This is a genomic window from Stenotrophomonas sp. YJH_SMC_46 (assembly GCF_059370315.1).
In genome coordinates, this window is the sequence record NZ_JCAFTO010000005.1 from 284,309 (window position 1) to 392,488 (window position 108,180).

At 67.1% G+C, this 108,180-nt stretch carries 104 protein-coding genes, 1 tRNA gene, 1 pseudogene and 1 riboswitch; of the genes and pseudogenes, 54 read left to right on the forward strand and 52 right to left on the reverse strand.

Annotation, left to right across the window (positions count from 1 at the left end; all coding sequences use genetic code 11):
* Positions 1–250: 250 nt before the first annotated feature.
* Positions 251–1,108, reverse strand: coding sequence for an EamA family transporter (locus tag AC5P8C_RS16975; RefSeq protein WP_155028805.1), 858 nt, complete (start codon positions 1,106–1,108; stop codon positions 251–253).
* A 43-nt stretch (positions 1,109–1,151) separates the two neighbouring features.
* Between AC5P8C_RS16975 and AC5P8C_RS16980 the strand changes: the two genes are divergently transcribed.
* The 4 genes from AC5P8C_RS16980 (at position 1,152) to AC5P8C_RS16995 (ending at position 7,127) form a co-directional block, all read left to right on the forward strand.
* Positions 1,152–1,823 carry an alpha/beta hydrolase gene (locus AC5P8C_RS16980; RefSeq protein WP_019661868.1) on the forward strand — a complete coding sequence of 224 codons (672 nt, stop codon included), beginning with the start codon at positions 1,152–1,154 and terminating at the stop codon, positions 1,821–1,823.
* The gene (zapE, locus tag AC5P8C_RS16985; RefSeq protein ID WP_019661867.1) at positions 1,820–2,920 is read left to right on the forward strand and encodes a cell division protein ZapE; all 1,101 of its coding nucleotides are present in this window, start codon (positions 1,820–1,822) and stop codon (positions 2,918–2,920) included. The genes AC5P8C_RS16980 and zapE overlap by 4 nt, the downstream gene beginning before the upstream one ends.
* Positions 2,921–3,557: 637 nt before the next feature.
* Positions 3,558–5,960: a ribonucleoside-diphosphate reductase subunit alpha gene (locus AC5P8C_RS16990; RefSeq protein WP_019661866.1), complete on the forward strand. Its 2,403-nt coding sequence runs from the start codon at positions 3,558–3,560 to the stop codon at positions 5,958–5,960.
* A gap of 147 nt (positions 5,961–6,107) precedes the next feature.
* Entirely contained in the window at positions 6,108–7,127 is a 1,020-nt protein-coding gene (locus AC5P8C_RS16995; protein WP_019661865.1) for a ribonucleotide-diphosphate reductase subunit beta, read from the forward strand.
* Positions 7,128–7,261: 134 nt separating this feature from the next.
* On the opposite strand, the gene AC5P8C_RS17000 is transcribed toward AC5P8C_RS16995, so the two are convergent.
* Positions 7,262–7,897 (reverse strand): LysE family translocator, encoded by a 636-nt coding sequence (locus AC5P8C_RS17000; protein WP_495219134.1) that lies wholly within the window; start codon positions 7,895–7,897, stop codon positions 7,262–7,264.
* Positions 7,898–8,049: 152 nt separating this feature from the next.
* Between AC5P8C_RS17000 and AC5P8C_RS17005 the strand changes: the two genes are divergently transcribed.
* The 3 genes from AC5P8C_RS17005 to AC5P8C_RS17015 all read left to right on the forward strand — a co-directional run bounded on the left by AC5P8C_RS17005 (position 8,050) and on the right by AC5P8C_RS17015 (position 10,531).
* A complete protein-coding gene (locus tag AC5P8C_RS17005) occupies positions 8,050–8,451 on the forward strand; it encodes an acyl-CoA thioesterase (protein ID WP_005407672.1) in 402 nt (133 codons plus the stop codon).
* Between the two features lie 43 nt (positions 8,452–8,494).
* The gene (locus AC5P8C_RS17010) at positions 8,495–9,310 is read left to right on the forward strand and encodes an NAD-dependent protein deacetylase (RefSeq protein ID WP_495219135.1); all 816 of its coding nucleotides are present in this window, start codon (positions 8,495–8,497) and stop codon (positions 9,308–9,310) included.
* A 120-nt stretch (positions 9,311–9,430) separates the two neighbouring features.
* Entirely contained in the window at positions 9,431–10,531 is a 1,101-nt protein-coding gene (locus AC5P8C_RS17015) for an NADH:flavin oxidoreductase/NADH oxidase (protein WP_111097700.1), read from the forward strand.
* Positions 10,532–10,534: 3 nt separating this feature from the next.
* Here the strand turns inward: AC5P8C_RS17015 and AC5P8C_RS17020 are convergent, their stop codons facing one another.
* A complete protein-coding gene (locus AC5P8C_RS17020) occupies positions 10,535–11,446 on the reverse strand; it encodes a LysR family transcriptional regulator (protein ID WP_019661861.1) in 912 nt (303 codons plus the stop codon).
* Positions 11,447–11,560: 114 nt separating this feature from the next.
* Here AC5P8C_RS17020 and purU point away from each other — a divergent pair, with 114 nt between their 5' ends.
* Complete coding sequence (purU, locus tag AC5P8C_RS17025; protein WP_026347242.1) at positions 11,561–12,412, forward strand: formyltetrahydrofolate deformylase; 852 nt, start codon at positions 11,561–11,563, stop codon at positions 12,410–12,412.
* Between the two features lie 285 nt (positions 12,413–12,697).
* On the opposite strand, the gene pncA is transcribed toward purU, so the two are convergent.
* The 4 genes from pncA to AC5P8C_RS17045 all read right to left on the reverse strand — a co-directional run bounded on the left by pncA (position 12,698) and on the right by AC5P8C_RS17045 (position 17,059).
* Positions 12,698–13,324: a bifunctional nicotinamidase/pyrazinamidase gene (gene pncA, locus AC5P8C_RS17030; protein WP_019661859.1), complete on the reverse strand. Its 627-nt coding sequence runs from the start codon at positions 13,322–13,324 to the stop codon at positions 12,698–12,700.
* 55 nt (positions 13,325–13,379) lie between these two features.
* Positions 13,380–14,066, reverse strand: a complete 687-nt coding sequence (locus tag AC5P8C_RS17035) for an epoxyqueuosine reductase QueH (RefSeq protein WP_019661858.1) — start codon at positions 14,064–14,066, stop codon at positions 13,380–13,382.
* A 161-nt stretch (positions 14,067–14,227) separates the two neighbouring features.
* A riboswitch (cobalamin riboswitch) is annotated at positions 14,228–14,456 on the reverse strand.
* A gap of 79 nt (positions 14,457–14,535) precedes the next feature.
* On the reverse strand, positions 14,536–15,945 hold the full coding sequence (locus AC5P8C_RS17040; RefSeq protein WP_019661857.1) for a nicotinate phosphoribosyltransferase: 1,410 nt from the start codon (positions 15,943–15,945) through the stop codon (positions 14,536–14,538).
* A 64-nt stretch (positions 15,946–16,009) separates the two neighbouring features.
* Positions 16,010–17,059: a bifunctional nicotinamide-nucleotide adenylyltransferase/Nudix hydroxylase gene (locus AC5P8C_RS17045; protein ID WP_495219136.1), complete on the reverse strand. Its 1,050-nt coding sequence runs from the start codon at positions 17,057–17,059 to the stop codon at positions 16,010–16,012.
* Between the two features lie 370 nt (positions 17,060–17,429).
* Here AC5P8C_RS17045 and AC5P8C_RS17050 point away from each other — a divergent pair, with 370 nt between their 5' ends.
* Positions 17,430–17,900: a hypothetical protein gene (locus AC5P8C_RS17050; RefSeq protein ID WP_154081364.1), complete on the forward strand. Its 471-nt coding sequence runs from the start codon at positions 17,430–17,432 to the stop codon at positions 17,898–17,900.
* Between the two features lie 98 nt (positions 17,901–17,998).
* On the forward strand, positions 17,999–19,891 hold the full coding sequence (locus AC5P8C_RS17055) for a patatin-like phospholipase family protein (protein ID WP_495219137.1): 1,893 nt from the start codon (positions 17,999–18,001) through the stop codon (positions 19,889–19,891).
* 96 nt (positions 19,892–19,987) lie between these two features.
* Here the strand turns inward: AC5P8C_RS17055 and AC5P8C_RS17060 are convergent, their stop codons facing one another.
* Together AC5P8C_RS17060 and AC5P8C_RS17065 are read right to left on the reverse strand one after the other, a co-directional pair.
* Positions 19,988–20,941 carry a DUF1028 domain-containing protein gene (locus AC5P8C_RS17060; RefSeq protein WP_019661853.1) on the reverse strand — a complete coding sequence of 318 codons (954 nt, stop codon included), beginning with the start codon at positions 20,939–20,941 and terminating at the stop codon, positions 19,988–19,990.
* 417 nt (positions 20,942–21,358) lie between these two features.
* Positions 21,359–22,726, reverse strand: coding sequence for a helix-turn-helix domain-containing protein (locus tag AC5P8C_RS17065; protein WP_341924308.1), 1,368 nt, complete (start codon positions 22,724–22,726; stop codon positions 21,359–21,361).
* A gap of 114 nt (positions 22,727–22,840) precedes the next feature.
* On the opposite strand from AC5P8C_RS17065, the gene AC5P8C_RS17070 reads away from it, so the two are divergent.
* From AC5P8C_RS17070 to mmsB, 5 genes are read left to right on the forward strand one after another with little or no spacing between them, the layout of a single operon-like run.
* Positions 22,841–24,346 carry a CoA-acylating methylmalonate-semialdehyde dehydrogenase gene (locus AC5P8C_RS17070; RefSeq protein ID WP_019661851.1) on the forward strand — a complete coding sequence of 502 codons (1,506 nt, stop codon included), beginning with the start codon at positions 22,841–22,843 and terminating at the stop codon, positions 24,344–24,346.
* 14 nt (positions 24,347–24,360) lie between these two features.
* Entirely contained in the window at positions 24,361–25,527 is a 1,167-nt protein-coding gene (locus tag AC5P8C_RS17075; RefSeq protein WP_495219139.1) for an acyl-CoA dehydrogenase family protein, read from the forward strand.
* Positions 25,524–26,321: an enoyl-CoA hydratase gene (locus tag AC5P8C_RS17080; protein WP_019661849.1), complete on the forward strand. Its 798-nt coding sequence runs from the start codon at positions 25,524–25,526 to the stop codon at positions 26,319–26,321. Before AC5P8C_RS17075 ends, AC5P8C_RS17080 begins: the two co-directional genes overlap by 4 nt.
* Positions 26,318–27,493, forward strand: coding sequence for an enoyl-CoA hydratase/isomerase family protein (locus tag AC5P8C_RS17085; protein WP_019661848.1), 1,176 nt, complete (start codon positions 26,318–26,320; stop codon positions 27,491–27,493). The genes AC5P8C_RS17080 and AC5P8C_RS17085 overlap by 4 nt, the downstream gene beginning before the upstream one ends.
* Complete coding sequence (gene mmsB / locus AC5P8C_RS17090) at positions 27,490–28,380, forward strand: 3-hydroxyisobutyrate dehydrogenase (protein ID WP_019661847.1); 891 nt, start codon at positions 27,490–27,492, stop codon at positions 28,378–28,380. The genes AC5P8C_RS17085 and mmsB overlap by 4 nt, the downstream gene beginning before the upstream one ends.
* A gap of 228 nt (positions 28,381–28,608) precedes the next feature.
* Here mmsB and AC5P8C_RS17095 read toward each other — a convergent pair whose 3' ends face one another.
* Complete coding sequence (locus tag AC5P8C_RS17095; RefSeq protein WP_005411948.1) at positions 28,609–29,034, reverse strand: organic hydroperoxide resistance protein; 426 nt, start codon at positions 29,032–29,034, stop codon at positions 28,609–28,611.
* A gap of 111 nt (positions 29,035–29,145) precedes the next feature.
* Positions 29,146–30,102 (reverse strand): cation diffusion facilitator family transporter, encoded by a 957-nt coding sequence (locus tag AC5P8C_RS17100; RefSeq protein WP_019661846.1) that lies wholly within the window; start codon positions 30,100–30,102, stop codon positions 29,146–29,148.
* A 468-nt stretch (positions 30,103–30,570) separates the two neighbouring features.
* Between AC5P8C_RS17100 and AC5P8C_RS17105 the strand changes: the two genes are divergently transcribed.
* The 5 genes from AC5P8C_RS17105 (at position 30,571) to AC5P8C_RS17125 (ending at position 34,809) form a co-directional block, all read left to right on the forward strand.
* Complete coding sequence (locus AC5P8C_RS17105) at positions 30,571–30,777, forward strand: hypothetical protein (RefSeq protein WP_154081363.1); 207 nt, start codon at positions 30,571–30,573, stop codon at positions 30,775–30,777.
* A gap of 206 nt (positions 30,778–30,983) precedes the next feature.
* Complete coding sequence (dusA, locus tag AC5P8C_RS17110) at positions 30,984–32,015, forward strand: tRNA dihydrouridine(20/20a) synthase DusA (protein WP_495219140.1); 1,032 nt, start codon at positions 30,984–30,986, stop codon at positions 32,013–32,015.
* Positions 32,016–32,227: 212 nt separating this feature from the next.
* Positions 32,228–32,602 (forward strand): hypothetical protein, encoded by a 375-nt coding sequence (locus tag AC5P8C_RS17115; RefSeq protein ID WP_058979781.1) that lies wholly within the window; start codon positions 32,228–32,230, stop codon positions 32,600–32,602.
* Positions 32,603–32,675: 73 nt separating this feature from the next.
* The gene (locus AC5P8C_RS17120) at positions 32,676–33,359 is read left to right on the forward strand and encodes a response regulator transcription factor (protein ID WP_004136763.1); all 684 of its coding nucleotides are present in this window, start codon (positions 32,676–32,678) and stop codon (positions 33,357–33,359) included.
* A 25-nt stretch (positions 33,360–33,384) separates the two neighbouring features.
* A complete protein-coding gene (locus AC5P8C_RS17125) occupies positions 33,385–34,809 on the forward strand; it encodes an ATP-binding protein (protein ID WP_032953760.1) in 1,425 nt (474 codons plus the stop codon).
* Between the two features lie 85 nt (positions 34,810–34,894).
* On the opposite strand, the gene AC5P8C_RS17130 is transcribed toward AC5P8C_RS17125, so the two are convergent.
* Both AC5P8C_RS17130 and AC5P8C_RS17135 read right to left on the reverse strand, forming a co-directional pair.
* The gene (locus tag AC5P8C_RS17130) at positions 34,895–35,686 is read right to left on the reverse strand and encodes a M90 family metallopeptidase (RefSeq protein ID WP_019661842.1); all 792 of its coding nucleotides are present in this window, start codon (positions 35,684–35,686) and stop codon (positions 34,895–34,897) included.
* Positions 35,653–35,931, reverse strand: coding sequence for a hypothetical protein (locus tag AC5P8C_RS17135; protein ID WP_005411956.1), 279 nt, complete (start codon positions 35,929–35,931; stop codon positions 35,653–35,655). Before AC5P8C_RS17135 ends, AC5P8C_RS17130 begins: the two co-directional genes overlap by 34 nt.
* A gap of 144 nt (positions 35,932–36,075) precedes the next feature.
* Between AC5P8C_RS17135 and birA the strand changes: the two genes are divergently transcribed.
* From birA to AC5P8C_RS17165, 6 genes and pseudogenes are all read left to right on the forward strand, one after another.
* A complete protein-coding gene (gene birA / locus AC5P8C_RS17140) occupies positions 36,076–37,044 on the forward strand; it encodes a bifunctional biotin--[acetyl-CoA-carboxylase] ligase/biotin operon repressor BirA (protein ID WP_019661841.1) in 969 nt (322 codons plus the stop codon).
* On the forward strand, positions 37,041–37,772 hold the full coding sequence (locus AC5P8C_RS17145) for a type III pantothenate kinase (RefSeq protein ID WP_019661840.1): 732 nt from the start codon (positions 37,041–37,043) through the stop codon (positions 37,770–37,772). Before birA ends, AC5P8C_RS17145 begins: the two co-directional genes overlap by 4 nt.
* 9 nt (positions 37,773–37,781) lie before the next feature.
* Positions 37,782–38,630 carry an SPOR domain-containing protein gene (locus AC5P8C_RS17150; protein ID WP_495219141.1) on the forward strand — a complete coding sequence of 283 codons (849 nt, stop codon included), beginning with the start codon at positions 37,782–37,784 and terminating at the stop codon, positions 38,628–38,630.
* Between the two features lie 40 nt (positions 38,631–38,670).
* A tRNA-Thr gene (locus tag AC5P8C_RS17155) sits at positions 38,671–38,746 on the forward strand.
* Positions 38,747–38,951: 205 nt separating this feature from the next.
* A pseudogene (locus AC5P8C_RS17160) lies at positions 38,952–39,238 on the forward strand (type II toxin-antitoxin system RelE/ParE family toxin).
* 58 nt (positions 39,239–39,296) lie between these two features.
* Positions 39,297–39,599 (forward strand): addiction module antidote protein, encoded by a 303-nt coding sequence (locus AC5P8C_RS17165; RefSeq protein WP_019661838.1) that lies wholly within the window; start codon positions 39,297–39,299, stop codon positions 39,597–39,599.
* A 57-nt stretch (positions 39,600–39,656) separates the two neighbouring features.
* Here AC5P8C_RS17165 and AC5P8C_RS17170 read toward each other — a convergent pair whose 3' ends face one another.
* Both AC5P8C_RS17170 and AC5P8C_RS17175 read right to left on the reverse strand, forming a co-directional pair.
* A complete protein-coding gene (locus AC5P8C_RS17170; protein ID WP_019661837.1) occupies positions 39,657–39,980 on the reverse strand; it encodes a hypothetical protein in 324 nt (107 codons plus the stop codon).
* Between the two features lie 79 nt (positions 39,981–40,059).
* Positions 40,060–40,467, reverse strand: a complete 408-nt coding sequence (locus tag AC5P8C_RS17175) for a hypothetical protein (protein ID WP_233653500.1) — start codon at positions 40,465–40,467, stop codon at positions 40,060–40,062.
* Between the two features lie 594 nt (positions 40,468–41,061).
* On the opposite strand from AC5P8C_RS17175, the gene AC5P8C_RS17180 reads away from it, so the two are divergent.
* Positions 41,062–41,832 (forward strand): DUF3011 domain-containing protein, encoded by a 771-nt coding sequence (locus tag AC5P8C_RS17180; RefSeq protein WP_495219142.1) that lies wholly within the window; start codon positions 41,062–41,064, stop codon positions 41,830–41,832.
* A 24-nt stretch (positions 41,833–41,856) separates the two neighbouring features.
* Here AC5P8C_RS17180 and AC5P8C_RS17185 read toward each other — a convergent pair whose 3' ends face one another.
* Complete coding sequence (locus tag AC5P8C_RS17185) at positions 41,857–42,204, reverse strand: hypothetical protein (protein ID WP_057503835.1); 348 nt, start codon at positions 42,202–42,204, stop codon at positions 41,857–41,859.
* Between the two features lie 131 nt (positions 42,205–42,335).
* Here AC5P8C_RS17185 and rocF point away from each other — a divergent pair, with 131 nt between their 5' ends.
* The 3 genes from rocF to AC5P8C_RS17200 all read left to right on the forward strand — a co-directional run bounded on the left by rocF (position 42,336) and on the right by AC5P8C_RS17200 (position 43,979).
* Positions 42,336–43,256: an arginase gene (rocF, locus tag AC5P8C_RS17190; RefSeq protein WP_495219143.1), complete on the forward strand. Its 921-nt coding sequence runs from the start codon at positions 42,336–42,338 to the stop codon at positions 43,254–43,256.
* Positions 43,257–43,418: 162 nt separating this feature from the next.
* A complete protein-coding gene (locus AC5P8C_RS17195) occupies positions 43,419–43,556 on the forward strand; it encodes an entericidin A/B family lipoprotein (protein ID WP_019661832.1) in 138 nt (45 codons plus the stop codon).
* Positions 43,557–43,757: 201 nt separating this feature from the next.
* A complete protein-coding gene (locus AC5P8C_RS17200; protein WP_019661831.1) occupies positions 43,758–43,979 on the forward strand; it encodes a CsbD family protein in 222 nt (73 codons plus the stop codon).
* Positions 43,980–44,051: 72 nt separating this feature from the next.
* On the opposite strand, the gene AC5P8C_RS17205 is transcribed toward AC5P8C_RS17200, so the two are convergent.
* Positions 44,052–44,852: a hypothetical protein gene (locus tag AC5P8C_RS17205; protein WP_495219144.1), complete on the reverse strand. Its 801-nt coding sequence runs from the start codon at positions 44,850–44,852 to the stop codon at positions 44,052–44,054.
* A 108-nt stretch (positions 44,853–44,960) separates the two neighbouring features.
* Here AC5P8C_RS17205 and AC5P8C_RS17210 point away from each other — a divergent pair, with 108 nt between their 5' ends.
* The 4 genes from AC5P8C_RS17210 (at position 44,961) to AC5P8C_RS17225 (ending at position 49,651) form a co-directional block, all read left to right on the forward strand.
* Entirely contained in the window at positions 44,961–46,256 is a 1,296-nt protein-coding gene (locus AC5P8C_RS17210; protein WP_478438234.1) for a tryptophan--tRNA ligase, read from the forward strand.
* A gap of 204 nt (positions 46,257–46,460) precedes the next feature.
* The gene (locus AC5P8C_RS17215; protein WP_019661828.1) at positions 46,461–46,757 is read left to right on the forward strand and encodes a hypothetical protein; all 297 of its coding nucleotides are present in this window, start codon (positions 46,461–46,463) and stop codon (positions 46,755–46,757) included.
* Between the two features lie 203 nt (positions 46,758–46,960).
* Positions 46,961–47,893 carry an MBL fold metallo-hydrolase gene (locus AC5P8C_RS17220; RefSeq protein WP_019661827.1) on the forward strand — a complete coding sequence of 311 codons (933 nt, stop codon included), beginning with the start codon at positions 46,961–46,963 and terminating at the stop codon, positions 47,891–47,893.
* Between the two features lie 105 nt (positions 47,894–47,998).
* A complete protein-coding gene (locus AC5P8C_RS17225) occupies positions 47,999–49,651 on the forward strand; it encodes a M28 family metallopeptidase (protein WP_495219170.1) in 1,653 nt (550 codons plus the stop codon).
* A gap of 170 nt (positions 49,652–49,821) precedes the next feature.
* Here the strand turns inward: AC5P8C_RS17225 and AC5P8C_RS17230 are convergent, their stop codons facing one another.
* Both AC5P8C_RS17230 and AC5P8C_RS17235 read right to left on the reverse strand, forming a co-directional pair.
* Entirely contained in the window at positions 49,822–50,157 is a 336-nt protein-coding gene (locus tag AC5P8C_RS17230) for a hypothetical protein (RefSeq protein ID WP_495219145.1), read from the reverse strand.
* Between the two features lie 31 nt (positions 50,158–50,188).
* Entirely contained in the window at positions 50,189–51,523 is a 1,335-nt protein-coding gene (locus AC5P8C_RS17235; RefSeq protein WP_495219146.1) for an MFS transporter, read from the reverse strand.
* 223 nt (positions 51,524–51,746) lie between these two features.
* Between AC5P8C_RS17235 and yedA the strand changes: the two genes are divergently transcribed.
* Both yedA and rarD read left to right on the forward strand, forming a co-directional pair.
* A complete protein-coding gene (yedA, locus tag AC5P8C_RS17240) occupies positions 51,747–52,652 on the forward strand; it encodes a drug/metabolite exporter YedA (RefSeq protein WP_019661823.1) in 906 nt (301 codons plus the stop codon).
* A complete protein-coding gene (gene rarD / locus AC5P8C_RS17245) occupies positions 52,649–53,545 on the forward strand; it encodes an EamA family transporter RarD (protein WP_019661822.1) in 897 nt (298 codons plus the stop codon). The genes yedA and rarD overlap by 4 nt, the downstream gene beginning before the upstream one ends.
* A gap of 116 nt (positions 53,546–53,661) precedes the next feature.
* Here the strand turns inward: rarD and AC5P8C_RS17250 are convergent, their stop codons facing one another.
* On the reverse strand, positions 53,662–56,487 hold the full coding sequence (locus tag AC5P8C_RS17250; RefSeq protein WP_019661821.1) for a TonB-dependent receptor plug domain-containing protein: 2,826 nt from the start codon (positions 56,485–56,487) through the stop codon (positions 53,662–53,664).
* Between the two features lie 358 nt (positions 56,488–56,845).
* On the opposite strand from AC5P8C_RS17250, the gene AC5P8C_RS17255 reads away from it, so the two are divergent.
* Positions 56,846–57,124 (forward strand): YrhB domain-containing protein, encoded by a 279-nt coding sequence (locus tag AC5P8C_RS17255; protein WP_019661820.1) that lies wholly within the window; start codon positions 56,846–56,848, stop codon positions 57,122–57,124.
* 94 nt (positions 57,125–57,218) lie between these two features.
* Here AC5P8C_RS17255 and AC5P8C_RS17260 read toward each other — a convergent pair whose 3' ends face one another.
* The 4 genes from AC5P8C_RS17260 to AC5P8C_RS17275 form a co-directional block, all read right to left on the reverse strand.
* A complete protein-coding gene (locus tag AC5P8C_RS17260; RefSeq protein WP_019661819.1) occupies positions 57,219–58,535 on the reverse strand; it encodes an ABC transporter permease in 1,317 nt (438 codons plus the stop codon).
* Positions 58,536–58,547: 12 nt separating this feature from the next.
* Complete coding sequence (locus AC5P8C_RS17265; protein ID WP_019661818.1) at positions 58,548–59,705, reverse strand: ABC transporter permease; 1,158 nt, start codon at positions 59,703–59,705, stop codon at positions 58,548–58,550.
* Between the two features lie 14 nt (positions 59,706–59,719).
* Positions 59,720–60,409 (reverse strand): ABC transporter ATP-binding protein, encoded by a 690-nt coding sequence (locus AC5P8C_RS17270; RefSeq protein WP_019661817.1) that lies wholly within the window; start codon positions 60,407–60,409, stop codon positions 59,720–59,722.
* A 102-nt stretch (positions 60,410–60,511) separates the two neighbouring features.
* Positions 60,512–61,765: an efflux RND transporter periplasmic adaptor subunit gene (locus tag AC5P8C_RS17275; RefSeq protein WP_019661816.1), complete on the reverse strand. Its 1,254-nt coding sequence runs from the start codon at positions 61,763–61,765 to the stop codon at positions 60,512–60,514.
* 327 nt (positions 61,766–62,092) lie between these two features.
* On the opposite strand from AC5P8C_RS17275, the gene AC5P8C_RS17280 reads away from it, so the two are divergent.
* Positions 62,093–63,316, forward strand: a complete 1,224-nt coding sequence (locus AC5P8C_RS17280; RefSeq protein WP_049454358.1) for a sensor histidine kinase — start codon at positions 62,093–62,095, stop codon at positions 63,314–63,316.
* Entirely contained in the window at positions 63,313–63,915 is a 603-nt protein-coding gene (locus AC5P8C_RS17285) for a response regulator transcription factor (protein WP_014645643.1), read from the forward strand. Before AC5P8C_RS17280 ends, AC5P8C_RS17285 begins: the two co-directional genes overlap by 4 nt.
* A 636-nt stretch (positions 63,916–64,551) precedes the next feature.
* Here AC5P8C_RS17285 and AC5P8C_RS17290 read toward each other — a convergent pair.
* From AC5P8C_RS17290 to AC5P8C_RS17335, 10 genes are all read right to left on the reverse strand, one after another.
* Entirely contained in the window at positions 64,552–65,088 is a 537-nt protein-coding gene (locus tag AC5P8C_RS17290; protein WP_019661813.1) for a cytochrome b, read from the reverse strand.
* A complete protein-coding gene (locus AC5P8C_RS17295) occupies positions 65,085–66,188 on the reverse strand; it encodes a catalase (RefSeq protein ID WP_049480364.1) in 1,104 nt (367 codons plus the stop codon). The genes AC5P8C_RS17290 and AC5P8C_RS17295 overlap by 4 nt, the downstream gene beginning before the upstream one ends.
* 135 nt (positions 66,189–66,323) lie before the next feature.
* Positions 66,324–67,691 (reverse strand): leucyl aminopeptidase family protein, encoded by a 1,368-nt coding sequence (locus tag AC5P8C_RS17300; protein WP_019661811.1) that lies wholly within the window; start codon positions 67,689–67,691, stop codon positions 66,324–66,326.
* 3 nt (positions 67,692–67,694) lie between these two features.
* Positions 67,695–68,414: an HAD family hydrolase gene (locus AC5P8C_RS17305; RefSeq protein WP_019661810.1), complete on the reverse strand. Its 720-nt coding sequence runs from the start codon at positions 68,412–68,414 to the stop codon at positions 67,695–67,697.
* 72 nt (positions 68,415–68,486) lie between these two features.
* The gene (locus tag AC5P8C_RS17310; protein WP_026347235.1) at positions 68,487–68,954 is read right to left on the reverse strand and encodes a hypothetical protein; all 468 of its coding nucleotides are present in this window, start codon (positions 68,952–68,954) and stop codon (positions 68,487–68,489) included.
* A 91-nt stretch (positions 68,955–69,045) separates the two neighbouring features.
* Positions 69,046–70,155 carry an AI-2E family transporter gene (locus AC5P8C_RS17315; RefSeq protein WP_019661808.1) on the reverse strand — a complete coding sequence of 370 codons (1,110 nt, stop codon included), beginning with the start codon at positions 70,153–70,155 and terminating at the stop codon, positions 69,046–69,048.
* 67 nt (positions 70,156–70,222) lie between these two features.
* Complete coding sequence (locus AC5P8C_RS17320) at positions 70,223–70,690, reverse strand: hypothetical protein (protein WP_021204736.1); 468 nt, start codon at positions 70,688–70,690, stop codon at positions 70,223–70,225.
* Positions 70,687–71,157, reverse strand: a complete 471-nt coding sequence (locus AC5P8C_RS17325) for a phage holin family protein (RefSeq protein ID WP_004153834.1) — start codon at positions 71,155–71,157, stop codon at positions 70,687–70,689. The genes AC5P8C_RS17320 and AC5P8C_RS17325 overlap by 4 nt, the downstream gene beginning before the upstream one ends.
* An 8-nt stretch (positions 71,158–71,165) precedes the next feature.
* A complete protein-coding gene (locus tag AC5P8C_RS17330) occupies positions 71,166–71,531 on the reverse strand; it encodes a hypothetical protein (protein ID WP_010486932.1) in 366 nt (121 codons plus the stop codon).
* 100 nt (positions 71,532–71,631) lie between these two features.
* Positions 71,632–73,065, reverse strand: coding sequence for a Do family serine endopeptidase (locus tag AC5P8C_RS17335; protein ID WP_019661805.1), 1,434 nt, complete (start codon positions 73,063–73,065; stop codon positions 71,632–71,634).
* A gap of 491 nt (positions 73,066–73,556) precedes the next feature.
* Here AC5P8C_RS17335 and AC5P8C_RS17340 point away from each other — a divergent pair, with 491 nt between their 5' ends.
* Positions 73,557–74,417 carry a histone gene (locus AC5P8C_RS17340; protein WP_495219149.1) on the forward strand — a complete coding sequence of 287 codons (861 nt, stop codon included), beginning with the start codon at positions 73,557–73,559 and terminating at the stop codon, positions 74,415–74,417.
* A gap of 106 nt (positions 74,418–74,523) precedes the next feature.
* Positions 74,524–75,216 (forward strand): hypothetical protein, encoded by a 693-nt coding sequence (locus tag AC5P8C_RS17345; RefSeq protein ID WP_019661803.1) that lies wholly within the window; start codon positions 74,524–74,526, stop codon positions 75,214–75,216.
* A 15-nt stretch (positions 75,217–75,231) separates the two neighbouring features.
* On the opposite strand, the gene AC5P8C_RS17350 is transcribed toward AC5P8C_RS17345, so the two are convergent.
* Positions 75,232–75,591 (reverse strand): DUF1428 domain-containing protein, encoded by a 360-nt coding sequence (locus AC5P8C_RS17350; protein ID WP_005407745.1) that lies wholly within the window; start codon positions 75,589–75,591, stop codon positions 75,232–75,234.
* 281 nt (positions 75,592–75,872) lie between these two features.
* Between AC5P8C_RS17350 and AC5P8C_RS17355 the strand changes: the two genes are divergently transcribed.
* Entirely contained in the window at positions 75,873–76,445 is a 573-nt protein-coding gene (locus AC5P8C_RS17355) for an OmpO family porin (protein ID WP_021204739.1), read from the forward strand.
* Between the two features lie 190 nt (positions 76,446–76,635).
* Entirely contained in the window at positions 76,636–77,313 is a 678-nt protein-coding gene (locus AC5P8C_RS17360; protein WP_019661801.1) for a response regulator transcription factor, read from the forward strand.
* 6 nt (positions 77,314–77,319) lie between these two features.
* On the opposite strand, the gene AC5P8C_RS17365 is transcribed toward AC5P8C_RS17360, so the two are convergent.
* The gene (locus AC5P8C_RS17365; protein ID WP_026347234.1) at positions 77,320–77,709 is read right to left on the reverse strand and encodes a DUF6165 family protein; all 390 of its coding nucleotides are present in this window, start codon (positions 77,707–77,709) and stop codon (positions 77,320–77,322) included.
* A gap of 179 nt (positions 77,710–77,888) precedes the next feature.
* On the opposite strand from AC5P8C_RS17365, the gene AC5P8C_RS17370 reads away from it, so the two are divergent.
* On the forward strand, positions 77,889–78,587 hold the full coding sequence (locus tag AC5P8C_RS17370) for a TorF family putative porin (RefSeq protein ID WP_019661799.1): 699 nt from the start codon (positions 77,889–77,891) through the stop codon (positions 78,585–78,587).
* On the opposite strand, the gene AC5P8C_RS17375 is transcribed toward AC5P8C_RS17370, so the two are convergent.
* Complete coding sequence (locus tag AC5P8C_RS17375) at positions 78,584–79,732, reverse strand: MFS transporter (RefSeq protein ID WP_425423349.1); 1,149 nt, start codon at positions 79,730–79,732, stop codon at positions 78,584–78,586. The genes AC5P8C_RS17370 and AC5P8C_RS17375 overlap by 4 nt on opposite strands.
* A gap of 143 nt (positions 79,733–79,875) precedes the next feature.
* On the opposite strand from AC5P8C_RS17375, the gene AC5P8C_RS17380 reads away from it, so the two are divergent.
* Positions 79,876–80,763, forward strand: coding sequence for a LysR substrate-binding domain-containing protein (locus AC5P8C_RS17380; protein ID WP_019661797.1), 888 nt, complete (start codon positions 79,876–79,878; stop codon positions 80,761–80,763).
* Here AC5P8C_RS17380 and AC5P8C_RS17385 read toward each other — a convergent pair.
* The gene (locus AC5P8C_RS17385) at positions 80,732–81,199 is read right to left on the reverse strand and encodes a YehS family protein (protein ID WP_019661796.1); all 468 of its coding nucleotides are present in this window, start codon (positions 81,197–81,199) and stop codon (positions 80,732–80,734) included. The genes AC5P8C_RS17380 and AC5P8C_RS17385 overlap by 32 nt on opposite strands.
* An 84-nt stretch (positions 81,200–81,283) precedes the next feature.
* Between AC5P8C_RS17385 and AC5P8C_RS17390 the strand changes: the two genes are divergently transcribed.
* Positions 81,284–81,772, forward strand: a complete 489-nt coding sequence (locus tag AC5P8C_RS17390) for a hypothetical protein (protein WP_005407755.1) — start codon at positions 81,284–81,286, stop codon at positions 81,770–81,772.
* Positions 81,773–81,871: 99 nt separating this feature from the next.
* A complete protein-coding gene (locus AC5P8C_RS17395) occupies positions 81,872–82,624 on the forward strand; it encodes an SDR family NAD(P)-dependent oxidoreductase (RefSeq protein ID WP_233653511.1) in 753 nt (250 codons plus the stop codon).
* 127 nt (positions 82,625–82,751) lie between these two features.
* Here AC5P8C_RS17395 and AC5P8C_RS17400 read toward each other — a convergent pair whose 3' ends face one another.
* The 4 genes from AC5P8C_RS17400 to AC5P8C_RS17415 all read right to left on the reverse strand — a co-directional run bounded on the left by AC5P8C_RS17400 (position 82,752) and on the right by AC5P8C_RS17415 (position 86,877).
* A complete protein-coding gene (locus AC5P8C_RS17400; protein WP_019661793.1) occupies positions 82,752–83,651 on the reverse strand; it encodes an SPOR domain-containing protein in 900 nt (299 codons plus the stop codon).
* Positions 83,652–83,672: 21 nt separating this feature from the next.
* Positions 83,673–85,361, reverse strand: coding sequence for an arginine--tRNA ligase (gene argS / locus AC5P8C_RS17405; RefSeq protein WP_019661792.1), 1,689 nt, complete (start codon positions 85,359–85,361; stop codon positions 83,673–83,675).
* Positions 85,362–85,475: 114 nt separating this feature from the next.
* Complete coding sequence (radC, locus tag AC5P8C_RS17410; protein WP_026347232.1) at positions 85,476–86,180, reverse strand: RadC family protein; 705 nt, start codon at positions 86,178–86,180, stop codon at positions 85,476–85,478.
* Between the two features lie 70 nt (positions 86,181–86,250).
* Complete coding sequence (locus tag AC5P8C_RS17415; protein ID WP_019661790.1) at positions 86,251–86,877, reverse strand: response regulator; 627 nt, start codon at positions 86,875–86,877, stop codon at positions 86,251–86,253.
* A 228-nt stretch (positions 86,878–87,105) separates the two neighbouring features.
* Here AC5P8C_RS17415 and coaBC point away from each other — a divergent pair, with 228 nt between their 5' ends.
* The 3 genes from coaBC to AC5P8C_RS17430 are packed head-to-tail and all read left to right on the forward strand — an operon-like array spanning position 87,106 to position 91,196.
* Positions 87,106–88,368: a bifunctional phosphopantothenoylcysteine decarboxylase/phosphopantothenate--cysteine ligase CoaBC gene (coaBC, locus tag AC5P8C_RS17420; protein ID WP_495219153.1), complete on the forward strand. Its 1,263-nt coding sequence runs from the start codon at positions 87,106–87,108 to the stop codon at positions 88,366–88,368.
* On the forward strand, positions 88,365–88,838 hold the full coding sequence (gene dut / locus AC5P8C_RS17425; protein WP_005411999.1) for a dUTP diphosphatase: 474 nt from the start codon (positions 88,365–88,367) through the stop codon (positions 88,836–88,838). The genes coaBC and dut overlap by 4 nt, the downstream gene beginning before the upstream one ends.
* A gap of 12 nt (positions 88,839–88,850) precedes the next feature.
* Positions 88,851–91,196, forward strand: coding sequence for a phosphomannomutase/phosphoglucomutase (locus tag AC5P8C_RS17430; RefSeq protein ID WP_032955505.1), 2,346 nt, complete (start codon positions 88,851–88,853; stop codon positions 91,194–91,196).
* A 315-nt stretch (positions 91,197–91,511) separates the two neighbouring features.
* Here AC5P8C_RS17430 and AC5P8C_RS17435 read toward each other — a convergent pair whose 3' ends face one another.
* The 8 genes from AC5P8C_RS17435 to pyrE all read right to left on the reverse strand — a co-directional run bounded on the left by AC5P8C_RS17435 (position 91,512) and on the right by pyrE (position 100,962).
* A complete protein-coding gene (locus AC5P8C_RS17435) occupies positions 91,512–92,225 on the reverse strand; it encodes a response regulator transcription factor (RefSeq protein ID WP_019661786.1) in 714 nt (237 codons plus the stop codon).
* The gene (locus tag AC5P8C_RS17440) at positions 92,206–94,866 is read right to left on the reverse strand and encodes an ATP-binding protein (RefSeq protein WP_019661785.1); all 2,661 of its coding nucleotides are present in this window, start codon (positions 94,864–94,866) and stop codon (positions 92,206–92,208) included. Before AC5P8C_RS17440 ends, AC5P8C_RS17435 begins: the two co-directional genes overlap by 20 nt.
* Before the next feature lie 51 nt (positions 94,867–94,917).
* Positions 94,918–95,568, reverse strand: a complete 651-nt coding sequence (gene kdpC, locus AC5P8C_RS17445) for a potassium-transporting ATPase subunit KdpC (RefSeq protein WP_495219155.1) — start codon at positions 95,566–95,568, stop codon at positions 94,918–94,920.
* Positions 95,565–97,622, reverse strand: a complete 2,058-nt coding sequence (kdpB, locus tag AC5P8C_RS17450; RefSeq protein ID WP_495219157.1) for a potassium-transporting ATPase subunit KdpB — start codon at positions 97,620–97,622, stop codon at positions 95,565–95,567. Before kdpB ends, kdpC begins: the two co-directional genes overlap by 4 nt.
* A 10-nt stretch (positions 97,623–97,632) precedes the next feature.
* A complete protein-coding gene (gene kdpA / locus AC5P8C_RS17455; RefSeq protein ID WP_341924401.1) occupies positions 97,633–99,342 on the reverse strand; it encodes a potassium-transporting ATPase subunit KdpA in 1,710 nt (569 codons plus the stop codon).
* Positions 99,343–99,354: 12 nt separating this feature from the next.
* Positions 99,355–99,447, reverse strand: a complete 93-nt coding sequence (locus AC5P8C_RS17460) for a potassium-transporting ATPase subunit F (RefSeq protein WP_005407770.1) — start codon at positions 99,445–99,447, stop codon at positions 99,355–99,357.
* Between the two features lie 174 nt (positions 99,448–99,621).
* Positions 99,622–100,284: a hypothetical protein gene (locus tag AC5P8C_RS17465; protein ID WP_111101788.1), complete on the reverse strand. Its 663-nt coding sequence runs from the start codon at positions 100,282–100,284 to the stop codon at positions 99,622–99,624.
* A gap of 18 nt (positions 100,285–100,302) precedes the next feature.
* On the reverse strand, positions 100,303–100,962 hold the full coding sequence (pyrE, locus tag AC5P8C_RS17470) for an orotate phosphoribosyltransferase (protein ID WP_005420471.1): 660 nt from the start codon (positions 100,960–100,962) through the stop codon (positions 100,303–100,305).
* A gap of 162 nt (positions 100,963–101,124) precedes the next feature.
* On the opposite strand from pyrE, the gene AC5P8C_RS17475 reads away from it, so the two are divergent.
* From AC5P8C_RS17475 to AC5P8C_RS17485, 3 genes are all read left to right on the forward strand, one after another.
* Complete coding sequence (locus AC5P8C_RS17475; RefSeq protein ID WP_233653520.1) at positions 101,125–101,925, forward strand: exodeoxyribonuclease III; 801 nt, start codon at positions 101,125–101,127, stop codon at positions 101,923–101,925.
* Entirely contained in the window at positions 101,922–103,295 is a 1,374-nt protein-coding gene (locus AC5P8C_RS17480; protein ID WP_019661780.1) for an AmpG family muropeptide MFS transporter, read from the forward strand. The genes AC5P8C_RS17475 and AC5P8C_RS17480 overlap by 4 nt, the downstream gene beginning before the upstream one ends.
* 77 nt (positions 103,296–103,372) lie before the next feature.
* Entirely contained in the window at positions 103,373–103,603 is a 231-nt protein-coding gene (locus AC5P8C_RS17485; protein WP_005407775.1) for a hypothetical protein, read from the forward strand.
* Between the two features lie 79 nt (positions 103,604–103,682).
* On the opposite strand, the gene AC5P8C_RS17490 is transcribed toward AC5P8C_RS17485, so the two are convergent.
* Positions 103,683–104,810 (reverse strand): anhydro-N-acetylmuramic acid kinase, encoded by a 1,128-nt coding sequence (locus AC5P8C_RS17490; RefSeq protein ID WP_495219159.1) that lies wholly within the window; start codon positions 104,808–104,810, stop codon positions 103,683–103,685.
* 65 nt (positions 104,811–104,875) lie between these two features.
* The gene (locus tag AC5P8C_RS17495) at positions 104,876–106,348 is read right to left on the reverse strand and encodes a M23 family metallopeptidase (RefSeq protein WP_495219161.1); all 1,473 of its coding nucleotides are present in this window, start codon (positions 106,346–106,348) and stop codon (positions 104,876–104,878) included.
* Between the two features lie 167 nt (positions 106,349–106,515).
* On the opposite strand from AC5P8C_RS17495, the gene tyrS reads away from it, so the two are divergent.
* A complete protein-coding gene (tyrS, locus tag AC5P8C_RS17500; protein ID WP_019661777.1) occupies positions 106,516–107,727 on the forward strand; it encodes a tyrosine--tRNA ligase in 1,212 nt (403 codons plus the stop codon).
* The last annotated feature ends 453 nt before the right edge of the window (positions 107,728–108,180 follow it).

Genomic DNA, 108,180 nt, shown 5'->3' on the forward strand with positions numbered 1-108,180 from the left:
CCTTTGCTTTTGATCTACCAGTCCGCCTTCCAGCGAGCCGAGCATCGCAAGTGGATCAGGGGCGAAGAGGCGCCGATGTCTGAGCGCAGCGAGTTCGGCGCCGTCCCCTGGTTCACCGAGAAGCGCAGGGAACCGGTGCACAGCACCGGCTCGCGGCTGGCGGCGCGTTCTTTTGGTTACTTTTCTTTTCGCGCGAAAAGAAAAGTGACATCCCACCGCGGGCGCGGAAATGGCCCGCCGCAACCAACGCTCACCCCCAGGCGATCAGTCCGATCGCCAGCACCGCCAGTGCCAGGCCGGCGCGGTTCCACTTCGTGGTGGCCTCGCCGAAGGCGAACACACCCACCAGCGCGCCCAAGACCACTACCCCGATGTTCATGCCGGCGAACACGGTAGCCGGGCTGTCCGGCATCGCCTGGTGCGCCTGCACATAGAAAAGGATGTTGCCGCCATTGAGCAGGCCCAGCAGTGCACCCGCGCCGAGGTTGCGCCAGGCCAGCCGGCTGCAGCCACTGAAATGCCGCCACAGCTGCAACGCAAGCATCAGCACGAAGGCCACGCTGAAGCTGGCCAGCACCGCCGCCATCGACGGCGTGCCGGACAGCGCCACCTGCTTGAGCAGCACGTCCACCACCGCGAACCCGGCCCAGACGCCCAGCAGCCAGCCCCAGGCACCGGGCGAGGACGCTACGGTCGGGCCGCGCGGACGCAGGCTGATGGCCACCATCGCCAGCAGGCCCAGGGCGAGCCCAGCCAGCTTCCACGGCGTGGCGGTCTGGCCGAAGAACAGGAAGGCCGCCGCCAATGACAGCAGCAGCGACAGCCGCTGCGCCACGTCGCTGCGGACGATGCCGGCCACCGCCACCGCGCGGCCCAGCACCAGGAAGATCGACGGCAGCACCACCGCCAGCGCCAGCAATGACAGCCACGGCGCATGCGGCGCGCGCAGTGCGTCCAGCGGCGGCTGCAGTACCACGGCGGTGAGCGTTGCCGCCACCAGATAGTTCCAGGTGACCATCTGCGAAACATCCAGCTGGCGGCGTCCGGCCACCTTCAACAACACCGAAACCAGCACGCTGCAGATCACGGCCAAGGACAGGTAGAGCATGGGGCGGGCACAGGTCAGGGGCGGGGGACGGTATCATGGTGCCATGCACAAGCCTTCGTTCCCCGTCGCCCCCGGCGAAACCGCCTGCCTCGAACTGGACGGCCCGGCCGGCCCGCTGGAAGTGGTCGTCGACCTGCCCAAGGCCGATGTACCGGTGCAGCCGATCGTGGCCATCGTCTGCCATCCGCTGTCCACCGAGGGTGGCACCCTGCACAACAAGGTGGTCACCATGACCGCCACCACCCTGCGCGAGCTGGGCATCGCCACGGTGCGCTTCAATTTCCGCAGCGTCGGCGCTTCGGCTGGTACCTTCGACGGCGGCGTGGGCGAGCAGGATGACCTGAAGGCGGTCGCCGCCTGGGTGCGCAGCCAGCGCCCGCACGACCGGCTGTGGCTGGCCGGTTTCAGCTTCGGTTCGTTCGTGTCGCTGAAGGCGGCTGCCGCGCTGCAGCCGGAGGCGCTGATCTCGATCGCGCCACCGGCCGGTCGCTGGGATTTCGACGGTATCGCACCGCCGGCCCGCTGGCTGGTGATCCAGGGCGAGCAGGACGAGATCGTCGACCCGCAGGCCGTCTACCAGTGGCTGGACACGCTGGACTTCCCGCATGAGCTGGTGCGCATGCCCGAGACCAGCCACTTCTTCCACCGCAAGCTGATCGACCTGCGTGGCGCGCTGACCCACGGCGTGAAGCATTGGTTGGGCGCGGCGGCATGAGTGCAACCGAGCTGACCCCGTCGCAGCGGTATGCGGAAGGGGTTGCCCGTGGCGACTGGCAGAACGACCCGGCCCAGCATGCGGCGCTGGCCGAGCTGGACCGCATCCACCTGGGCCTGCTGGACAGTGCCGAGGATGGCTGGCTGGACCGCCTGTCCTCGTTCTGGAAGAAGCCCGAGCCGGTCAAGGGCCTGTACTTCTGGGGCGGTGTCGGCCGCGGCAAGACCTTCCTGGTCGACCTGTTCTACGACGGGCTGCCGATCAAGCAGAAGTACCGCACCCACTTCCACCGCTTCATGCGCAGCGTCCACGAGCGCCTGCGCGAGCACCAGGGCCAGAGCGACCCGCTGGCGAAGATCGCCCAGGAATGGCGCAGCAACCTGCGCGTGCTGGTGCTGGACGAGTTCTTTGTCACCGACATCGGCGATGCGATGCTGCTGGCGCGGCTGCTGGAGCGCCTGTTCGCCGAGGGCGTGACCCTGGTCACCACCTCCAACACCGCAGTGGAGAACCTGTACCTCAACGGCCTGCAGCGCGAGAGCTTCCTGCCGGCCATTGCCCTGCTGCAGCGCTTCTGCGTCGAGCTGTACGCCGAAGGTACCGAGGATTACCGCATGCGCGCGCTGACCCGCTCGCCGGTATACCGCGCACCGCTGGCGGCCGACAGCGATCAATGGTTGGCCACGCGCTGGAACGAGCTGAGCGGCGGCCAGCCGGCCAAGCCCGGCAACATCGAGATCGAGGGCCGCAAGATTCCGGTGCGCGGCCGTGGCAAGAGCATCGCCTGGTTCGATTTCGCCGCGCTGTGCGAAGGCCCGCGCGGGCCCTCGGACTACATCGAGATCGCGCACGAGTTCAACACGGTGCTGCTGGGCGGCATTCCCGCCTTCGACCGCCTGAATGAGGATGCCGCGCGCCGCTTCGTCAACCTGATCGACGAGCTGTACGACCGCCACGTCAACCTGGTCTGCACCGCCAGCACCTCGCCGATCGAGCTGTACACCGGCCAGCGCCTGCAGGGCGCGTTCGAACGCACCGCCTCGCGCCTGATCGAAATGCAGAGCGCCGAGTACCTGGGTACCCCGCACCGGGCGTGAGGGGGCCTGAGGGCGTGCGTTGTCGGCCGGCGGCCGGCACGACCAGCCCGGAATTCCGGTAGTGCCGGCCGCTGGCCGGCAATGATTCGGGGGGGAGGGCGAAACGGCGTTACCTGCGGCCGCTCCTCCGGCCCGGCCGACACATGCGGCCTCGAGTCGCTGCCCGGCGGGTGATCCCCGACGTCCACCGCATTCCCACCGGCTGCCCACCACCTATCCACAGGGTTGTCCCTAGCCAGCTTCATCACTGTCATGTGAAGCTGTCATTGTTCCGTTTCTGCGGTGCGTTGTGCCACCGCAGTGACGCCTTTCGGGCTTGACTGCGCAGCCCGTTCCGGCGGGTCTGAAGCGTCTGATCAGGGCGCCGATGGCACGATCCTTGCGGCGCAAGGGATTGCCGAATTTCACTACATTTGGCGTTGACGGACCCCATTACCCCCACTATCTTGTGGCCGTCGGTCGCAGCAACCCCAGGTCTGGGGGTGGCAGCAGCACCCATCCGCGATCGTCAACGGCAGTGGCAGGCGCAGGGTCTCATCCTCTGCGACGCCGTCCTGCCATCCTGGGCCGTCATGTCCCGGGCTGCGTCACCCCGATGCATCGAGCACCCCCAAATCACGCCAAGAGGACATACGCCGTGAGCACCGAATCCAGCGCCACCATCGAGAAGGAAAGCGAATTCCTGTTGACGTCGCCGCCGACGGCCAACGCGATGAGTGTGACCAAGCGCAACGGGACCACCGAGCTGGTGGACCTGAACAAGATCGTGCGCGCGGTGCAGCGTTCCTCCGAAGGCCTGCACGCCGTCGATCCGATGCGCGTGGCCACCCGCACCATTTCCGGCCTGTACAACGGCGCCACCACCCGCGAGCTGGACGAGCTGTCCATCCGCACCGCCGCCCTGCTGATCGGTGAAGAGCCCGAGTACGGCCGCCTCGCTGCGCGCCTGCTGGCCAACTACATTGCCAAGGAAGTCTCGGGCCAGGAAATCTACGCCTTCTCGCAGTCGGTCAGCCGTGGCCATGAAGTCGGCCTGATCAACGACCGCCTGCTGAACTTCGTGCAGACCAATGCACGCAAGCTCAACGACGCCATCGACATCTCGCTGGACCTGAACTTCGATTACTTCGGCCTGCGTACCCTGTATGACCGTTACCTGCTGCGCCACCCGCACACCCGCAAGGTGATCGAGACCCCGCAGCAGTTCTTCCTGCGCATCGCCAGTGCGCTGAGCGAGGACGTGTCCGAGACCCTGGCGCTGTACAAGCGCATGGGCAACCTGGACTACCTGCCGTCCAGCCCGACCCTGTTCAATTCCGGCACCACCCACGAACAGCTGTCCTCGTGCTTCCTGCTGGATTCGCCGCAGGACTCGCTGGAGTCGATCTACGCCAAGTACGGCGACATCGCCCAGCTGTCGAAGTTCTCCGGCGGCATCGGCGTCAGCTACACCCGCGTGCGTTCGCGTGGTTCGCTCATCAAGTCGACCAACGGCCACTCCAACGGCATCGTGCCGTGGCTGAAGACCATGGATTCGTCCGTGGCCGCGGTGAACCAGGGCGGCAAGCGCAAGGGCGCAGCCTGCGTGTACCTGGAAACCTGGCACGCCGATATCGAGGACTTCCTCGAACTGCGTGACAACACCGGTGACGAAGCCCGCCGTGCGCACAACCTGAACCTGGCCAACTGGGTACCGGACCTGTTCATGAAGCGCGTCGAGGCCGACCAGGAATGGTCGCTGTTCGATCCGCGCGTGGTGCCGGAGTTCACCGACCTGTTCGGCGAAGCCTTCGAGGCCGCCTACCTGCAGGCCGAAGCCCAAGGCAAGGCCAACCGCACCATCCCAGCGCGCAAGCTGTACGCCCGCATGATGCGTACGCTGGCCGAGACCGGCAACGGCTGGATGACCTTCAAGGACAAGTGCAACCGCGCAAGCAACCAGACCCTGCGTCCGGGCAACGTGATCCACCTGTCCAACCTGTGCACGGAAATCCTGGAAGTCACCTCCAACGATGAAACCGCAGTGTGCAACCTGGGTTCGATCAACCTGGGCAACCACTTCGACGAGCACAACGAGTTCGACTTCGAGAAGCTGGCCGAGACCGTGCGCCTGGCCGTGCGCCAGCTCGACCGCGTCATTGACCTGAACTTCTACCCGATCGAAACCGCCCGCCGCGCCAACCTGCGCTGGCGTCCGGTCGGCCTGGGCTGCATGGGCCTGCAGGATGTGTTCTTCCGCAAGCGCCTGCCGTTCGACAGCGCCGAGGCCCGCGCCCTGTCGAAGAAGATTGCCGAAGCGATCTACTTCCACGCGCTGGAAACCTCCTGCGAGCTGGCCCAGGAACGCGGCAAGCACCCGTCGTTCAACGACACCCGTGCCGCCAGTGGCGAACTGCAGTTCGATGCCTGGAACGTGGTGCCGGAAGACACTGCGCGCTGGGATGCCCTGCGTGAGCGCATCAAGGAACACGGCCTGCGCAATTCGCTGATGATCGCGATCGCGCCGACCGCGACCATCGCCTCGATCGCCGGCTGCTACGAGTGCGTAGAGCCGCAGGTGTCCAACCTGTTCAAGCGCGAGACCCTGTCCGGTGACTTCCTGCAGGTCAACCGCTACCTGGTGAACGAGCTGAAGAAGCTGGGCCTGTGGACGCCGGAAATGCGCGATGCCATCAAGCTGGCCGAAGGCTCCATCGCGGGTCTGCCACAGATCCCGGAAACGCTGCGCGAGGTCTATCGCACCGCGTGGGAACTGCCGATGCGTTCGCTGATCGACATGGCCGCCGAACGTGGCGCCTTCATCGACCAGTCGGCCTCGCTCAACCTGTTCATGGAAAGCCCGAACATCGGCGCGATGTCCTCCATGTACATGTACGCCTGGAAGCAGGGCATCAAGACCACCTACTACCTGCGTTCGCGCCCGGCCACCAAGATCGCCAAGACCACGGTGAGCAGCGCGGCCCCGGCCAAGGTGTTCAGCCCGGACGAAGCCATCGCCTGCTCGCTGGAAAACCCGGAAGCCTGCGAGGCCTGCCAGTAACACACCGCGCGGTGGGTGCCGACCGTTGGTCGGCACTCGAGCACCTCGCACCTGTAGAGCCGAGCCACGCTCGGCCGCAGCACGGAAACACCCAGGTAGCGCCGGGCCACGCCCGGCGTTTTGACCCGAGAAGACAAGGAAACACCCATGGCCGACAAGCCCAAGCAGATGCTGCTCGATCCCGGTTTTGAACTGACCCTGCGCCCGATGCGCTACCCGCAGTTCTATGACATGTACCGGAACGCGATCAAGAACACCTGGACGGTGGAAGAGATCAATTTCCAGATCGACATCACCGACCTGCACAGCAAGATGTCGCCGGGTGAGCGCCACCTGATCCACCGCCTGGTCGCGTTCTTCGCCACCGGCGACTCGATCGTGTCCAACAACCTGGTGCTGAACCTGTACCAGCACCTCAATGCGCCGGAAGCGCGCATGTACCTGTCGCGCCAGTTGTATGAAGAAGCGCTGCACGTGCAGTTCTACCTGACCCTGCTGGACAACTACCTGCCGGATCCGGAAGAGCGCGCCAAGGCGTTCTCGGCGGTGGAGAACATCGACTCGATCAAGAAGAAAGCCGATTTCTGCTTCAAGTGGATCGACTCGATCCAGGACCTGACCCGCATCGAGACCCGCGAGCAGCGCCGCCAGTTCCTGCTCAACCAGATCTGCTTTGCCGCCTGCATCGAAGGCCTGTTCTTCTTCGCTGCGTTCGCCTACGTGTACTACTTCCGGTCGCGCGGCCTGCTGCCGGGTCTGGCCTCGGGCACCAACTGGGTGTTCCGCGACGAAAGCGCGCACATGGAGTTCGCGTTCGAGTCGGTGCGCGTGGTGCGCGAGGAAGAGCCGGACCTGTTCGACGAAGAGATGAAGCAGCAGGTCTACGACATGCTGGCCGAAGCCATTGAATGCGAAGTGCAGTTCGCCGAGGACGTGCTGTCCGGCGGCGTGGCCGGCATCTCCACCCGTGACATGCGCCAGTACCTGCAGCACTGTGCCGACCAGCACTTCGCCAAACTGGGCATGGAAAAGAAGTACAACGTGCGCAACCCGCTGCCGTTCATGGAACTGCAGGACGTGCAGGAACTGACCAACTTCTTCGAACGCCGCGTCTCGGCCTACCAGGTCGGCGTGCAGGGCGAAGTCGCCTTCGACATGAACTTCTGATCGAACCGGCCCGGCCTGTCGCAACGAAAAACCCCGGCCAATGCCGGGGTTTTTTGTTGCGCGCCTGTTTTTGTAGAGTCGAGCCATGCTCGACTGCTGTTCGCAAGAAAGTCGAGCATGGCTCGACTCTACAATCAGCGCCGCCCTTCCATCGCCATGCGCACCGCCAACCCGGCCAGCACCGTGCCCATCAGCCAGCGCTGCACCCTCTGCCAGGTGGGGCGCACGGCCAGAAAGCCGGCGATGCTGCCGGCGGTCAGCGCGATCAGGCCGTTCACGCTGACGCTGACCAGGATCTGGGTGGAGCCCAGCACGATCGACTGCATCAGCACGCTGCCTTCGCTGTCCGGATGCAGGAACTGCGGCAGCAGCGACAGGTACATCACCGCGATTTTCGGGTTCAGCAGGTTGGTCAGGAAGCCCATCGTGAACAGCTTGCGCGGGCTGTCCTGCGGCAGGTCGCGCACCGCGAACGGCGAACGGCCACCCGGCTTGAGCGCCTGCCAGGCCAGGTACAGCAGGTACAGCGCGCCGCCGATGCGCAGCGCGTCATAGGCGAACGGCACGGTCATCAGCAGGGCGGTGATGCCCAATGCCGCGCACAGCATGTAGAACACGAAGCCCAGCGCCACCCCGCCCAGCGAGATCAGGCCCGCCATCGGCCCTTGGCAGATCGAGCGCGAGATGACGTAGATCATGTTCGGCCCGGGCGTGAGCACCATGGCCAGCGAAACCAGCGTAAAGGCCAGCAGGTCGGAAGTGGCGGGCATGGGCAGTCCTGGCAGCGGGCGTGGCGCAGTGTAACGCCTGCTGCAGGCGCGGCCTGCGCAGGCACCGCTGCCGGGTGACCGTTGCACGTGCATTCCGATGGCCATCACGCCGGTCGCTTAGAATCCGCAGCACCCCACACCGAAGCACCCCCATGACCCCGATCCCCGAGACCGTGCCGCCCATCGAAGTGCGCATGGCCGAAATCGTCTTTCCCAACCACACCAACCACCTGGGCACCCTGTTCGGCGGCCAGGCATTGGCGTGGATGGACAAGGCCGCCTTCCTGGCTGCTGCCCGCTACTCGCGCCGCACCGTGGTGACCGCGCGCAGCGACCAGGTCGACTTCAAACTGCCGATCCGCATCGGCCAGATGGTGGAAACCATCGGCCGCATTGTCGAAGTCGGCCGCAGCTCGATGAAGGTGGAGGTGGAACTGGTCGCCGAGGACCTGCACAGCGGCGAGCGCAAGCTGTGTACCCGCGGCCACTTCGTGATGATCGCGCTGGACGAGGAAGGCCACCCGATCGCGGTGCCGCCGCTGCCGGCCGCCTGAGCCGGCGCTTGCACGGGCGCTGCGGCGCCCCCATCTGGCAGCCATGACCTCGCCGCTGACCGACTTCATCGACCGCGCCCAGCGCCTGTTCGTGCTGACCGGCGCCGGTTGCAGCACCGCATCGGGCATCCCCGATTACCGGGATGCCGACGGCCAGTGGAAGCGCACCCCGCCGGTGACCTACCAGGCCTTCATGGGCGAGGCCGCTACCCGCCAGCGCTACTGGGCGCGCAGCCTGCTGGGCTGGCCGCGCTTCGGCCTGGCCCGGCCCAACGGTACCCACCAGGCCCTGGCCGCACTGGAGAGCCGTGGCAAGCTGCAGGTGCTGCTGACCCAGAACGTGGACGGCCTGCACCAGCGCGCCGGCAGCCGTAACGTGATCGACCTGCATGGCCGCCTGGACCTGGTGCGCTGCATGTGCTGCGAGCGGCGCAGCGATCGCGGGGAGTTCCAGCAGCGCCTGCTGGACGCCAACCCCGGCTGGGACACGCTGGAGGCCGGCATCGCCCCGGACGGCGACGCCGACCTGGAGACCGATTTCTCCAGCTTCGTGGTACCCGGGTGCCCGCACTGCGGCGGGGTGTTGAAGCCGGACGTGGTGTTTTTCGGCGAGAACGTGCCGCGCGAGCGGGTGGAGGCGGTGCACGAGCACCTGCAGCAGGCCGACGCCGTGCTGGTGGTGGGCTCGTCGCTGATGGTCTATTCCGGCTTCCGCTTCGTGCAGGCGGCGGCCAAAGCAGGACTGCCGGTGGCGGCACTGAACCGCGGCCGCACCCGTGCCGACGACCTGCTGCAGTTCAAGGATGAGCGGGACTGCGCCGAGGCGCTGGCGTCGGCTATCGAATCACCGGCTGGGTAGAGTCGACTTCAGTCGACTCTACCGACAACCGTCCCCGCGAAACAGCGATCCATCCAGATGGTTGATCCGGGAGCCGCGCAGCGGTGCAATATGCCCCCCCTACGTCGTCCCATCACTGTCTTGAGCCAGCTGTTTTCGCCGATCTCGTTCGGCCCCCTGACCCTGTCCAACCGCATCGTCATCGCGCCGATGTGCCAGTACTCCGCCGAAGATGGCCGCGCCAGCGACTGGCACGCCATGCACCTGGGCAACCTGGCGCAGTCCGGCGCCGGCCTGCTGATCCTGGAAGCCACGGCGGTCGAGCCGCGTGGCCGCATCAGCTGGGCCGACCTGGGCCTGTGGGATGACGGCACCGAGGCAGCGCTGGCGCAGGTGCTGGCCAGCGTCCGCCGCTGGTCGCCGATGCCGCTGGGCATCCAGCTCGGCCATGCCGGTCGCAAGGCGTCAGTGAACCGCCCTTGGGACGGCGGTGGTCAACTGCCAGCCGACGACACGCGTGGCTGGATCACCGTGGCGCCGTCGCCGCTGCCGTTCCATGCTGCCGATCCGGCGCCGCAGGAACTGGACGAGGCCGGCATCGCCGAGCTCGTTGCTGCCTTCGCCGCCAGTGCGGTGCGCGCCGAGCGCCTGGGCTTCGAGCTGATCGAGCTGCATGCCGCGCACGGCTACCTGCTGCACCAGTTCCTGTCGCCGCTGAGCAACCGCCGCACCGATGGCTACGGTGGCTCATTGCCGAACCGCCTGCGCCTGCTCGTGGAAGTATTCGACGCCGTGCGTGCGGCGGTATCGGACAAGGTCGCCGTGGGCGTGCGCATCTCCGCCAGCGACTGGGTCGATGGCGGCTGGGATCTGGTGCAGAGCGAAGCGCTGGCCCAGGTGCTGGACGCGCGCGGCTGCAACTTCCTGCACGTTTCCAGCGGTGGCCTGGACGAGCGCCAGAAGATCACCGTCGGCCCGGGCTACCAGGTGCCGTTCGCAGCAGCGATCAAGGCCAAGGTGCGCATGCCGGTGATCGCGGTGGGCATGATCACCGAACCGGAGCAGGCCGAATCGATCCTGCGCCATCGCCACGCCGATGCGGTAGCGCTGGCACGCGGCATCCTCTACGACCCGCGCTGGCCGTGGCACGCTGCTGCCGCATTGCGCGACAGCGTGGAGCCGGCGCCGCAGTACCTGCGCTGCGAGCCGCGCGAGGCGCGTGGCGTGTTCAAGACGCGCTGAGGCTCACACCCGCCAAGCCGGCGCGATGCCGGCCTGAAGGTGATCGAACAGCGCGCGGATCTTGGCGGTGAAATCGCGGCGGTCGCTGACGCAGAAGTAGACCTCCATCGGTTCCGGGCGCCACGCGGTGTCGGCGCCGAACACCGCCTGCAGGCGGCCATCGCGCAGGTACGGCTCGGCCACGAAGGCGGCCAGCCGGGTGATGCCGGCACCGGCCGCCGCCAGCGTCGCCAGCGCATCGATGTCATCGCAGACCATGCTCGGTGGCAGCGCGGCGTCCACGCGCTGGCCGTCCTTCAGCAGGCCCCAGCGCAATGGCCGGCCATCGGTGGGGAAGCGGTGCAGCAGCCCGCGATGACCGCCCAGCTCGGATGGCTGTTGCGGGGTGCCGCGTGCCTTCAGGTAGGCCGGCGAGGCGCAGAACACGAACGGAACACGCGCCAGCTGCCGCGCCACCACCCCGTCCTCCAGCTGGGCCCCGATGCGGATGCTGGCATCCACCGCTTCCGGGCCATGCTGCACGGCGCGGTCGGTCAGGCGCAGCTCCAGCTGCAGTTGCGGGTAGCGCTGCTGCAGCGAAGGCAGCAACGGCGCCAGCACATGGCGGCCGAACGCACTGCTGCTGGCGATGCGCAGCGGCCCGGCCGGTTCGATGTCGCCGGAGGTGACCATCGCCTGCGCGCGCGCCAGGTCGGCCTCGATGTGACGCACCTGCGCCAGGTACAGCGCGCCGGCCTCGCTGAGGGCCAGCTGCCGCGTACTCCGGTTCAGCAACCGTACGCCCAGATGGGCCTCCAGCCGGTTGATGTTCTGGCCGACCGCGGTGGCGCTGATGCCAAGGATGCGGGCCGCGGCGGCAATGCTGCCGGTCTCTGCGGTGCGGGTGAAGCTGCGGATCAGTTGCAACAGGTTCATGACCGACCAGCTAGCCACGGGAAGATCCAAGTATCGCTTGGTACTGAACCAAGCAGGTCGGTTGCACCCGTGATCATCCGGCCGCTGGGCAGGGCGCTGCCCTACACTGTGGCGATGCGCCCCGATTCCATCCTCACCCTGTCCTGCCCCGACCGTACCGGCATCGTCTATCGCGTGTCCGGCCTGCTGTTCGACCACGGCTGCAACATCCTCGACGCCCAGCAGTTCGGCGACGAGGAAAGCGGCCGCTTCTTCCTGCGCGTGCATTTCGATCGCGATGCCGGCCTGCCGCTGGAGACCGTGCACGCCGCGATGGCCACGCTCGCCCAGGACTTCGGCATGGACTGGCAGCTGCACGATGGCCGCCGCCGCGCACGCCTGCTGGTGCTGGTCAGCAAACAGGGGCATTGCCTCAACGACCTGCTGTTCCGCGCCCACAGCGGCCAGCTGAAGGTCGACATTGCGGCGGTGGCGTCCAACCACGCCGACTTCGCGCCATTGGCCGCCTCCTACCAGGTGCCGTTCCACCACCTGCCGGTGACCGCCGATACGCGCGCGGTGCAGGAGCAGCAGATCATCGACCTGGTCGAGCGTGAGCGCATCGACCTGGTGGTGCTGGCGCGCTACATGCAGATCCTGTCACCCACGCTGTGCCGCGCGCTGGCCGGCCGTGCGATCAACATCCACCACAGCTTCCTGCCCAGCTTCAAGGGCGCGCAGCCGTACCACCAGGCGCACGCGCGCGGGGTCAAGATCATCGGTGCCACCGCGCACTACGTCACCGAGGACCTGGACGAAGGCCCGATCATCGAACAGGACGTGGCCCGCGTTGACCATGCGATGGCGCCGCGCGAACTGGTGCGGCTGGGCAGTGATACCGAATCGCTGGTGCTGGCGCGTGCGGTGCGCCGCCATGTGGAACACCGCATCCTGCTCAACGGGCATCGCACGGTGGTGTTCCGGTAATCGCCCATCCCGCGTCCGCCGGGCATGGCCCGGCGCTACCACGGGTGCTATCCGGTAGTGCCGGCCGCTGGCCGGCAACTGCAGAGATCCCGAGGTTGCCGGCCAGCGCCCGGCACTACCGAATCCTGATTTCATCCAATGAAAAGCCCCCGGTTCGGCCGTCCCGCGATCTGTAGGGGGGCGTAGTTGGGGGGCTGGATGAATCGATTGTGTTGTTGTGGGCAGGCGCGCAAGCGGCATAAGCGACGTGCCCAGTAGCGCCGGGCCATGCCCGGCGGTCACGCGTCAGGCGAGCGCAATCCCCGCCTTGCCCAGCGCCTCGCGCACCATCACGTCGTTGGCTTCGGTCACCGGCTTGGTCAGCTCCCACAGGAACTTCACCCGGAAGCCGGACTTCACTGCGTCCTGCGCGCTCCACAGCACGCAGTAATCGCGGGCCAGGCCGCACACGTGCACTTCGCGGATGCGGCGCTCGTGCAGCCAGCCGGCCAGGCCGGTGGCCGGGCGCTCGCCATCGGGACCGTGGTTCTCGCGGAAGGCGCTGTACGAATCCACCTGTTGGCGCGTGCCCTTGCGCAGGATCAGGTCGGCCATGGCCCAGTCCACGCCCGGGTGCAGAGCGGCGCCATCGCTGCCCTGCACGCAATGGTCGGGCCACAGGGTCTGTGGCTGCGCGTGCAGCAGGATGGTCTCGAACGGACGCTTGCCGGGGTGCTGGCTGGCGAACGAGGCGTGATCGGCCGGGTGCCAGTCCTGGGTGGCCACCACCGTGCGGTAGCGGCGCTGCGCCAGCAGTTCGGCAATCGGTGCCACCAGCGCATCACCCTGGTCGCAGGCCAGCGCGCCGCCCGGCATGAAGTCCGGCTGCAGGTCGATCACCAGCAGGGCGACGTCGGCGGGCAGGGCGGTCATGGCAGATCCACTACAAGAGAAGGGGCGACCAGCGTGGCCGCCCCTCGCTCACACGTCAATCGCCCTGCGGCGTCCCAGCGTCCTGCCCGTAGTACAGCAGGCCGATTTTGATCCGCTCGCGGCCGTTCTCGCGACGGTGGCGGTTGGCATCGCGCAGCGAATACACGCAGCCGCAGTACTCCTGCTGGTAGAACTGCTCGCGCTTGCTGATCTCGATCATGCGGCTGGCACCGCCGCCCTTGCGCCAGTTGTAGTCCCAGTACTGCAGGCCTTCGTAGCGCGAGGCGGCGCGGATGCCGCAATCGTTGATCTGCGCCATGTTCTTCCAGCGCGAGATGCCCAGCGACGAACTGATGGTGTCGTAGCCGTGCTCGTGCGCGTACAGCGCAGTGCGTTCGAAACGCATGTCGAAGCACATCGTGCAGCGGATGCCGCGTTCGGGCTCGTTCTCCATGCCACGCGCACGGCTGAACCAGTTGTCGGTGTCGTAGTCGCAGTCGATGAAGGGAATGCCATGCTGCTCGGCGAAGCGGATGTTTTCCTGCTTGCGCAGTTCGTATTCCTTCACCGGATGGATGTTGGGGTTGTAGAAGAAGATCGCGTAGTCGATCCCGGAGGCGGTGATCGCCTCCATTACCTCGCCGGAGCAGGGCGCGCAGCATGAATGCAGCAGCAGGCGCTTGCCGTTGGCAGGCAGGGTCAGGGTGGGGCGTTGGAACTCGGTCATCGTCAGGTACCGCATGGACCGCCGGCAACGGCGGTGGCCCATGCATCTGTGCGTGGGTGGACAGGGCTGGACGGATACCGTGAAAAGGACGCACGCGGCCGCACTGCCCGCACGCGCAGGTCAGCGACGGCCCCGGCACCCTCCCCGCGGAGAGTCCAGGTCGAGTCAGGGGACGGTCGTGTCCCCCGGCCGGGGCCGGTATTCGGGCTGATGGACACGGGCCGCAGCCCACCTACTACCTGCCGCTTCCCAGGCGCGAGCCCAGTGCTGTTGGCAGGATTCGTTTCCATTCACCGCTGCGGGGCAGCTCCGGAATGGGCGCGCGAGGCGCCTTCACCGGATTCCCGTTTAAATCCCTCCCGGCGCCGGAGCGATGGGAGGGATACCTTCGGCGTGTGCAAAGTGGACCTGTTGGTGGCGCGGGTCAAGAGCGCAGGGGGCAGAGCCCGCTGCGCTGCAACGGGATCCGCCCCCGGAAACGCCTTCAATGCCCTGCGGCAGCCCGCGTGCGGATGTCATCCAGCCGCTGGTCGTGCAGCAGGCGGCCGTTCTCCCACACGGTCACCATTGCGTCCTCGAAGCCGTCCGGCAGGGTGTCGTCGCCGCTGGCCGGCAGTGGCACCGTATGCAGGTTGCCATCGTCCAGGCGGCGCAGCAGGCGCATGCGGCCGCGCTTGCTGGTCTTGCCAGCATCGGTGACCGGATCCTTGTAGACGTCGATCCACTCACCCTCGACCCTCGCCGCCGAGCACTTCAGTGCGAACTTCTGCGTATCGCGGTCCAGCCGCTGCAGCAGCGCACCGCCCATGCCGAAGGCTACGTTGTCGGCGGCGTAGCCGTCGTCGGTGATGCGTTGCAGGATGGTGCGGATGGTATCCGGGTTGATGCCATCGCCCTGGATCACCCGCACGTGGTTGAGCACGCGGTAGCCCTTGCTGTTGAGGTTGTGGCCGAAGGAGTCATCCAGCCGGCGCAGGCTTTCGGCAACCACCTCCACCGGGTCGCCCGAGTCGGGGCGGATGACCAGGGTGGCACCGGAGGCGATCACTTCATCGCGCAGGGTGGTACCCCAGTGCTCGCTGATGGCGCGGTAGATGTCATAGCTGTCCGACACCACCGCTACGATCGCACCGGGCTTGCCGAACTGGCGCAGCATGTTGCGGTAGGCGTCCACCTCGCGCTCGCGGCCCCAGCTGGTGATGGTGCTGTGCTCGGCGGCGGGAATCGAATAGCCGGCCATCGGCGCGTGATAGTGCGCGCGCGCCAGGCACAGCGCCGAGACCGTATCGGTGCCGAGGAAGTTGACCAGGTGCGCGGCACCGCCCAGCGCGGCCGATTCCAGGCTCGATACACCGCGCGCGCCGAAGTCATGCAGCTTGAACGGCAGCTGCCCCTGCGGGTCGTCGCTGGTCTGCTGCAGGAACGCGGCAATGGTCTGCCGTGCGTGCCAGCTGATGGTGGCCACGGTGACCGGGTACCACACGCGCAGCAGCAGCGTTTCCAGGTACGACGGCACCCAGAACGCGGCCGGATCGGTCGATTCGATGGTCATCAGTGCCTGGTGGGTGGGCACCACGCTGCCTTCGGGCACGGCGCGGATGCGTACCGGCAGATGGCCGCCGAGACGGTCGACGATATCGCGCCAGCCAGCCTCGTTGAACGGTTCGCCATGCGCGGCGAACACCGCAGCGGCGTCGTCGATATCGGCGTGGGAGACCGGCCGTGCCAGAGCGTCCTTGAGGATCGCCTGCAGGCCGAAGAACACCGTGCGATCGTGCAGGCCGCCACGTGACTCGACGTAGAAGAACGTGGCATCGGTACCCGGCGGGTACTGCAGCCAGTGGCTGGCCTTGTAGCTGTCGGTGTTGAGGAGAAGATTATCGAGGTAGTGCATGACGGAAGCTCCTTCGCGTCGAGTGACACCAGCGGTCTATCCGCCAGTGGGGAGGCCGGGCCGGTCAGCCGCGGCCGAGGAAATACTCCAGGATGTGCAGGTGGTCTTCGAACAGCTGCGGGCCCATGTCCAGGGCTTCGCTTACCGGTATCCAGCGGGCCTTGTCGGCATCGTCGCCACCGCGCACCGGCGGCAGGTCACCGGCCGGGAATTCGAAGTGGAAACCGTGGGTGATGGTGCGGCCACGCTGGCTGCGGTCCGGGTGATCGAACACCTGCTGGCCCTTCAGCGAGCCCTTCAGCACCGGCAATGGAATCTTCAGCCGGGTCTCTTCGCGCAGTTCGCGCAGGCAGCTGTCGAGCAGGCTCTGTTCCTGGCCGACGAAACCGCCGGGCAGCGCCCACAGTCCCTTGCCGGGTTCCGAACGGCGACGCACCAGCAGCACGTGGCCCGAATGCACCACCACCGCATCGGTGGTGACGAATGTGGGCGCGTAGGGCGCATCCTTCCAGGCGGCCTTATACTGTTCGATGAAGCGGTACTCGGCCACCAGCTGGCCATAGGCAGGCGCGCTTTTGCGGAACGCTTCGAGCATGTCGTACACCGGCGCCGGCACGTTGCCACGCAACATCAGCAGCGCGCCGTGGAAGTCGACGTCGCCGGCTTCGAACAGGTAGCGCCGCAGCTCGGTGGCCGACAGGGTGGCGGTGTGCTGCACGTCCACCAGCGGCCACTGCGGGAATTCGCGCAGGTAATAGCTGGAGGCATCCTTGTCCATGCCGATCAGGCCCACCTTCGCATCAGCGGCGGCACCGTCGTTGCGCAGGGCCTCGGCCACCTGGCGCTGCACGTTGGCGATCCACTGCGCTTCGTTGTAGAGGTGGTCGCGGAGCGGGCGGATCAGCAGGCGGTCGGTGTGGCCATCGAGAGCAGCCTGGATCATCACGGCGCGTTCGGCCACGGTCCAGGGATTGCGGAGGCTGCGGGGAGTATCGGCAGAACCGATCAGGAAGATCAGCTTGCGGGCCCGGCTCAGGGCCAGGCGGGCAACGGCGGCGTGACCGTTGTGGAAGGGCTCGAATCGCCCGATGAAGACGAGATAGTCGAATTCCATGAGAATCCCTCATGTCGTTGTGGCAGCCGCGGGTCTGTCCCTTGGCTTGCTGCAGATGCTACGCCGATGGTGGTCAGGGTCAAGTGGGAGGCTGCAACGGAGTCGTTCAATATTGTCGACGAAATCAATTGCTGGCGAAGCGGATCTGACGACTGGCCCACGGTAGATCACTCCGCAACTGTTGTAGGAAGGGCACATGCCGGAGTGATATCGAGCCAATCGGTCATTTGCTCAAAGATGCGAATCACCTGATCGATGTTCACACCGGTTCCCTCAAGTCTGCGGCAAGGGGCTTATGCGAGGCGAACTAGAGTGTTGGCATCGGTTAAATTGTCCGAACAGCCTGAGTTCAAGGGGGGATGCTTTGAAGATGCAATTCACTTATAGATGCTTTGCTGCACTGAAAAAATCTCTGTCGAACTGGGCATTGGTGCCACAGAGGCCAGGATTCTCCAGGAAATACGCCATTCTTATGGTAGTCATTGCCATTGCGGCGTGTGTGGTGGACTGGTACTCGCCGAATGAGTACTTTTGGTTTCAGCGCAGTGGCGCGTTGCTGGTCCTGGCGGGGGTGTCACTTCAATACTCAAAGTTGACGAGTAGCTGGAAGCAACGGCTTGATCCGGCTTACTTCGGGAAAACTACTGAAGAGCGTATAGGAGACGGATCTGGGATAAGTATGCTGGCTGAGGCAGAGGCTCTTGATCGGACCCGCAAATTGGTCGCGGAGCTGCATCAGATCGTTGCAGAGCCGGATTTGCGCGACTTCTTTTCCGTTGCATTTGCAATCGTGGGCACCCTCGTGTGGGCGCTTGGAGATGTTCCCTTCCGCAGCTCCTGACTCGTCTGGCCTGGAACTGATCACCGGTATTTCAGTAGATGAGAGTCTCAGGCCCTGAGAAGCCTCTGCGCCATACTGGTACTCACGCGGCGGACGGCATGCTCGGGGGCAAGACAGTGGCGGACAAGTACTGCGATCTGGTCATGAAAGGCGGCATCACCAGCGGCATCGTGTACCCCAATGCGGTACTGGCGCTGGCGCGCGAGTATCGCTTCAAGAGCATCGGCGGCACCTCGGCCGGCGCCATTGCTGCGGCGGTGGCGGCTGCGGCGGCATGCGGCGATCGTCGCCAGCAGGCCGGCGAGCACCTGCCCAGTGATGCCGGTTATGGGGGGCTGTCGGCGGTGTCGGCGCAGCTGTCGCGGCGCGGGTTCATCTACAACCTGTTCCAACCGGCGCGGGGCGCGCGTGCGGCCTATCGGCTGCTGGTGGTACTGACCGGCAATGCGGGCCTGCCACACAAGCTGCTGTGCCTGGCGGTGGCGGTATTCGAGATCGCGCCGCTGGAAGTGCTGGTGTCGCTGGCGCTGCTGCTGGGCCTGGGCGGGTGGGGCGGCGGCTGGAGCGGTGTGGCCGCCACGCTGCTGCCGTCGCTGCTGTGCGCCTACGGTGCCGGTGTGGCCGGTGCCGCGCTGCGCGTGGCCCGCGTGGCACGGCGCAACCTGCTGGGCCTGTGCAGTGGCCTCGGCCGCGATGCACGCAAACCGGCGTTGACCGAGTGGCTGCATGAGTGCCTGCAGCAGTTGTCAGGCAAGCCACTTGATGCACCGCTGACCTTCGCCGACCTGCACGACGCACCGCGCTATGCCGGCGAGCCGGACAGCCCGCACGCGATCAGCCTGCAGATGATCACCACCTGCGTCTCGCACAACGAGCCGCGTACGCTGCCACTGGGCGGCGCACAGTTCTGGTTCCTGCGCGAAGAGTTCGAGCAGTTGTTCCCGGCCAGCGTGGTGCAGTGGCTGGTGGATCAGGCTGGCCCGCCGCTGGACGTGGAGGGGCGGCAGTACTACCACCTGCCGCAGGGCCCGAAGCTGCCGGTGCTGGTGGCCACACGCATGAGCCTGAGCTTCCCGTTGCTGATCAGCGCGGTGCCACTGCACGAACCCTCGCGCCGCGAGCGCCGCTGCGAACCCACCGCGCCGGCGGCCGACCCCGAGCACAACGTGGCCGACAGCATGGAAGGACTGACCAGCGCCGGGCAGGCTTGCGGTCCGGTGATCACCGCCTTCCGCATCTGCTGGTTCTCCGATGGTGGCATCAGCAGCAACTTCCCGATCCATCTGTTCGACGCCGCATTGCCGCGCTGGCCGACCTTCGCCATCAACCTGGTCTACCCGCAGCACGCCGAAGACGTGAGCCAGGGCAGCGGTAGCCGGCAGGCACTGGAGCATGCCGTGTTCCTGCCCACCGAGAACCGCCACGGCTGGCAACGGCATTACCAGTCCATTGCCACGCCGCTGGCCGCAGCCGAGCTGGGGCGTTTCCTGTTCGCGGTGGTGGCGACCATGCAGAACTGGCGCGACCTGCTGCAGGCGCGCGCGCCGGGTTATCGCGACCGCATCGTGCATGTGAGCCTGCAGGGCGACGAAGGTGGCATGAACCTGGACATGCCGCAGGAGGTGCTGACCCGCATCGCCGACAAGGGCAGCCTGGCCGGTGCGCGGTTCTGTTCGTTCTCGTTCGAGAACCACTACTGGATCCGCTGGCGCAACCTGGCCTCGGCCTACCAACGGTACACGCTGGAAGTGGCCCGTACCGACGACCCGGCGCAGCAGGTACTGGCCTATCGCGCGGCGTACTCGATGGTCGCCCGCGGCGAACCGACACCGCCGTCGTACAAGCTGGGCTCGGAAGACAAGCGTCGCGGCTCGCAGCAGCTGTGGGCGCAGATGGTCGAGCAGGGCCGAACCTGGGAGGACCTGGGCCCTGACCTGACCGACGGCGCACCGCGTCCGCTGCCGCAGATGAAGGTGACGCCGATCTACTGAGCCGGTTCTTGGTAGATCCACGCCGTGCGTGGATGCATCTCGAATCGGGGTCAGATCCGTTCTCCTATGGAAATTGGATCTGACCCCTGCGGTGGCTCATCGCCAGGGGGCAACCACCGCATCATCCTGCAAGGGTGCATACAACGGCAGCGCCAGCTCCTGCTTCACCCAGCCCGGATTGAGCGCACGCAGGCCGGCCAGGTATTCGCGGGCCAGTGCGATATCCCCTTGCCGCATCGCCAGGCGCGCAGCCCGCGCCCAGGTGCGGTCCCAGCCGTGGGCCAGTGACAACGAGGTCGCCAGCGCAGCGCGCGCACCCGCCACATCACCCTTCTCCCAGCGCTCCTCCGCGCGGATGATCGCCTCGTTGGACAGGCGCATGTCGTACAGCTCGCGCAGCCTCGCGACCGCGCGCGGGTCGGCGTCCACGCGCAGATCGGTGTCCTGCCAGTCGCCCCCCGGCGTGCGCACCAGCAGCGCGGCCGACCACTGCCCACTGCGCTGGCCGCCCGCGGCCTGGCCGGCTTCCAGCGCCGCCAGCAAGCGTGTGGCAAGCGCTCCGTGCGAAGCCGTAAAGGTACGTTGCATTGCCGTCAGCACGTCCGGTCCGGCCAGGCCATTGCCCTGCACGCTCAACATGCCGTCGCCGTGCGCACCGGCCCAGCTGGCCTGCTGCGCGGTGGCGCCGGTGTATTGCGCATTGCCACCGCGCGCACTGATCAGCCCCACCTGGCGCTCGGCGAGCGTGGTGCCATCGAAGTTGCCGTCTTCATCCAACAGCTGCTTCAGCACCTGTGCAGGTGTACGACCTTTGGCCAGTAGTTCAAGGCCTTTGGACCCATAGGTCGGGTTGGTCTCGAACTGGCTGGCGACCGCGCCGACCTTCGCCTGCGCCCACGGCACCCCCACGCCCCCGACCGCCAGGTTGTGCGTGGCGACCGCCACCCCGCAGTCGCCGGCCTCGTTGCAGGCGGCGATGGAAAAGGTCGCCCACGCCGGCGCGGCGACGGCAGCGAGCAGCAGGGCCAGGCAAGAGCGCAACAGGGACATGGGTGTCTCCATGGGCAGGCATTGCATTGGGATGCAGCCTACGCACGAAAGGTTTAGTAGATCCACGCCATGCGTGGATGCGCTTCGATGAAGGCTCGAAATATTCGATCTCGATCGGATTCCATCCACGCATGGCGTGGATCTACGGTGTCGACCAAGGTCGACACCCACCAACAGCAGCGTACCGACCAACGGTCAGCACCCACCAACAGCAGCGGGAAACTGTCGAAGGCGGGGGTGGGTCCGGTTGCGGGGGCGTGAGCGCCATGGATGGCGCGACCGAGCCTACATGGACGTATTCACGGCGTCCCCCGCAACCGGACCCATCCCGCATCCCACGGAATGCCGGCTTTTGCCGTGGCCGTTGCCGTTGCTTCGGCCTCTGCAGGTGCAGGGCGCAGCCCTGCCGAACCAACCCTACCGCCCCGGCAACTGCGCGAACGCACGCTGCATGCAGTCCTCCCGCGGGCACACCCGGCACCCCGGGCCGATCGACACCGAATTGCCCGGGCTCTGCACATCCAGCCCCAGCGAATACACCAGCCGCTCGGCATGCTGCAGATCGCAGCCCAGCGCCACCGCGAAGGTCTTGCGCGGCTGGCCATGGCCGACCGGACCACTGCTGACTTGCCGTGCCAGCCAGAAATGCCGTCGCCCATCGGGCATGCGCGCGGTCTGCGTAAGGATGCGCCCGGGCTGGTTGAACGCCTCGTAGACGATCCACAGCGGGCACGAACCACCCACCTGCGAGAAGTGGAAGTCGGTGGCCGAATGGCGCTTGGACACATTGCCCGCGCGGTCCACGCGGATGAAGAAGAACGGCAGCCCGGGCGCGCTGCGCCGTGCCAGCGTGCTCAGCCGATGGCAGACCGCTTCGAAGCCGACGCCGAACTGGTGTGCCAGCAGTTCGATGTCGTAGCTGCTGGCCTCGGCCGCACGCAGGAAGCGCATGTACGGCATCACCAAGGCGCCAGCGAAATAGTTCGACAGACCGATGCGGGCCTGAGCGATGCGTGCCTCATCGGTGAAGCCGGCACGTGCCACCACCGCATCGATCTGCGGCAGGTAGCCGTGCAGGGCCAGCTCGGCGGCCATCTGGAATGCCTGCTGGCCTGGCTCCAGGTAGTCCGGCAACCACAGCCGCCGTGCTTCGGCATCGTACTGGCGCTTCTCGCGCCCGGCCTGCAGCGCGGCCACTTCCACCAGCACGCCGTGGCGGTCGGCCAGCAGCTGGCGCAGGCGTGGTGCCACGTGCCCGGGCGACAGCCCCCACTCGGCGAACAGACGCTCGGCCAGCTCGTCCAGTTCGGGAATGTGGTTGTGCATGCGGTTGAAGAACTCACGCACCTGGTCGCCTGCGGGCAGGATGCTGCCGGCGCCGGGCTCGCCCAGCTGGAACTCCAGGGCGGCGGCATGCTCACGCAGCGCCAGGTGGCGGCGGTGCAGATCCAGCAGGGCGCGGCTGACCTGCGGCAGGTTGCCGGCCAAGGCGCGCAGCTCGGTCGCGCTGACCTCCGCCAGGCCCAGGTCGCGCAGGGTTTCGCCCAGCGCTTCCTGCAGCGCGGCAGGCTCATCTTCGTCGAATAGTGAGGAAACGTCGCCCAATACTTCGCCCAGCTTCTTCTGCACGGCCGGGGTGAGTGGGCGCTTGTTGCGCTCGATCTGGTTCAGGTAACTGGCCGACAGGCCCAAGGCGCGGGCCAGTTCCACCTGGCTGTAGCCGCGCTGCTCGCGCAGCCGCAGCAAGCGAAGGCCAAGCTGCCGCTGGCTGGATGAATAATTCACAGAATTAACATGAATCGTCTGGCGTGTTGGCCAGATTAAGCGGATTCAGGCCGGAAATCGAGGTGGCTGATGTGAATAATGCCAAGCATCTTTCGAGCCCGTGGGATTGTCGTCATGACTGTTGAAGCGCCCCGTATCCGCATGCTGATCGATGGCCAGTTCATCGAATCGGCCACCTCCCACTGGCAGGACGTGATCAATCCGGCCACCCAGGACGTGCTGGCCAAGGTGCCGTTCGCCACCACCGCAGAAGTGGACGCCGCCGTCGCCGCCGCCAAGGAAGCCTTCAAGACCTGGCGCAAGACCCCGATCGGCACCCGCGCGCGCATCTTCCTGAAGTACCAGCAGCTGATCCGCGAGAACATGAGCGAGCTGGCCCACATCCTCACCGCCGAACAGGGCAAGACCCTGCCCGACGCCGAAGGCGATGTGTTCCGCGGCCTGGAAGTGGTCGAGCATGCGGCCGCCATCGGCAACCTGCAGCTGGGTGAGTTGGCCAACAACGTGGCCAATGGCGTGGATACCTACACGATCATGCAGCCGCTGGGCGTGTGCGCTGGCATCACCCCGTTCAACTTCCCGGCGATGATTCCGCTGTGGATGTTCCCGATGGCGATCGCCACCGGCAACACCTTCATCCTCAAGCCGTCCGAGCAGGACCCGATGGTCACCATGCGCCTGGTCGAGCTTGCCCTGGAAGCCGGCATTCCGAAGGGCGTGCTGAACGTCGTCCACGGCGGCGAGGAAGTGGTCAACGCGATCTGCGACCACCCGGACATCAAGGCCGTGTCGTTCGTCGGTTCCACCCGCGTCGGCACCCACGTGTACAACCGTGCCTCGCTGGCCGGCAAGCGCGTGCAGTGCATGATGGGCGCCAAGAACCACGCCGTGGTGCTGCCGGACGCCAACAAGGAACAGACCCTCAACGCGATGGTCGGCGCCGCCTTCGGTGCGGCCGGCCAGCGCTGCATGGCCGCCTCCACCCTGGTGCTGGTCGGTGAAGCGCGCAACTGGGTGCAGGATCTGGTTGAAAAGGCCAAGACCCTGAAGGTCAGTGCCGGCACCGTGGCCGGCACCGACGTCGGCCCGGTCATTTCCTGCAGCGCCCGCGAGCGCGTGGAAGGCCTGATCGCCTCGGGCGTGGAGCAGGGTGCCAAGCTGGTGCTGGATGGCCGCAAGCCGCAGGTCGATGGCTTCGAGAAGGGCAACTTCGTCGGCCCGACCATCTTTGCCGGTGTCACCACCGACATGCGCATCTACCAGGAAGAAATCTTCGGGCCGGTGCTGGTCATCCTCGAAGCAGAGACGCTGGAAGACGCCATCGCGATGGTCAACAGCAACCCGAACGGCAACGGCACCGCACTGTTCACCCAGTCCGGCGCTGCCGCGCGCAAGTTCCAGGAAGACATCGACGTCGGCCAGGTCGGCATCAACGTGCCGATCCCGGTGCCGGTGCCGCTGTTCTCGTTCACCGGTTCGCGCGCCTCCAAGCTGGGCGACCTGGGCCCGTACGGCAAGCAGGTGGTGCTGTTCTACACCCAGACCAAGACGGTCACCGCGCGCTGGTTCGATGACGAGACGCTGAGCCACGGCGTCAACACCACGATCAGCCTGAAGTAACGGCAGGAGCAGCCATGAGCCACTCGATGACGACGGAACTGGAAGAAGCGCAGCAGGCGTACCGCGAGGCAGCGCGCGACTTCGCACAGGCCGAACTGGCGCCACACGCCGCGCGATGGGATGCGGAGGGCATCTTTCCGCGCGAGGCGATCGCCAAGGCCGGTGAACTGGGCTTCTGCGGTCTGTACATGGACCCGGAAGTGGGCGGCAGCGGCCTGAGCCGACTGGACGCCGCCGTCGTCATCGAGGAGCTCGCCAACGTCGATCCGTCGACGGCGGCGTACATCAGCATCCACAACATGGCCTCGTGGATGGTGTCCACGTGGGGCCAGCCGGCACTGCGCGATGCCTGGGGCAGCGACCTGTCATCGGGCAACAAGCTGGCCTCGTACTGCCTGACCGAACCGGGCGCCGGTTCCGATGCGGCCTCGCTGAAGACCACCGCCGTGCGCGATGGTGACTTCTATGTGCTGAACGGCTCGAAGGCCTTCATCTCCGGCGCCGGGGCCACCGAGCTGCTGGTGGTGATGGCGCGCACCGGCGGTGCCGGTGCCGGTGGTGTCAGCGCCATTGCCGTGCCGTCGGACCTGCAGGGCATCAGCTTCGGCCGCAAGGAAGAGAAGATGGGCTGGAACAGCCAGCCCACCCGCGGCATCACCTTCGAAAACGTCCGCGTGCCGGTCAGCCACCTTCTGGGAGAGGAAGGCGGCGGCTTCAAACTGGCGATGAAGGGGCTCGACGGCGGCCGCATCAACATCGCCGCCTGTTCGCTGGGTGCCGCGCAGGGTGCGCTGGATGCCGCACGCCGCTACATGGGCGAGCGCCGCCAGTTCGGCAAGGCGCTGGCCGAATTCCAGGCGCTGCAGTTCAAGCTGGCCGACATGGTCACCCAGCTGGTGGCCGCGCGGCAGATGGTGCACACCGCCGCACGCAAGCTCGATGCCGGTGCCAGCGACGCCAACGTGTGGTGCGCGATGGCCAAGCGTTTCGCTACCGATGCCGGTTTCAACGTCTGCAACGAAGCGCTGCAGATCCACGGTGGCTACGGCTACATCCGTGAATACCCGATCGAACGCCTGCTGCGTGACTGCCGCGTGCACCAGATCCTGGAAGGCACCAACGAGATCATGCGGGTGATCGTTGCCCGTCACCTGCTCAACACCGAAGAGGAACTGCGATGAAGGATTGGCGTACCCAGGAGCACGTGGGCCTGAAGGTGGAGGTCGATGGCCACACCGCCGTGGTCACCCTGAACAACCCGCCGGCGCACACCTGGACCGTGCACAGCCTGTCGGCGCTGCGCGACCTGGTGGGCGCGCTCAACGCAGACCGCGACATCTACGCGTTGGTGATTACCGGTGACGGCGAGAAGTTCTTCTCCGCCGGTGCCGACCTCAACCAGTTCGCCTCCGGCGACAAGGCCGCTGCGCGCGAGGCCGCGCGTCGCTTCGGTGAAGCCTTCGAAGCGCTGTCCGGGTTCCGAGGCGTGTCGATCGCCGCCATCAACGGCTACGCCATGGGCGGTGGCCTGGAATGCGCACTGGCCTGCGACCTGCGCATCATCGAAGACCACGCCCAGGTGGCGCTGCCGGAGGCCACCGTCGGCCTGTTGCCGTGTGCCGGTGGCACCCAGAACCTGCCGCGCCTGGTGGGCGAGGGCTGGGCCAAGCGCATGATCCTGCTGGGCGAGCGCATCAATGCCGAGACCGCACTGCGCATTGGCCTGGCCGAAGAAAAGGTCGGCAAGGGCGAAGCCAAGGCACTGGCACTGGAATGGGCGAAGAAGGCCGGCAAGCAGAGCCCGACCAGCATCGCCGCCTGCAAGACGCTGGTACAGGCCACCCGCGCCGGCACCCACGCCTCGGCGCTGGTGGCCGAGCGCGAAGCCTTCGTCGACCTGTTCGACACCGCCGACCAGGTCGAGGGCGTAACCGCCTTCCTGGAAAAGCGCACCGCGCAGTGGAAGAACGCATGAGCATCGACACCGCTGCCGACGACGCACCGGTGCTGTTCGAAGAGCGCGTGGCCGGCAATGGCACGCGCATCGGCATCGCCACGCTCAACGCGCCGCGCACGCTCAACGGATTCTCGCTGCCGATGGCGCACCTGCTGCTGAAGCAGTTGAATGCCTGGGCCGACGACGACGGCATCGCCATGGTGGTGCTGCAGGGCGCCGGTGAAAAGGCGTTCTGCGCCGGCGGCGACCTGCACAGCCTGTACAAGAGCATGGTCGCCTTCCGCGAGGCCGGCCACAGCGACATCCGCCAGAACGCCTATGCCGCCGAGTTCTTCGACGTCGAATACCGCGTCGATTACCTCATCCACACCTACGCCAAGCCGATCCTGTGCTGGGGCCATGGCATTGTGATGGGCGGCGGCATCGGCCTGATGTCCGGTGCCAGCCACCGCGTGGTCAGCGAACGTTCCAAGCTGGCCTTCCCGGAAATCACCGTCGGCCTGTTCCCCGATGTCGGTGGCAGCTGGCTGCTGCCGCGGGTGCCGGCCAAGGGCGGCCTGTTCCTAGCCCTGACCGGTGCACTGCTCAACCCGGGCGATGCCATCTATGCCGGCCTGGCCGATGTGCACGTGGCCGAAGAGCGCCGCAGTGCAGTGTTCGATGCGCTGCTGCAGGTGGCCTGGTCCAGCGACCCCGCACACAACCACGAACGCCTGACCCACCTGCTGCAGTCGCATGCCAGTGATGCTGCGACCGGTCCGCTGCTGGCCAATGCGGCACAGGTCGAGGCGCTGTGCGAAGGCGATGACCTGCAGGCCATCGTGGCGCGCATTACCGGCCTGCAGACCGACGACGCCTGGTTGCAGGCGGCTCAGAAGACCCTTGCTGCCGGTGCGCCGGGTTCGGCGCGGCTGGCCTTCGAGCTTCAGCGTCGCAGCGCCGGCCAGGATCTGGCCGCGATCTACCGCCTGGAGTACATCGTCGCCCTGCATTGCGCCGCCCACGGCGATTTCGCCGAAGGCATCCGCGCGCTGCTGATCGACAAGGATCGCAATCCGCAGTGGAACCCGGCCACCCTGGCCGGGGCCACCGGCGCGTGGGCCGACACCTTCTTTGCTTCCCCCTGGGCCGATGCCGCGCATCCGCTGGCCGACCTGGGCACTCCCCTTGTTGAAAGGAGCCTTGCATGAGCCGCATTGCATTCATCGGGTTGGGCAACATGGGTGGCCCGATGGCCGCCAATCTGGTCAAGAACGGCCACAGCGTGCGCGTGTTCGATCTGGTTCCGGCCGCGGTCCAGGCCGCCGTTGACGCCGGTGCCAGTGCTGCGTCGTCGGCACGCGACACCCTGGCCGACGCCGAAGTGGTGATCTCCATGCTGCCAGCCAGCCGTCACGTCGAAGGCGTGTACCTGGGCGACGACGGCATCCTGGCCGCGATCCCGGAGGGCGCACTGGTCATCGACTGCAGCACGATCGCGCCGGCCAGCGCGCGCAAGGTGTCAGAGGCCGCCGCCGCACGTGGCCTGCAGATGATCGATGCACCGGTCTCCGGTGGTACCGCAGGCGCCCAGGCCGGCACGCTGACCTTCATCGTCGGTGGCGAAGAGGACGCGCTTGAGCGTGCCCGTCCGGTGCTGCAGGCGATGGGCAAAAACATCTTCCACGTGGGCGCCAGCGGCGCCGGCCAGGTCGCCAAGCTGTGCAACAACATGGCGCTGGGCGTGATCATGGCGGTGACCGGTGAAGCCATTGCGCTGGGCGTGGCACACGGGCTGGACCCGAAGGTGCTGTCGCAGATGATGGCGGTCAGCACCGGCCGCAGCTGGGCCACCGAAGTGTGCAACCCGTGGCCGGGCGTGCTGGAAAACGCGCCTGCGTCGCGCGGTTACAGCGGTGGCTTCGGCAGCGATCTGATGCTGAAGGACATGGGCCTGGCAGTGGAAGCAGCGATGAGTGTCGGCGCCTCGATCCCGCTGGGCGAAGTGGCCCGCAACCTGTACTCGATGAACCACCAGGCTGGCCGCGGCAAGCTGGATTTCTCCAGTGTGGTGCAGCTCATCACGAGCGAGAAGTAAGGCTTGGATATGTAGAGCCGAGCCCGTGCTCGGCTGCTTTTCCGCCGGATGTTCCCGCGCCGGACGGATCAGCCGAGCAGGGGCTCGGCTCTACAGAAGCGAATGCGTCCCCGGCTGCGCGCCGGGGCCCACCCGAGGTGGGATGGGCGGATGTTCGGTTTCGACCGGCGTCCGCCCATTTTTTTTCCCTCGCTCGGGTAGTGCCGGCCGCTGGCCGGCATCACCGCATCAGGCCACGACCAGCGTCACGTCGATGTTGCCGCGGGTGGCATTCGAGTACGGGCACACGATGTGCGCCTTCTGCACCAGCTCTTCGACCTGCTCGCGCGGCACGCCCGGCACGTTGATGGTCAGCTCGGCTTCGATGCCGAAACCGGTCGGGATCTGGCCGATGCCGACCTTGCCGGTGACGGTGGTGTCGGCCGGCAGCGCGACCTTGGCCTGGCCGGCCACGAACTTCAGCGCACCCAGGAAGCAGGCAGAGTAACCGGCCGCGAACAGCTGCTCCGGGTTGGTACCCGGGCCACCGGCGCCGCCCAGCTCGCGCGGGGTCGACAGCTGGATGTCCAGCACGTTGTCGGAGGAGACGGAACGGCCTTCACGGCCGCCGGTGGAGGTGGCCTGGGCGGTGTACAGAACCTTTTCGATGGACATCGGGATGCTCCTGGTCGGTGGGTGGGTGGTGCGATGGAGACTACTTTGCCCGCTTTCCGCGTACGTTGGGTTGCAGGACGTACGAAAAACTTGATCGATCGTCCTGTCGGCCTAGATCGTCCACTCACGGTCAGTGGTGAACATGATCGTCAACCAGCGGTCCGGCGAAGCCTCGCCCAGCGCATCGCCGATCTCATCACGCAGCTGGTCCCATTCCACCAGCGGCCGCGGTGGGTCGTTTTCCGGCACCACGAAGAACAGCTCGATCTGCTCGCCTCGCCCCACCTGGGCCACGTAGCTGCGGTGCTCGACGAAACCATGCTTGGCCACGATCGCGCGTGCCACGGCATCCACGTGCGCCTGTAGCTCCGGCGGGGTGACCAGCAGGATGCCGGCCAGCGCCCGGCGCACGGTGCCGAGCGGGGCGATCATCACCAGCACGCAGACGAAGGCAAGGATGGCCGGGTCGATGTACGGCCCGACCCAGGCCCAGGACGTGCCCTGCACCAGCACGCCGCCGAGGAAGGCCAGCAGGTAGCAGGCCGACATGCTGGCCGCGATCACCCAGTTTTTCGCATCCAGTGCGATGAACGCCGAGCCGATGCGGCGGTTGGCGCGCAGGATGAACCAGGCCAGTGCGCCTTCGCCGACGATGGACAGCCCGGCGAAGGCGATGGCCGGGCCCAGCGCAATGTGGCGGCCACCGGACATCAGCGCATCCACCGCATTGACCAGCGCATACAGCGCCGCGCCGATCATCAGCGTGCCGCTCACCCCCAGCACGATCGGCTCCAGGTGCCAGAAGCCCATGGTGAAGCGCTGGTTGAGCCGCGATTGCAGCGCATCGGTCTGCGTGGACAGCGCAATCAGCCGCGCCACCAGCAGTGACAGCCAGGTCATCACCACGTCGATCAGGCCGTAGATGCCGTCGAAGATGATCAGCGAGGAATTGGCCAGCAGGCCGAACACCACTGCGGCGGCGGCCAGTAGCAGCGAGGCGGCGATCGACAGGCGCAGCACGCCCTGTTCGGTGGTGGGGTCGAAGAACTGCGCGCGGTCGTTGGCCATGCCTGGATTGTAGAGCGGAGCCACGCTCCGCTGCCGTTGCGGACTGTCCCCTACATGACAGACCACGCACGCTGCCGGGCTTCCTGGCAGCCTGGGTGTTCTACGGGCTGACTTCACGCCCCAAGCCACCGCAGTTCGAAAGGACCGTGGAAGCGCTGGTGTTCACCTTCGCAGTCCAGGCGCTGGTCAAGTTCACCGAACTTATGCTCCTGCTGGCGGGCCGCTGCTTTGTGCTGGGGACCTGGACCGAGTCCAGTAGCCTGCTCTGGGGTTTTGCCCTCGCCGGGCTGTTGGGGGCAGGATGGCCCTCGCTGCAAACAAGGACTACTTCCACGGCGTTCTCCGTCGCGCAGGCTTCACCACGCGTAAGTCCCACCCGAGCGAGTGGTGCTGCGTGCTGGGTGCCCGTCCTGCCTTCGTGGTACTGCAGTTGAAGGATGGCCGTCGTTTGACCGGATATCCCAAGGAGTGGCAATCAGCCCCGCTGCGGGACAGTTCTATATGCAGATGCCGGCCTCGCTCGTGGAAGCCGTTCCACCCGATGAAGGTGCCGATCCAGCAGCGGATCCGGTGGCAAACCCCGCCGTGGTCGAGCTTCCGCAGCTCGATGGCATACTGATCCATGCGGTGGATGTGCAATGGGTCGAGATTCTCCAGGTGACAGGCGATGGCTAAGTTGAGGAAGGGTTCCAACCCACCATTGGACCAGCTGGTCGTATCCATGGAGAACGCAAACCCCAAGCTCCCGGAGGGCAGGAGGCGTCCGCCGCCGCCGCCCAGCCCACCCCGGCCGCCAGCCGGAAGCGGGCCCAACCGGCGCTTGCCGCGCGACTGACCGGGCGCATTCAGCCGAGCGGTGTAAACTATTGATCTCACTGGCAATGCCAGTCTCCATGATCAACACCCCGATGACGTCCGCCACCGCCCGTTACGCTGATTCCCTGCGCCTGTCCGTTGCGCCGATGATGGACTGGACGGATCGCCATTGCCGCGTGTTCCATCGCGTGCTGGCGCCGGGTGCGCGCCTGTACACGGAAATGGTGCACGCCAACGCGGTCATCCACGGCGACCGCGAGCGCCTGCTCGGCTTCGACCGCAGCGAACAGCCGCTGGCGCTGCAGCTGGGCGGCAGCGATCCGGCCCTGCTGGGGCAGGCTGCGCGCATTGCCGCCGAGTGGGGATACGACGAGGTCAACCTCAACTGCGGCTGCCCGTCCGACCGCGTGCAGGCCGGGCGTTTCGGCGCTTGCCTGATGCGCGAGCCGGTGCTGGTGGCCGAGTGCGTGGCGGCGATGGTCGATGCGGTCGACATCCCGGTGACGGTGAAATGCCGCCTGGGCGTGGACGAAGACAACGATTACGACGTGTTCGCCGCCTTCGTCGACCGCCAGGTCGCCGCCGGTGCCGCAATGGTGGTGGTGCATGCGCGCAACGCGTGGCTGAAGGGCCTGTCGCCGAAGGAGAACCGCGAGGTTCCGCCGCTGAAGTACGACTGGGCCTACCGCCTCAAGCAGGAGCGCCCGGCACTGCCGGTGGTGATCAACGGCGGCCTGGCCAGCATCGAGGCGGTGCAGGCGCAGGCCGCGCACGTCGATGGCGTGATGCTGGGCCGCGCGGCCTACCACGACCCCTACCTGCTGCATCAGCTGGAGGCGCTGCACACCGGCGCCCCGCTGCAGGCCCGTGGTGACCTGTTGCGTGCGCTGCGCCCCTACATCGAGACGCGTCTGGGCAAAGGCCTGGCGCTGAAGCACATCACCCGCCACCTGCTCGGCCTGTTCCACGGCCAGCCCGGCGGCCGCGCATTCCGTCAGGTGCTGAGCGAGGGCGCACACCGCCCGGGCGCCGACTGGAGCCTGGTCGAACAGGCCTTGGCGGTCACCGAACGCGAAGCTGATCGCGCCGCAGCGTGACGTTGGTCACAGTCCTGACTTGACAAGGGGCGGCGATTCGTCCCGAATGTTCACCTAGATGAACAACTCGCGGCATCGCCCGGAAAAGTTCAGATCGGATTCACTGCCCCAAACCAAGAATTTGCAAAGGAATTGTAAAGGCCGGGTCCCGCACCCGGCTTCCGGATTTACGACTTTTGAACGAATCGCCGTGCTCGGCTAGGATCGCATCGATGTCTTCCGCTCCCTTCCATCGCCGCATTGCCCTGGCCACCTGCGTGGCGCTGTCGGCTGTGCCGCTGTCGTCGGCGCTTGCGCAGCAGCCGCCGCGCGGCGACCAGGGGCGGGCGGAGATGATGGAGCGGGGCGAGCGCGGTGGCCGTGGCGACGAGCGCTCGCTGTCCGATGCCGTGCGCCGCGTGCAGCGCACCACCGGCGGCCACATCCTCGGCGCCGAGCGCGTGCCGTTCGATGGTCGTGATATCAACCGGGTGAAGTACATGGACGATCGGGGCCGGGTCCGCTACATGGACGACCCCGCCCCGTCGCGTTCACAGCCGCGCACGCCGCGGTCGGATATGTCATCACTACGCGGCGATAACCCCTGAACAGGGATAGTTGTCGCTATCAACCCGTACCCCACAGGCCTCCGGGCCACACCCAGGACACTAGGGAGAGTTCATGCGTATCCTTCTGGTCGAAGACGAAGCCCCGCTGCGTGAGACCCTGGCAGCCCGGCTCAAGCGCGAAGGCTTTGCAGTCGATGCTGCGCAGGACGGCGAGGAAGGCCTCTACATGGGGCGCGAAGTTCCGTTCGATGTCGGCATCATCGACCTCGGCCTGCCCAAGATGTCGGGCATGGAGCTGATCAAGGCCCTGCGTGACGAAGGCAAGAAGTTCCCGGTGCTGATCCTGACCGCGCGTTCGAGCTGGCAGGACAAGGTCGAAGGCCTGAAGCAGGGCGCCGACGACTACCTGGTCAAGCCGTTCCACGTCGAAGAGCTGCTGGCCCGCGTCAACGCGCTGCTGCGCCGCGCCGCCGGCTGGAGCAAGCCGACCCTGGAATGCGGCCCGGTCGCCCTGGACCTGGCTGCGCAGACCGTCAGCGTGGCCGGCAGCAATGTCGACCTGACCAGCTACGAATACAAGGTGCTGGAGTACCTGATGATGCACGCCGGTGAACTGGTCTCCAAGGCCGACCTCACCGAGCACATCTACCAGCAGGACTTCGACCGCGACTCGAACGTGCTGGAAGTGTTCATCGGCCGCCTGCGCAAGAAGCTGGACCCGGATGGCGAACTGAAGCCGATCGAGACCGTGCGCGGCCGCGGCTACCGTTTCGCGATTCCGCGCAACGAGGGCTGAGCCGGCTCAGCCTGGCGAGACCATGATGTCCGGCCGTCTGTGGTTCTTCCGACGCTGGCGGCCGCGCTCCCTGCAGGCGCGCCAGATGCTTGCCGCGTCCGTGGGCCTGGTCGCGTTCCTGGCCCTGGCCGGTTACGCACTCGACGCCGCCTTCGCCGATACGGCGAAGGCGAACCTGCGTGAGCGCCTGAAGAACTACGCCACCGCGTACGCGGCCGGCATCGACTTCACCCGCGACCGCTCGCTGTACATCCGCGAGCAGCCGCCGGATTCGCGCTTCGACGTGCCGGGCAGTGGCCTGTACCTGCAGGTGGTGATGCCGCACGGCAAGGGCAATTCGATGTCCGCCGAAGGCCCGATGCTGCCCACCGTCGGCGGCGGCCTGCTGGCGCCACGCCAGGAAGTGTTCGAAGGCCCGCTGCCGATGATCCAGATCGACGGCAGCCAGGGCTCGGTGTACCGCTATGGCCTGGGCCTGGTGTGGGACGCCGACGCCGACCCGGCCACCGAATTCCCGTACACCATCTATGTGATGGAAGACTCGCGCGCGTTGGGCGCGCAGCTGCGCGTGTTCCGTGGCCGTGTCTGGTTCTACCTGGGCGGCATCGGCCTGATCCTGCTGCTGCTGCAGACCGTCATCCTGCAGTGGAGCCTGCGTCCGCTGCGTCGGGTGATCACCGAGCTGACCAAGGTGCAGCGCGGCGAGACAGAGCGCATGAGCGAGCGCCACCCGCGCGAGCTGGAACCGCTGACCGACAGCATCAACGCCTTCATTGAAAGCGAGCGCGAGAACCTCGAGCGCCAGCGCAATACCCTGGCCGACCTGGCGCACAGCCTGAAGACGCCCATCGCCGTGCTGCGCACGCAGATGGACAGCGGTGCCGGCGATGGCGCCCTGCGCGAGGAGCTGGACGTGCAGCTGCAGCGCATGAACAACCTGGTCTCCTACCAGCTGGCACGTGCTGCATCGTCGGGCCACAAGCTGTTCTCCGCGCCGCTGCCGATTGAATCCAACGCCGAGGAGATCGTGCGCGGCCTGGAAAAGGTCTATGCCTCCAAGGGCGTGCTGTGCGAATTCGACATCGACCCGGCCGCGCGCTTCCACGGCGAACCGGGCGACCTGCAGGAACTGCTCGGCAACCTGCTGGAAAACGCCTTCAAGTGGGCCAACCGCCGCGTGCTGCTGACCGCGCAGCCGCTGCCGGCACCGAACGCGCGCCGCGCTGGCCTGCTGCTGGCGGTGGACGACGATGGCCCGGGCATTGCCCCGGACGACATCGGCAAAGTGCTACAGCGTGGCGTGCGTGGCGACGAGCGCGTGCAGGGCCACGGCATCGGCCTGTCGATCGTGCAGGACCTGATCAAGGATTACCGCGGCGAACTGGCCGTCGGCCGTTCCAGCGAACTGGGCGGCGCCCGTTTCGAAGTGCGCTTGCCGCCGGGGCCGTAAGCCCCCGCAAACGGTAGTGCCGGCCGCTGGCCGGCACCCTCATGATCTTCGGTGGCATTGCCAGGGTGCCGGCCAGCGGCCGGCACTACCGTGTCTCGATCGCCGGCGGCTCGCCATAGAACCGCCGCAGCTGCGCGGCCACCTCCGGCAACGCCTGCTGCAGCAGATCCGGTGCCGAGAAGTGATACTCGCTGGTCACCGCGAAGAATTCTTCCGGCGCTTCGGCCGCATACGGATCGATCAGCGTTTCTTCGCCCGCATCCACCTGCGCGCAGAACGCATCGTAGGCGCGCTGGAAGATGGCCGCCCACTCACGCTGCCATTCGCGCGGCAGCGGCGGCGTGCCGTCCATCGCGCCATCCAGTGCATCCAGCTTGTGCACCATCTCGTGCACCGCCACGCAGTAGCCCTCGTGCGGCGCGGCCAGGTCGGCCTGCACATCGGCCCAGGACAGGATCAGCGGACCGCTGTCCCACGACTCGCCAATCAGTTCGTCATCCCACTCATGCAGTACGCCGGCCGCATCCATGTGGCTGCGATGTACGCGGAATGCATCGGGGTAGACGATCAGCTGCGACCAGCCTTCCAGACCCACCTCGCCGAACTCCAGCAGCGGTAGGCAGCATAGTGCCGCCAGCAGCACGCCATCGCCGGCCTCCAGCTGCAGCTCGCCGATCGGGGTAATGGTCTTCTCGTGCAGGAAGCGTGCGGCCAGTACGCGCAATCGCGCGCGGCGTTCGTCGTCCAGACCGTGCAGCCAGGCCGCACGGCGGCAGGCCTCATTCCACAGTACATCGTCGATCGGCCGCGGCGCAGGTCGCAGCCACTGCAGCAACGACTTGATCAGCGGAACATTCCCGGCAGGTAGCTGTGCCACTTCGGTGCGCGGATGCGCTGCAGCACGTCGTCGTCGCTGCCACCGCCGCCCGTGCTGGTGTTGGCTGCCGGGCGGACCGGTGCCGGCTTGGTGGTGGCGGCCGAAGCGGTCGCGGTCGGTGCACGCTGCGAGGCGGCATCGCCGTTGGAGGACACGCAGGCGCCGCGGCTGTCGTCCAGCGCTGCCGTCGCAGACGCCGCGAAGGGCATCGTCAGCAGGATCAGGCAATGGGCATAGCGGCGCATTGACGACATCCACGTTAAGGGAAGGTGAGTTCCCGATTCTAGCCCGAACCCGGCGCCCCGTTGGAAGCCCCCGCAGAACCCAGCGTGGCGGGCGCCGCTGGCGGCTTTCCCGCATAATTCCTTCCTGACTTCGTGGAAGCTGCCGTGGACGACCGCCAATTGCTGGCCAAACTCGCTGCCGGTCGCCTCTCCGGCGACGCCCTGGCCCGTGAGCTGGGCCAGACCCGGGCGGCCATTTGGAAGCGTATTCAAGGACTTAGAGCCGCCGGTGTGGACATCGAAGGCCGTGCAGGTGAGGGCTATGGCCTGACCCGCCCGGTCGACCTGCTGGACCCGGATGCGATCCGTGCCGGCCTGCCCGCCGAGGTGCTGCCGCTGCTGCACGACCTGCAGGTGGCCTGGACGGTGGACTCGACCAATGCCGAATTGCTGCGTTGCAGCGCGCCCCAGCGCGGGGTGAGCGTCCTGCTGGCCGAACGCCAGACCGGCGGCCGCGGCCGTCGCGGCCGTACGTGGGCGTCGCCGCTGGCCGCGCATGTGTACCTGTCGGTGCTGCGGCTGTTCTCCGGTGGCCTCGGCCGCCTGGCCGGGCTGAGCCTGGTGGCCGGCATCGCCGTGGCCGAAGCGCTGCACGACCTGGGCTATACCCAGGCGCAGCTGAAGTGGCCGAATGACCTGATCGTCGATGGCAAGCGCAAGCTGGTCGGCCTGCTGGCCGAGGGCGGTGGCGAATATGCCGGCCCGGCGCGCGCGGTGATCGGCATCGGCATCAACACGCACATGCCGCCATCCTTCGCCGAGCAGATCACCCAGCCGTGGGTGGACCTGGACACGCTGGCCGGCAAGCCGGTGGACCGCAACGTGGTGGTTGCTGCCGTGCTGGCGCGCCTGCTGCCGGCACTGGAAGAATTCGATCGCGAAGGCCTCGCTCCCTTTCTGCCGCGCTACGCCGCGTTCGACATGCTGGCCGGTCGCGAAGTACGGGTGGAACTGGAAGGGCAGTGGCAGCATGGCACCGCGCTCGGCCTGGCCGATGACGGCGCCTTGCGCGTGCGTATCGATGGCCGTGAGCGCCTGCTGCACGCCGGCGAAGTCAGCGTGAGGGCGGCATGAGCGATTGGTTGTTCGACCTCGGCAACTCGCGCTTCAAGTTCGCGCCGTTGCAGGGCGACCGTGCCGGTGACGTGCAGGCCTGGGCGCATGGCGCCGAAGGCATGGCCGGACAGCCGCCGCACAGCCTGCCCAGCGGCACCACCGCGTTCGTGGCCAGCGTGGCCGCACCGTCGCTGACCAGCGCGATGCTGGACCAGCTGCAGCGTCGCTTCGAGCACGTGCACGTGGTGCGTACCAGCGCCGAATGCGCCGGTGTGCGCATTGCCTATGCCAAGCCGGAAAAGTTCGGCGTCGACCGCTTCCTGGCGCTGCTGGCCGCTGCCAAGGCGCAGCGCCCGGTGCTGGTGGTGGGCGTGGGCACCGCACTGACGATTGACCTGCTCGACGCTGACGGCCAGCACCACGGTGGCCGCATTTCCGCATCGCCCACCACCATGCGCGAAGCGCTGCACGCCCGTGCCGTGCAACTGCCGGCTACCGGCGGCGACTACAGCGAATTCGCCAACGACACCGCCGATGCGCTGGCTTCCGGTTGCGATGGCGCCGCAGTGGCGTTGATCGAACGCAGCGCGCAGCAGGGGCACGCGCTGCTGGGCGTGGCGCCGTCGCTGCTGGTGCACGGGGGCGGCGCACCGGCGCTGATGCCGTTGCTGCCCGGCGCCGACTACCACCCCTCGCTGGTGCTGGATGGCCTCGCCCGCTGGGCGGTGCACCAGCCCGCAGGCTAGTATCCGCGCATGCTGACCCGTGCCCTGATCGTCGTACTGGCCATCCTCAATCTTGGCGTCGCCTGCTGGTGGCTGCTGCGCGATGCGCCGGAGAAGCCTGCGCCGCCGCCGCAACCCGCCGGCGTGGCCGAGTTGCGCTGGGTGCCCGGTGGCGTGGATGCCGCTGCGGCCGCCGAAGCCACGGCTGCCGCGCCGACCGCGCCGTTGATGGAGCGCGAACCGGCGGAGAAGACGGCCGTGGCTGTAACGCCGGCGCCCGCCGCCCCGGCCAAGCCGGAGATTGCCAAGCCGCAGGCGGCTGAGGCTACGCCGGTTGCTGCCGCTGCCAAGCCGGCAACACCGCCTACATCAGCCCAAGCGCCGGGAAAACCCGCAACCCCGCCCGAGGCTGCCGAACCGCCGCGCTGCGTTGCGCTGGGCCCGTTCGCCGACCGTGCGGCCGCGACCAGCGCGCAGGGCAAGGCCGGCACGCTGCTCAGCCAGGTACGCCTGCGCGAACAGCCCGCTGCCAGCGGCAGCGCCCGCTACCGGGTGATGCTGCCGGCAGCCGCCAGCCGCGAAGAGGCCCAGGCCACGGTGAAGCGCATCGTCGCCGCCGGCCTGAGCGACTACTACATCATCAGCCAGGGCGAGGAGGCCAACGCCGTGGCGCTGGGCCAGTACCGCAACCGCGAAGGCGCCGAGCGGCGCATGGCGGCGGTGCAGGCCGCCGGCTTCCAGCCGCGCCTGGTGGCCAGCGGCGACGCCGGCCAGTGGTGGCTGGAAGCGCAACTGGCGGCGGGCACGCAGCCGGCCCAGGCCCAGCAGCGCAGCGGGGCGGCACAGAGCCGGTCGCTGGAATGCACGCGGTTGCGCTAGAATCCCCGGACCGCGGCGCTGCCGCCGGTGCACCACCCATGCCGCTTTAGCTCAGTTGGTAGAGCAACTGTCTTGTAAACAGTAGGTCATCCGTTCGATTCGGATAAGCGGCACCACCAAACTCCAGTTGTGCAGCTCGACACGGCGGCGCAGTAATCGGTCGAGCACTGCTCTCTGCTGCGTCTCTCCCCTTCTTTTCCTTCCTTGCTGTTATCTCATCTTGCACCTGACGAGGTGCGTCCCACCTGCCTGTGCGCGTGCTTCGTGGTCGATGCGCGTTTCTCGTAGTTGAAAATGTGTAGCCAGTAGGCTACATCTTCCATGAAGATCCAGCGTACCCGTCAGTTCGCGGCATGGATTGACGCTCTCAAGGACGTAACTGCACGCGCTCGCATCCTGGCCCGCATCGGTCGGCTCGCCGAAGGCCATCCGGGTGATCACCGCCATCTGGGGACGGTATTTCCGAACTGCGTATCGATGCAGGGCCGGGCTACCGCCTGTACTACACCCAGCGCGGCAGGCAGTTGCTGGTTCTTTTGGTCGGAGGTGACAAAAGCTCACAGCAACGCGATATCGAAAAGGCCAGGGAGATTGCACGTGCCCTGTGAGCGTCGAACCGGCTGTAGTCGAAACGAATCAATACTGAAGTACTGGAGCAGTTCCATCATGGCGACCAAGAAAAAAGTCGAACTCAAAGCATTTGATGTGGCCGAACACCTTCGGACACCCGAAGAAATGGCCGCCTATCTCGACGCCTGCATCGAGGAAAGCGACGGCGATTCCGCGTTCATTGCCAAGGCGCTCGGCGACATCGCGCGCGCTCAGGGTATGAGCAAGGTTGCGCGCGCGGCGGGCCTGTCGCGCGAGAGTCTTTACCGCGCACTGTCCGGCGAACGCAGCCCCGATTTCGCCACCATCCTGAAGGTGACCCGTGCCTTGGGTGTGCGCCTGCATGCCAGTGCCCTGTGAGGCATCAAGGCACTGAGCTCCACTTCCGCCGCCCCAAGAAGTCCGGTGCGATCAGTCTCAATCAATCCGAATGATGCGGATCAACCCTCTTGTTGACGATCTGTCTCCGAAGGCGGCCACCGTGCCACAGGGAAATACCTCTTTCGCACCGTCATGGTTGATGAAGGAGATCGTGCAGTGTGCCCGCGTTCCAGGTGTGATGCGGGTGATGTCGCGGTCATTCAGGACGAAGCTGTACCACATGACTTCAGGGCTTATGGAAAGCGCCTTGGGACGCGTGGTGGAGGCGATCATCTCGGCAACAGCGCCACCGCGCGAATCCACTTCGTCCAGCCGCAGCTCAACAAAAACAGGTTTCAGGTTTGGATAGGGTGTGCGCATTTCAGGAGTGGGTCAGCCTGATTCGATAGCCGGGGTAGCGAGGCGTTGACGCTGTGCGTTGGAATCCCACCGTTCTGCGTTACTGAGCCCCCTGCACCTGCAACGCCACATACTCCGCCAGCCCCCGGCAGGCCAGCATCAGTCCCTCGCGCGTGCCATCGCCGATATCGTCTTTCTCTTCCCCGTCCACGCGCACGCGCTCTGCGGCGTGATACAGCTCCAGCAGCGACACCAGGCCCACTGCGGCGCGATCCCTGCGTGCGGCGGCCACCGTGTCGCCAGGTGTGCTTGCCGGTCCCGGCCACGGCTGTCCATCGGCGGCGTCCCCGGCCTGGATGCGCTGCAGGCAGCCGGGCAGGTTGATGGGCGCGGGCGCCTCGTTGGCGGCGGCGAAAGCGGCTTCCAACGGCTGCGCCAGTTCGGGCGGCAGGCGCAGGGCAGCCTCGCCCAGGGTGGCGGTCAGGTACGGGTGATGGGTCTTGGGCATGCGGGCGTCCTCGTCGGCAACAGAGGTGCCACCCGAAGAGGGTGGCGGGCGATGCGTGGCTTCCAAGACCGGGTCAACGAATCGGCGGGCACGAGGCCCCCACGCACCGCCCGCCGTCGATCGGCGAACGGATTGCCAGCCGGCGCCGCCCCTGAAAGGACGACGCCGGCTGGCAAGCGTATACATCGTTGACAACACGGGCTTGGAAGTCCCGACCACCTTTGCAGGTGGCGATTCATCATGCGCACGCGAAATCCCCGCCTGCCAGTCGTTTGTTTCGATGGCATCGGGTGATCTGAAAGGAAAAATGAATTATCGCGTTCGGCCCGTTTCGAGCATCGCAATGCCAGAAGCGACATATCGCGCGGGGCTGCAACCAACGATGAATCCTGGTGCGCCATTGCTGTCGCACGGCCTTTCATGGCCCAGGAAGTAAAGCTGGCTTAACTTCCCCGGCAGGGCTTCCAGAACACCCTACCAGACATGAATCCCCACGCGCGCCGTCCGGATCTTGATGTTCCTCACGGACAGCCCGCAACGCCCCACCGCATACTGCCGCCACGCGCCCAACCTGGGCCCCTTCGGGATCTGCACATGCGTCGCCATGCCCTGTCGCTCACCGCCGCACTGTTGTCCACCGCCTTCGTGGCCCCGGCCATGGCTGCGGTACCGTTCTTCAACGCCAGCTGCCCGGGCGGCATCGATGTGCACGTCGACGAAGGCGGGCCGGTCTACGTACAAGGCCGCGAGGCCACGTTGAAGCGCTTCAACGACCGCTACTTCGAAGCACGCGATGCCAACAGTGGCATCACGCTGTCGATCAGCAGCAACGAGGACGGCACGCCGCAGATCAGCTATACCGGCCGAGGCGGCGCCAATGGCATCTGCCAGGTCAGTGCCAGTGGAACGCCCGCGCCGTCTGAACATCGCGACCACCGTCGCCACGATGACGACAACGACGCGGCGCTGCCGCGCGAAGTCACCTGCGAATCCACCGGCCAGCAGCAGGTGTCGTGCGACATGGATACCCGCGGCAACGTGGAAATCGTGCGCCAGCTCAGCCACGCCCGCTGCGAGCAAGGCCAGAACTGGGGCCTGTCGCGGCACTCGGTGTGGGTCAATGGTGGATGCCGTGCGGTGTTCCGCAATGTGTCTTCGGTGACCACCCCCGCGCCCGCAGGCGATACCGCACTGGGCGCCTGCAACATGCGCAAGGGCGCGCAGGGCACGCTGGTCACCCAGATGCCGGTGGGCAGCGATTACCAGGAACTGATCATCGATTATCCCGACGGCCGCTTCCTGTGCATGATGCGCAACAACGGCCAGGTGCAGAGCCTGACGCCGGTTCGCCACCGCGGACGCTGAGCGCGCAGCGGGTTGGGACAGGCTTCAGCCGCAGGACCTATACAGCAACACCCACGCCAGCATCAGGGTGAACATACCAACGAAGGTCAGGCCGAACCACAGCGCGGCCACCTTCACGTTGCCGATCAACGCCGCCAGCATACGGTGCAGTTCGCTTTTCAGAATCGGGTATTCAGCGTGCGCCTTGCGCAGACGCTGCCAGCCCAACCCGAGGAATACCAGGGTCGAGAACGGCACCAGCAGCAGTGTCGCCTGCATCAGCCAGCCATTCGGCGACGCATCGATCGAGTTGCTCAAAAAAACCGCAAAAACGGCGACCGGCAGCGCCACGGTGAAAAAGCGTGGCCAGGCGGTATTGATGAAGGGCGACATCGCAATCTTCCATGAAGGGCGGTTGGGTCCGCGCGGCATCATGCCATGCCAATGCCCTGCTGCACCGCCGCGAGTGGTGTCACACAGCTCTGGCTAGACTGTGCTTCTTTTTCCCCCGCAAGGAGGCACCCATGGCCCATCCCATTTCCGTATCCCTGATCGGCGTTCCCACCGATGTCGGTGCGGGCCATCGCGGTGCACGGCTGGGGCCGGAAGCGCTGCGCGTGGCGGGCCTGCCGGAGGCGCTGGAAGCGCGCGGCGTGGACGTGCGCGACCTGGGCAACCTGGATGGCCCGCGCAACCCGTGGACCGCGCCGATGCAGGGCTACCGCCATCTGGAGGAAGTGGTGGCCTGGAACCATGCACTGATGGAAGCCAGCTATGCCGAACTGCAGGCCGGCCGCATGCCGATCATGCTCGGCGGCGACCACTGCCTGGGAATCGGTTCGATCACTGCCGTGGCACGCTGGTGCCGCGAGCAGGGCAAGACCCTGCGCGTGCTGTGGCTGGATGCACATTCCGATTTCAATACCAGCGATGTCACCCCCTCAGGCAACATCCACGGCATGCCGGTGGCCTGCCTGTGCGGCCTCGGCCCGGAGGCGCTGACCCACCTCGGCGGCAGCGCACCGGCGATCACTCCCACCCAGGTGCACCAGATCGGCATCCGTTCGGTGGACCCGGAAGAGAAGCGCCTGATCAAGACCCACAACGTGGATGTCTATGACATGCGCTACATCGATGAGAACGGCATGAAGCGCACGGTCGAAGCAGCACTGGCGGGCATCGACGAGAACACCCACCTGCATGTCAGCTTCGATGTGGATTTCCTCGACCCGAGCATCGCGCCGGGCGTGGGCACCACCGTGCCGGGTGGGGTGAACTACCGCGAGGCGCAGCTGGTGATGGAGATGATCGCTGACACCGGGTGCATGGGGTCGCTGGACATCGTCGAGCTCAACCCCTTGCTGGACAAGCAGAATGCCACCGCCGAACTGGCCGTGGACCTGGTCGAGAGCCTGTTCGGCAAGTCCACCCTGATGCGCGACTAAGGCAACCGCCTGAACGGATCGCCGATCCGTTCACACCCGCTCCACGCCCCTGCCGCCAGATTGCACTTCACGCGGCGGCGGCGGGCATTGGCCTTCTCCCGCTGAGCGAAAGAATCCCATCCGCGAATGAAGCGGTGTAGCGGCAAACCCAAGGAGAAGCCCATGAAGCGCGTAGTTGCCCTGATGCTGTTGTCGATGTTCTCGGTGGCCCTGCTGGCCGGTTGCAACACTGTGGCCGGTGCCGGCAAGGACGTGCAGAAGGCCGGTGAGAAGGTTGAGGATGCCGCCAAGGGCAACTGAGCCCGGCGCGGAACGGAAGGAAAAAGGCCGGGGATCATCCCCGGCCTTTTTCTTGCACGCTGCCACGCACGGCTGTGCAAGCGGAGTGAACCATTCAAGCAGGTGAGCACGCATTTCATTGCTGGTTGACCAGTACTCAACAGCGACTGCGCGAAGCTGGAACCACGGTAAGAACGCCGTTGCAACCAAGGACTCCCAGCAATGAACAAAGACATCATTTCCGGCAAGTGGTCGCAGCTGAAGGGCAAGGCCCAGGCCAAGTGGGGCGATCTGACCAACGACGATTTCGATGTGGCCGAAGGCAATGCCGAATACCTGGCCGGTCGCCTGCAGGAGCGTTATGGCTGGGCCAAGGACCGCGCCGAGAAGGAAGTCCGGGATTTCGAAGACAGCGTGCGCAAGGATTACCCGGATTACAAGTAAGCCCCCGGGTTTCCCCCACGACACAACGCCCGCGCCGAAAGGTTGCGGGCGTTGTGTTGTCTGCGCGGAGGATCAGCGTGCCGGCGGGTCCGGCACGTAGCGGTTGGGGAACGCCTGCGGTTCGCGCGGCAGGCGTGACGGCGAATCGACCAGGATGCCGCGCGCGCGCAGGTTGCGGGCGCTGTCGTAGCGCAGCTGCAACACCTGCGCCGGGCTGCGGCTGGCGCGCTCGAACTCGGTATCGCGCACCGAGGACTGCTCGTGCGCGCCGTGACCGGTGCCCAGCGCCGGCGCCTGCGGCTTGCTGGCGTAGCCCTCGATGCGGCTGGCGCTGGCATCGGCGGCCGCTTCGGCCTGTGCAGCCGGGGCCGGCGGTGGCAGGCCCCGGCGCAGGATCGGCTCAGGGCGCCAGCGGCGCGCTTCCTCGAACACGGCCACGCCCACCACGCCGATGTTGTCGGGGCGGCCGGTGCGGCTGGCATAGCTGCCGCTGGGGCTGCTGAAGACGAACTGCGCCACTTCGTCCTGGCTCTTGCGCCAGCCGGTGATGTCGGCGCGCTGTCCGGGGTTGAGCACGTAACCGGTCTGCGAGGGATCGGCATCTTCGCCGGAGATGGCGTTGACGCCGTCCACCGACAGCACCACCAGCACCCGGCGGGGGCTGTCGTTGTACAGGCGCACGGCGTAGCGGTGACCGCGCTCACCGGCCACCCAGCGCTGGCCCTCGGCGGGGTAGCTGCGCAGTTCGGTGCCGCGGTCGCGGTCGACCAGGGCCATGCGCACGGGGCCGCCCTCGTAGACCGGCGGCGGCATCGGAGCCGGGCGGAAGCCGGCCAGAGGCAGGATAAGCAGCAGGGGCAGCAGGCGTTTCATCGGGCGTCTCCAGCGGGGTTGCGTGAATGAACGCGCCGCGGGCCCTGACGGGGTTGGTGGCGTGCAAGGTAAACTGGCCCCGTTCATCGAAGGTTACCCCACGCAGTCATGACCACCCGAGTCCTTACCGGCATCACTCCCTCCGGCACGCCCCACTTGGGCAACTACGTTGGCGCCATCCGCCCGGCCATCGCGGCCAGCCGCGCGCCGGGGATCGAGAGCTTCTTCTTCCTGGCCGACCTGCACAGCCTGATCAAGTCACAGGACCCGCAGCGCACCCAGCGCGCGACCCTGGAGATCGCGGCCAGCTGGCTGGCCTGCGGCCTGGACCCGGAACACGTGTGGTTCTACCGGCAGAGCGACATCCGCGAGACCACCGAGCTGATGTGGTTCCTGACCGCCATCGCCAGCAAGGGCATCCTCAACCGCGCGCACGCCTACAAGGCGGCGGTGGACAAGAACCGCGAGGAAGGCGTGGACGAGGATGCAGGCGTCAGCGCCGGCCTGTTCATGTACCCGGTGCTGATGGCCGCCGATATCCTCATCTTCAAGGCCAACCAGGTACCGGTGGGCCGTGACCAGATCCAGCACATCGAGATGGCGCGCGATTTCGCCCAGCGCTTCAACCACGTGTACGGCAAGGAGTATTTCCCGCTGCCGGACGTGGTGATCGACGAGCAGGTGGCGACGCTGGCCGGCCTGGATGGCCGCAAGATGAGCAAGAGCTACCACAACACCATTCCGCTGTTCGTGCCGCGCGAGGAGCTGAAGAAGCTGGTGTTCTCGATCCTGACCGATTCGCGCGCACCGGGCGAGCCGAAGGACACCGAGGGCTCGGCGCTGTTCCAGATGTACCAGGCCTTCGCCACCCCGGAACAGACCGCCGAATTCGCCAGGGCGTTCGCCGCCGGCATCAGCTGGGGTGACGCCAAGCAGCAGCTGTTCGAGCGCATCGACAGCGAGCTGTCGCCGCTGCGCGAGCGCTACAACGCGCTGATGGCCGAGCCGGAGAAGATCGAAGCGCTGCTCAAGCGCCGTGGCCAGCAGCTGCGTGAGCAGCTGGCGGCACCGCTGCTGGAGGAACTGCGCCATGCGGTGGGCCTGCGTGACCTGTCCACCGCCGGCGATATCGCCAGCGAGGACGCCGGCGTGGCCCGCGTGGCACCGCCGCAGTTCAAGCAGTACCGCGAGAAGGACGGCCGTTTCTACTTCAAGCTGACCGCCGGTGACGGCACGCTGCTGATCCAGAGCGAGGGCTTCGATTCGCCGCGCGATGCCGGGCAGTTGATCGCGGTGATCAAGCAGGCCGAGCAGGGCGACCAGCTGCAGAGCGAACTGTTCAAGCTGGAAGCCGAAGTGGACGCCGTGCTGGCCGCGCTGGCCGTGCTGCGCGAAGGGACCTGATCGCCGGGCCTGCCTGCCCTTTGTAGAGTCGAGCCATGCTCGACTTTGCTCCGCCTCTGTAGAGCCGAGCCCATGCTCGGCTGGGCTGCAAAGCAGCCGAGCATGGGCTCGGCTCTACAGGGAAGCACTCCGCCGGCACGACCGTGGCACAGCGCCCGTGGCATGATGCCCACGCGCCTCCGGCGCGATGACATGGAGTCTGCGATGGCCTGGTTGTCGCTGCTGCTGTTCCTGCCCTGGTTCCTGCTGCTGGGCAGCCTGTACTGGCTGTTCCCGCGCCAGCCGCGCACCGCGCGGCGGCGCCTGTTCGATGGCACCACCCTGTTGCTGGCCTTCGCCCTGAGCATCGCGTCGATGCTGTGGGGGTATCGCATCGGCATGGCACAGCTTGGTGCCGGCCCCATCTGGCCGCAGGTACTGGCGGTGCTTTACGCCTACGGCGCGTTCCTGGCGGTGCTGGTGCTGGCGCTGCTGGTGCGGCCGCGATGGCTGGACCGGTAGTCTCGCCTTTGTAGAGTCGAGCCATGCTCGACTTCGCGTGCCGCTGTAGAGCCGAGCCTATGCTCGGCTGATGCCTGACAGAATGGCAGCCGAGCGTGGGCTCGGCTCTACAGAAGCGCCCCTCCGACCAAAGCCGCATCGAACCCGGGCCGCCTGCGCGCCTACCATGGGCTTCTGTTTCCGAGACTGCCAGGTGCGTGCCGATGACCGCCGACCCCAGCATCCATACCATCGATACCGGTTTCCAGCGCCCGGACTTCGACGCGGCTTACCTGATCGTTGAAAGCGGCCGCGCGGCCTTTGTCGATTGCGGTACCGGCCTTTCCGTGCCGGCCATGCTGCAGGCGCTGGCCGACGCGGGGCTGGGCGTGGACGCGGTGGACTGGCTGCTGCTGACCCATGTGCACCTGGACCATGCCGGTGGCGCCGGCCTGCTGATGCAGCAGCTGCCGAACGCGAAAGCGGTGCTGCACCCGCGCGGTGCGCCGCACATGATCGACCCGACCCGGCTGATCGCCGGTGCTACGGCGGTGTATGGCGCCGAGGAAATCGCTCGCAGCTATGGTCGTATCGAGGCCATTCCCGAACATCGTGTGGTGGTGGCCGAGGACGGCCACCGTATCGACCTGGCCGGCCGCGAGCTGGTATTGCTGCACACGCCGGGCCACGCACTGCACCACTACTGCGTATGGGATGCACGAAGCCGCAGCTGGTTCACCGGCGATACCTTCGGCATTTCCTACCGCGAGCTGGACAGCGCGCAGGGGGCCTTCATCTTCCCGACGTCGTCGCCGGTGCAGTTCGACCCGGAAGCGATGAAGGCCTCGATCCGGCGCATGCTGGGCTACGGCCCGCAGGCGATGTACCTGACCCACTACGGCCGTGTGGAACAGGTGGAGAAACTGGCCAACGACCTGTTCGAACAGATCGATGCGATGGCCGCCATCGGCCGCCAGTGCGATGGCCGGCCGGACCGTCACCGCTGCCTGCTGGCTGCACTGCAGGCGCTGTACCTGGAACGTGCACAGCTGCATGGCTGTGCGCTGGACGATGCGGCGGTGACTGCGGTGCTGGCGATGGACATCGAACTCAACGCGCAGGGCCTGGCCTGCTGGCTGGATCGCATCCGTCGGTAGCTCCACGCCATGCGTGGATGACGCAAGCTCACGCTGCACCGCGATGTCACGACCACGTTACACTCTGGTGACTTCCAAGCTAGCCGTGGTACTGCCGTGAATCCGATGCGCGTGTTGCTGCTGTCGTCCTGCCTGTTCGTCGGTGGCCTGGCCCATGCGGCCAATGACCTTCCCGGTGGCGGCATCGATCCGCAGGCACTGTCGCGGCACGTGCGCGTGCTGGCGTCGGATGAGTTCGAGGGCCGCGCACCGGCCACCGAGGGCGAAGAGCGCACGGTGCAGTACCTGATCGAGCAGTTCCGCAGCTATGGCCTGCAGCCGGGCGGCGTGGACGGCAGCTGGGTGCAGCCGGTGCCGCTGGTGCGCGCGCAGCTGGAAGGCGCGGCCAAGGCCAGCCTGTCGCTGAAGCAGGGCAAGCGTGCGCTGGCCAATGGCGTGGACGTAACCCTGCAGAGCCTGCAGCCGCGCAAGCGCGTGCAGATCAAGAATGCACCGTTGGTGTTCGTCGGTTACGGCATTGATGCGCCGGAACGCCACTGGAACGACTACAAGGACGTGGACCTGCACGGCAAGATCGCCGTGGTGCTGATCAACGACGCCGATTTCGAAGCCGATGCGCCGGGCGCGTTCGACGGCAAGGCAGTGACCTACTACGGCCGCTGGACCTACAAGTTCGAGGAAGCCGCACGCCGTGGCGCCGAGGGCGTGCTGATCGTGCACGAGACCGCGCCGGCCGCCTATGGCTGGGCCACGGTGAAGAGCTCGGGTACCTCGCCGCTGTTCGACATCGAACGCAGCCAGGCCGAGGCGATGGCGCAGCACACGCCGCTGCGCGGCTGGATGCAGCGCGAGCTGGCCGAGGCGATCTTCGCCGACGCCGGCCTCGATTTCGATGCGGAGAAGCGCAAGGCGATGCGTGCCGACTTTCGCCCGGTGGCGCTGGACAACGCCAAGCTGAGCGTGGACTTCGCGCTCAAGCGCGAACAGGTAGTCACCCGCAACGTGGTGGCCAAGCTGCCCGGTGGCGAGCATGCCGACGAGGCGGTGATCTTCTCCGCGCACTGGGATGCGTTCGGTATCGGCCAGCCCGACGCCAAGGGTGACCGCATCCGCCGTGGTGCGATCGACAATGCCACCGGCGTGGCCACGGTGCTGGAACTGGGCCGCGTGTTCGCCGCTGGCCCGCAGCCTCAGCGCACGCTGTACTTCGTAGCACTGACCGCCGAAGAGAAGGGCCTGCTGGGCGCCAGCTACTACGCCGCGCATCCGCTGGCGCCGCTGGACAAGACCGCCGCGGTGCTGAACATCGAAATGTTCAGCCCGGATGGCCCGACCCGCGACATCGCCTCGTGGGGCAAGGGCCGGGTGTCGCTGGAAGGCGACCTGGAACGCGTGGCCAAGGCCCGCGGCCGCAGCTACAGCCCGGATCCGAACCTGGAAGCCGGCTTCTTCTACCGCGCCGACCACTTCGCCTTCGCCCGCCTGGGCGTGCCGGCGATCACCATCGGCCCGGGCCTGGACAAGCTGGACGGTGGGGTTGAAGCCGGCCGCGCGCTGCGCGAGAAGTACTTCGCCGACTGCTACCACCAGGCCTGCGATGCCTGGACCCCGAGCTGGGATCCGAGCGGCCACGCCGCCGATACCCTGCTGGTCTACGACCTGGGTGCCGAGCTGGCCAACAGCCGCCGCTGGCCGACGTGGGAAAAGGAATCGGAGTTCCGCAGCGCACGCGACAAGAGCGAAGCCGCCCGCCGCTGAGGATCGGAATCGGCGGGGTGTCATGTCATTCCGCCGCGGGTAGAGTCGACTGATAGTCGACTATCGCGCGCAGCGCGGGTTTTTCGGTGCCGACAGAGAGAGCAGTCGACTAACAGTCGACTCTACCGATTGCCGATTGCCGATTGCCGATTGCCGATCAGCGGCCGGCACTACCTGCGCCGGCGCAACAGCTTCCACGCGCCCCAGCCGCCGGTGGCGAGCGCTGCCAGATAGCACGCCACCATCGTACGCAGGCCAACCGGTGATCCTGCGTTGATGCCGCGATGCAGGCGCAGCTGCAGCGAGCTGTGGCCGCTGCCCAGGTCCACCGCCAGCTGCAGCGCCAGCGCGCCGCAGAACACCAGCAGGGCGATCCCGAATCCGATGCGTGGCCACGCGGCCTGCGCGTTGGGGCGGCGCAGCAGCCAGGCCAGTGCCGTGGCTGCGGCCAGCGTCGCCGCGATCCACATCAGTGGCGTGGCGGGAGACGCAGCGGCCACCGGCATTGCACCGGTGGCCGCAATTACGGCAACGCGCTTACTTGCGGGTGCCGTCGAGCCAGTTTGGGCCCTTGTTGGTAAGGAAGAACACATAGACCACCAACGATACCGCGATCGTGGCGGTTACGTAGATAGCGAACCAGTCGACATGGCCGGTCTTCAGCGCGCCCTGGTACAGCAGCGGGGCGGTGCCACCGAACAGCGAGTTGGCCAGCGCGTAACCCAGGCCCACGCCCAGTGCACGCACGTGGGTGGGGAACAGCTCGGCCTTCACCACCGCGTTGATCGAGGTGTAGCCGGTGAGGATGACGAAGGCCATGGCCAGGGTCAGGAAGGCCAGGGTGGCGTCATGCTGGTGCGGCAGCTGGGTGATCAGGTACCAGCTGTACAGCACACCGCCCACGCCGAAGAACACCAGTAGGGTCTTGCGGCCGATGATGTCCGACAGCCAGCCGCCGACCGGCTGCAGCACCATCAGGAACGCCAGCACGCCCAGGTTGATCAGGGTGCCGGTCATCGGATCGTTGCCGGCGAAGGCGCTCTGGATCATCTTCGGGCCGTTCACCGAGTAGGTGTAGAAGGCCACGGTGCCACCGGCGGTGATCAGGAAGCACAGCAGCAGCGGCCGCCACTGGTGCACGAACAGTTCGTACATCGAACCGGATTTCTGTGCCTTGCCCTCGCGCGCGGCCTCGATGGACGACTCCGACAGCGACTCGTCCATGCCACGGCGCAGCCAGAACACCACCACCGCGGCGATGCCGCCGATGCCGAATGCGATGCGCCAGCCCCACTCGGAGATCTCCGGCTTGCCCCAGAAGGTCAGCATCAGCAGCAGGGTCAGCTGGGCCAGCACATGGCCGCCGACCAGGGTGACGTAGTGGAAGGAGGACAGGAAGCCGCGGCGGCCGGGAATGGCCGCCTCGGACATGTAGGTGGCGCTGGCGCCGTACTCGCCACCGGTGGCGAAGCCCTGCAGCAGGCGCGCGAACAGCAGGATCACGGCGGCCCAGATGCCGATGCTGGCGGCGGTGGGGGTGATGGCGATGAGGAACGAACACAGTGCCATCAGCGTGACCGAGACCGTCAGCGCCAGGCGACGGCCATGGCGGTCGGCGAAGCGGCCGAAGAACCAGGCACCAATCGGGCGCATCAGGAAGGTCGCGGCGAAGATCGCCCACACGTACAGGGTGGAGTTCTTGTCGTCCGGCGAGAAGAACTGCGATTCGAAGTACACGGCGAACACCGAGTACACGTAGACGTCGTACCACTCCACCAGGTTGCCGGCGGAGCCTTTGAGGGTGTTGGAGATCGAACGCCGCAGGGCGGCACGGTCGTTCGCGGGTACGGCAGGATGGGACGTGGTGCTCATCTGGGTGGGAATCCTCGATGCGGCGCGTCCGTGCGCAGGGAAAACGGCGCCCGGCCTTGGGGCGGCGCGGCCGGACAGCCCTCTTGGTACTGCATGGGCCGTCAACACGGGGTAGCAGACCAGAGCAGGGTGCATGGATGGATGACAGCGTGCCACCGTATGGGGTCCCGGACCATACTCAAAACGTCCTAGAATCCGCCTTCCCCCGGCTCCCTGGTGTGTCATGTCGGCTCCCCCCTCTTCGTCTGCGGCTGCCCCCCGGGGTGGCCTTGTTGCGCTGGCATTGCTGCTGGTCTACGTGGTCTGGGGCTCGACCTACCTGGGCATCGCCAAGGCCCTGCACGGCGGCGCGCTGCCGCTGACGATGGTGTCCGGCAGCCGGTTCATCATTGCCGGTGGCCTGATGTTCCTGGCCTTGCGCCTGTTCTGGAAGATGCCGAACCCGACCCTGCGGCAGTGGCGCAACCTGGGCATCATGGGCGTGACCATGCTGGTGCTGGGCAACGGCATGGTGGTGCTGGCCGAGCGCGAGGTGTCCTCGGGACTGGCAGCCACTGCGGTGGCCTCGGTGCCGCTGTGGATGGCGCTGTTCTCGGCGCTGCGCGGCCAGCACGCCAGCCGCGGTGAGTGGCTGGGCATCGCCATCGGCTTCCTCGGCGTGGTCTGGCTCAACGCAGGCAGCAGCCTGACCGCCTCGCCGACCGGGCTGGTGCTGCTGCTGATCGCGCCGGTCGGCTGGGCATTCGGCTCGGTGTGGGCACGCGGACTGGACCTGCCGGGCCCGTTCATGACCGCCGCCGGGCAGATGATCTGTGGCGGTGTGCTGCTGGTGCTGATCGGCCTGGCGGTCGGCGAGCGCCCGACCACGCTGCCCGATACCGGTGGCCTGCTGGCGATGGCCTACCTGTGCGTGTTCGGCTCCATCGTCGCGTTCACCGCCTACGTGTGGCTGCTGCAGAACGTGCGCCCGGCGCTGGCTGGCAGCTATGCATACGTCAATCCGGTCATTGCGGTGCTGCTGGGCGCGCTGCTCAACGGTGAGCGCTTCGGCTGGCGCGACCTGCTGGCGATGGCGGTGATTCTCCTGGGTGTGGTGGTACTGACGATGGCAAGGACGCGCAAGAAATGAGCATGGACGAGAAAGAACAGCGCCGTGGCCTGCTGGTCACGGCTTCCACCTTCGTCATCTGGGGTCTGGTGCCGGTGTACTGGCACCTGCTCAATGAGGTGCCATCGTTCCAGATCATCGCCCACCGCATCATCTGGAGCACCGTGCTGGTGCTGGGCTGGCTGCTGCTCAGCGCACGCCTGGGCTGGTGGCGGAAGATCGCTGCGCAGCCGCGCGCGCTGCCGATTCTGCTGGTCTCGAGCCTGACCATCGCCTTCAACTGGGGCCTGTACATCTGGGCGGTCAACGCCGGCCATGTGATCGAGACCAGCCTGGGCTATTTCATCAACCCGCTGGTGAACGTGCTGCTGGGCGTGCTGGTGCTGAAGGAGCGGCTGCGCCGCCTGCAATGGGTGGCGGTGGCGATGGCGGCAGTGGGCGTGGCCTGGCTGACCATCGATGCCGGCACACCACCATGGATCGCGCTGGGCCTGGCCTGTTCGTTCGGCCTGTACGGCCTGCTGCGCAAGCTGGTTTCGGTCGACCCGGTGGCGGGCCTTGGCGTGGAGAGCATGTACCTGTTCCTGCCGGCGCTGGGCTTCGCGATCTGGGCCGAAAATGGTCATGGTGGCGCGTTCTTCCACGGCTGGGGCTGGCGCAACGACCTGCTGCTGATCTTCGGCGGTGTGGTGACGGCGGTACCGTTGATTGGCTTTGCCTACGGCGTGAAGCGCATTCCGTTGTCACTGGTCGGCATCCTGCAGTACATCGCGCCGAGCCTGCAGCTGCTGCTGGGCGTGTTCTTCTTCCACGAAGCCTTCGACGCCGGCAAGGCGATTGGCTTTGCCGCGATCTGGGCCGGCCTGATCCTGTTCGTCGGCGACAACATCCGCACGATGCGCGCCAAGCGGTAGCACCGGGCCGGATCGACTGGCACGCATGAAAAAAAGAGCGGCGCCCCGGGGGGCGCCGCCCTGCTTCCATCCACCGCCAGGAGAGAGATGGCGGTGGCGGGAACGCGGGTGCAGGCTCAGAAGCGCTGCTGGTACTTCATGTACATGAAACGACCGATGTCGAAGCCGCCGTAGTAGACGAAGCTGCTGTTGGGCTGGCTGTACATGATCGGACCCTGGTGGTCGAACACGTTGTTCAGGCCCAGCGAGACGGTGCCGTCCCACGGCAGGGCGTAACGCACCTGCAGGTCGTGGAAGGTGTTCGAACCCACCTTGTTGGTCGGCGAGGCATCGGTGTAGGCCGAGCTGAAGCCCGGCATGTTGCACTCGTCCATGTAGGAGCACTTCTCCTTCATGCTGGAGTAGTAGCGTGCAGTCCAGCCGATGCCCAGGTTGCCGTACTGCCAGTCCAGGTTGAGGGTAGAGCGCACACGGAAGTTGCCACCCCAGCTGGTCAGCTGTTCCACCGGCGTGGTCGCGGCGTTGTCGTTGCGCTGCTCCAGATAGTCGGTGTAGGTGGTGTTCCAGGTAACTGCGAACTTGCCGAACGCGGTTTCCGGCAGGCGGTAGCGCGCGCTGATGTCATAGCCGGCGGTTTCGCGGTAGCCGGCGTTGACCAGCGAACGGTCCAGTGCGTTGACCTGGCCGTTGCTGCCACGAGTGAAGCGGCCGCAGGCGGCGTCCGAGCCCTGCACGTAGCACTGTTCCAGGATGTTGGTGGCCGACTCGCCAACGATGGCGTTGTCGATGCGGATCTTCCACCAGTCCAGGCTGACGTCCAGGCCCTGCACGAAGTCGGGGCTGTAGACCAGGCCCACGGTCCAGGTCTTGGCGGTTTCAGGCTTCAGGTTCGGGTTGGAACCGGAGTTGAAATCGGTGGTGGCCTGCTGGCCCGGCTTGCTGGCCACGCTGCCGTCGCTGTTGAGCTGGCGGAAGTTGGCCGGCACCTTCAGGGCCTTGCAGCGTGCGGCAACGGCGGCGCTGGTGGCGGCAGTGCCGAACGAGGTATCGCACGGGTCGGTGAACGAGTCACGGCTGCTGACAGTGCCGCCGTACAGGTCGTCCACGGTCGGCGCACGGAAGCCGGTGCCGTAGGTGGCGCGCACCAGCAGGCTGTCGATCGGCTTCCACTTCACGCCGAACTTGCTGTTGGTGGTGGAACCGAAATTGTTGTAGTCCGAGTAGCGACCGGCAACGTCCAGCGAAAGCTCGCGGGCGAAGGCCATGTCGGCCAGCAGCGGCACCTGCATTTCCAGGTAGACCTCGTTGAGCGAGTAGTCACCCTGGGTCGGCTTGCCGCTGGTGCCGGCGATCTGGCCGTTCTGCACCATCAGGTCCGGGGTGTAGCGTGCTTCTTCGGTGCGGTGCTCGAAGCCCATCGCAGCCATGATGTCGCCGGCCGGCAGCGAGAACAGCGAACCGGAGATGTTGGCGCTGGCCACCTTGGTGGTGGTCTGGCTCTTGTCCACGTAGCGGGCGAACAGGTAGTCCTGCACGTCCTGGTTGCTCAGCGAGCCCGGGCCGGTGTAGCCCATCGGCGCGGCCGGGTTCCACGGCACGCAGCCGGCGATCACCGCATCGCGGGTACCGCAGTAGGCCACGCCGTTCTCGATGAAGGACGGGCCGACGGCCAGGTTGACGTTCGGCTGGTACATGCTGCCGGTGCCGACGCGCTCGCCTTCATTGCGGTTGTAGGTGTAGCTGACGTTCCAGTCCCAGTAGCGCGAGCCGGTTTCGAAGCTGCCTTCCAGGCCCAGGCTGCCGCGCTTGGTTTCCAGGGTGTTCTCGGTGCCGCGCAGCATCTCTTCGGTGCGATGCGAGAACAGCACGTCCTGGCCCCACAGGTTGAATGCGCTGTCCTTGGACAGGGCGGCGCGGCTGCCGTTGCGCGCCTGCGTGGCGGTGACCGAGTACGGGTAGCCAGCCAGGTGCTTGGTCGATTCGCGCTTGCTGTACATGGCATCGGCAACGATGCGCAGGTCATCGGTGATCGAGAAGCCGCCGTTGGCGAACACCGAGGTGCGCTCCAGGCCGGTCAGCAGGCTCATGTTGGTCTTGGTGTTGGCACCATCGGCCGGGTTCGGCGCGTGGAAGTTGCCGGCGCTGGTCGGGTCGCCGCCCGGACCGACGGTCAGCGGCTTGCCGCCGACGGTGACGCTGCCCCACGGCGTGGTGCCGTTGAGGCCATCGTTCGGATGGCGCGGACCGTTGACGTAGCGGCTGAACTCGCGCGCGCCGCCCATCACTTCGTCTTCCTTGGTGCGCTCGGCGCCAACGCTGAACCAACCGCGGTCGAAGGTCTTGCCGAAAGTGGCACTGTAGGAGCGCTTCTGCCCATCGCCTTCACCGTACTGGCCGACGTAGACGCTGGCTTCGCCACCATCGAAGTTCTTGCGGGTGATGATGTTGACCACACCGGCGATGGCATCGGAGCCGTACAACGCCGATGCGCCATCGGTCAGCACTTCAACGCGCTCCACGATGGCCGAGGGGATGGAGGCCAGGTCGGAGTAGCCGCCGGCGCTGACGCCCATGCGGCGGCCGTCGATCAGCACCAGGCTGCGCTCGGGGCCCAGGTTGCGCAGGCTGACATACATTCCGCCGAAATCGCGCGATGAGGTCAGCGACGACGCGCGGCTCATGCTTGGCGAGCCGGCAGCGGTCACATCCTGCAGGATGTCGGCGACGTTGACGTAGCCCTTCTTCTCGATCTCCGCGCGGTTGAGCGCGACCACCGGCTGAGCGGTTTCGACACTGGCCTGGCGGATGCGCGAGCCGGTGATTTCGATGCGGTCGAGGTTGGTGGTGTTGTCGCCCGCATCCTGTGCGAAGGCGGGGGTAGTGCAGCTGGCGGCCAGCGCGATGATGATCGCGTTGCGCAGCGGGGTGGTCTTCAGGGACATCCGTGAAATCTCGTGTTTCAGAAAAAACAAGCGTCCATTCTGTGGACGCGTGGGGTGCTGCAAACCAACGTGGGGGGCCGGATTCTAGAGTGTTTTCATTCGCAACTGTTTGTCGCGATGCTGCGGAACGTGCGTGAACATGAATCGCAACCAACAATCCACAGATGCGCTGTGCGCGGCGTCACGCGCGCTGCGTTTGCGATGGGCAGAGGCATCGATAGCGGCACGAAGCTGGCACGCTTGAGTAGTTGCGACAACGCGTCGCAGTACGCGCTTGTATGCAGGCGCGCAGTCGTTGTGATGCATCTGCCCGCATGAAATGCTCTTCGCCTCGTCATCGAAGGCAGGAGATGAAGGAATGATCCAGCTTGAAGAAGCACGCCGTCGCGTGGAGGCTGCACTTGCCAGCGACGATGAGCCGGTTGCCATCACGCATGAGCACGAAGTGGTCGAAGGCTGGCTGTTCTGCTTCCAGTCGCTGCGCTACCTGCAATCCGGCGAAATCTCGGATGCATTGGCCGGCAATGGGCCGATCTTCGTCGACCGGCACACAGGCGAGCAGCACGCTCTGGGCACGGCGTATCCGCCCGAGGAAGTCCTTCGCCAGCATCTGGCCGCGCGCGGCCCCGCCGTTTGATGCTGCGGCGGCGGATGTCTGAGTTCGGCAACCTGAAAGGGACGGAGCCTTCGCTCCGTCCCTGCAGGATGCGCGAAATGCCGCTGCGTGATGCTCAGGTTTCGCGCAGCGCCGTGGTGATCGGCAAACGTGCCGCGCGCAGCGCCGGGAACAGGCCGCCGACCAGGCCGATGCCCAGCGCCCATTTCAGTCCGGTCCACAGCAGTTCCGGCGATACATGGAACTTGAACACCACTGCGCTGAAGTTGCTGCCGATGGTGGACACGCTGTAGCCGTTGAACAGCAGCCACGCCACCGCACAGCCGAGCAGGCCACCCAGCAGCGCCAGCAGCATGGTTTCCAGCATCACCGCCGTCACCACCGGCAGGCCGCGGAAACCGATCGCGCGCATGGTGGCGATCTCGCGCGCACGGGTGGCCACTGCCGCATACATGGTGTTGAGTGCGCCGAACACTGCACCCACCGCCATGATCGTGCCGATCACCTTGCCGAGGATGTCGATCAGCTTGGTCAGCCCACCGCCCTGCTTGCTGTAGTAGACACGGGTGGTTTCCACGTCAAGCTTCAGGCGTGGGTCGGCGGCGACTGCTGCCTTGAACTGCTCGAAGCCGGCCTTGCCCTCGGTACGCACGCTGATCGACTGCCAGGCGCTGCGCTGGTAGGTGGTCGCCAGTGTATCGGCGTCGGTCCACAGCTCCGAATCGTGCGCATCGCCGGTGGCGAACACACCCACCACGGTCCAGGTCTGGTTGCCCAGGGTCAGCGTCCTGCCCACGTCCATGTCGCGGAACTGGCCCTTGGCACCCTGGCCGACCACGATCTCGCGCAGGCCGGTTGCGAACCTGCGGCCTTCGATGATCTTGACCTTGTCATGCACGGCCCAGGCCTGCGGACCGACGCCGCGGAACTGCGCGTTGACGTCGGTGCCGTCGGACTTGGACACCAGGTTGACCACCTGCGACAGTTCCGGTGACAGCAATGGCCGGCCCTGCGCATCGCGGCTGATGCCGGGCAGGGTGGACAGCATCGGTACCTGCTCGCGGGTGATCACCGAGTTGGTCTCGGCCTGCGAGCCACCGCGCAGCACGATGGCGGTGGTGTCATCGCCGGTGTTGTTGAGCGTGGCCTGGAAGCCTTCGCCCATCGCCAGCATCGCCACCAGCACGCCGACCACGCCGGCAATGCCGACCACGATCACCGACGATGCGCCCCAGCGTTGCGGCAGGCTGGCCACGCCGATGCGGGTGGCGGCCAACGCCAGCCGTCCGCCGCGGGTCAGCAGCAGCCACAGCGCCACCAGCACGGCCACGGTCAGCACGCCGATCCACGGCAGGCTGATCCACAGCACCAGGCCGATCGCAAGCAGCAGCACGGTTATGCCGTTGCCCAGCAACTTCTTGAGCTTGTTCATCTGCAATCCTCCTCAGCGGCCGGCCAGTGCATCGACGATTTTCAGGCGCTTGGCACGCAGCGCGGGCAGCAGCCCCACGATGATGCCGATCACCACGATCAGGCCCAGCCCCATCAGCCAGGTTGGCGTCGGCACGTGCGGCGGCAGCATGCCCATGCTCTTCGGGCCGATCGCCGGCAGGATCAGGGCGGCCAGGCCCATGCCGATCAGGCCGCCCAGGCCGATCAGCAGCACCGACTCCACCATCACCAGGGTCAGCACGGTGCCGTCCTTGAAGCCGAGTGTCTTCAGCGTGGCCAGCTCCGGCACGCGCTCGCGCACCGCCTGCGCCATGGTGTTGCCGGTCAACAGCAGCAGGGTGAAGAACACCGCACCCATGATCGAGGTGACGATCATGCCGATATCCGCGAATTGCTTGACGAAGGCCTGCTGGAACGCCGATTCGGTCTGGGTCTTGGTCTCGTGGTCGGAGTTGGCCGAGATCGCGTCGATCGCCTGCGCCACCCGCGAAGAGTGGTCCGGGTTGTCCAGCGTCACCGTGTACCAGCTCACCTGGTTCTTGATGTAGTCGTTGGATTCATCGAAGTACTTCCAGTTCATCATCAACTGGCGTTCTTCGTTGGCGGCCAGCGCACGGTCCTTGGAACGGTAGATGCCCTTGAGCACCAGCGGCCAGTCGTTGCTGCCGCCACGCGGGAAGATCGTGGCCTGCAGCGGGATGGTGTCGCCGATCTTCCAGCCGAACTGCTTGGCCAGGGTTTCGCCGACGATGGCGCCGGTACGGGTCTGCTTCCAGTCCTCCAGCTGTGCCGGGTCGATCTGCAGCTCGCGGTAGACATCGAAGTAGTTGGGGGACACCGAGAAGTTCGGGAAGAAGTTCTTCGGGTCCTGGTAGATGCCGCCGAACCACATGCCGTAGGCCACGTCGCGCACGCCGGCCACCTGGCGGACCTGGGTTTCCAGGCGGATCGGCAGCGACTGGGTGATCGACAGCCGCGATGCGACCACCAGGCGGTTGGCGCCTTCCACGCTGCCGCCGGAGGTGAATGCCACGCGCACCGAATCGAGCATCCCGAACAGCAGGAACGCGGCCACCACGGAGAGCAGGGTCAGCAACGTGCGGGTACGGCTGCGGAACAGCTGCGCCCACACCAACGAGAAGTATTTCATCGCCGTGGCCTCCGTCAGTGGGCCAGCGGCGCGTCGGCCAGCTCGCCTTTGTCCAGGTGCACCGTGTGCGTGGCGTACTCGGCGGCCTTCGGGTCATGGGTGACCATGATGATGGTCTTGCCGTGTTCGCGGTTGAGCTGCTGCAGCAGGCCGAGGATCTCCTCGGCCGACTGGCGGTCGAGGTCGCCGGTGGGTTCGTCGCAGATCAGGAAGGTCGGGTCGGAGACGATCGCCCGCGCGATCGCCACGCGCTGCTGCTGGCCGCCGGACAGTTCATTGGGGCGATGGCTGCGGCGGTCAGCCAGGCCGACCAGGGTCAGCGCGATCTCGGCATTGCGGCGGCGCTGCGCGGCATTGAGATGGGTCAGCAGCAGCGGCAGCTCCACGTTCTTCTGCGCGGTCAGCATCGGCATCAGGTTGTAGAACTGGAACACGAAGCCGACGTGGTGGCTGCGCCAGGTCGACAGCTGGCCGCCGCTCATCTGGTCGATGCGCTCGCCTTCGATGCTGATCTCGCCGCCGCTGGGGTTGTCCAGGCCGCCGATCAGGTTGAGCAGGGTGGTCTTGCCCGAGCCGGACGGGCCCATCAGTGCGACGAAATCGCCGCGGGCGATGTCCAGGTCGATGCCGTGCAGCACCTGCACTTTCTCGGGGCCACGCTGGTAGGTCTTGGTGATGTTGCGCAGTGAAACCAGGGTCGACATGGGTGGTTCTCCACGGAAGGCGGGAAACGGGGAAGCGCACCTGCGGTGACCGCAGGCGTGCGTCGAGCGGTGTTGCCGGCGGCGCCCATGGGCGCCAGGCCGTTACTGCGCTTGTTTCTGTTGCACCTTGGCGCCATCGCGCAGGGTGTCCGGCGGGTTCACCACCACCGATTCACCGGCGCTCACGCCCTTGAGGATCTGGCGGTCCTTGCCCATCGCCTGTCCGGCCTCGACCGTGCGCTGCTGCACGCGGTTCTCGTCACCCAGTACGAAGGCCACCGGGGCGCCCTCGCGCTGGACCACGGCGCCAGCCGGTACGCGCACGCCCTGCGGTTTGGTTGTGGCCTGCGGCTGTGCCTGTTCCAGGAAGCTGACCCGCACGCCCATTTCCGGCACGATGCGCGGGTCCTTCACCTTCAGCGCCACGCGCACCTTCACCGTGGCCTTGCCGCGGTCGGCGGTGGGGATGATGGCGATCACCTCGCCGGGAATCTTCCATTCGGGGTAGGCGTTGAGCGTGGCTTCCACCGGCATTTTCGGCTGCACGCGGCCGATGAAGGCCTCGCCGACCTCGACTTCGATCTCCAGCGAGTCCATGTCCACGATGGTGCCGATGCCGGTACGGGTGAAGCCACCACCGGCCGACAGCGGCGAGACGATCTCACCGGGCTGCGCGGCCTTGGCGGTGACCACGCCGGAGAAGGGCGCGCGCACGATGTTGTTGTCCACACCCAGGTCGGCAATCGCCAACTGGTCGTGGGCGACCTTGACGTTGCGCTGAGCCGTTTCCAGCTGCGCACGCAGGCTGTCGCGCTGGGCCACGGCCTGGTCGTACTGCGAACGTGACACCAGCTGCTGGCCGACCAGTGCCTGCAGGCGGCTGGCTTCGGCGGCGGCCTGCTTCTGCTGCGCCTCCAGCCCGGCCACCTGGCTGCGTGCGGCCTGCAGCTGCGAGGCATACAGGCTGCGCTGCGCATCGGCATCGATCGGGTCCAGCGTGGCCATCACCTGGCCGGCCTCGACCCGCATGCCTTCTTCGATCATCACCTCGCGCACCTTGCCGGTGATCTTGGCCGAGACCGTGGCCATGCGCCGGGCGACCACGTAGCCACTGGCGTCGAGCACCGAACTGCTGGCGCTACCCTGCTGGATGGCCACGGCCGGCGCGGTTTCCACCTCCACGGCCGGCGCACGGCCGAACAGGAACGCCACGGCAGCGGCGATCAGCAGCACGACCACGATGGTCGCGATCCACAACCAACGGCGACCACCGCCGTTGCTGCCACCACCGGAGGCGGGCGGCGGCGACTTGCGGTCGATACGGAGTTCCTTCAACAGCTCGGCAGAAGCGTTCATTCGTTCCATCACAGGCGTTCGGGCGGGTGTGGCCGGAAGCGCGGACGGCGGCGGTTCCGGCGGTGGAGCGTGCGGCACAGCATGAAGGCAGGCACAGCGATGACGGCAGTGACAGCTGTCACCCGATGACACTGACGGCGGCAACTGCGAAATGTGACCGCGGCGGCACAGGATGGCAACGTCCCCGCTGCCGGTACCGCTCATGGATCCGACCACCCCATCGCTGGCCCGCTGCAGCGGTACCGCCAAGCGTACCGTGATCTGCGGCGGGTTGCGCCGGTGCCACCTTGCCGGCGGTGGCGCCTGCGCGCAGCCAGCCGAACTGGCATGATCGGCGGCGATCATCCCCGCCTGGAACCGCCTGTGCCGTCCACCTGGCTTGCCTCCCTGCTGCGCCCCGCGCCGGACTCGGCGGTGGCCGAGACGCTGCGCCGGGGAAAATCACCCTGGAGCGAGGCGATCCACCTGCTGTGGTCGGTGTGGATCTTCCTGACGCCCTTGCTCGGCCATGGCTTCACCTTGCGCTGGCTGCTGCTTACATTGGCCAGCTATCCGGTGTTCCTGCTGCTGTACGCCAAGGTGATGGTGGCGCCACGCCATCACGCGCCGCGCTATGCCCTGGGCCTGATCGGGATGTCGCTGGTGCTGCTGCCGTGGTACCCGTCCGGGTTGACCTACTTCGTGTTCGGCTGCGTGCTGCTGCGGGTGAGCGGACGCGGCGGCTGGTGGCAGTACCTGCTGCAGCTCACTGGCCTGAACCTCCTGTTCTGCGGCCTCGCACTGCTGTTCCAGTACCCGTGGCAGAGCCTGGTCTGGATCCCCGCCGTGTCCTATATCGTCGGGCTGGTCGTGAACGTGGAGGCACTCAACCAGCAGAAGGATGCGGCACTGCAGCTGTCGCAGGACGAGGTGCGGCGGCTCGCAGCCACCGCCGAGCGCGAACGCATCGGCCGCGACCTGCACGACCTGCTCGGCCACACCCTGTCGTTGATCACGTTGAAGCTGGAACTGGCCCGCAAGCTGCACGATCGTGGCGACGCCCGGGCGCGGCAGGAAATCGGCGAAGCCGAGGACATTGCCCGCGAAGCGCTGGCGCAGGTGCGCAGCGCGGTCACCGGTATCCGCGCCAGTGACCTGGCCGGTGAGCTGGCGTCGGCGCGGCTGCTGCTGGAGTGCCAGCAGGTCCACCTTCAATACGCACCACCACCGGCGATGCCGGTGGATGTCGAACGCGGTCTGGCGCTGGTGCTGCGCGAGGCCGCGACCAACATCGTGCGCCATGCACAGGCGACACAGGCACGGGTGGAATTCATGCTGGAAGGACGCATGCTGGCGATGCAGATCCGCGATGATGGTCGTGGCGGCGTGCAGGCCGAGGGCAACGGGCTGAGCGGCATGCGCGAACGCGTGGCCGCCCTGGGGGGCAACCTTCAGGTTCAGTCCGCAAAGGGCGAGGGCACGCTGCTGACTGTGCGCGTGCCACTGGCCGCCGCGACCACACCGTTGCCGCCAGGCACGCCGTCGTCGCTGGTGCAGGACGGTGCCGCATGATCCGCATCCTGCTGGCCGAGGACCAGGCGATGGTGCGCGGCGCACTGTCGGCGCTGCTGGGCCTGGAACCGGATATCGAGGTGCTGGGCAGCGCCGCCGACGGCGAAACCGCGTGGCGCATGCTGCAGCAGCTGCAGCCTGACATCCTGGTCACCGACATCGAGATGCCGGGCCTGTCCGGGCTCGAGCTGGCGCAGCGCATCGCCCGCCATGAGCTGCCGATCAAGGTGGTGATCGTGACCACCTTCGCCCGCGCCGGTTTCCTGCGCCGCGCGCTGGAGGCGGGCGTGCTGGGCTACCTGCTGAAGGACGCACCGGCCGAGAACCTGGCCGATGCACTGCGCAAGGTGAAACAGGGCATCCGTGCGATCGACCCGCAGCTGGCGCTGGATGCGTGGTCGCAGGCCGATCCGCTGACCGACCGCGAGCGCCGCGTGCTGCGGCTGGCGGGCGAGGGCCGCACGGCCAGCGAGATCGCCGAGCAGCTGGGGTTGTCGCACGGTACGGTGCGCAATTACCTGTCCGAGTGCATCGGCAAGCTGGGCGTGGCCAACCGGATCGAGGCGTACCGGCTGGCGCGGCAGAAGGGGTGGTTGTAAGGGCGTCCTGCTGTTCCCGGTGATGTCGTTTCCGCGACCGCGGGTGGGTGTCACTTTCTTTGCTCGTGCACCACGCTGCAGGAGCAGCGTGGAACGGCGTAGCCGGCCCGTAGGGTGGCGCACATGGATGTGGGCCATCAAGAAAGTAACCAAAGAAACACGCTGCCAGAGCGCGAGCCGTCGCTACGCGACGATTCCCTGCGCTTCTCGGCGAATCAGGGGACGGCGCCGAACTCGCTGCGCTCAGACACCAGCGCCTCTGCGCCCCTGATTCCCCTGCGATGCTCGGCTCGCTCAAGGCGGACCCAAGGTCAAGAACCCCAGCTGCACGACGATATTTGGTAGCGCCGGGCCGTGTCCGACGAGTGAAGCGGCCGCTTTCGCCTTTGATCTTGAGTCCGCCTTCAAGCGAGCCGAGCACCGCAGGACCGGCGAGGGCGAAGAGGCGCGGGTGTCTGAGCGTAGCGAGTTCCGCGCCGTCCCTCGGCGGGCCGAGGAGCGCAGGGCACCGGCGTGCGCAGCACGTCGGCTCGCGGCCGGCGGAGCGTTTCTTTGGTTACTTTCTTTGCGCGCAAAGAAAGTGACACCCCCAACGCGGTCGCGGAAACGATCCGCCGGGAATTCCCGGCGAACCGATCAATCCTTCCCGCGCGCCATCGCCTGGAACACCCCATCGCGCCGCACCCACAGGTGGAACAGCGCCGCACCCACGTGCATCAGCACCGTTGCGAACAGCACGTAGGCCAGCAGACTGTGCGCATTACGCAACGCGGCGTACAGCGCCGGTGTGTGTGGCACGATCGGCGGCAGGTGCAGGCCGCCCCACAGCACGATCGGGTAACCGCCTGCCGACAGCATCGCCCAGCCGATCAACGGCATCGCCAGCATCAGCGCATACAACATCCAGTGCGAGGCCTTCGCCGCCAGCACCTGCCAGGCGGGCAGGTCGGAAGGCAGCGGCGGCGGGCGATGGCGCAGCCGGTTGTACAGGCGCAGCAGCACCAGCACCAGGATGGCGATGCCCAGCGGGCGGTGCAGGTCGATCAGCATTGGCCGCAGGTGCAGTGAGGCGACCATGGTCACGCCGATGAACAGCATGGCGATGATCATCAGTGCCATGGACCAGTGCAGCACCCGCGCCAGCAGGTTGAAGTGGCCGTTGCCGATGCTCATCGTGCGGCCTCCTTCGGTTGTTCGACGTTGCCGGTGGCGCGCTCGCGTTCGCGGCGGTTGAAGGACTGCGAATACACCGCCGAGCGGGCGGCCAGGATCGGATCGTCACTGCCGCGCACGCCGCTGGGCAGGATCAGCGGATCGAAGTTGATCTGACCGCAGGCACCCTGTTCCTGCGACTGCATGCGGTCCACGCTGAGTACGCCCGCCACTACCTGGTCACGCGACTCGGGCCATGGCACCGACGGATCATCGATGGCATCGCCGGGCTCGGCGGTGGTCACGACCAGGTTCCAGCGCACCGGGCCGTTGGCCAGGCGCTGCTGCAGTTCCTGGCTGAGGAAATCGACGCTGGCCTGCTTGCGCGTTTCCGCATCCATCTCCACCACCGGCGCCTGCGGCTGCCAGCGCCAGCGCACCGCGCGCTTCTGGCCCTGCGCATTGGTGAACCAGAAGCTGTTGACGCTGTTGAAGGTGGTGTCGGCCCAGCTGCTGGTCCACGGCGCCGTCTTGGCCCACTGCTGGAAGGCCTGCGCACTGGGGTACTTCGCCAGCACCGCAGCCATCTTCTGCGGGTCGGGCTTGCCGGTGGCCGGGTCGGGAATGGAAGCGCGGGTCTGCTCGTAGAACGCCTCGGCGCTGGGCACCGCGAAGAACGGGAAGCTGTTCATCGCCATGCGCCATTCCTGCCCATCATCGCTGACCATCTGCACCGCGAGGCTGCGCACGCGTGCAGTGTTGTCGGCGCCGTACGGGTCGCCGCCGCCGATCGACAGGCGGCCCATCACCGGCACGCGGCGCTGCGAGAACACCCGTGCACTGGACAGGGTGCGGGCCTGCGCACTGGGTTCGAACCAGCCGCTCACGCAGATGCCCTTGCTGTGCGCGCGGCGGAAGCCCGGGTGGGCCGGGCCGGTGGCCTCGATGGTATCGGTGAAGCGCTGCGCGGTGAGGCGGTCGCCCATCCAGCCGGCCAGCCAGGCAAAGGCCAGCGCCACGGTACCCAGGATGAGCGCGATCAGCGCGATCCAGAGCAGGGGGGAATGCTTGCGCGGTGTGCCCGGCGTCTGGCCGGCACGGGTGTAGCCGAAGAGCGACATGGTCGGAGTCCTGCCTTCACGGAGCGTGTGGGTGGTCGACCCACACATCCTCGCAGAACCCTTCCAGGCCCGGTATTCAAATTTTCGTCAAGTTTGCCGGGGACGGCGTGCCGACCAAGGTCGGCACCCACCCGATCAGCTGTAGCGCGCCTTCAGCATCGCCCACGCCGAGCGCAACGCCAGCGCTTCGCCACCGGCCGGACGGCCCGGGCGTTCGCCGTCGTTCCAGGCGTACACGTCCAGATGCGCCCAGCGCTGGCCGTCTTCCAGAAAGCGCTCCAGGTACAACGCGGCGGTCACCGAGCCGGCCATGCGCGAACCGGCGTTGGCCAGGTCGGCAATGCCGCTGCTCAGGTAGCGCAGGTAAGGGCGCCACAGCGGCATGCGCCAGACCGGGTCGCGGGTCGCGTCACCGGCCTGCAGCCACTGCTGGGCCACCGTGTCATCGTTGCTGAAGAGCGCTGGCAGATCCGGGCCCAGTGCGATGCGCGCGGCACCGGTGAGGGTGGCGAAGTCCAGCACCAGGTCCGGCTTCTGCTCACCGGCGAAGGTCAATGCGTCGCACAGGATCACGCGGCCTTCGGCGTCGGTGTTGTCGATCTCCACGCTCAGGCCCTTGCGGGTGGCGATCACTTCACCCGGGCGGAACGCCTCCGGACCGATCGCGTTTTCCACCGCCGGCACCAGCAGGGTCAAACGTACCGGCAGCCCGCGTGCCATCACCAGGCCGGCCAGGGCCAGCGCATGCGCGGCGCCGCCCATGTCCTTCTTCATGTTGCGCATGCCGTCGGCCGGCTTGATGTCCAGGCCGCCGGTGTCGAAGCAGACGCCCTTGCCGACCAGCACCAGCGACGGATCGGTGTCCTTGCCCCAGCGCAGCACCACCAGACGCGGCGCGCGGTGCGATGCGCGGCCCACGGCGTGGATGGCCGGGAAGTTCTGCTTCAGCAGTTCGTCACCGGTGATCGCCTCGACCTGCGCGCCGTGCGCAGCGGCCAGGGCGCGGGCAGCGTCTTCCAGCTGCTGCGGGCCCATATCTTCGGTGGGAGTGTTGACCCAGTCGCGCACGCGCAGGCTGGCGGTGATCAGGTCGGCCACCTCGCCGGTCGGCGCGGCTACCAGTTGCGCCGGTGCGCGGTGGCGCTTGCGGTAGCGGTCGAAGCGGTAGCTGCCCAAGCCCCAGCCCAGCTGCAGCAGCGCCTGTTCGGCGGCCGGCAGTTCGTTGGCCAGCTGCCACACGCTGCCTTCCGGCAGGGCATGCGGGGCATGCGAATAGCTGTAGGCATCGGCGCGATCACCCACACCGATCACCGCTCCGGACAGGCCATCGGCGCCGGGCAGCAACGCCGTGGTGAAGGCACCGGCGGTGAAGCCCTGCGATGCCAGCCAGGCCTGGGTGGCGGCCGGTTGGCCGTCCTTCCAGGCGGCGAACTGCTCGCGGTCCAGCACGTACAGCGGCAGCGCTGCGGCGGTGTCGGCAGTGAAACCAGTGATCTCGCTCATGCGTCAGGTACTCCGGAGTGCGGCGGCGTCGAGGTTGGCATCCAACCAGTCGGCCAGGCCGGTGAGGGTGTCGAACTGCAGGTCCGGCTGCAGCTGCGGATGGGTCCAGGTGGCTGCCTCGCGGTTGATCCAGCACCCGCGCAGGCCGGCGGCAATCGCCCCGGCCACGTCCATGTCGGCATGATCGCCGACGTGCAGTACCTGTGCCGGCGCGACACCCAGTCGGGTGCAGGCAGCGTGGAAGATGCTGGCTTCGGGCTTGGCCGCGCCGTGTTCGCGCGCACCCAGCTGGAAGGCGAAATGATGGGCCAGGCCGACCCGTTCCAGGTCGGCATTGCCGTTGCTCAGCGCCGCCACCGGAACCCGCGCGGCAACCCGTGCCAGTGCATCGATCGCATCGGGATAGCACTCCACCTGGTTGCGTGCGGCGTAGAACACTTCATACGCAGGCTCCAGCAGATCGAGGCTGGCACCGCTGGTGTGCAGTGCTTCGTGCAGGGTCAGCCGGCGCAGCGCACTCAGGTCGTGGTGGAGGTGCGGATGGGCGTGGTACAGCCGCTCGCGCAGTTCGCGCATCGCCTCCACCGGATACATCGCGGCGGTAGCGGGGCTGTGTTCGCACATCCAGGCGTGCAGGACCTGTTCGATGCGGGCGCCGATCGGAGCGAACGGCCACAGCGTGTCGTCAAGGTCGAGGGTGATGGCTTGGACGGGGAAATTCACCCCGCCATTCTACCCCTGCCCGCGCGGGCTTTCATGCGACGTGGCGGGCGGGGGCACTGTGGCTGGGCCGGGTCAGCGCAGGTTGTACGAGCAGGCGATGGTGGTCTGGCCGTCGAACTGCTGCACGTCCAGGTTGTGCCGGCCAACTTCCTTCGTGTAGGTGCCTGCTACCGGGTCGGACATCTTCGCCAGTGCCGCGACCTGTTCCACACTGGCCGAGCTGAAGTACGCGGTGAAACTGTCGATGCCATCCTCGCCGCTGTCGCCGTCATAGGACTGCAGTCGGTTCACGGGCTGGCCCAGCACCATCAAGGGCGTGGTCAGCCGGAACTCGCCGCTGGATTCGCCGTCCTGCGCCCTTGCCGGGGCCAGTGCCAGCATCCGGGCCATGGCGTCGAACTGCATGGGCGTGAGGTGCCGCTTGCAGGTAACCGCCTCAGCAAGCTGGGTGCGCGCCTGATCGGCAGTCGGCGGTGTCGCGGCGAACGCGGGAGCGGCAATGCAGGCCAAGGCAAGGCAACGCGTGGCGAGAGAGTTCATCCGAGCGGATCCATCCGGGTAGGGCGCCATAGTCTGCCACTTCGTCCCTGTTTCTGGTTCCGCCACCTGCGTCCATCCGTTGTTGATGCCCTCACTCCAGCAGGCGTGCCCAGCCCTGCATGCCGTCCAGGCGTGCCAGCACCAGCTTGATGCACACCAGCAGCGGCACCGCCAGCAGCAGCCCGATCATGCCCCAGGCCCAGCCGAACACCATCAGCGCCAGGATCAGCACCAGCGGCGACAGCTTCATCCGACGGCCCAGCACGATCGGGGTCACCATCTGCCCTTCCAGTGTGTGCAGGCCCAGGTAGGCGGCTGCGGGCAGCAGGGCCTGCAGCGGGTCGCGGAACTCGACGAAGCCCATCAACAGCATCAGCGCCACGCCGATCAGCGGACCCACGTAGGGGGCGAAATTCAGCAGCGCGGCCACCGTGCCCCACAGCAGCGCTTCCTGCAGGCCGATACCGAGCAGCATCAGCACGCCGGCGAACACCAGCCCGACCAAGGTGTTGATCACGCTGATGGTCAGCACGTAACGCGAGACCTCGCGTTCGATCGAACGCAGGATGTCCGTAGTGAAGCGCTGCTGCTGGCGGTTGGGGAACAGGGCGATCGCCGCGCGCTGCAGGCTCTGCCCGTAGATCATGAAGAACAGCGTCAGCAGCACCACGGCCAACACCGAGGCAGCCAGCCGCGGTGCACGGGTCAGCATGCGGTAGGGGTCGTCGAGCTGGGTGCGGATCACCTGCACCTTGTGGTTGCTGTCACCGCCGGCCACACGGGCGAAGTTTTCCGCCGCCTGGTTGGCCTGCTGCACCGGCTTGGTCAGGTTCTGCACCTGGCGGGCGACCTTGCGCAGCTGCTGCGGTGCTTCCTGCGCCCATTCCATCGCCGGTCCGATCAGCTGCACGGCCAGCGAACCGGTCACGCCCAGGCCCGCACCGAGGATCAACAGCGCGCCCAGCGCGCGCGGGATCCACAGCTTCTGCAGCAGGCGCAGGATGGGATTGCCGACCAGCGCGAAGAACATCGCAAGCAGCACCGGCAGGATGATGTCCTGCGCCGCCCATAGCGTATAGCCCACGGCCAGGGTCGCCAGCACCACCAGCGACATCGGTCCGCGTGGGCGCGACGGGGGCGGCAGCGGTGCCTCGGATGCGTCGTGGCCGGCCGGTGACGGGGACAGGGAGGACTCGCTCATCGACGCATCAGCCGGAAAGGGGAGCGCATTATCCGCCGGCCGCGACCGGCGCGGCGGATTCCAGGGATCAACGTTCGGACAGCTCGGTGGCCGCCTCGGCCGGGCGCGGTTCGCGCAGGTCCGGTTCCGGCTCCGGCTCCGGCACAGCTCGCGCTGCCGCTGCGGGCCGTGCTTCAGCGGCGGAGGCCGCTGCGTGTGCCTGTTCGCTGGCATCGCCGGCTTCTTCGGCCGCATCGTCGGCGGTGGCCGCCGCCTGCGCCGCCATCGCCGTGGCGAACGCCGCCTGCGCACTGGCGAACAGGTTCGAGACCGAACCCACCATCTGCAGCCAGCGCGCACCGTTGACCTTGCCCGGCATTTCCAGCTTGCCGGCAATGAAGCCACCGGCCAGGCCCACTACCACGATGCGTAGTGGCGACCAGCCCTGGCGCCAGACCTGGCCGAGCGTGGACCAGTGGTCCTGGGTCTCGACCAGACGCACGGTTACCACCTGTTCGCAGCGCTTCACCCGACGCTGCAGCGCACCGAACTTCATGGCTTGCCCTCTGGCAGCTGCACATCGGCATCGGGGTCGTCTTCGCTGGGCTCGTCGAACAGGCCCAGGCGGGACAGCTGGCGCCGGGTGGCGTGCATGCCGGTGTGGTGGAAGAAGTAGGACACCCGCCAGATCGCATAACCGGTGACGGCCAGGCTCAGCAGCGAGGTGATCAGCAGTGCCTGCAGCCAGCTCAGGCCCCAGCTTTGCAGCAGCGCGATAAGGGTGGCGGCCATCAGCAGCCAAGCCGACGCACCAAATACGATCGCTACGCCGGCCCAGGCCAGCGCGCGGCCGAAGGCACTGCGTGCCAGCGCGAAGTCGGCCGAGGCCAACCGGCGCAGCGAACGCAGCGAGTGCTTGGCCGAGTCGGCAGCGGCACGACCGGCCGCGCCGACCTGGCGGATGCTCTCATCCAGCGGCGGGGTAGCCGCCGGATCAGGGGCTTGCGCGTTGTCTTCGCTCACGCCGCGGCTTACTTGTCGCTGCTGCCGCGGGCCAGCTTGGCGATGATCCAGCCGGCCGCGAAGGCAACACCGAACGAGGCCAGCGGACGCTCACGGATCAATTCGGCGGCGCTGTCGATCAGGTCCTTGCCCTTGTCCATCAGCGCATCGACCTGCTCCTTGGCGGCGGCACCACCAAACTCGGCAGCGGCCAGGCCGGACAGTGCGCTGTCGGACAGTTCAGCCTTGACGTTGGCCTTGCCGATGCGCAGTTCGTCGGTCGCGGCACCGGTGGCGCCCTTGATCGCACCGCCGGCGGCGCTGGCGGCCTGCTTCAGGTGGGAACCGGCTTCACCCAGGTGTTCCTTCAGGTTCTCGGTATTGGTGGGGCTCATCGAATCACTCCTGTTGCGATGGGGGAACGGCGTCGGCGGTGCCGACCTGGACTGACAGCAATAGCATTGCCGGGGTATAGGGGGTGTTACGGCAGGGCGATCAGCGCATCACGAGCTGGCCCTGCTGCTGGCCGTTGTTGCGCAGCACGCGCACCACCAGGGTCGGCGGGCGTTGCTGGAAGTTGGCGCGCCAACTGGCCAGGTCGGCGAATTCGCCCACGGTGGCGTCGGTGATGATGTCGCCCTGCTGCAGGCCGTTGCTGGCAGCGCGGCTGCCGCGCTTGACCTCGCTGACCAGCACGCCGCCGACACCGGATTGGCGCAGTGACTCGGGCAGGTCGACGAAGGTCGCACCGGTCAGGCGCGGGTCCAGGCTCTCACCGGTGACCGCGCGCGCCTGTTCCTTCAGTGTCGCCTTGATCTGCAGTGGCTTGCCTTCGCGGCGTACGTCCAGCGTCATCGCGCTGCCGACGGCCGCCAGGCCTTCCACGTTGTGCAGGGCCTCGGCGCTGTCCACGCGCTGGCCGTTGGCCGACACCACCACGTCGCCCGGCTTCAGCCCGGCTGCGGCGGCGGCCGAGCCGGCCAGCACGCGGGTGATCAGCGCACCGCGGGTTTCGCCCAGGCCCAGGCCCTGCGCGATCTGCGCGGTCAGGTTCTGGCTTTCCACGCCCAGCGTGCCGCGCACCACCACGCCGTGCTTGACCAGCTGGTCGACCACGCTGCGCGCCAGGTTGGAAGGAATCGCCAGGCCCAGGCCGATGTTGCCGGCCATGCTGCCCTGCGGGTTGAAGCTGGCGGTATTGATGCCGACCAGCTGGCCCTGCAGGTCGACCAGCGCGCCACCGGAGTTGCCCGGATTGATCGACGCATCGGTCTGGATGAAGTTCTGGTAGCCCAGCCCGCGGATGCCGCTGCGGCCCACCGCCGAAACGATACCCGAGGTAACGGTCTGGCTGAAGCCGAACGGGTTGCCGATGGCCACCACGAAGTCGCCTACGCGCAGCTGGTCGCTGTTGCCGAGCTTGATGTCGGTCAGGTTCTGCGCCGGGATGCGGATCAGCGCGATGTCGGTGTCGCGGTCCGAGCCGAGGAACTCGGCCTTGACCGTGCGCCCGTCCGCCAGTGTCACCTGTACGTCATCGGCGTTGTCGATGACATGGTGGTTGGTCAGCACCAGCCCCTCCTTGGCGTCGATGATCACGCCCGAGCCCAGCGATTCGTTGATGCGTTCCTGTGGGATATCCGGGAACAGGCGGCGGAAGAATGGGTCGTTGAAGAAGGGGTTGCGCACGCGCACCACCTGCTTGGTGTTGACACTGACCACCGCCGGCATTGCCTTTTCCAGCATCGGTGCCAGCGACGGCACCGCCTGACCGGCCACCGAAGCCGGCAAGGCCGCCGTGGTCGGCAACACCGCCGGCAGCGGCGCGGCGTCGGCACGGTTGTCCATGTGGGCATTGATGCCGGTGGCAACGAAGCCACCGAAGGCGGCGGCGATTGCGAGCGTGAGCAGGGTAGGAAGCGGTCGCATGGGAGTCGGTTCGCTGGCGTGGGTGGGGGCGGTACGGCCCTACGGTAGAACAAGCTGAATGAGTGTGTCGCGATATGGATAAATGCGCCATGAAAACGCCATGCCCGGAACCCGGTCCAGCATCGCTACCGTGGGCCGCAGGCGGCAACGCCGGAGGTTCCTCGCACTGTGCCGACGTCTGCCCAAGCGCGTGGGTATGCAGGCCGATGCTTGCGCAGTTCTGCGCATCCCGATGCCGCGATGCGCCATATCGCATGCCTTTCGCTACGTCCGGGCGGGTGTGCGCACGCAGCCCCTGCCGCTGCCCGCATCGTGCGGCGCAGCACTGAAAAAAAAGGGGTTTCCCGTCAACACATCGTACTCGCGAGGGTACCCGACTACACCATTGCCGTCGCATCAGATGCGATTGCTCGTGCGTGCCCCGTTCCACGATCGTCAATGTCGGTATAGCATCGCCCCGTTTTGATACTTAAGGCCCCCAGGAGGGCAACATGAGCAACGGTAATGGTGTGTCGGTCGTGACCGACGCCGTCGAGAACGTCAAAGAAACCGCCACCAACGTTGGCGAGACCATCGCCCACGCTGCCGAAGACGCAGTGCAGTCGGTCAAGAAGACCGTCAAGCGCGCCACCAAGGTTGCCGGTACCCGCGTTGCCAAGGCCAAGAAGGCCGTGGCCAAGGTCGAGAAGACCGTTGCCAAGAAGGCCGAGAAGGCCGCCAAGTCGGTCGGCAAGACTGTTGCCAACGCCAAGAAGAAGCTGGAAGCCGCCAAGAAGAACGCCAAGGCCGAAGCCGCTGCGCTGAAGAATGAAGTGGCCAAGAAGAAGGCGGCTGCAGGCAAGGCTGTGACCAAGAAGGCTGCCGCTGCCAAGAAGACCACCAAGGCCGCCACCAAGGCTGCCGGCAAGAAGGTCGCCACCGTGAAGAAGGCCGCCACCAAGAAGGCTGCCGTCGCCAAGAAGGCCGTCGGCAAGAAGGTCGCTACCGCCAAGAAGGCCGTGGCCAAGAAGACCGTCGCCGCCAAGAAGGTTGCTGGCAAGAAGGCCGTGGCTGCGAAGAAGGTCGTCGGCAAGAAGGTTGCCGCCACCAGGAAGGTCGCCACCAGGAAGACCACGGCCGCCAAGAAGGCTGTCGGCAAGAAGGCTGCCGTCGCCAAGAAGGCCGTCGGCAAGAAGACCGCCGCTGCCAAGAAGGTTGTCGGCAAGAAGACCGCCGTTGCCAAGAAGGCAGTGGGCAAGAAGGTTGCCGCCACCCGCAAGACGGTTGCCAAGAAGGCTGCGCCGCTGAAGAAGGTCGCCGCCAAGAAGGCTCCGGCCAAGAAGGCCGTGCGCAAGGTCGCCAAGCGCAAGTAATCGCGCCGTGACCGAAGGCCCTGCCACCCCCGGGTGGTGGGGCCTTTCGCGTTTCAGGGACGCGGTCTGGAGCAAGATGCAGGTTCTTCCTGCCGGAGCCCGGGGCATGCGCGGTATTGACTTCAGTTCCTGGCAGGGCGTGCTGTCCACCTTGGCCGGCCTGGTCCTGATCACCCTGCTGGGCGTGGGCATCCGCCTGCTGGTGATGCAGACCCTGCAGCAGCGCCGCGAGCGCGCGAACCGGCAGATCAACGAACGGCTGCGCACGCTGATGGCGGCCTACAAGACCCTGGGCGGTTCGTTCACCGGCGAACTGGGTGTGGACCCCAGCCATCGCCGTGACCTTCGCCAGCGCGAGGATGCAGAGGGCATTGCCGAGCCCCGCTCGGATCGCGCGCGCCGCATCCGTGATGCCGTGGAAGCGGCGTTGTCGGACATCCTGCTGCTGGGCACCGACGAACAGGTGCGGCTGGCCGCGCGTGCCGCCAATGAACTGGCACAGGGGCGGCCGGTACATACCCATGAACTGGTGGTCTCGCTGCGCGACTTCGTGCGCGAAGCGCTGGATCTGGCGCCGATTCCGACCGACCTGCAGATACCGCCGCAGGGGCCGACCCGGCCGGGTGGCGCCAGTGTCGGCGGCAAGGGCCGCAACGACGGCGACGCCAAGGGCGGTCGTGCGGGTGGAGGAGGTGGCGGTGGCGGAATGGGCGCTGGGATGGGCGGTGTGGGCCTCGGCGCCGGCGCCGCACTGGGCGCCGGCCATGCCGCTGCCAGCGATGAAACGGACGCGCGCTGAGCACGTCCGCCCGGTTCAGCGCGTCAGTTCGTAGATCGGCACGAAGCCGCCGTAGATCATCCGCGCGCCGTCGAACGGCATCGGATTCGTCGCCGGATCAAACCTTGGGTCTTCCATCATCTTCTTCATGCCGGCGTCGCGGGTCGGCTTGTCCGGCCATTCGATCCAGGAAAACACCACCGTCTCATCCGGCGTGGCTTTCACCGCGCCGAAGAAGTCGGTGGTCTTGCCGTGCGGCACGTCATCGCCCCAGCACTCGACCACGCGCAGCGCGCCGTATTCGATGAAAACGGGATCTCCTGTGCGTGCGTGGGCGAGGAACTTCTCCTTGTTGGCGGTGGGCACCGCCAGGACGAAACCATCGATGTAGCTCATTGCCTGCCTCCGGATGGACCGTGCCGCATGCACGGCCTTCAAGTACCCGACGAACCAGGGCGTCGTGGATCGACATCCTGCAACCGGCAGTCGTTGTGCCGATGAAATGCACGCGCGCCGCGCGCGTATGCCAGAAACAGCCTGAATCAAGCCAGAAAATTCAGCAATGCGAAGACCGCTGTTTTCAGGGAGCGTTGTGGCGAATAACGGAGAATTTACATTCCCGATGCGATGGCGCCTTGGCGCTGCTGCACACCATAAGAAAGTAAAGGTGTACCCCCATGAAGAATTCGCTGATTGCTCTGGCCCTGGCCGCTGCCCTGCCGTTCACCGCCTCGGCTGCTGAGAACCTGTCGTACAACTATGCCGAAGCCGACTACGCCAAGACCGACATCGATGCGTTCAAGGCCGACGGCTGGGGCGTGAAGGGCTCGTACGGCTTCCTGCCGAACTTCCACGCTTTCGGTGATTACAGCCGCCAGGAAATCGACCACACCAACATCAAGCTGGACCAGTGGAAGATTGGCGCCGGCTACAACGTTGAAATCGCCCCGACCACCGACTTCGTTGCTCGCGTTGCCTACCAGAAGCGCGACCAGAAGCACGGCCTGGACTTCAACGGCTACAGCGCTGAAGCCGGTATCCGCACCGCCTTCGGTGCCCACGCCGAAGTCTACGGCATGGTCGGCTACGAAGATTTCTCGAAGAAGCACGGCATCAATCCGGAAGGCCAGTGGTACGGCCGCCTGGGTGGCCAGGTCAAACTGAACCAGAACTGGGGCCTGAACGGCGAGCTGAAGATGAACCGCGACGGCGACAAGGAATACACCGTCGGCCCGCGCTTCAGCTGGTAATTGCTTCCTCGGCGCGCCTGCGCGCTGAAGATGCCTCGACAGGCCCGGCGCATGCCGGGCCTGTTGCGTTGTGACGACCCGAAACCGCAGCTGAGCATGTTCCGAGGCCGCTGCTGCGTTGCAATAAATTGGATTCCGCTGCTCCCGGCGCGGCCCTACGGTGGGCACTTCGTATCGTCGGATCCATGTGATGCCGCCTGCCGTTCCCGCTCTGCCCCTCGATCGGCCCCGCCGCCTGGCAATGCTGGCGCCGCATCCCGTGCTGCGTCTGGGGGTGGAGGTGGTGCTTTGCCAGCACGGTGGCGTGCAGGTCTGTGGCAGCTTCACCCGCGAAGCTGATCTGCTCGATCTGCTGCAGCGCCAGCCGGATGGCATCGACCTGCTGCTGATCGACCTGCTGGCGCCCTATGGTCCCGAACAGGGCCTGTCCCTGTTGCGGCTGTTGTCGCGGCGCTGGCCGCTGCTGCCGGTGCTGGTGCTGTCTGCGCACTGCAATGCCAGCATGGTGAGCATGGCGATGCAGGCCGGCGCGCGCGGCTTCCTGTCAAAGGGAACCACGCCGGAGATGCTGCGGCGCGCGGTGGAGGTACTGGCCCGTGGCGGCCGCTTCGTGCCCCCGGAGCTGCGCACGCAGTTGAACCGATCACGCATGCGGCGCACACCGGCGCCGGTGCTGACGCCCTTGAGCCGACGTGAGCGCGAGGTGCTCCGGCTGGTCCTGCAGGGCTGCACCACCGGGGAGGTGGCGCGGCGCTTCGGGCGAACGGCCAGTACGGTCAGCACGCAGAAGCGGACGGCCTACGAGAAGCTGGGCATCCACAGCGATGGTGAGCTGTTCCGCATCCGGCACCTGCTCGAATGCGGATGAGCGGGCTTACTCGCCCTGGTACTGCTTCTCTTCCACCAGGGCCGAACCGGCCACGCGGTTGATCTCGTTCTTCACCTGCACGCGCTCGCCATTGGTGCCATAGACACCGCGTGCCAGCTGGATGAAGGCATCGTCGAACACCTGGGCCGCTTCCTTGTCGCGCAGCTGGTCCTGGATGTCCCACATGCGCTCGTTGATTGCCTTCAACTGCTGCTTCAGCACGGCCAGCGCCGGCTGAGCCTGCAGTTGCTGCTGCAGCAACGGCAGCAGGCCGTCCAGCTCGGTGCGCACGTTGCTCAGCTTGGCCGCATCGTCGATGCGTTCGGCCTTGATCTCGAGAATGGTGATCTTGTCGATCAGCTCGCCGATCGATACCGGCGTCAGGATGGCGTCCACGCGGTTGGTTCTCTGGAAACAGGGCACCATGATACCGCGCTGCCGGCATGTGGCCCCGGTTCACGGGATTTACGCCGAATTTGCGCCACGGCCCCGGCAGCACCCTCGATCCGTTACGGCCACCGCCTCGACACTGCGTTCCCGGCGGCATAACCGCCTTCGACGAGGAACACAGTGCAGTGAACAGCAAGGGGATGATGGCGGCGGTGGTGGCCGCCCTGGCAGGGCTGCTCGGGATCGGCAGCGCGCAGGCACAGTTACAGGTCAGTGGCAGTGCGGCGTTGACCAGTGACTACGTGTGGCGTGGCAGCTCGCAGAGCGACGGCGACCCGGCGGTGCAGGCGGGTGCGAAGGTTTCGATCCCATCGGGTTGGTACACCAGCGTGTGGGGCTCCAACGTTTCGTTCAAGCCGGACAATGGCGCGCGCAGCGAGTTCGACCTGGTGGCCGGCTGGTCCGGTGCGCTGGCCCCGGACTGGACACTGGATGCCAACCTGACCCGCTACATGTACCCGGGCACCGGCCGCGCGCTGGACTGGACCGAACTCAACACCACAGTGAGCTGGAAGCAGCGCGCCTGGTTGCAGGTCGCCCGTTCCAACGATGCGTTGGCCGGTGGCCATCGCGGCACCTATGCCCAGTTGGGCGTGCGGGTACCGCTGCACGAGCGGTTCCGCCTGGAGGCGGCGGTGGGCCAGTATTGGCTGGCCACCGCGCAGGGTCCGGATTACCTGCATGGCCAGCTCAGTGCCATCGCCACGCTGGCCCAGGCATGGGAGCTGCGTGCCACCGTGCATGACACCGACAGTGCGGCCAAGCGCCTGTTCCCGGGCAATGCCGGTGGACGATGGGAGCTGGCGCTGCAGGGCAGTTTCTAGTCGGCCACCGAGGCCTGGCGCGCATGCAGCGCGCCGGGCAGCCACAGCAGCAGGGCCAGCACCGCCACCGCAGCACCGGCTACGCAGACGCCGGTCCAGCCGAAGCGCTGGTAGACCTGCGCCGACAGCAGCGAACCCAGCGAACCGCCGATGAAGTAGCCGGTCATGTAGCCGGCATTGAGGCGGTTGCGCGCTGCCGGTTGCAGTGCATAGATCAGGTTCTGGTTACTGACGTGCAGCAGCTGCGCGGCCAGGTCCAGCACCACCACGCCGACCAGCAGCGCCAGCAACGAGTGGGCCGACAGCCCCAGTGGCAGCCACGAGAGCAGCAGCAGCGCCAGCGCGATGGCGGTAGCACGCCCGGTCTGGCCACGGTCGGACATGCGGCCGGCCAGGCCGGCCGCCAGCGTGCCGGCCGCGCCGACCAGCCCGAACAGGCCGATGGTGGCGTCGCTGTAGGCATACGGCGGCTGTGCCAGCAGGAACGCCAGTGGCGTCCAGAAGATCGCGAACATGGCGAAGCTGCAGGCGCCCAGCAGCGTGCGCTGGCGCAGCACCGGTTCCTGCACGAACAGCACGCCGATCGAGCGCAGCAATGCGAAGTAGCCAAGGCCGGCGCTGTGGTGGAAGCGCGGCAGGCCGCGCTGCAATGCCAGTGCGGTCAGCACCAGGGTGGCAGCGGCGATCGCGTACACCAGGCGCCAGTCGCCCAGGCTGGAAAGCAGGCCGGCCACGGTGCGCGCCAGCAGGATGCCCAGCAGCAGGCCGCTCATCAACGTGCCGACCACGCGACCGCGATGTTCCGGCGCGGCCAGCGTGGCCGCGAACGGCACCAGCACCTGGGCGACCACGGAGAACAGGCCGGTGATCGCGGTGCCCGCCAGCAGCCAGGCCAGCGACGGCGCACAGGCACTGATCACCAGCCCGCCGGCGGACAACAGGCTCATCACCACGATCAGGCGCCGGCGTTCGAACAGGTCTCCCAGCGGCACCAGCAGGATCAGTCCGGCCGCATAGCTCAGCTGCGCGGCGGTGACCACCATGCCGACCTGGCCGAACGGCACATCGAAGGCATCGGCAATGGTATGCAGCAGTGGCTGCGCATAGTAGTTGCTGGCCACGGCCACGCCGGTGGCGACCGACATCAGCAGCACCTGCCAGCGGTGCAGGGGGGGGAGGGACGGACTCACGCGGTATTCCACAAAGCGGGGTGCACAGTGTCCGCCTGCTGCGACCATGATGGAAATGAATCATCATCATCCATGCCATCTGGAAACGAGATAGCTGGATGAATCTAAAGCAGCTCGAATTTGCCGTCGCCCTGGCCGAAGAGGGCAATTTCACCCGTGCCGCCGAACGCTGCCACGTGGTGCAGTCCGCGTTGAGCCACCAGATTGCCTACCTGGAGCAGGAACTGGGCACGCCGCTGTTTGAACGCCTGCCGCGCCAGGTACGGGTGACGGCGGCCGGTGAGGCGCTGCTGGTGCACGCACGCCAGGTGCTGGCCAGCCTGCGCCACCTGCGCGCCGACGTGGCCGCGGTGAGTGGCGAGGTGCGTGGCCTGCTGGCGATCGGGCAGATTTCCTCGCTGACCGGCATCGACGTGGTGGCGATGCTGGCAGCCTTCCAGCAGGCGCACCCGCAGGTGGAGTTCCAGCTGCGGGTGGACAAGAGCGAGGATCTGATCGCGCAGGTGCAGTCGCGTGAATTGGACCTGGCACTGGTGGGGTTGGCGCCCTCGGCCGGCCTGGACGGGGTCTGCCACCAGATGCTGCAGGAAGAAGACCTGGTGGCGGTGCTGGCGCCGTCGCACCGCTTGGCCCGGCGCAAGCGGATGCCCTTGACCGAACTGCAGGATGAAGCGCTGGTCGACTTCCCGCGCGGCACCGGTGCGCGGCGGCAGACCGACGATGCCTTCGCCGCCGCCGGCCTGCCGCACACGGTCCGCTTCGAGGTCAACCTGATGGAACTGGTCGAGCGCTTCGTCCGCCATGGGCTGGCGGTCGGCATCGTGCCGGCGTTGATCGCCGAAGGCTTTGAAGGCGTGGTGCGGATTCCGCTGCAGCCGACCCCGACCCGCCGCGTGCACCTGGTCTGGCAGCGGCTGCCGACACCGGCGGCGCGGGCGTTCGTCGAGGCCGTGCTCAGCCGCGCAGGCGCAGGCTCAGGCCCTTGAGGAAGTTGCGCAGCATCTGGTCCAGGCAACGCCGGTAGTTGGCGTGCCCGGGTTGGCGGAACAGTGCGCCCACTTCCGACTTGGAGACATTGAAACCGGCGCTGGCGAAGATCTCCATCAGATCGACGTCGCGCAGCTGGAACGCCACGCGCAGCTTCTTCAGCACCAGGTTGTTGTCGATGCGGGTCTCCACCGCGCGCTGCGGCTGGTTCTCGTCGCGACCGCGCAGGTGCACGATCAGGCCATCGAGGAAGTGCGCCAGCGCGCTGTCGCTCATCGCCTCGAAACCGGCTTCGTCCTCGCGGCGCAACCAGGCCTTCACCTGCTCGGTCTCCACGGCGAAGGCCGGGTCGGCCATCTGGCACAGGGCCACCACGTGGTGGTCGCCCAGGTCCAGGGAGTAGCGCACGCTGCGCAGGACATCATTGTTGATCATGGTCCAATTGTAGCGGCCCCTGGCGTGTCACCGGAGTGTCACCGAACTGCAGCATCGTGGGCACTCGTTCGCTGAGACCCTTGCATGCGCCGGTATCTGTTTTCCGCACTGCTGCTCGCCAGCAGCTTCGCTGCCTTCGCCCAGGACCGCTTCGTACCCGTCGAGCGGCGCCTCAGTGCATCCCAACTGGCCGAGGTCGGGCTCAGTCCAGCGCAGTTGCAGGCACTGAACCGGGTACTGCGCGAGGCAGAGCGCGCGGCCACCGGGCCGACGGCAGCGGTGGCCCCCGCCGCTGCGCCGCTGCCTGCCAATGTGCCGGCACCGGCAGCAATGCATCTGGGCCTGGAAGAAGGACCGGTCAATGCACGCGTGGTCGGAGAGGTCGCAGGCTGGCAACCCGGCACGCTGTTCACCCTTGATAACGGCCAGCAATGGCAGGTGATGAAGGGGCAGATGAAGCTGCGCAAGGTGCTGCAGTCGCCGCAGATCGCCGTTGTTCCAGGAATTGCCGGGCGCTGGTTCCTGCAGGTCGACGAAGACCTGCCCAAGGCCCGGGTATTCCGCGTGCGCTGAGCCGCGCACGCCCCGGGCGTGGTCAGCCGGCATCGGCAACGCAGGGGCGGGCCGACGGTGCCAGAATGGGCGTCCGGTTTTTCCCCCTGGAGTTGCCTGATGACCCGCACTGTCCTGATTACCGGCGCCACGTCCGGCTTCGGCGCCGCCGCCGTCCACCGCTTCGCCCAGGCCGGGTGGAAGGTGATCGCCACCGGCCGCCGCGGCGAACGCCTGCAGCCGCTGGTCGAGCGCTACGGCAGGGACGTGGTTCACGCCGCCGCCTTCGACATCCGCGATCCGGTGGCGATGGAGGCGGCCCTGCTGGCACTGCCGCCTGCGTTCGGCCAGATCGATCTGCTGGTCAACAACGCGGGCCTGGCACAGGGCACCGCGCCGGCACAGAGCGCCAAGCTGTCGGACTGGACCACGATGATCGACACCAACATCACCGCGCTGGTGACCTTGACCCATCGCCTGCTGCCGCAGCTGGTGGAGCGCAAGGGCGCGATCATCAACATCTCGTCGGTGGCCGGCGTCTACCCGTACCCGGGTGGCAACGCCTACGGTGGCACCAAGGCCTTCGTCAGCCAGTTCTCGCTGGGCCTGCGTTCGGACCTGCACGGCACCGGCGTGCGCGTGACCACGATCGAGCCGGGTATGGCTGAAACCGAGTTCACCGTGGTGCGTACCCATGGCGACCAGGCGGCATCGGACAAGCTCTATACCGGCGCCAACCCGATGACCGCTGAAGACATCGCCGAACAGATCTTCTGGGTGGCCAGCCTGCCGCCGCACCTGAACATCAATCGCCTGGAGCTGATGCCGGTCAGCCAGTCCTTCGCCGGTTTCCAGGTCGCCCGCGAAGGCTGACCTGCTTCGCGGGTCCTGTAGAGCCGAGCCTATGCTCGGCTTCGTCTGGATTCAGCCGAGCATGGCTCGGCTCTACAGAAACGAAAAAGCCGGGCATTGCCCGGCTTTTTCGTTCACAGCGGCAGGCTTATTGTGCCTTGATCGCCATCGCCTGCAGGCCGGTGCCATCCAGCTTCTGCTTGGCCTCGGACAGTTCGCCGGCGCTCCCATACGGTCCCATACGCACGCGGTACACGGTCTTGCCGTTGATCTGCGCCGATTCCACGCGTGCCGCCAGGCCCATCATCGCCAGCTTGGCCTTGGTCGCCTCGGCATCGCCGGAGGCACCGAACGCACCGGCCTGCAGGATGTAGCGGGCGTTGTCGGCGGCAGCCGGTGCAGCAGCTGCCGGAGTACCGGTCGCTGCCGGTGCGGCTTCCGCACGTGCTGCAGGCGTGGCCGCGGCGCTGCTGGTCGACGCCGTTGGGGTGCCGGCTGCAGGCGTTGCCGCCGCCGGGCGTTCGCTCAGCGGTGCCGGCAGCGGACGGCTGGTCGCGGTCACCGGGGCGGTGCTGGCCACGCTGGCCGTGGCTGGGGGTGCTGGCGCCGCGGGCGGCGGAACCGGCTTGCCTTCCAGTGCAGCCTGCGCGCGCTGCGCTTCGGCCCTGGCCCGGCGCTGGTCTTCGGCACGCGCGCTGGCGGCCAGTTCGGCGTCGGACATTTCAACTTCCTTGCCCGGCAGCAGGGTGTAGAAGTCGTACTGGGTCGCGGCCGGCTTTTCCGGCTCGGCCGGCTTCGGCGTAGCCGGCTGTGCGGCCGGCTGGGTGCCGACATCGCTGTCGGCGTCAGCGACCGGGGCCGGTTGCGCGTTCGGGTTCGGCTGCGGTCCGGCGCGAAGGAAGCCATCGCCTTCGCCCTTGAACAGGTTCGGCGCCGCCAGGAACACCACGGCCGCAATCGCCACGCCAGCGACCAGCCACACCCATCCGGGTGTGCCCTGGCTGCTGCTGTTGCGTCGTGCCTGGTTTTTGCCGCGTCGTGCTGCCATGGGTACTGCGTCTCCTGATGCTTACATTTTTTCCGGGGCGCTGACGCCCAGGAGGTCGAGGCCGTTGGCCAGCACCTGGCGGGCAGCGCAGGCCAGGGTCAGCTTGGCGTTGCGATCGGCGGCATCTTCCACCAGTACCGGCGTCCCGTGATACCACGTGTGGAACGCGTGCGCCAATTCACGCAGGTACTGCGCCACCAGATGCGGCTCCAGCGCCACGCCGGCCGCCTCCACCACTTCCGGGTACCGCGAGATCTCGTTCATCAGCAGCAGCGAAGCGTCGTCGGCCAGGCGGCCGAGGTTGGCCAGGCCATCAGCCTGTTCATACACCAGCCCCTTCTCCTGCGCCTGGCGCAGCAGGCTGCAGACGCGGGCATGCGCGTACTGCACGTAGAACACCGGGTTGTCGTTGCTCTGCTGGCGGGCCAGGTCGATGTCGAAGGTCAGCTGCGAATCGGGCTTGCGCGCGATCAGGAACCAGCGGGTGGCATCGCGGCCGGCTTCCTCGATCAGGTCACGCAGGGTGAAGTAGCTGCCGGCACGCTTGGACAGCTTCACTTCCTCGCCGCCACGCATGACGGTGACCATCTGGTGCAGCACGTATTCCGGCCAGCCCTGCGGAATGCCCACTTCCATCGCCTGCAGGCCGGCGCGCACGCGCGCCAGCGAGCCGTGGTGGTCGGCACCGAGTTCGGTGATCGCGCGCTCGTAGCCGCGCTGCCACTTGGACAGGTGGTAGGCCACGTCCGGCACGAAGTAGGTGAAGGTGCCGTCGGACTTGCGCATCACGCGGTCCTTGTCGTCACCGAAGTCGGTGCTGCGCAGCCACAGCGCGCCGCCCTCCTCGTAGGTATGCCCCGACGCCTGCAGCTTGGCCACCGCTTCTGCCACCTTGCCGTCGGCGTACAGCGAGCTTTCCAGGAAATAGATGTCGAAGTCGACGCCGAAGGCAGCCAGGTCCAGGTTCTGCTCGTTGCGCAGGTAAGCCACGGCGAAGCGACGGATTGCCTGCATGTCGTCCGGGTCCTTGGCGCCCACCACGGTGCTGCCTTCCAGATCAACGCTGGCACCGGCCATGTAGGCGCGGGCGACGTCGACGATGTATTCACCGCGGTAGCCACCTTCCGGCCAGCCGTCCTGGTCCGGCGCGATGCCCTTGATCCGTGCCTGGGTGGACAGTGCCAGGTTCTCGATCTGCACGCCGGCGTCGTTGTAGTAGAACTCACGCTTGGCGTTCCAGCCGTTGGCATCGAGCACGCGCGCCACGCAGTCGCCAATGGCCGCCGCGCGGCCATGGCCGACATGCAGCGGGCCGGTCGGGTTGGCCGACACGTACTCCACGCCCACCGTGCGGCCATTGCCGGACAGGTTGCGGCCGTAGTCGTGGGCTTCCTTGATGACCGACGCGGCTTCGCGCTGGTACGCGGCCGGGGCCAGGTGGAAGTTGATGAAGCCGGGGCCGGCGATCTCGACCTTGCTGACGTCCTCGCTGCGCGGCAGCGCCTCGACCAGCGCCTGTGCCAGTGCGCGCGGATTGCTGCGCGCGGCCTTGGCCAGCAGCATCGCGGCGTTGGTGGCGAAGTCGCCGTGGTCGCGGGTCTTCGGGCGCTCGACCACGAAGTCCGGCGGCAGGGAGTCGGCGGGCAGGGTGCCATTGGCGCGCAAGGCTTCGATGCCTTGGCTGATCAGGGCGCGGAGGAGATTTTTCACGAGGCCTGCTGTGAGAATGAGCGGCGGAATCGCCCATTTTAGCGCATGTACCCGCGCCCACGCTGACCAGAACATGCCTGCGGGGGCGGCCGGTGGCGCCTGAAGGGGGCGCGCTCAGCCGAACAGCCGAGGCTGGGGCGGGGACAGCAGGCCCCGTTCAGCAAATGAAACGGGACGGCCCTCGCCGACCACGAAGTGGTCCAGCAGGCGCACGTCCACCATCGCCAGCGCCTGCTGCAGTTCATCGGTGATGCGGGTATCGGCGCTGGACGGTTCAGGGTCGCCCGAAGGGTGGTTGTGGCTGAGGATCACCGCCGCCGCGTTGTGCAGCAGGGCACGCCGGACCACCTCGCGGGGGTAGACCGGCGCGGCGTTGATGGTGCCGTGGAACAGCTCTTCGCAGGCGATCAGGCGGTGGCGGTTGTCCAGGAACAGGGCCATGAAGATTTCCCGCGCCTGCCCTCGCAGGCGGTGCTGCAGATAGCGGCCGACCGCGGCCGGGTTGTTGCCCACCGCTTCGCCGTGCTCCAGCTCAGCCGCCAGGTAGCGGTGGGCCAGTTCCAGCCCGGCAGCCAGCGTACAGCTGCGCGCCGGGCCCAGCCCGGGCAAGCGGGCCAGTTCGCCCGCGGGACGGTCGAGCAGCACCCGCAAGGGGCCATGCGCCTGCAGCAGGTCGCGCGCGGTCTGCACGGCATCACGGCCGCCGAAGCCGGAGCCGAGGAACAGGGCCAGCAGTTCGGCGTCGGAAAGTGCCGTGGGCCCGCGCGCGATCAGCTTCTCGCGGGGGCGTTCCTGTTCGGGCCAGTCGTGGATGGGCATGCCTGCATCATCGCCAGCTTCGGCGGCGTCTCCCATCGGGGCTTGCCGCGGTCCCGGGTCGGTCGATACCTCAGTCGCGCCGGGTCTGCAGGTAGTCGAACAGTTCCTGGTTGTTCTGCAGCCCCAGCTTGCGCTTGGCTTCGGCCTTCTGCCGGCTGATGGTCTTCGGGCTGCGCCCACAACGCTTGGCGACTTCGTTCACGTTGAGGCCGGTCGCCAGCAGATCCAGCACTTCCTTCTCGCGTGCCGACAGCGGTGCCGGTTCGCGCGGGAACAGCAGGTCGCGGGCCTGCAGGTGATGGCGCAGCTGCTGGGAGACGAATACGTGCCCGGCCAGTGCGGCGTTCAGCGCCTGGGGCAGCTCGGCAAAATCGGCGCACTTGTCGACCAGGCCACTGATGCCCTCCCGCAGCAGGCCGTCCAGCAGGCCGGGATGGCGGGCGCCGGTGAGCACCACCACCGGCAGGCCAGGGCGACGCATGCGCAGCGCGTCGATCAGCTCCGGACCGTCCGGGCCGGCACCCGGCATCGACAGGTCGGTCAGGACTGCATCGCAGTCGTGGCGGTCCACCAGGTCCAGCAGCTGGGCGCCGTCACGCGCACTGCCGACGATGTCCATCAGGTAGGTCTGCAGCACGATGGCGATGCCATGCAGGACCACGGGATGGTCGTCGGCAATGATGATGCGTGGACGCACGCGGTTCCTCGAAGATCGAACAGGCCACGGCGGGCGGCAGCCAATGCCTGATTCTGCAAAAGCGCAGGCCCCTGGAGGTATAGGAAAGGTCCGAAACCGATACCGGGTGAATGCCGGGTCAATGCAGGCGGGCTCCATCTGCTGATAGCCGCCCGCTATGTGCACCGGGCACCGGGACATTACCGACCTTCGGGTAAGCTAGCGCCCTCGTTTGCACAGGAATTCCAGGTGGCTGACTCCCCCAACGCTTCTCCCGCGCCGGCCCGCGCGCTGGAAGGTCAGAAACTGCTGTTGTGCGTCGGAGGCGGGATCGCGGCCTACAAGGCCCTGGAACTGGTGCGGCGCCTGCGCGACGCCGGTGCCCAGGTGCAGGTGGCGATGACTGCCGGTGCCCAGCAGTTCGTCACTCCGCTCAGCTTCCAGGCGCTGTCCGGGCAGCCGACCCGCACCACGCTGTGGGACAGCGCCGCCGAACAGGCCATGGGCCATATCGAACTGGCGCGCTGGGCCGATCGCATCGTGGTCGCCCCAGGTACCGCCGATCTGCTCGCGCGGCTGGCCCAGGGCCACGCCGATGACCTGGTCAGCACCCTGTGCCTGGCCAGCACCGCGCCGCTGACGATCTGCCCGGCGATGAACCACCGCATGTGGCTGCATCCGGCCACCCAGGCCAACATCGCCCTGCTGCGCCAGCGCGGCGCGCAGGTGATCGGCCCGGTCGACGGTCCGCTGGCGGAAGGCGAATCCGGTCCGGGTCGTCTGGCCGAGCCCGGCGACATCGTCGCCGCGCTGGCGGCCAATGGCAGTGCTGCAGCGGCGGTTGCCGCACCGGAAACCCACGCGCTGCAGGGCCTGCGCCTGCTGATCAGCGCTGGCCCGACCTATGAAGACATCGATCCGGTGCGCTACGTCGGCAACCGCAGCAGCGGCAAGATGGGCTTTGCCCTGGCTGCGGCCGCCGCGACGATGGGCGCCCAGGTGGTGCTGGTCAGCGGCCCGGTGCAGCTGCCGACGCCTCCCGGCGTGCAGCGTGTGGACGTGCGCTCGGCCGCGCAGATGCGTGATGCCGTGCTGAAGTCGTTGCCGGCCGACATCTATATCGGTGCCGCTGCGGTGTCCGACTACACACCGCGCCAGGTTGCACCGCAGAAGCTGAAGAAGACCGCCGAGAGCCAGTCGCTGGTGATCGAGCTGGTGCGCACGCCGGACATCCTGGCCGAAGTTGCCGCGCAGACGCAGTCGCTGAAGCTGGTGGTCGGCTTTGCCGCCGAAACCCACGACGTGGAGAAGTATGCGCGTGGCAAGCTGGTCGACAAGCGCCTTGACCTGGTGATCGCCAACCAGGTCGGCATCAGCGGCGGTGGTTTCGAGAGCGACAACAATGCCGCCACTGCCTTCTGGCAGGACGGTGAACAGGTATTCCCGGCCACCTCCAAGCGCGAGCTGGCCGAACAACTGCTGGCGCTGATCGCGCGGAGACTCCAGACATGACCCAGGCTTTCACTTCCCAACCCCTGCAGGTCAAGCTGCTCGATCCGCGCTTTGGCGACAGCTGGCCGCTGCCGGCCTACGCCACCGAAGCCAGCGCCGGCATGGACCTGCGCGCGGCGCTGGATACCGCGCTGACCCTGCAGCCGGGCGACACCGCGCTGGTGCCCAGTGGCCTGGCCATCCACATCGCCGACCCGCACCTGTGCGCGGTGATCCTGCCGCGTTCGGGGCTCGGCCACCGCCACGGCATCGTGCTCGGCAATGGCACCGGCCTGATCGACGCCGACTACCAGGGACCGCTGCTGATCAGCGTCTGGAACCGCGGCCGCGAGGCATTCACCATCGAGCCGGGTGATCGCATCGCGCAGCTGGTGGTGGTGCCGATTGCCCGTGTCAGCCTGCAGGTGGTGGATACTTTCACCGACAGCGTGCGCGGAACGGGTGGATTCGGCCATACCGGGGTGCGTTGACAGGGGACATCGATGAGCGGCATCGGGGAAGGACAGCGGGGACGGTCGTTGGGACGCAGTGCACCACTACTGGGGGTGCTGCTGGTCCTGCTGGCCGGCTGGTTCGGATGGAGCGCGGTGCAGCAATGGCGCCAGGAGGCCAACGGCCAGGCGCTGGAAGCTGCGCGCGACCAGGCTGTGCAGGGCCTGCAGGAGGCCGCCGCCGGCCAGCTGAAGCAGCTGCAGCAGCAGCTGAAGAACGAGCGCGTGCAGCAGGCGCTGCAGGCCGGCGATGCCGCTGCGGCGGCACTCGCGGTCCGCGAGAGCTGGACCGGCGTCGAGCATGCTGAAGTGCTGACCGCCGATCTGGCCAATGCCTACGCCGACCCGGCCACGTTCGGCTATGCCCGCCTGGCGTTGCTGGAAGGAGCGCTTGCCGAGGCCGGCCCCAGCCTGCGCGTGGTCCGCGATGGGGGTGGCAATCGTCTTGGCCTGGCGGCACCGGTGCCGCTGGGCAGCCTGGGCCCGGCAGTGCTCTACGTGCGCCAGCCATTGCTGCGCCTGACCTCGCCGCTGGACCAGGTGAGTGCGCCATCGGCCGGTTTCCTTGGCCTGCGCCAAGGCGCGCATGACCTCGTCGCCCTGGGCGATGCCAGCCTGGCCGAAAGTGCCGAAGTCCTGGCGCGGCCGATCCCGGGTACCCCGTTGCGGCTGGTGGCCGCGGTACCCAATATCGAACCCGGTCCGCTGGGCCTGGGTTCGCTGGCCAGCGCCATCGTTGCGCTGCTGCTGGCGTTCATCGCCGTACTGCTGGTGGTGGGTCGCGGCCGCCTGCCGAAGACGCTGCCGCTGCCGCGGCGTGCGGCCGTGGCGGAAGCGGATCATGGCCCGACCCTGAGCGAGAGCCTGCAGATGGCGCCGCCGCCGGTGGCCGGGGCCAGCACCACTGAAAGTGCACCGCCGCCCCCGCCGCCGGTTCCGGCCGAGGAACTGGCGGCTGGTATCTTCCGCGCCTACGACATCCGCGGCGTGGTGGGCAGCCAACTGACGCCGAAGACCGCCGCGCTGATCGGCCAGGCCATCGGTACCGTGGCACTGGAGCAGGGCCTGCGCGAGGTGGTGATCGGTCGCGATGGCCGCCTGTCCGGCCCGGAACTGGCCGCAGGATTGGCCGAGGGCCTGCGCCGCGCCGGTTGTGCGGTGATCGACATCGGCCTGGCGCCGACTCCGGTGGTGTACTACGCCGCCTTCCACCTGCGTACCGGCACCTGCGTGGCGGTGACCGGCAGTCATAACCCGCCCGAGTACAACGGTTTCAAGGTTGTCATCGGCGGCGAGACGCTGTCCGGCGATGCCATCACCGATCTCTACGCGCGCATCGTCGAGGGCCGCCTGGTACAGGCTGCGGAGCCGGGCGATTACCAGCAGCGCGATGTCAGTGCCGACTACATCCAGCGCATCGCCGACGACGTGCAGCTGGACCGTCCGCTGAAGGTCGTGGCCGATGCCGGCAACGGCGTGGCCGGCGCACTGGCACCGCAACTGCTGGAAGCCATCGGTGCTGAAGTCATTCCGCTGTACTGCGATGTCGACGGTACCTTCCCCAACCATCATCCCGACCCGAGCGAACCGGCCAACCTGGAAGACCTGGTGCAGACGGTCAAGCGCTTCGGGGCCGACCTCGGCGTCGCCTTCGATGGCGATGGCGACCGGTTGGGCGTGGTCAGTGCTGACGGCAAAATCATCTATGCCGACCGCCTGCTGATGCTGTTCGCCGCCGACGTGCTGATGCGCAACCCCGGCGCGATGGTGATCTACGACGTGAAGTGCACCGGCAAGCTGTCCGACCACGTGCTGCGCAATGGTGGCAGCCCGCTGATGTGGAAGACCGGGCATTCGCTGATGAAGGCGAAGATGCGCGAGACCGATGCCGAACTGGCTGGCGAGATGAGCGGCCACTTCTTCTTCAAGGAGCGCTGGTTCGGTTTCGACGATGGCCTGTATGCGGCGGCGCGCCTGCTGGAGATCCTGGCCCAGCGCGAGGAGACCCCGGACGAGGTACTGGCCGAGCTGCCGGAGATGGTGGCCACGCCGGAACTGAAGGTGCCGGTGGCCGACGGCACGCCGCATGCGCTGGTGGCAATGCTGGTGGCGGCGGCGCAGTCGCCGGACAACCCGTATGTCGGCGGCCGACTGTCGACCATCGACGGCCTGCGCGTGGACTTCCCCGATGGCTGGGGCCTGGTGCGGGCCTCCAACACCACGCCGGTGCTGGTGCTGCGCTTCGAGGGCAACGACGAGGCCGCACTGGAACGCATCCAGGCGCTGTTCCGCAGCCAGCTGCAGCCGGTGCTGGGCGACACCCCGCTGGGGTTCTGAGGTGGGGCCGGGCGGCGCCCGGCACCCGCCGAATCAACGTCAACGTCAAAGGCCGGCTATCCGTAGGATGCGGGGTGGGTCCGGTTACGGGGGACGCTGCAAGTACGTCCATGTAAGCTCGGTCGCCGCATCCATGCGGCTCACGCCCCCGCAACCGGGCCCACCCCGCCTTCGACAGATACCCGCGATCTGTCCGAACCGCACGAACTGCTCTTGGTAGGTGTCGACCTTGGTCGACACAGCAGAGATCCACGCCATGCGTGGATGCTCTTCCGCATTTGCTTTGGTAGGTGCCGACCGTTGGTCGGCACACCCTCACCCCTTGAACCGCAATCCCACGCCCGGCTCGGTGAACAGGTAGCGCGAATCCAGCGCTGAATCACCCAGCTTGTGCCGCAATTTGCCGACCAGGATGCGCAGGTAGTGGGTGTCGTGCTGGTGGGTCGGCCCCCAGATCTCCTGCAGGATCTGCGGCTGGGTCACCACCCGGCCCGCGTTGCGCAGCAGCAGTGACAGCAGCGCGTATTCCTTGCGGGTCAGCGCCACCGGTTCACCCTCCAGGGCCACTTCGCGGCGCACCAGATCCACGTGCAGGTGGCCATCGTCAAAAATCGGTGGCGTGCCATCACTCGGCACGCTGCGCGTGCGCAGCAGCGCCCGCACCCGCGCCATCAGCTCCTGCGTACCGAACGGCTTGGTCACGTAGTCGTTGGCGCCGGTATCCAGCGCGCGTACCTTCTCGGCTTCGCCGGCGCGCACGGTCAGCATGATCACCGGCACCTGGCTCCACTGCCGCAGTTGCTCCAGCACCTCATGGCCTTCCATGTCCGGCAGGCCGATGTCCAGGATCACCAGGTCCATGTCCTCGCTGGCGGCCAGCTGCAGGCCTTCCTGGCCTGTGGCAGCCTGCCGCACCTGGTAGCCCTGCGCGCGCAGGCTGATGTCCAGGAACCGGCGGATCTGGGTTTCATCATCGATCACCAGCACGCGCGCGGCCGGCGCGCTGGCTTCAATCGGGGTCGGGCTCATCGTGGGAGGCTGGCTTGAGCAGGGGCAGGGTGATGCGGATCAGGGTACCGCGACCGTCGCGTCCGGGCAGCGCCTGCACGCTGCCGCCATGCGCACCGATCATGCCCTGGCAGATGGTCAGGCCCAGGCCGGTGCCGTGGCGGCCGCGGTCGCCGCGCTCGACGCTGTAGAACATGTCGAAGATGCGCGCGCGTTCGTCGTCGGGAATGCCGGGGCCGGCATCGATCACGTCGATGCGCAGCTGGCCGTCCAGTTCGCGCGCCTGCACCTGCACGGCGGCATCGGGCGGCGAGAACTTGGCCGCGTTCTCCATCACGTTGAACACCGCCTGCTCGACCAGCGCCGGGTGCACCCAGATCGGCGCCAGCGCGGCCGGGATGTCCAGTTCCAGCCGCACCTTCGGCTGGTAGCGCTGCAGGCGCCGCGCCGCCGAGCCGATCAGTTCGTCCACGCCGATCCAGTCGCGGTTGATTTTCAGCCCTTCGTGGCCGAGGCGGGTCATGTCCAGCAGGTTCTGGATGTAGCGATCCAGCCGTTCGCCTTCTATCAGTATGGTGTCCAGCAGAGCACGGCGATCGGCCGTATCCATCGCCGCGCCATAGCTGGCCAGGCTGTCGGCCGAACCGATCATCGCCGCCAGCGGCGAGCGCAGGTCGTGCGACACCGAAGAGAGCAGGGCCGAGCGCAGCCGCTCGGTTTCGTTGCTGACATGCGCCTGCTCCAGTTCGGCCACCAGGCGGGTGCGCAATGCGGCCTGCGCGATGTCATCCACCATCGCCTCGGCCAGCTGCCGTTGTTCGGGCAGCAGGCGCGCCTGCGCGCCGGGCAGGTACAGGCCAGCCACGCCGATGGCGCGGTCTTCGCCATCCAGCAGGGGCAGGAACCACCACTGCGCACCGGCCAGGGTGTCGGTGAAGCGGCCGCTGGGCTGGCCGTGGCGCAGGGCCCAGTCGGCGGCGGCCAGATCGGTATCGCCCGGCTGCGAACGGCCACCGGTTGCGGTATCGGCGCCGATCCGCAGCCACGCAGGTACGTCCATGGCCTGTTCCAGTGCGTGCCGACCCGCCTGTGCCACCTCGCCATTGCCGGCCGCACTGGCCAGCTGCCGCCCCAGCTGCTGGCGCGCACGCGCATGCCGGTTGGCCGCACGCAGCGCGATGACCTGCATGCGCAGGCGCGAGGCCAGGCGCCCGGCCACCAGTGCCGCGGCCAGGAACAGGAACACGGTGATCACACCCTGGCGTGCACCGATGGCGAAGGTGAAGCGGGGCGCGATGAACAGGAAGTTGTAGGCGAGGAAGCACAGGATCGCCGCCATCACCGCCACGCTGGCGCGTGTGCGTGCGGCCACCAGCACCACCGCCACGATGAACACCATCGACAGGTCGGCCATGCCCACCCAGTGTTCGGCCAGCCACGCCACCGCACAGGCCAGTGCGGTGGCGACCAGTGCCTGCACCGGTTCATGGCTGATGCCGCGCATCGGCGGCAGCAGGCCCTCGCGGCGCGAGCGCGCACGTGCCTGCGGGGTGCTGATGATGGTGATCTCGTAGTGCGCGCCGCGCTGGATCAGCTGCTGGGTCAGGGTGCGGTTGAACATCCGCGCCAGCGGCCGTTCGCGGGTCCGGCCCAGCACCAGGGTCGATACGCCATTGTGCGCGGCATGGTCGAGCAGGGCATCGGCGATGCTCGATCCGTGCAGCAGTTCGGCGTCGCCGCCCAGGCGCCGTGCCAGCGCGAAGGCAGCATCGATCTCGCGCCGGGTCGCCTCGTCCTGGCGTCGCCCTTGCACGGTCACCACCGTCCACGGTGCGTCGCGCCGCTCGGCGATGCGCCTCGCCACGCGCACCAGGTATTCACTCTGGCCGCCGCCATCAATGGCCACCAGCACGCCGCGACGCAGCGGCAGGTTGCTCTCGCCGCGTGCGGCGCGTGCTTCGCGCAGGCTGCTGTCGACGCGGTCGGCAGCTTCCTGCATGGCCAGTTCGCGCAGCGCGGTCAGGTTGGCCGGCGAGAAGAATGCCTGCAGTGCCTGCGCGGCCTGTTCGGGCACATAGACCTTGCCCTGCTGCAGGCGAGCGATCAGTTCGCGCGGCGGCAGATCGACCAGCACGATGTCGTGCAGCCGATCGAGCACGCCATCCGGCACGGTCTCGCTGACGCGCACGCCGGTGATGCGCATCACCACATCGTTGAGGCTTTCCAGATGCTGGATGTTGACCGTGGTCCAGACGTCGATGCCGGCGTCCAGCAGCTCCATCACATCCTGCCAGCGCCGCTCATGGCGGCTGCCCGGCGCGTTGCGATGGGCCAGTTCATCCACCAGCACCAGCGCTGGATGCCGTGCCAGCACGGCATCCAGGTCCATCTCCTGCAGGGTGTGGCCGTGGTAGGCCACTTCCTTCAGCGGCAGCTGTGGCAGGCCCTCCAGCAGGGCCTGGGTGTCGGCGCGGCCATGGGTTTCCACCAGCCCCACCACCAGGTCCACGCCGCGGCGCAGCTGTTCCTGCGCGCGGGTCAGCATGGTGTAGGTCTTGCCTACGCCTGGCGCCGCGCCGAGGAACACGGTCAGCTTGCCGCCGGCTTCGCGTTGCAGGCCTTCAACCAGGGCATCAGCCTGGCGGGTACGTGCATCAGTCATGGGCGCCGCTGTCATGGCCAGCATTGTGCGCGCAGGCGGTGCAGGCCGGCATCACGGTGCCTTGGCCGCATGGTCCAGCGCGAAGTTCAACGTCACCACGTTCACCCGCGGCTGGCCGAACAGGCGCCACTGGCGCCCTTCGGTATGCGCCTGCACCAGCGCCTGCACCTGCTCCACCGGCAGGCCACGGGTACGCGCCACGCGCGCCACCTGCAGCTGTGCCGCTGCCGGCGACAGCTGCGGGTCCAGGCCACCGGCAGACTGGGTCACCAGGTCCGCCGGTACCTGCGCCGCGGCGACGCCTTCGCGCGCGGCCACCGCAGCGGTGCTGGCGGCGACGCGCTCGGCCAGCGCCGGGTTGCTGCGCGCCATGTTGGAACCGGCTGCCGCCATCGGGTCGTAGTTGACCGCCGACGGCCGTGCCTGGAAGTAGCCGTCACCGATGAACGGCTGCGCCAGCCATGCCGAGCCGCGCACCTGGCCGCTGCCATCGCGCAGCAGGCTGCCCTCGGCCTGGGTGGGGTAGGCCAGGCCGGCGAAGCCAGTTGCAATGCCGGCGTAGACCGCGCCGGCCAGCAGCAGGGTGGCCAGGCCCAGGCCGATCGCCGGGCGCCAGCGGGCGCCGTCCTGCAGGCTGGCCACGCGGGCCTCGGCTTTCGGTTCGCGGGACAGGGAAGAAGAGGTGAAAGCAGAACGGTTCATGCGCCGAATACCAGGACAAGGAAGAGGTCGATCAGCTTGATCGCCGCGAACGGCAACAGCACGCCACCGAGGCCGTACACCAGCATGTTCCGGCGCAGCAGCGCGGTGGCGGTGGCCGGACGGAAGCGCACGCCACGCAGGGCGAGCGGGATCAGTGCGGGAATCACCAGGGCGTTGAAGATCAGCGCCGCCAGCACCGCATTGCGGGGGCTCGACAGCTGCATCACGTTCAATGCGGACATGGTCGGAACGGCCGCGGCAAACAGCGCCGGCAGGATCGCGAAGTACTTGGACACGTCGTTGGCCAGCGAGAAGGTGGTCAGCGCACCGCGGGTGATCAGCTGCTGCTTGCCCACTTCCACGACCGCCAGCAGCTTGGCCGGGTCTGAATCGAGGTCGACCATGTTGCCGGCCTCCTTCGCCGCCTGCGTGCCGGAGTTCATCGCCAGGCCGATGTCGGCCTGGGCCAGCGCGGGAGCATCGTTGGTGCCATCGCCCACCATCGCCACCAGGCGGCCACCGGCCTGTTCCTGGCGGATGCGTGCCAGCTTGTCTTCCGGACGGGCCTCGGCGATGTAGTCGTCGACGCCGGCCTCGGCAGCGATCGCGGCGGCGGTCATCGGGTTGTCGCCGGTGATCATCACCGTGCGGATGCCCATCGCTCGCAGCTGCGCGAACTTCTCGCGCATGCCGTGCTTGACCACGTCCGACAGCTCGATCACGCCCAGCACGTGGCGACCCTCGGCCACCACCAGCGGGGTGGCGCCGTTGCGTGCCACCTGCTCGACGCGACCGGCCAGCTCGGCGGGCACGTTGCCGCCCAGCGCCTGCACGTGGGCGCGGATCGCATCGGCGGCGCCCTTGCGGATCTGCCGTCCATGTTCCAGGTCGACGCCGGACATCCGGGTCTGGGCAGTAAAGGCCAGGTACTCGGCACGGTCCGGCTCGGCGGTGGCGCAGCCCTGTTCGCGCGCCAGGCGCACGATCGACTTTCCTTCCGGGGTCGGGTCGGCCAGCGAAGACAGCAGCGCCGCTTCTCGCAGCTGGCTGGCGTCGATGCCGGCCAGCGGATGGAAATGGCTGGCCTGGCGGTCGCCGTAGGTGATGGTGCCGGTCTTGTCCAGCAGCAGCACATCCACGTCTCCAGCGACTTCCACCGCCTTGCCCGACTTGGCCAGCACGTTGGCGGCCAACGCACGGTTCATGCCGGCGATGCCGATGGCCGGCAGCAGCCCGCCGATGGTGGTCGGGATCAGGCAGACCAGCAGCGCGATCAGCAGCAGCGGATCGACCTGCACGCCTACCGCCGCGCCGATCGCCGGCAGCGTCGCCACCACCACCAGGAAGGTCAGCGTCATCGCCGCCAGCAGCAGGGTCAGCGCGATCTCGTTCGGCGTCTTCTGCCGGTTGGCACCCTCCACCAGGGCAATCATCCGGTCCAGGAAGCTGTGGCCCGGCTCGGCGGTCACCCGCACGATGATCTGGTCGGACAGCACCTTGGTGCCGCCGATCACGCCGGAACGGTCGGTACCGGCCTCGCGCAGCACCGGCGCGGACTCGCCGGTCACCGCCGCCTCGTTGATGGTGGCCAGGCCCTGCACGATCTCGCCATCGGCCGGCACCAGCTCACCGGCACTGACGATCACATGGTCGCCCGGGCGCAGCTCGGCGGCAGGTACTTGGGTTTCCGCAGCCCCCGGCTGCGGTGCGGCCAGGCGGCGCGCCACCAGGTCCTGGCGCGCGCGGCGCAGCGATGCTGCCTGGCCACGGCCACGTGCTTCGGCCACCGCTTCGGCGAAGTTGCCGAACAGCACGGTCACCAGCAGGATCGCGGTCACCGCCAGGCCAAAGCCCAGCGGCGCATTGCCGGTCAGGGTGACGATCGCGGCAACGATCGTACCGGCCATCACCACCGCCATTACCGGGCTGCGCACCAGGTGCATCGGCGACAGCTTGCGCACCGCCTCGATCAACGCACGGCGCAGGCCGGCGCCATCAAGCAGCGCAGGGCGCGGGGCAAGGGAACTACGGGTGGAACTTGCGTGGGTACTCATCGGGGTGTCCTCAGTGCAGTCCCAGGCTGAGGTGGTCGGCGATCGGGCCGAGTACCAGCGCCGGCATGAACTGCAGCACGGTCAGGATGACGATCACCGAGACCAGGGTCAGGGCGAAGGTCGGGGTTTCGATCTGCAGGCTGCCGGCAGACTCCGGCGCCTGGCGCTTGGCGGCCAGCTGTGCGGCCACCACCAGCGGGATGATCAGCAGCGGGAAGCGGCCCAGCAGCAGCACCAGCGAGCAGCTCAGGTTCCACCACAGCGTGGCGTCGCCCAGCCCCTCGAAGCCCGAGCCGTTGTTGGCGTAGGCCGAGACGTACTCGTAGAACACCTGGCTGATGCCATGGAAGCCAGGGTTGGAGGTACCGGCCAGCCCGGGCACGGCCAGGGTGATCGCGGTGAACACCAGCAGGGTGATCGGCTGCAGCAAGACCAGCAGGGCCAGCAGGCGTACCTGTGGCGTTTCCAGTTTGCGGCCGAACAGTTCCGGCGTACGCCCGGTCATCAACCCGGCCAGGAACACGCCCAGCAGCAGGTACACGATGAACTGCTGCAGGCCACAGCCGATGCCACCCCAGATCGCGCTGACCAGCATGTTGACCATCGCGATGCCGCCACTCAGCGGCGCCAGCGAGTCATGCATGCCGTTGACCGAGCCGTTGGAAACCTGGGTGGTCACCGCGGCCCACAGCGCCGTGCCGTCGGCGCCGAAGCGCACCTCCTTGCCTTCCATCAGCAGCGGCGTGGCGGCGCTGGCGCCATGCCCTTCACTCCACATCATCGCGCCGGTGGACAGCAGCGACATGCCCAGCATGCAGCTGAACACCAGGGCGCCGAACCGGCGCCGGCCGGTGAACGCACCGATCATGAAGATCACCGCCATCGGCACCAGCAGGATGCCGACGATCTCCAGCGCGTTCGACAGCGGGGTGGGGTTCTCCAGCGGGAAGCTGCTGTTCGGGCCGTACCAGCCGCCACCGTTGGCGCCAAGCTGCTTTGCCGCGACCATCGCTGCCACCGGGCCCAGCGGCAGTTTCTGCTGGGCCATGCCGGCGCTGGCATCGATCGGCGAGGCCTGCGGGCCACCGGCCATCGTCGAGGGCACGCCCTGGCTGGTCAGCAGCAGCGTCCACACCAGGCACAGCGGCAACAGGAAGCGCACGCACAGGCGCACCACATCCACATAGTAGTTGCCCACCGCCACTTGGCGGTCGTCGCCGGCACCGGTGGCCGCCGCAGCCTGCGGCGCGCGCGAGAACAACGCGCGCAGCGTGGCCACCGCCAGCGCCAGGCCCATCATCGGCGTCACCACCTGCAGGCCGGTGATGCCGGTCATCTGCGAGAGGTAGGACAGCTGCGCCTGGCCCGAATAGTGCTGCTGGTTGGTGTTGGTCAGGAACGAGATCATCGTATGCAGCGCGGTGTCCCAGCGCATGTTCGGGATCTGGTCCGGATTCAGCGGCAGCCAGGCCTGGGTCATGAACACGGCCTGGGTCAGTACCGCGACCACCACGTTGCTCAGCACGAAGGCCAGCACGTAGCCGCGCCAGGACATCGAGCGCGATGGATCGACGCCGAACACCCTGTACAGCGGCTTCTCGATCCAGTGGAACAGCACGTCCACCCTCATCGGCGTGCCACGCATCACGCGGGCCAGGTACAGGCCCAGCGGCCACGCCAGCAGCAGGCTGGCGGCAATAATCACAAGCATCTCAGTCATGGCCGGCTCCGCTCAGAACGACTCGGGCCGCAGCACGACATAAAGAAGATAGGCGGCGGCGACCAGCACCAGCACGCCACACAACAACGACAGCCAGGGGGACATTGCAATAGCGTCCTGGTGGAACCCCTCCACCTCAGGCCGCCATCGTCGTCCTGCCGCCCATAAACGCACTACGCGCCGGACCGGGCCGACGCGTAAAGAGTGCATAAATTCCGTGGGCCAACCCGTAACCCGGCCACGGGTAGCGCCGGGCCATGCCCGGCGGCAGGAGCGTCGTCAGCCTGCCGGGGCAGCCGGCGCCACGCCCTTCAGCTCGCGATAGCGCTGCAGGGTGCTTTCAATTTCGGCCTTCAACGCCTGCTGCTGCTGCAGGAACCCGGCCTGCAGGCGCTGCTGCGCCTGCAGCTGCACATGCCGCTGGCGGATCGCCTCGGCCTGCTTGTCGGCCACCTTGCCACCGGCCAGTTCGCGGTCACCGGCGGCCGACAGCAGCGCCACCAGCGATTCGCGCAGGCTGGTGACGTTGTACTCGGCTGTCTTCAGGTTGTTGTCCAGCACTTCCTGGCGTTCGGCGAACACCCGGCGCAGGTCGTCCTCGCTGCCATAGGTGGTCAGCATCGCCTGCTCGGTGCGCTGGCGGGTCTGCGCAGCCATCAGGTCCAGCTGCTGCTGCGCGGCCACCGTGCTGGCGGCGGCACGCTCTTCGTCGGTCAACGCGCGCTGGACCTGCGCATTGCGCAGGCCGCTCTTCGCGTTGAACTCTTCGCGGGCGTGATTGACCGCATCGGCCGGCAGCGAATCACTGCAGATCCGCTCCTTGCCCTCGTTCCAGCAGTACAGCTTCTTCTCCACCTTGTCGCCACCCCGCGACTGCGCCGGCAGCGTGAACGGCATGGCCAGCAGCAGGCCGGCAAGGAGAACAGCAGGAACTCGGGACATGACCTTTCCCCTGGTCGGTCAGCGGATCGAACGAACGCCGTACTGGGCCCGGTAGGCTTCCAGCGGCTGACGGTAACCCACAAGTTCCGGGTTGCCGGAGGCGAAATCAAGCAGATCGGCCAGCGATGCCACGGCAATCACCGGAATGCCGGCTTCCTCGGCCACCGACTGCGCCGCCGAACGGCGATCGGTTTCCGAAGCGATCTCCTGGCGGTCAAGCGCCACCACGATGCCGGCCGGGGTGCCACCGGCGGCGCGGATGATGCCCAGCGCTTCGCGGATCGCGGTACCGGCGGTGATCACGTCATCGACGATCAGCACGCGCTTGCCATTCATGTCCGCGCCGATCAGCTGGCCGCCTTCGCCATGGTCCTTGGCTTCCTTGCGGTTGAACGACAGCGGCAGGTCACGGCCACGCTGGGCCAGCTCGCAGGCCATCGCGGTGGCCAGCGGAATGCCCTTGTAGGCCGGGCCGAACACCACGTCGTACTTGATCCCGCTGGCATCGATGGCATCGGCGTAGCAGGCGCCGAGCTGCGACAGCAGCGAGCCGGAGTCGAAACGACCGGCATTGAAGAAATAGGGGCTCAGCCGGCCGGACTTGAGGGTGAACTGGCCGAAGCGCAGGGCATCGGCGGTCAGGGCCAGCTGCAGGAAACGGTGGCGGTGGTCGCTCATCAAAACTCGATTCATCTTCATTTGGAGCACAAATCCTAATCCAGCTGGGCGTTTCGCGCTCGTCCGGACCCGTGTGAAGGGCGTCGCGGCCTGGCCGGGCAGACTGCGCAGCCCCGTGGGCAACCGGTATGCTTGCCCGGTTTCCTGTCGTAGGTCCCTTGCATGCGCATCATCAGTTTCAACGCCAATGGCATCCGTTCCGCCGCGACCAAGGGCTTCCTCGACTGGTTCCGTGCCCAGGAGGCCGACGTCCTGTGCATCCAGGAGACCAAGGCCCAGGAAGACCAGCTGACCGACCCGATGTTCCGTCCGGACGGGCACCACTGCTTCTATCGCGATGCCATCACCAAGAAGGGCTACAGCGGCGTGGCGATCTACAGCAAGCGCGAACCGGACCAGGTCATCACCTCGCTGGGCTGGGCCCCGTTCGACGACGAAGGCCGCTATATCGAGGCACGCTACGGCAACCTCAGCGTGGTCTCCTTCTACATCCCGTCCGGCAGCTCGGGCGACCTGCGCCAGGGCTTCAAGTTCGAAGTGATGGAATGGCTGCGGCCGATCCTGGAGGAGTGGGCGCGCAGCGGCCGCGACTACGTGCTGTGCGGCGACTGGAACATCGTGCGTTCGGCGCTGGACATCAAGAACTGGAAGTCCAACCAGAAGAATTCCGGCTGCCTGCCGGAGGAGCGCGACTGGCTCAACGCCCTGTGCGCCGACCATGGCCAGGCCACCGATGTCGCCGCCGGCCGTGGCTGGGCCGATGCCTACCGCCTGCTCAACCCCACCGGCGAGGATTACACTTGGTGGAGCAACCGCGGCGCCGCCCGTGCCAACAATGTCGGTTGGCGTATCGACTACCAGTTCATCACCCCGGGCCTGCGCGACAAACTGCGTAGCTGTTCGATCTACCGCGACGAGCGCTTCTCCGACCACGCCCCGTTCACCGTGGACTACGACCTGTGACCGAGGCCGCCAAGCCGCGCCGACCGTGGCAGCAGGTGTTGTCCAACCTGAGCCAGCGCAAGGTGCTGGCGATGCTGCTGCTCGGTTTCAGTTCGGGCCTGCCCATCTATCTGGTGGGCAACACGCTCGGCTTCTGGATGCGCAAGGAAGGCATCGAGCTGAGCACGATCGGTTTCCTGTCATGGGTCGGATTGGCCTACACCATGAAGTTCCTGTGGGCGCCGATCGTCGACAAGACCGACGTGCCTCTGTTCGGTCGTTTCGGCCGCCGCCGCGGCTGGATGCTGCTGTCGCAGCTGGTCGTGGTGGTGGGGCTGGTCGGCATGGCACTGGTCCAGCCCAAGGGCGGCCAGATCCAGTTCCTGGGTGTCGACTGGCAGCACATCGTCGTATTCGGCGTGATGGCCGTGATCGTGGCGTTTGCTTCGGCCACCCAGGACATCGTCATCGATGCCTGGCGCATCGAAAGCGCTGACAACAGCGAGCAGCTCGGCCTGCTGACCTCATCCTCGGCGCTGGGCTACCGCACTGCCTTGCTGGTCACCGATGCGCTGATCCTGATCATCGCGGCCCGTGTCGGCTGGCAGGTCTCCTACGAGATCATGGCCGTGCTGATGGCGCTTGGCGTGGTGGCCGTGCTCATGGCCCGCGAGCCCGCGCGGGAAGTGGCTGCCGTGCAGGCACAGGCGACCTCGCTGTGGACGCCACGCGGTCTGTTCGACGCCGTGGCCGGGCCGTTCATCGCCTTCGTCCGCGAACACCGCAGCGGCGCGATCCTGATCCTGGTGGCCATCAGCATCTATCGCATGGCCGACTTCGTCATGGGGCCGATGGCCAACCCCTTCTATGTCGATCTCGGCCTGGACGAGGACACCGTGGGCGCCGTGCGTGGCTCGGTGGGCCTGGTCGCGACCTTCGTCGGCATTGCTGCGGCGGGCCTGGTTTCGGTGCGCTGGGGCGTGCTGGCGGCGCTGATGGTGGGCGCCGTGCTGGGGCCGGCCTCCAACCTGGCGTTTGCCTGGCTGGCCTATTCCGGCCCGGACACAACCCATTTCGCCGTGGCCATGGCCATCGACAACTTCGCCAGCGGTTTCGCCGGTACGGCGCTGATCGCCTATATGTCCAGCCTGACCAGCATCGGATACACGGCAACCCAGTACGCGCTGCTGAGCTCGTTCTACGCGATGCCCGGCAAGGCGCTCAAGGGGCTCTCGGGGTGGTCGGTACAGGCGCTCGCACAAGGCCGGACGCTGCTGGAAGGCTACGCGCTGTTCTTCGTCGGTACCGCGCTGGTGGCGATCCCGGTGGTGATCCTGTGCGCCCTGCTGATCCTGCAGCAGCGTCGTCGCCAGGCCGCCAGCTCGACCTGATTGCCTGCCCGTCCGGTCTGCGGGATCATCGCCCCGACGCGCCGAGGGGGCGGTGCCTTGCGAACGGGGAAGCGAGCATGGCCGACGTTGTGCTGCGGGACCTGGACCCGCTGCTGCTGGAACGCATCAAGCGCGTCGCGGTCGCCCGCGGCTGGACTCACGAACAGACCTGCGCCGCCTTGCTGGAGCAGGGCCTGTTCAGCAGTGAACTGGAGGTCCGCTCCGGCTTCGGCGATCCCGAAGTGGACGCACTCTCCGACGCCATCGCCGCCCTGCAGGCCCTGCCGGCAGGGCAGGGCTTCGATTAGCGGCCGCGCCGCAATGCTGTAGAGCCGAGCCCACGCGCGGCTGCCCGGTAGATCCACGCCATGCGTGGATGGCGCCACCTCACGCCAGGTGGATCGCCCCCAGGATCCGCGGCCCCTTGGCCCCGGTCACGCTCGGCAGGTTGCCGGCCAGTCCCTCCATGGTCCGCTGCGCCAGCCACGCAAAACCCATCGCCTCCACGTATTCCGGGTCCAGCCCGTGTACCGCGCTGGACTCCACCTGCACTCCCGGCAGCCGCGCCGCCAGGCGCGTCATCAGCTGCCGGTTGCGTACCCCGCCGCCACAGACCAGCAGGCGCCGGGTCTGCGGCTGCTGCGTCAGCAGCGCATCGGCCACGGTTGCCACGGTCAGCTCCAGCAGGGTGGCCTGCACATCGGCGGCGGCGTACTGGCCTTCCCCCATGTGCGCCTCGGCCCAGGTCAGGTGGAACTGCTCGCGCCCGGTGCTCTTCGGCGGCGGCAGCGCGAACCACGGGTCCGAACGCCAGCCGGCAAGCAGGCCCTCGTCCACCGCGCCGCTGGCGGCGTAGGCGCCGTCGGCATCAAAGGTGCGGCCGGTATGGCGCTGGCACCAGGCATCCATCAACGCGTTGGCCGGGCCGGTATCGAAGCCACGCACCGCACCTTCGCGCGGGATCAGGGTCAGGTTGGCGATGCCGCCCAGGTTGAGCACCGCGCGGTCCTCATCGGCGGTGCCCAGCATGCCCAGGTGAAAGGCCGGCATCAGCGGTGCGCCATGGCCACCGGCTGCCAGGTCGCGGCGGCGGAAGTCGGACACCGTGGTGATTCCGGTCAGCTCGGCGATGCGGTTGCCGTCGCCCAGCTGCACGGTGAACGCCGGATCGGCCAGCGGGCGGTGGCGCACGGTCTGGCCGTGCGAGCCGATCGCGCGCACCTGGCTGCGGTCCACGCCGGCTTCGGCCAGCAGCTGGTTGGCCGACTCGGCGAAGTTGATCGCGATGCGCGCATCCAGCTCGCCGAGCTCCTCCAGCGAGTCCAGCGGGCCGCCTTCACCCAGCGCCACCAGCCGCGCACGCAGCACCGGCTCCCAGCGGGCGGTCAGCCCGTGCACGAAGCGGCAGCCTCCGCCAGCGGGGAACTGCACCAGCGCGGCATCGATGCCGTCGGCGCTGGTGCCCGACATCAGGCCAAGGTACAGGGGGGCGTCAGCGTCGGCAGTCGTGTTCATGGCGGGCATAAAAAAAGGACGCGGCAAGCTTGGGCTGCCGCGTCCTTCTTCGTCAACGCAGGGGTTCAGCCGCGCTTGCGGCCGGTCGCCTGCTTGTCCTTGGCGCTGGCCACCTCGGGGGCGGCCTCGTCGCGGCTGGTCGGTGCCGGGCTGGCGTCGGCGTAGATCAGCTTCTCCATGCCCTGGATGCGGGCCATCGCCGGTGCGGTCTGCGCGCGGAAGGCGACCAGCTCGGCGCCCTTCAGCGGCTCCGGCGGCGGCATGGTCACGGTCAGCGGATTGCGGTGCTCGCCGTTGACGCGGAATTCGTAGTGCAGATGCGGGCCGGTGGCCAGGCCGGTCGAGCCGACATAGCCGATCACCGTGCCCTGGGCCACGCGCTGGCCGGTCTTGATGTTCGCAAAGCGCGACATGTGCCCGTACAGGGTGGTATGGCCGCGGCCGTGATCGAGGATCACCACGTTGCCATAGCCGCGCTGCACGCCGGCGAACTGCACGCGGGCGTCGCCGGCGGCCATGATCGGGGTGCCGGTGCGCGCGGCGTAGTCCACCCCCTTGTGCATGCGCATCTTGCCCAGCACCGGGTGCTTGCGCGCGCCGAAGGTCGAGCTCAGCCGCGCGAACGGAATCGGCATGCGGATGAAGCTCTTCTTCAACGAACGGCCGTTGATGTCGTAGTACTCGGCCTTGCCGTTGCGGTCGAAACGGAAGCCGGAATAGGTCTTGCCGCCGGTGGTGAAGGTCGCCGCCAGGATCTTGCTGGTGTCCACCTTCTCGCCTTCGCGCCAGGTTTCATCCATCACCACGCTGAAGCGGTCGCCCGGCTGCAGGTCCTTGGAGAAGTCGATGTCGTACTTGAAGATCTCGTCGGTCATCGTCGCGATCGCCGAGGGCGACAGCCCGGCCCGCCGGGCCGCGGCATACAGCGAACTGGTGATCTCGCCGCTGGTGACCACGGTGCGCGTGGAGGTCTCGCGTCGGGTCACCTTCTCCTTGATGTCATCGCCAACCAGGCTCAGTTCCACCCGGTTGTCGGCATCGCGGTCGAAACGGATGCTGCGCAGGTCGCCGGACAGCGGCATGTCGAAGGCTATCTCGGCACCGGGGCGCAGCTTGGTCAGCGCCTCGCGCGCCCCCGGGTGGTCCAGTACCCGGTGCAGGGTGGTGGCCGGAATGCCGGCCTTGTCGAACAGGTCGCTCAGGGTCTGGCCACGCTGCACGCGCAGCACCTGCCAGCTGTCGCCCGGCACCTGCTGCTGGCGGGCCATGGTCAGCGGCGGCAACGGCAGTGCCAGGCTGGTATGGCTGTCGGCAAAGGGGGCGTCGATGGTGTGCGAGAAGCCCGGCACGATCGTCGCCACCAGGGCGCCGATGGTGGCAAACAGGCTGGCATGCACCCAGTGGCGGCGGGTCCAGCGCTCATTGAAGGCCGCGGGAAGGTGTTGCCTGAGCTTCCGATGCAGGGCGTTGTCGTGCAGGACGTGGAGGCGTTCCTGGAAGCGCTGCTTGCGTGCGCGCCCTTGTTCGGAGTTGTGCATCGGCGGTTCTTTCCTTGCAGCCCGGGAGCGCGGGCCTGATCGCCGGTTACCATAGACACCTGATAAAAGCGCGTCAAACCCTTGTGCCCATTGGCTTTTGTGAAGCCAATCGGGTTAACTTTGCTTTAACACCCCACACAAGAATCGGCGTTGCCGGGAGTAGTCACGTGTCCTCGATTGAAGAAGCCCTTGCCCTGATCGGCCGCGGTGCCGACGAGATCCTCAAGCTCGAGGATCTGCGTGCGCGCCTGCAGGAAGGCCGCCCGCTACGGATCAAGGCCGGCTTCGACCCCACCGCCCCCGACCTGCACCTGGGCCATACGGTGCTGCTGAACAAGATGCGCCAGTTCCAGGACCTCGGCCACCAGGTCATTTTCCTGATCGGCGACTTCACCGGCATGATCGGCGACCCTTCCGGCAAGAGCCTGACCCGCAAGCCGCTCAGCCGCGACGATGTGCTGGCCAACGCCCGCACCTACGAGGAGCAGGTCTTCAAGGTGCTGGACCGCAGCCGTACCGAAGTCCGCTTCAACTCGGAGTGGTTCGGCAAGATGGGCGCGGCCGACATGATCCGTCTGGCCGGCCAGCACACCGTGGCGCGCATGCTCGAGCGCGACGATTTCGCCAAGCGCTATGCCGCCCAGCAGTCCATCGCCATCCATGAGTTCCTGTACCCGCTGGTGCAGGGCTACGACTCGGTGGCCCTGGAGGCCGACGTCGAACTCGGCGGCACCGACCAGAAGTTCAACCTGCTGATGGGCCGTGGCCTGCAGGAACACCACGGCCAGAAGCCGCAGGTGGTGCTGACCATGCCGCTGCTGGAAGGCCTGGACGGCGTCAACAAGATGTCCAAGTCGCTGGGCAACTACATTGGCATCAGCGAGCCGGCCATCGACATCGTCACCAAGACAATGAAGGTGGACGACGCCCTGATGTGGCGCTGGATCGAGCTGCTGTCCTTCGACATCAGCCAGGCCGAGGCCGTGCAGCTGCGCGAGCAGGTGGCCAATGGCGGCCTGAACCCGCGCGTGGTCAAGCTGCGCCTGGCGCGTGAACTGGCCACCCGCTTCCATGACGCCGCGGCGGCCGAACAGGCGATCGCCGGTTGGGAAGCGGCGGTGACCGGGCAGGGCGACATCACCCAGCTGCCGCTGCAGGAGGTGGCGATTCCGGCCGATGGCCTGCGCATCGCCGCGTTGCTGACCGCGGCCGGCCTGACTCCGAGCAACTCCGAAGCGAACCGCAAGCTCAAGGAGCGTGCGGTGAAGGTGGATGGCGAAGTGGTCGAAGACGGCCAGCAGGTGCTGCAGCCGGGCTTCGAAGGCCTGCTGCAGGTAGGCAAGCGCACCTTCGCCCGCGTACGCCTGATCGCTGCCTGACATCAAGGAAGGGCCGGCGCCAGCCGGCCCTTCCTTATGCTCTTGTAGAGCCAAGCCCACGCTCGGCTGCTCTTCACGGGTTCGTACCGCAGCGCGGCGCATGAACAGATGCAACATCCGGTGAAAAAAATCGCCACACCCCCTTCACAAATGATGGGAATGGGGACATACTTCTCCTCCCCCGTCGCAGGGGTCGCCACCAAGGGGCTTCAGCGACAACAGGGCGCCCACCACCGCCGAACGAGATGATCGAACGAAGGTGTTGACGGACTGAAAAAGTCTGGCATAATGGGCGGCTCGCTACGAAGGAAACTTCGCAGCACACGGGAACGGCGCTGAGGCCACTTCCCCGGATCTTTGAAAGTATGCGCAGGTATCTTGTGAAGGCGCCTGCAGGAAGGATGATTGTCCATCTTGCAGACGTTTGATCAAGCAACTATTAATTGTTTTAAA

Excerpts from the sequence above, each read along its gene's own strand:
- AC5P8C_RS17260 (WP_019661819.1), bottom strand. The coding sequence starts at position 58,535 with ATGAACAAGCTCAAGAAGTTGCTGGGCAACGGCATAACCGTGCTGCTG.
- AC5P8C_RS17330 (WP_010486932.1), bottom strand. The coding sequence starts at position 71,531 with ATGAGCCCCACCAATACCGAGAACCTGAAGGAACACCTGGGTGAAGCC.
- AC5P8C_RS17185 (WP_057503835.1), bottom strand. The coding sequence starts at position 42,204 with ATGTCGCCCTTCATCAATACCGCCTGGCCACGCTTTTTCACCGTGGCG.
- AC5P8C_RS17060 (WP_019661853.1), bottom strand. The coding sequence starts at position 20,941 with ATGTCCCTGTTGCGCTCTTGCCTGGCCCTGCTGCTCGCTGCCGTCGCC.
- AC5P8C_RS17335 (WP_019661805.1), bottom strand. The coding sequence starts at position 73,065 with ATGCGACCGCTTCCTACCCTGCTCACGCTCGCAATCGCCGCCGCCTTC.
- AC5P8C_RS17230 (WP_495219145.1), bottom strand. The coding sequence starts at position 50,157 with ATGCCGGTGGCCGCTGCGTCTCCCGCCACGCCACTGATGTGGATCGCG.
- AC5P8C_RS17005 (WP_005407672.1), top strand. The coding sequence starts at position 8,050 with ATGACCCCGATCCCCGAGACCGTGCCGCCCATCGAAGTGCGCATGGCC.
- AC5P8C_RS17485 (WP_005407775.1), top strand. The coding sequence starts at position 103,373 with ATGGCCGACGTTGTGCTGCGGGACCTGGACCCGCTGCTGCTGGAACGC.
- AC5P8C_RS17400 (WP_019661793.1), bottom strand. The coding sequence starts at position 83,651 with ATGGCAGCACGACGCGGCAAAAACCAGGCACGACGCAACAGCAGCAGC.
- AC5P8C_RS17095 (WP_005411948.1), bottom strand. The coding sequence starts at position 29,034 with ATGTCCATCGAAAAGGTTCTGTACACCGCCCAGGCCACCTCCACCGGC.
- AC5P8C_RS17075 (WP_495219139.1), top strand. The coding sequence starts at position 24,361 with ATGAGCCACTCGATGACGACGGAACTGGAAGAAGCGCAGCAGGCGTAC.
- AC5P8C_RS17170 (WP_019661837.1), bottom strand. The coding sequence starts at position 39,980 with ATGCGCACACCCTATCCAAACCTGAAACCTGTTTTTGTTGAGCTGCGG.
- AC5P8C_RS17225 (WP_495219170.1), top strand. The coding sequence starts at position 47,999 with ATGCGCGTGTTGCTGCTGTCGTCCTGCCTGTTCGTCGGTGGCCTGGCC.
- AC5P8C_RS17460 (WP_005407770.1), bottom strand. The coding sequence starts at position 99,447 with ATGTCCCCCTGGCTGTCGTTGTTGTGTGGCGTGCTGGTGCTGGTCGCC.
- kdpB (WP_495219157.1), bottom strand. The coding sequence starts at position 97,622 with ATGAGTACCCACGCAAGTTCCACCCGTAGTTCCCTTGCCCCGCGCCCT.
- AC5P8C_RS17380 (WP_019661797.1), top strand. The coding sequence starts at position 79,876 with ATGAATCTAAAGCAGCTCGAATTTGCCGTCGCCCTGGCCGAAGAGGGC.
- AC5P8C_RS17430 (WP_032955505.1), top strand. The coding sequence starts at position 88,851 with ATGAGCGGCATCGGGGAAGGACAGCGGGGACGGTCGTTGGGACGCAGT.
- AC5P8C_RS17100 (WP_019661846.1), bottom strand. The coding sequence starts at position 30,102 with ATGGCCAACGACCGCGCGCAGTTCTTCGACCCCACCACCGAACAGGGC.
- AC5P8C_RS17040 (WP_019661857.1), bottom strand. The coding sequence starts at position 15,945 with ATGCACTACCTCGATAATCTTCTCCTCAACACCGACAGCTACAAGGCC.
- AC5P8C_RS17210 (WP_478438234.1), top strand. The coding sequence starts at position 44,961 with ATGACCACCCGAGTCCTTACCGGCATCACTCCCTCCGGCACGCCCCAC.
- pyrE (WP_005420471.1), bottom strand. The coding sequence starts at position 100,962 with ATGAGCGACCACCGCCACCGTTTCCTGCAGCTGGCCCTGACCGCCGAT.
- rarD (WP_019661822.1), top strand. The coding sequence starts at position 52,649 with ATGAGCATGGACGAGAAAGAACAGCGCCGTGGCCTGCTGGTCACGGCT.
- AC5P8C_RS17475 (WP_233653520.1), top strand. The coding sequence starts at position 101,125 with ATGCGCATCATCAGTTTCAACGCCAATGGCATCCGTTCCGCCGCGACC.
- AC5P8C_RS17000 (WP_495219134.1), bottom strand. The coding sequence starts at position 7,897 with ATGCCCGCCACTTCCGACCTGCTGGCCTTTACGCTGGTTTCGCTGGCC.
- AC5P8C_RS17180 (WP_495219142.1), top strand. The coding sequence starts at position 41,062 with ATGCGTCGCCATGCCCTGTCGCTCACCGCCGCACTGTTGTCCACCGCC.
- AC5P8C_RS17045 (WP_495219136.1), bottom strand. The coding sequence starts at position 17,059 with ATGGAATTCGACTATCTCGTCTTCATCGGGCGATTCGAGCCCTTCCAC.
- AC5P8C_RS16980 (WP_019661868.1), top strand. The coding sequence starts at position 1,152 with ATGCACAAGCCTTCGTTCCCCGTCGCCCCCGGCGAAACCGCCTGCCTC.
- AC5P8C_RS17300 (WP_019661811.1), bottom strand. The coding sequence starts at position 67,691 with ATGAGCGAGATCACTGGTTTCACTGCCGACACCGCCGCAGCGCTGCCG.
- AC5P8C_RS17295 (WP_049480364.1), bottom strand. The coding sequence starts at position 66,188 with ATGTCGCTCTTCGGCTACACCCGTGCCGGCCAGACGCCGGGCACACCG.
- AC5P8C_RS17195 (WP_019661832.1), top strand. The coding sequence starts at position 43,419 with ATGAAGCGCGTAGTTGCCCTGATGCTGTTGTCGATGTTCTCGGTGGCC.
- AC5P8C_RS17120 (WP_004136763.1), top strand. The coding sequence starts at position 32,676 with ATGCGTATCCTTCTGGTCGAAGACGAAGCCCCGCTGCGTGAGACCCTG.
- AC5P8C_RS17315 (WP_019661808.1), bottom strand. The coding sequence starts at position 70,155 with ATGAGCGAGTCCTCCCTGTCCCCGTCACCGGCCGGCCACGACGCATCC.
- AC5P8C_RS17280 (WP_049454358.1), top strand. The coding sequence starts at position 62,093 with ATGATCGGCGGCGATCATCCCCGCCTGGAACCGCCTGTGCCGTCCACC.
- dusA (WP_495219140.1), top strand. The coding sequence starts at position 30,984 with ATGCCAGTCTCCATGATCAACACCCCGATGACGTCCGCCACCGCCCGT.
- AC5P8C_RS17340 (WP_495219149.1), top strand. The coding sequence starts at position 73,557 with ATGAGCAACGGTAATGGTGTGTCGGTCGTGACCGACGCCGTCGAGAAC.
- AC5P8C_RS17345 (WP_019661803.1), top strand. The coding sequence starts at position 74,524 with ATGCGCGGTATTGACTTCAGTTCCTGGCAGGGCGTGCTGTCCACCTTG.
- AC5P8C_RS17220 (WP_019661827.1), top strand. The coding sequence starts at position 46,961 with ATGACCGCCGACCCCAGCATCCATACCATCGATACCGGTTTCCAGCGC.
- AC5P8C_RS17175 (WP_233653500.1), bottom strand. The coding sequence starts at position 40,467 with ATGCCCAAGACCCATCACCCGTACCTGACCGCCACCCTGGGCGAGGCT.
- kdpC (WP_495219155.1), bottom strand. The coding sequence starts at position 95,568 with ATGAACCGTTCTGCTTTCACCTCTTCTTCCCTGTCCCGCGAACCGAAA.
- AC5P8C_RS17270 (WP_019661817.1), bottom strand. The coding sequence starts at position 60,409 with ATGTCGACCCTGGTTTCACTGCGCAACATCACCAAGACCTACCAGCGT.
- pncA (WP_019661859.1), bottom strand. The coding sequence starts at position 13,324 with ATGACCGCCCTGCCCGCCGACGTCGCCCTGCTGGTGATCGACCTGCAG.
- AC5P8C_RS17235 (WP_495219146.1), bottom strand. The coding sequence starts at position 51,523 with ATGAGCACCACGTCCCATCCTGCCGTACCCGCGAACGACCGTGCCGCC.
- AC5P8C_RS17010 (WP_495219135.1), top strand. The coding sequence starts at position 8,495 with ATGACCTCGCCGCTGACCGACTTCATCGACCGCGCCCAGCGCCTGTTC.
- purU (WP_026347242.1), top strand. The coding sequence starts at position 11,561 with ATGCGCCCCGATTCCATCCTCACCCTGTCCTGCCCCGACCGTACCGGC.
- AC5P8C_RS17205 (WP_495219144.1), bottom strand. The coding sequence starts at position 44,852 with ATGAAACGCCTGCTGCCCCTGCTGCTTATCCTGCCTCTGGCCGGCTTC.
- AC5P8C_RS17310 (WP_026347235.1), bottom strand. The coding sequence starts at position 68,954 with ATGAACTCTCTCGCCACGCGTTGCCTTGCCTTGGCCTGCATTGCCGCT.
- AC5P8C_RS17350 (WP_005407745.1), bottom strand. The coding sequence starts at position 75,591 with ATGAGCTACATCGATGGTTTCGTCCTGGCGGTGCCCACCGCCAACAAG.
- AC5P8C_RS17390 (WP_005407755.1), top strand. The coding sequence starts at position 81,284 with ATGCGCCGGTATCTGTTTTCCGCACTGCTGCTCGCCAGCAGCTTCGCT.
- AC5P8C_RS16995 (WP_019661865.1), top strand. The coding sequence starts at position 6,108 with ATGGCCGACAAGCCCAAGCAGATGCTGCTCGATCCCGGTTTTGAACTG.
- AC5P8C_RS17115 (WP_058979781.1), top strand. The coding sequence starts at position 32,228 with ATGTCTTCCGCTCCCTTCCATCGCCGCATTGCCCTGGCCACCTGCGTG.
- AC5P8C_RS17145 (WP_019661840.1), top strand. The coding sequence starts at position 37,041 with ATGAGCGATTGGTTGTTCGACCTCGGCAACTCGCGCTTCAAGTTCGCG.
- AC5P8C_RS17385 (WP_019661796.1), bottom strand. The coding sequence starts at position 81,199 with ATGATCAACAATGATGTCCTGCGCAGCGTGCGCTACTCCCTGGACCTG.
- kdpA (WP_341924401.1), bottom strand. The coding sequence starts at position 99,342 with ATGACTGAGATGCTTGTGATTATTGCCGCCAGCCTGCTGCTGGCGTGG.
- AC5P8C_RS17125 (WP_032953760.1), top strand. The coding sequence starts at position 33,385 with ATGTCCGGCCGTCTGTGGTTCTTCCGACGCTGGCGGCCGCGCTCCCTG.
- AC5P8C_RS17395 (WP_233653511.1), top strand. The coding sequence starts at position 81,872 with ATGACCCGCACTGTCCTGATTACCGGCGCCACGTCCGGCTTCGGCGCC.
- mmsB (WP_019661847.1), top strand. The coding sequence starts at position 27,490 with ATGAGCCGCATTGCATTCATCGGGTTGGGCAACATGGGTGGCCCGATG.
- AC5P8C_RS17290 (WP_019661813.1), bottom strand. The coding sequence starts at position 65,088 with ATGAGCATCGGCAACGGCCACTTCAACCTGCTGGCGCGGGTGCTGCAC.
- AC5P8C_RS17275 (WP_019661816.1), bottom strand. The coding sequence starts at position 61,765 with ATGAACGCTTCTGCCGAGCTGTTGAAGGAACTCCGTATCGACCGCAAG.
- AC5P8C_RS17265 (WP_019661818.1), bottom strand. The coding sequence starts at position 59,705 with ATGAAATACTTCTCGTTGGTGTGGGCGCAGCTGTTCCGCAGCCGTACC.
- AC5P8C_RS17495 (WP_495219161.1), bottom strand. The coding sequence starts at position 106,348 with ATGCACAACTCCGAACAAGGGCGCGCACGCAAGCAGCGCTTCCAGGAA.
- AC5P8C_RS17165 (WP_019661838.1), top strand. The coding sequence starts at position 39,297 with ATGGCGACCAAGAAAAAAGTCGAACTCAAAGCATTTGATGTGGCCGAA.
- AC5P8C_RS17055 (WP_495219137.1), top strand. The coding sequence starts at position 17,999 with ATGCTCGGGGGCAAGACAGTGGCGGACAAGTACTGCGATCTGGTCATG.
- AC5P8C_RS17035 (WP_019661858.1), bottom strand. The coding sequence starts at position 14,066 with ATGCGGTACCTGACGATGACCGAGTTCCAACGCCCCACCCTGACCCTG.
- AC5P8C_RS17360 (WP_019661801.1), top strand. The coding sequence starts at position 76,636 with ATGCCGCCTGCCGTTCCCGCTCTGCCCCTCGATCGGCCCCGCCGCCTG.
- AC5P8C_RS17375 (WP_425423349.1), bottom strand. The coding sequence starts at position 79,732 with ATGTCGGTCGCCACCGGCGTGGCCGTGGCCAGCAACTACTATGCGCAG.
- AC5P8C_RS17135 (WP_005411956.1), bottom strand. The coding sequence starts at position 35,931 with ATGCGCCGCTATGCCCATTGCCTGATCCTGCTGACGATGCCCTTCGCG.
- AC5P8C_RS17285 (WP_014645643.1), top strand. The coding sequence starts at position 63,313 with ATGATCCGCATCCTGCTGGCCGAGGACCAGGCGATGGTGCGCGGCGCA.
- rocF (WP_495219143.1), top strand. The coding sequence starts at position 42,336 with ATGGCCCATCCCATTTCCGTATCCCTGATCGGCGTTCCCACCGATGTC.
- zapE (WP_019661867.1), top strand. The coding sequence starts at position 1,820 with ATGAGTGCAACCGAGCTGACCCCGTCGCAGCGGTATGCGGAAGGGGTT.
- AC5P8C_RS17355 (WP_021204739.1), top strand. The coding sequence starts at position 75,873 with ATGAAGAATTCGCTGATTGCTCTGGCCCTGGCCGCTGCCCTGCCGTTC.
- yedA (WP_019661823.1), top strand. The coding sequence starts at position 51,747 with ATGTCGGCTCCCCCCTCTTCGTCTGCGGCTGCCCCCCGGGGTGGCCTT.
- AC5P8C_RS17085 (WP_019661848.1), top strand. The coding sequence starts at position 26,318 with ATGAGCATCGACACCGCTGCCGACGACGCACCGGTGCTGTTCGAAGAG.
- dut (WP_005411999.1), top strand. The coding sequence starts at position 88,365 with ATGACCCAGGCTTTCACTTCCCAACCCCTGCAGGTCAAGCTGCTCGAT.
- radC (WP_026347232.1), bottom strand. The coding sequence starts at position 86,180 with ATGCCCATCCACGACTGGCCCGAACAGGAACGCCCCCGCGAGAAGCTG.
- AC5P8C_RS17465 (WP_111101788.1), bottom strand. The coding sequence starts at position 100,284 with ATGTCCCGAGTTCCTGCTGTTCTCCTTGCCGGCCTGCTGCTGGCCATG.
- AC5P8C_RS17070 (WP_019661851.1), top strand. The coding sequence starts at position 22,841 with ATGACTGTTGAAGCGCCCCGTATCCGCATGCTGATCGATGGCCAGTTC.
- AC5P8C_RS17440 (WP_019661785.1), bottom strand. The coding sequence starts at position 94,866 with ATGACTGATGCACGTACCCGCCAGGCTGATGCCCTGGTTGAAGGCCTG.
- AC5P8C_RS16975 (WP_155028805.1), bottom strand. The coding sequence starts at position 1,108 with ATGCTCTACCTGTCCTTGGCCGTGATCTGCAGCGTGCTGGTTTCGGTG.
- AC5P8C_RS17250 (WP_019661821.1), bottom strand. The coding sequence starts at position 56,487 with ATGTCCCTGAAGACCACCCCGCTGCGCAACGCGATCATCATCGCGCTG.
- AC5P8C_RS17080 (WP_019661849.1), top strand. The coding sequence starts at position 25,524 with ATGAAGGATTGGCGTACCCAGGAGCACGTGGGCCTGAAGGTGGAGGTC.
- AC5P8C_RS17255 (WP_019661820.1), top strand. The coding sequence starts at position 56,846 with ATGATCCAGCTTGAAGAAGCACGCCGTCGCGTGGAGGCTGCACTTGCC.
- AC5P8C_RS17200 (WP_019661831.1), top strand. The coding sequence starts at position 43,758 with ATGAACAAAGACATCATTTCCGGCAAGTGGTCGCAGCTGAAGGGCAAG.
- AC5P8C_RS17320 (WP_021204736.1), bottom strand. The coding sequence starts at position 70,690 with ATGAAGTTCGGTGCGCTGCAGCGTCGGGTGAAGCGCTGCGAACAGGTG.
- AC5P8C_RS17050 (WP_154081364.1), top strand. The coding sequence starts at position 17,430 with ATGCAATTCACTTATAGATGCTTTGCTGCACTGAAAAAATCTCTGTCG.
- AC5P8C_RS17490 (WP_495219159.1), bottom strand. The coding sequence starts at position 104,810 with ATGAACACGACTGCCGACGCTGACGCCCCCCTGTACCTTGGCCTGATG.
- AC5P8C_RS17215 (WP_019661828.1), top strand. The coding sequence starts at position 46,461 with ATGGCCTGGTTGTCGCTGCTGCTGTTCCTGCCCTGGTTCCTGCTGCTG.
- AC5P8C_RS17435 (WP_019661786.1), bottom strand. The coding sequence starts at position 92,225 with ATGAGCCCGACCCCGATTGAAGCCAGCGCGCCGGCCGCGCGCGTGCTG.
- AC5P8C_RS17020 (WP_019661861.1), bottom strand. The coding sequence starts at position 11,446 with ATGAACCTGTTGCAACTGATCCGCAGCTTCACCCGCACCGCAGAGACC.
- AC5P8C_RS17150 (WP_495219141.1), top strand. The coding sequence starts at position 37,782 with ATGCTGACCCGTGCCCTGATCGTCGTACTGGCCATCCTCAATCTTGGC.